At 72.7% G+C, this 86,347-nt stretch carries 81 protein-coding genes and 1 tRNA gene (1 of these 82 running past the window's edge); 39 read left to right on the forward strand and 43 right to left on the reverse strand.

All coding sequences use genetic code 11. The features are described 5' to 3' along the window. Positions 1-1,419, reverse strand: partial view of an NHL domain-containing thioredoxin family protein gene (locus ABZ621_RS10745; RefSeq protein ID WP_360602848.1) — the 5' portion only. 393 nt of this gene lie to the left of the window's left edge; the window shows 1,419 of its 1,812 coding nt (coding positions 1-1,419); the start codon lies at positions 1,417-1,419; the stop codon falls past the left edge of the window. 196 nt (positions 1,420-1,615) lie between these two features. On the opposite strand from ABZ621_RS10745, the gene ABZ621_RS10750 reads away from it, so the two are divergent. From ABZ621_RS10750 to ABZ621_RS10780, 7 genes are all read left to right on the forward strand, one after another. Next, positions 1,616-3,055, forward strand: coding sequence for a hypothetical protein (locus ABZ621_RS10750; protein WP_360602850.1), 1,440 nt, complete (start codon positions 1,616-1,618; stop codon positions 3,053-3,055). A gap of 3 nt (positions 3,056-3,058) precedes the next feature. Next, on the forward strand, positions 3,059-3,808 hold the full coding sequence (locus ABZ621_RS10755) for a hypothetical protein (RefSeq protein WP_360602852.1): 750 nt from the start codon (positions 3,059-3,061) through the stop codon (positions 3,806-3,808). Between the two features lie 42 nt (positions 3,809-3,850). Continuing rightward, positions 3,851-4,339 carry an LURP-one-related family protein gene (locus ABZ621_RS10760; RefSeq protein ID WP_360602854.1) on the forward strand — a complete coding sequence of 163 codons (489 nt, stop codon included), beginning with the start codon at positions 3,851-3,853 and terminating at the stop codon, positions 4,337-4,339. A gap of 210 nt (positions 4,340-4,549) precedes the next feature. Continuing rightward, positions 4,550-4,933 (forward strand): hypothetical protein, encoded by a 384-nt coding sequence (locus tag ABZ621_RS10765; protein ID WP_360602856.1) that lies wholly within the window; start codon positions 4,550-4,552, stop codon positions 4,931-4,933. Positions 4,934-4,946: 13 nt separating this feature from the next. Beyond that, positions 4,947-6,404 (forward strand): hypothetical protein, encoded by a 1,458-nt coding sequence (locus ABZ621_RS10770; protein ID WP_360602858.1) that lies wholly within the window; start codon positions 4,947-4,949, stop codon positions 6,402-6,404. A gap of 38 nt (positions 6,405-6,442) precedes the next feature. Continuing rightward, a complete protein-coding gene (locus ABZ621_RS10775) occupies positions 6,443-7,054 on the forward strand; it encodes a hypothetical protein (RefSeq protein ID WP_360602860.1) in 612 nt (203 codons plus the stop codon). 55 nt (positions 7,055-7,109) lie between these two features. Further along, positions 7,110-7,922, forward strand: a complete 813-nt coding sequence (locus tag ABZ621_RS10780) for a histidine kinase (protein ID WP_360602862.1) — start codon at positions 7,110-7,112, stop codon at positions 7,920-7,922. Positions 7,923-7,943: 21 nt separating this feature from the next. On the opposite strand, the gene ABZ621_RS10785 is transcribed toward ABZ621_RS10780, so the two are convergent. Together ABZ621_RS10785 and ABZ621_RS10790 are read right to left on the reverse strand one after the other, a co-directional pair. Beyond that, complete coding sequence (locus ABZ621_RS10785; RefSeq protein ID WP_360602864.1) at positions 7,944-9,068, reverse strand: hypothetical protein; 1,125 nt, start codon at positions 9,066-9,068, stop codon at positions 7,944-7,946. Further along, positions 9,065-9,871: a carbon-nitrogen family hydrolase gene (locus ABZ621_RS10790; RefSeq protein ID WP_360602866.1), complete on the reverse strand. Its 807-nt coding sequence runs from the start codon at positions 9,869-9,871 to the stop codon at positions 9,065-9,067. Before ABZ621_RS10790 ends, ABZ621_RS10785 begins: the two co-directional genes overlap by 4 nt. Before the next feature lie 163 nt (positions 9,872-10,034). On the opposite strand from ABZ621_RS10790, the gene ABZ621_RS10795 reads away from it, so the two are divergent. Continuing rightward, a complete protein-coding gene (locus ABZ621_RS10795) occupies positions 10,035-10,862 on the forward strand; it encodes a maleylpyruvate isomerase family mycothiol-dependent enzyme (protein WP_360602868.1) in 828 nt (275 codons plus the stop codon). Between the two features lie 12 nt (positions 10,863-10,874). Here the strand turns inward: ABZ621_RS10795 and ABZ621_RS10800 are convergent, their stop codons facing one another. The 5 genes from ABZ621_RS10800 to pdhA (ABZ621_RS10820) form a co-directional block, all read right to left on the reverse strand. Then, entirely contained in the window at positions 10,875-12,188 is a 1,314-nt protein-coding gene (locus tag ABZ621_RS10800; RefSeq protein ID WP_360602870.1) for an MFS transporter, read from the reverse strand. Continuing rightward, positions 12,185-12,859: a GntR family transcriptional regulator gene (locus ABZ621_RS10805; RefSeq protein ID WP_360602872.1), complete on the reverse strand. Its 675-nt coding sequence runs from the start codon at positions 12,857-12,859 to the stop codon at positions 12,185-12,187. The genes ABZ621_RS10800 and ABZ621_RS10805 overlap by 4 nt, the downstream gene beginning before the upstream one ends. Before the next feature lie 91 nt (positions 12,860-12,950). Next, positions 12,951-14,417: a dihydrolipoamide acetyltransferase family protein gene (locus ABZ621_RS10810; protein ID WP_360602874.1), complete on the reverse strand. Its 1,467-nt coding sequence runs from the start codon at positions 14,415-14,417 to the stop codon at positions 12,951-12,953. Between the two features lie 13 nt (positions 14,418-14,430). Continuing rightward, on the reverse strand, positions 14,431-15,411 hold the full coding sequence (locus ABZ621_RS10815; RefSeq protein ID WP_360602876.1) for an alpha-ketoacid dehydrogenase subunit beta: 981 nt from the start codon (positions 15,409-15,411) through the stop codon (positions 14,431-14,433). Between the two features lie 2 nt (positions 15,412-15,413). Further along, entirely contained in the window at positions 15,414-16,595 is a 1,182-nt protein-coding gene (gene pdhA, locus ABZ621_RS10820) for a pyruvate dehydrogenase (acetyl-transferring) E1 component subunit alpha (RefSeq protein ID WP_360602878.1), read from the reverse strand. A 343-nt stretch (positions 16,596-16,938) separates the two neighbouring features. On the opposite strand from pdhA (ABZ621_RS10820), the gene ABZ621_RS10825 reads away from it, so the two are divergent. The 3 genes from ABZ621_RS10825 (at position 16,939) to ABZ621_RS10835 (ending at position 19,184) form a co-directional block, all read left to right on the forward strand. After that, complete coding sequence (locus ABZ621_RS10825) at positions 16,939-17,598, forward strand: response regulator transcription factor (RefSeq protein WP_189944774.1); 660 nt, start codon at positions 16,939-16,941, stop codon at positions 17,596-17,598. 122 nt (positions 17,599-17,720) lie between these two features. After that, positions 17,721-18,152: a pyridoxamine 5'-phosphate oxidase family protein gene (locus tag ABZ621_RS10830; RefSeq protein WP_360602880.1), complete on the forward strand. Its 432-nt coding sequence runs from the start codon at positions 17,721-17,723 to the stop codon at positions 18,150-18,152. A gap of 15 nt (positions 18,153-18,167) precedes the next feature. Further along, complete coding sequence (locus tag ABZ621_RS10835) at positions 18,168-19,184, forward strand: phosphotransferase (protein ID WP_360602882.1); 1,017 nt, start codon at positions 18,168-18,170, stop codon at positions 19,182-19,184. 25 nt (positions 19,185-19,209) lie between these two features. Here ABZ621_RS10835 and ABZ621_RS10840 read toward each other — a convergent pair whose 3' ends face one another. Next, complete coding sequence (locus ABZ621_RS10840; protein WP_360602884.1) at positions 19,210-20,862, reverse strand: protein kinase; 1,653 nt, start codon at positions 20,860-20,862, stop codon at positions 19,210-19,212. 292 nt (positions 20,863-21,154) lie between these two features. Between ABZ621_RS10840 and ABZ621_RS10845 the strand changes: the two genes are divergently transcribed. The 6 genes from ABZ621_RS10845 (at position 21,155) to ABZ621_RS10870 (ending at position 28,845) form a co-directional block, all read left to right on the forward strand. Continuing rightward, entirely contained in the window at positions 21,155-22,804 is a 1,650-nt protein-coding gene (locus ABZ621_RS10845; RefSeq protein WP_360602886.1) for a protein kinase, read from the forward strand. A gap of 78 nt (positions 22,805-22,882) precedes the next feature. Continuing rightward, positions 22,883-23,722 (forward strand): hypothetical protein, encoded by an 840-nt coding sequence (locus tag ABZ621_RS10850; protein ID WP_360602888.1) that lies wholly within the window; start codon positions 22,883-22,885, stop codon positions 23,720-23,722. Positions 23,723-23,820: 98 nt separating this feature from the next. After that, entirely contained in the window at positions 23,821-24,498 is a 678-nt protein-coding gene (locus ABZ621_RS10855) for a PadR family transcriptional regulator (RefSeq protein ID WP_360602890.1), read from the forward strand. A gap of 87 nt (positions 24,499-24,585) precedes the next feature. Continuing rightward, complete coding sequence (locus ABZ621_RS10860; protein ID WP_360602892.1) at positions 24,586-25,329, forward strand: ABC transporter ATP-binding protein; 744 nt, start codon at positions 24,586-24,588, stop codon at positions 25,327-25,329. Next, positions 25,326-28,193 (forward strand): ABC transporter permease, encoded by a 2,868-nt coding sequence (locus tag ABZ621_RS10865; RefSeq protein WP_360602894.1) that lies wholly within the window; start codon positions 25,326-25,328, stop codon positions 28,191-28,193. The genes ABZ621_RS10860 and ABZ621_RS10865 overlap by 4 nt, the downstream gene beginning before the upstream one ends. 97 nt (positions 28,194-28,290) lie before the next feature. Beyond that, a complete protein-coding gene (locus ABZ621_RS10870) occupies positions 28,291-28,845 on the forward strand; it encodes a bacterial proteasome activator family protein (RefSeq protein WP_360602896.1) in 555 nt (184 codons plus the stop codon). A gap of 66 nt (positions 28,846-28,911) precedes the next feature. On the opposite strand, the gene ABZ621_RS10875 is transcribed toward ABZ621_RS10870, so the two are convergent. The 7 genes from ABZ621_RS10875 to pdhA (ABZ621_RS10905) all read right to left on the reverse strand — a co-directional run bounded on the left by ABZ621_RS10875 (position 28,912) and on the right by pdhA (ABZ621_RS10905) (position 36,993). Continuing rightward, a complete protein-coding gene (locus tag ABZ621_RS10875; protein ID WP_360602898.1) occupies positions 28,912-29,892 on the reverse strand; it encodes an NAD(P)H-quinone oxidoreductase in 981 nt (326 codons plus the stop codon). A 34-nt stretch (positions 29,893-29,926) separates the two neighbouring features. Beyond that, entirely contained in the window at positions 29,927-31,018 is a 1,092-nt protein-coding gene (locus ABZ621_RS10880; RefSeq protein WP_360602900.1) for a potassium channel family protein, read from the reverse strand. Further along, positions 31,006-32,376, reverse strand: coding sequence for a molybdopterin molybdotransferase MoeA (locus ABZ621_RS10885; protein ID WP_360602902.1), 1,371 nt, complete (start codon positions 32,374-32,376; stop codon positions 31,006-31,008). Before ABZ621_RS10885 ends, ABZ621_RS10880 begins: the two co-directional genes overlap by 13 nt. Next, the gene (locus tag ABZ621_RS10890) at positions 32,373-33,272 is read right to left on the reverse strand and encodes a DUF6457 domain-containing protein (protein ID WP_360602904.1); all 900 of its coding nucleotides are present in this window, start codon (positions 33,270-33,272) and stop codon (positions 32,373-32,375) included. Before ABZ621_RS10890 ends, ABZ621_RS10885 begins: the two co-directional genes overlap by 4 nt. A 93-nt stretch (positions 33,273-33,365) precedes the next feature. Further along, complete coding sequence (locus tag ABZ621_RS10895) at positions 33,366-34,802, reverse strand: dihydrolipoamide acetyltransferase family protein (protein WP_360602906.1); 1,437 nt, start codon at positions 34,800-34,802, stop codon at positions 33,366-33,368. Continuing rightward, on the reverse strand, positions 34,802-35,836 hold the full coding sequence (locus tag ABZ621_RS10900) for an alpha-ketoacid dehydrogenase subunit beta (RefSeq protein ID WP_360602908.1): 1,035 nt from the start codon (positions 35,834-35,836) through the stop codon (positions 34,802-34,804). The genes ABZ621_RS10895 and ABZ621_RS10900 overlap by 1 nt, the downstream gene beginning before the upstream one ends. After that, the gene (gene pdhA / locus ABZ621_RS10905) at positions 35,833-36,993 is read right to left on the reverse strand and encodes a pyruvate dehydrogenase (acetyl-transferring) E1 component subunit alpha (RefSeq protein ID WP_360602910.1); all 1,161 of its coding nucleotides are present in this window, start codon (positions 36,991-36,993) and stop codon (positions 35,833-35,835) included. Before pdhA (ABZ621_RS10905) ends, ABZ621_RS10900 begins: the two co-directional genes overlap by 4 nt. Before the next feature lie 177 nt (positions 36,994-37,170). Between pdhA (ABZ621_RS10905) and ABZ621_RS10910 the strand changes: the two genes are divergently transcribed. After that, on the forward strand, positions 37,171-37,737 hold the full coding sequence (locus ABZ621_RS10910; RefSeq protein WP_360602912.1) for an Lrp/AsnC family transcriptional regulator: 567 nt from the start codon (positions 37,171-37,173) through the stop codon (positions 37,735-37,737). Positions 37,738-37,886: 149 nt separating this feature from the next. Here the strand turns inward: ABZ621_RS10910 and ABZ621_RS10915 are convergent, their stop codons facing one another. Together ABZ621_RS10915 and ABZ621_RS10920 are read right to left on the reverse strand one after the other, a co-directional pair. Next, positions 37,887-38,477, reverse strand: coding sequence for a TetR/AcrR family transcriptional regulator (locus ABZ621_RS10915; protein WP_360602914.1), 591 nt, complete (start codon positions 38,475-38,477; stop codon positions 37,887-37,889). A gap of 1 nt (position 38,478) precedes the next feature. Further along, complete coding sequence (locus tag ABZ621_RS10920; protein WP_360603013.1) at positions 38,479-40,005, reverse strand: 3-hydroxyacyl-CoA dehydrogenase; 1,527 nt, start codon at positions 40,003-40,005, stop codon at positions 38,479-38,481. A gap of 269 nt (positions 40,006-40,274) precedes the next feature. Between ABZ621_RS10920 and paaN the strand changes: the two genes are divergently transcribed. After that, positions 40,275-41,972, forward strand: a complete 1,698-nt coding sequence (paaN, locus tag ABZ621_RS10925) for a phenylacetic acid degradation protein PaaN (RefSeq protein ID WP_360602916.1) — start codon at positions 40,275-40,277, stop codon at positions 41,970-41,972. Positions 41,973-42,000: 28 nt separating this feature from the next. Here the strand turns inward: paaN and ABZ621_RS10930 are convergent, their stop codons facing one another. From ABZ621_RS10930 to ABZ621_RS10940, 3 genes are read right to left on the reverse strand one after another with little or no spacing between them, the layout of a single operon-like run. Then, positions 42,001-42,681, reverse strand: a complete 681-nt coding sequence (locus ABZ621_RS10930; protein ID WP_360602918.1) for a TrmH family RNA methyltransferase — start codon at positions 42,679-42,681, stop codon at positions 42,001-42,003. Then, the gene (locus ABZ621_RS10935; protein WP_360602920.1) at positions 42,678-43,952 is read right to left on the reverse strand and encodes an HTTM domain-containing protein; all 1,275 of its coding nucleotides are present in this window, start codon (positions 43,950-43,952) and stop codon (positions 42,678-42,680) included. The genes ABZ621_RS10930 and ABZ621_RS10935 overlap by 4 nt, the downstream gene beginning before the upstream one ends. Positions 43,953-43,980: 28 nt before the next feature. Beyond that, the gene (locus ABZ621_RS10940; protein WP_360602922.1) at positions 43,981-44,676 is read right to left on the reverse strand and encodes a DUF5819 family protein; all 696 of its coding nucleotides are present in this window, start codon (positions 44,674-44,676) and stop codon (positions 43,981-43,983) included. 162 nt (positions 44,677-44,838) lie between these two features. Here ABZ621_RS10940 and paaA point away from each other — a divergent pair, with 162 nt between their 5' ends. The 6 genes from paaA (at position 44,839) to ABZ621_RS10970 (ending at position 49,657) form a co-directional block, all read left to right on the forward strand. Continuing rightward, a complete protein-coding gene (gene paaA, locus ABZ621_RS10945; protein WP_360602923.1) occupies positions 44,839-45,852 on the forward strand; it encodes a 1,2-phenylacetyl-CoA epoxidase subunit PaaA in 1,014 nt (337 codons plus the stop codon). Continuing rightward, positions 45,849-46,136 (forward strand): 1,2-phenylacetyl-CoA epoxidase subunit PaaB, encoded by a 288-nt coding sequence (gene paaB, locus ABZ621_RS10950; protein WP_043229098.1) that lies wholly within the window; start codon positions 45,849-45,851, stop codon positions 46,134-46,136. The genes paaA and paaB overlap by 4 nt, the downstream gene beginning before the upstream one ends. Further along, positions 46,133-46,858: a 1,2-phenylacetyl-CoA epoxidase subunit PaaC gene (gene paaC / locus ABZ621_RS10955; RefSeq protein ID WP_360602926.1), complete on the forward strand. Its 726-nt coding sequence runs from the start codon at positions 46,133-46,135 to the stop codon at positions 46,856-46,858. The genes paaB and paaC overlap by 4 nt, the downstream gene beginning before the upstream one ends. Further along, complete coding sequence (paaD, locus tag ABZ621_RS10960; protein WP_360602928.1) at positions 46,852-47,355, forward strand: 1,2-phenylacetyl-CoA epoxidase subunit PaaD; 504 nt, start codon at positions 46,852-46,854, stop codon at positions 47,353-47,355. Before paaC ends, paaD begins: the two co-directional genes overlap by 7 nt. Next, positions 47,356-48,417: a 2Fe-2S iron-sulfur cluster-binding protein gene (locus ABZ621_RS10965; RefSeq protein WP_360602930.1), complete on the forward strand. Its 1,062-nt coding sequence runs from the start codon at positions 47,356-47,358 to the stop codon at positions 48,415-48,417. It begins immediately after the preceding gene. Between the two features lie 106 nt (positions 48,418-48,523). Beyond that, entirely contained in the window at positions 48,524-49,657 is a 1,134-nt protein-coding gene (locus ABZ621_RS10970; protein ID WP_360602931.1) for an acyl-CoA dehydrogenase family protein, read from the forward strand. 90 nt (positions 49,658-49,747) lie between these two features. Here ABZ621_RS10970 and ABZ621_RS10975 read toward each other — a convergent pair whose 3' ends face one another. From ABZ621_RS10975 to ABZ621_RS10990, 4 genes are all read right to left on the reverse strand, one after another. Continuing rightward, positions 49,748-50,089 (reverse strand): rhodanese-like domain-containing protein, encoded by a 342-nt coding sequence (locus tag ABZ621_RS10975; RefSeq protein ID WP_189944798.1) that lies wholly within the window; start codon positions 50,087-50,089, stop codon positions 49,748-49,750. A gap of 51 nt (positions 50,090-50,140) precedes the next feature. Beyond that, positions 50,141-50,977, reverse strand: coding sequence for a hypothetical protein (locus tag ABZ621_RS10980; RefSeq protein ID WP_360603015.1), 837 nt, complete (start codon positions 50,975-50,977; stop codon positions 50,141-50,143). 199 nt (positions 50,978-51,176) lie between these two features. After that, positions 51,177-52,619 (reverse strand): DUF2252 domain-containing protein, encoded by a 1,443-nt coding sequence (locus ABZ621_RS10985; RefSeq protein WP_360602934.1) that lies wholly within the window; start codon positions 52,617-52,619, stop codon positions 51,177-51,179. Positions 52,620-52,800: 181 nt separating this feature from the next. Then, the gene (locus ABZ621_RS10990; RefSeq protein ID WP_360602935.1) at positions 52,801-53,868 is read right to left on the reverse strand and encodes a hypothetical protein; all 1,068 of its coding nucleotides are present in this window, start codon (positions 53,866-53,868) and stop codon (positions 52,801-52,803) included. Between the two features lie 178 nt (positions 53,869-54,046). On the opposite strand from ABZ621_RS10990, the gene ABZ621_RS10995 reads away from it, so the two are divergent. Continuing rightward, positions 54,047-54,544 (forward strand): MarR family winged helix-turn-helix transcriptional regulator, encoded by a 498-nt coding sequence (locus ABZ621_RS10995; RefSeq protein WP_360603017.1) that lies wholly within the window; start codon positions 54,047-54,049, stop codon positions 54,542-54,544. Between the two features lie 52 nt (positions 54,545-54,596). On the opposite strand, the gene ABZ621_RS11000 is transcribed toward ABZ621_RS10995, so the two are convergent. From ABZ621_RS11000 to ABZ621_RS11010, 3 genes are all read right to left on the reverse strand, one after another. Then, positions 54,597-55,277 carry a response regulator transcription factor gene (locus tag ABZ621_RS11000; protein WP_360602937.1) on the reverse strand — a complete coding sequence of 227 codons (681 nt, stop codon included), beginning with the start codon at positions 55,275-55,277 and terminating at the stop codon, positions 54,597-54,599. Between the two features lie 39 nt (positions 55,278-55,316). Further along, positions 55,317-57,134: a histidine kinase gene (locus tag ABZ621_RS11005; RefSeq protein ID WP_360602939.1), complete on the reverse strand. Its 1,818-nt coding sequence runs from the start codon at positions 57,132-57,134 to the stop codon at positions 55,317-55,319. Positions 57,135-57,304: 170 nt separating this feature from the next. Continuing rightward, positions 57,305-57,391 (reverse strand) — tRNA-Leu (locus ABZ621_RS11010). Between the two features lie 600 nt (positions 57,392-57,991). Here ABZ621_RS11010 and ABZ621_RS11015 point away from each other — a divergent pair. The 6 genes from ABZ621_RS11015 to pknB all read left to right on the forward strand — a co-directional run bounded on the left by ABZ621_RS11015 (position 57,992) and on the right by pknB (position 66,136). Beyond that, positions 57,992-58,858, forward strand: coding sequence for a DUF3662 and FHA domain-containing protein (locus ABZ621_RS11015; RefSeq protein ID WP_360602941.1), 867 nt, complete (start codon positions 57,992-57,994; stop codon positions 58,856-58,858). Positions 58,859-58,868: 10 nt separating this feature from the next. After that, entirely contained in the window at positions 58,869-59,396 is a 528-nt protein-coding gene (locus tag ABZ621_RS11020) for an FHA domain-containing protein (protein WP_360602943.1), read from the forward strand. 96 nt (positions 59,397-59,492) lie between these two features. Further along, a complete protein-coding gene (locus ABZ621_RS11025) occupies positions 59,493-60,986 on the forward strand; it encodes a Stp1/IreP family PP2C-type Ser/Thr phosphatase (protein WP_360602945.1) in 1,494 nt (497 codons plus the stop codon). A 25-nt stretch (positions 60,987-61,011) separates the two neighbouring features. After that, a complete protein-coding gene (locus ABZ621_RS11030) occupies positions 61,012-62,454 on the forward strand; it encodes an FtsW/RodA/SpoVE family cell cycle protein (RefSeq protein ID WP_360602947.1) in 1,443 nt (480 codons plus the stop codon). Next, on the forward strand, positions 62,451-63,917 hold the full coding sequence (locus ABZ621_RS11035; RefSeq protein ID WP_360602949.1) for a penicillin-binding transpeptidase domain-containing protein: 1,467 nt from the start codon (positions 62,451-62,453) through the stop codon (positions 63,915-63,917). Before ABZ621_RS11030 ends, ABZ621_RS11035 begins: the two co-directional genes overlap by 4 nt. A gap of 158 nt (positions 63,918-64,075) precedes the next feature. Further along, complete coding sequence (gene pknB / locus ABZ621_RS11040) at positions 64,076-66,136, forward strand: Stk1 family PASTA domain-containing Ser/Thr kinase (protein WP_360602951.1); 2,061 nt, start codon at positions 64,076-64,078, stop codon at positions 66,134-66,136. Positions 66,137-66,216: 80 nt separating this feature from the next. On the opposite strand, the gene ABZ621_RS11045 is transcribed toward pknB, so the two are convergent. The 5 genes from ABZ621_RS11045 to ABZ621_RS11065 form a co-directional block, all read right to left on the reverse strand. Continuing rightward, positions 66,217-66,894, reverse strand: a complete 678-nt coding sequence (locus tag ABZ621_RS11045; RefSeq protein ID WP_360602953.1) for a class E sortase — start codon at positions 66,892-66,894, stop codon at positions 66,217-66,219. 36 nt (positions 66,895-66,930) lie between these two features. Next, positions 66,931-68,211, reverse strand: a complete 1,281-nt coding sequence (locus ABZ621_RS11050) for a class E sortase (RefSeq protein ID WP_360602955.1) — start codon at positions 68,209-68,211, stop codon at positions 66,931-66,933. Then, positions 68,208-68,846: an aminodeoxychorismate/anthranilate synthase component II gene (locus ABZ621_RS11055; RefSeq protein WP_359527768.1), complete on the reverse strand. Its 639-nt coding sequence runs from the start codon at positions 68,844-68,846 to the stop codon at positions 68,208-68,210. Before ABZ621_RS11055 ends, ABZ621_RS11050 begins: the two co-directional genes overlap by 4 nt. Further along, the gene (locus ABZ621_RS11060; protein WP_030493741.1) at positions 68,843-69,004 is read right to left on the reverse strand and encodes a hypothetical protein; all 162 of its coding nucleotides are present in this window, start codon (positions 69,002-69,004) and stop codon (positions 68,843-68,845) included. The genes ABZ621_RS11055 and ABZ621_RS11060 overlap by 4 nt, the downstream gene beginning before the upstream one ends. A 106-nt stretch (positions 69,005-69,110) precedes the next feature. Continuing rightward, positions 69,111-69,890, reverse strand: a complete 780-nt coding sequence (locus tag ABZ621_RS11065) for a DUF881 domain-containing protein (RefSeq protein ID WP_360602957.1) — start codon at positions 69,888-69,890, stop codon at positions 69,111-69,113. Positions 69,891-70,030: 140 nt separating this feature from the next. On the opposite strand from ABZ621_RS11065, the gene crgA reads away from it, so the two are divergent. Then, a complete protein-coding gene (gene crgA / locus ABZ621_RS11070) occupies positions 70,031-70,285 on the forward strand; it encodes a cell division protein CrgA (protein ID WP_360602959.1) in 255 nt (84 codons plus the stop codon). 303 nt (positions 70,286-70,588) lie between these two features. On the opposite strand, the gene ABZ621_RS11075 is transcribed toward crgA, so the two are convergent. Both ABZ621_RS11075 and ABZ621_RS11080 read right to left on the reverse strand, forming a co-directional pair. Further along, positions 70,589-71,455, reverse strand: coding sequence for a rhomboid family intramembrane serine protease (locus ABZ621_RS11075; RefSeq protein WP_360602961.1), 867 nt, complete (start codon positions 71,453-71,455; stop codon positions 70,589-70,591). A gap of 23 nt (positions 71,456-71,478) precedes the next feature. Further along, positions 71,479-71,997, reverse strand: coding sequence for a peptidylprolyl isomerase (locus ABZ621_RS11080; protein WP_360603019.1), 519 nt, complete (start codon positions 71,995-71,997; stop codon positions 71,479-71,481). Between the two features lie 240 nt (positions 71,998-72,237). On the opposite strand from ABZ621_RS11080, the gene ABZ621_RS11085 reads away from it, so the two are divergent. Then, complete coding sequence (locus tag ABZ621_RS11085) at positions 72,238-72,990, forward strand: DUF5324 family protein (RefSeq protein ID WP_360602963.1); 753 nt, start codon at positions 72,238-72,240, stop codon at positions 72,988-72,990. Positions 72,991-73,153: 163 nt separating this feature from the next. Here ABZ621_RS11085 and ABZ621_RS11090 read toward each other — a convergent pair whose 3' ends face one another. Beyond that, positions 73,154-73,516: a DUF6344 domain-containing protein gene (locus tag ABZ621_RS11090; RefSeq protein WP_360602965.1), complete on the reverse strand. Its 363-nt coding sequence runs from the start codon at positions 73,514-73,516 to the stop codon at positions 73,154-73,156. 352 nt (positions 73,517-73,868) lie between these two features. Between ABZ621_RS11090 and ABZ621_RS11095 the strand changes: the two genes are divergently transcribed. From ABZ621_RS11095 to ABZ621_RS11105, 3 genes are read left to right on the forward strand one after another with little or no spacing between them, the layout of a single operon-like run. Next, positions 73,869-75,068, forward strand: a complete 1,200-nt coding sequence (locus ABZ621_RS11095; protein ID WP_360602967.1) for an FAD-dependent oxidoreductase — start codon at positions 73,869-73,871, stop codon at positions 75,066-75,068. Positions 75,069-75,099: 31 nt separating this feature from the next. Further along, complete coding sequence (locus ABZ621_RS11100; RefSeq protein WP_360602969.1) at positions 75,100-75,999, forward strand: RNA polymerase sigma-70 factor; 900 nt, start codon at positions 75,100-75,102, stop codon at positions 75,997-75,999. A 35-nt stretch (positions 76,000-76,034) separates the two neighbouring features. Further along, a complete protein-coding gene (locus ABZ621_RS11105; protein WP_360602971.1) occupies positions 76,035-76,481 on the forward strand; it encodes a hypothetical protein in 447 nt (148 codons plus the stop codon). A gap of 51 nt (positions 76,482-76,532) precedes the next feature. On the opposite strand, the gene ABZ621_RS11110 is transcribed toward ABZ621_RS11105, so the two are convergent. The 7 genes from ABZ621_RS11110 to ABZ621_RS11140 all read right to left on the reverse strand — a co-directional run bounded on the left by ABZ621_RS11110 (position 76,533) and on the right by ABZ621_RS11140 (position 83,851). Further along, positions 76,533-77,297, reverse strand: coding sequence for an alpha/beta hydrolase (locus tag ABZ621_RS11110; RefSeq protein ID WP_360602973.1), 765 nt, complete (start codon positions 77,295-77,297; stop codon positions 76,533-76,535). 91 nt (positions 77,298-77,388) lie between these two features. Then, positions 77,389-77,820 (reverse strand): PPOX class F420-dependent oxidoreductase, encoded by a 432-nt coding sequence (locus ABZ621_RS11115; RefSeq protein WP_360602975.1) that lies wholly within the window; start codon positions 77,818-77,820, stop codon positions 77,389-77,391. A gap of 91 nt (positions 77,821-77,911) precedes the next feature. Next, on the reverse strand, positions 77,912-78,607 hold the full coding sequence (locus tag ABZ621_RS11120) for a 2OG-Fe dioxygenase family protein (RefSeq protein WP_360602977.1): 696 nt from the start codon (positions 78,605-78,607) through the stop codon (positions 77,912-77,914). Between the two features lie 98 nt (positions 78,608-78,705). Continuing rightward, positions 78,706-79,998: a biotin carboxylase gene (locus tag ABZ621_RS11125; protein WP_360602979.1), complete on the reverse strand. Its 1,293-nt coding sequence runs from the start codon at positions 79,996-79,998 to the stop codon at positions 78,706-78,708. Further along, on the reverse strand, positions 79,995-81,257 hold the full coding sequence (locus tag ABZ621_RS11130; RefSeq protein ID WP_360602981.1) for an ATP-grasp domain-containing protein: 1,263 nt from the start codon (positions 81,255-81,257) through the stop codon (positions 79,995-79,997). Before ABZ621_RS11130 ends, ABZ621_RS11125 begins: the two co-directional genes overlap by 4 nt. Before the next feature lie 58 nt (positions 81,258-81,315). Beyond that, positions 81,316-82,542 carry an MFS transporter gene (locus ABZ621_RS11135; protein ID WP_360602983.1) on the reverse strand — a complete coding sequence of 409 codons (1,227 nt, stop codon included), beginning with the start codon at positions 82,540-82,542 and terminating at the stop codon, positions 81,316-81,318. Positions 82,543-82,549: 7 nt separating this feature from the next. Continuing rightward, positions 82,550-83,851, reverse strand: a complete 1,302-nt coding sequence (locus tag ABZ621_RS11140) for an ATP-grasp domain-containing protein (RefSeq protein ID WP_360602984.1) — start codon at positions 83,849-83,851, stop codon at positions 82,550-82,552. Positions 83,852-83,992: 141 nt separating this feature from the next. Between ABZ621_RS11140 and ABZ621_RS11145 the strand changes: the two genes are divergently transcribed. Next, positions 83,993-85,033 (forward strand): helix-turn-helix transcriptional regulator, encoded by a 1,041-nt coding sequence (locus ABZ621_RS11145; protein ID WP_360602986.1) that lies wholly within the window; start codon positions 83,993-83,995, stop codon positions 85,031-85,033. Between the two features lie 129 nt (positions 85,034-85,162). Continuing rightward, a partial coding sequence (locus ABZ621_RS11150) for a hypothetical protein (protein WP_360602988.1) occupies positions 85,163-86,347 on the forward strand: 1,185 nt, incomplete at its 3' end.

The following is an 86,347-nucleotide window of genomic DNA, read 5'->3' on the forward strand; positions in this document are numbered from 1 at the left end:
CACGGCCTCCTCCGGGAGCCGCAGCCGGGTGAGCCGGTGGCGCGCCGACTCGACGACGACGATGTCGTCGCCGACGAGGACCGCGTCGCTGGGCTCGCGCAGATCGGTCGCGAGCGTGGTGACCTCGCCGGTGGCGGGGTCGTAGCGGCGCAGGGCGTGGTTGTACGTGTCGGAGACCGCGACCGAGCCGTCGGGCAGGGCGGTCACGCCGAGCGGGTGCTGGAGCAGCGCCTGGCCGGCGGCGCCGTCCCGGTGCCCGAAGTCGAAGAGGCCGGTGCCGACGGCGGTGTGCACGGTGCCGTCGGTGTCGACGTACCGCAGGGCGCTGGTCTCCGAGTCGGCGATCCAGAGGCGGTCCTCGGTGGCGGCGAGCCCGGACGGCTGCGCGAACCAGGCCTCGGCGCCGGGGCCGTCGACGAGGCCCTCGTTCGTCGTCCCGGCCGCGACCTCGACGGTCCTCGTCCCGGGGTCGTACGTCCAGATCTGGTGCACGCCGGCCATGGCGATCCACACCTTGCCCTGCCACCAGGCGACGTCCCACGGCGAGGACAGGTCCACGTCGAGCGCGGGCCCGGAGGTCGGCGACCCCTGCCACCACTGCCGGCCGGTGCCGGCGATCCGCTCCACCTCGCCCGTCGCCGGGTCGAAGCGCTGCAGCGCGTGGTGCACGGTGTCCGCGACGACGACCGTCCCGTCCGGCAGCAGCGCCAGACCCTGCGGCTCGCGGAAGACGCCCTCGCCGCCGATCCGGCGCACGACGGTCTCCCCGTCGGCGGCCAGCTCGACCAGCTGGTGCCGGGTGGTGTCGGAGACGAGGAAGTTCCCCTCCGGGAGGACGACGGCCTTGCCCGGGAAGCGCAGATCGGTCGCGACGGGCTCCGGCGGCACGTACGGCCCGTCGCCGCGCCGCAGCGTCCCCTTCGCCTCGTGCTCCGCCTCCAGCTCCTCGACCAGCGTCCGGAGCGCGTTGGCGTGCCCCTCACCCGCGTGCTGGGCGACGACGTACCCCTCGGGGTCGATCACGACGAGCGTCGGCCACGCGCGCACGGCGTACTGCTTCCAGGTCGCCAGCTCCGGGTCGTCGAGCACCGGGTGGTGCACCTCGTACCGCTCCACGGCGTCGACGACCGCCTGGTGCTCGGCCTCGTGCACGAACTTCGGCGAGTGCACGCCCACGATGACGAGCGTGTCCCGGTGCTTCTCCTCCAGCTCCCGCAGCTCGTCGAGGACGTGCAGGCAGTTGATGCAGCAGAAGGTCCAGAAGTCCAGCACGACGATCTTGCCGCGCAGGCCGGCGAGGGTCAGCTCGTCGCCGCCGGTGTTGAGCCAGCCGCCCTTGCCGATCAGCTCGGGGGCACGGACACGGGCGCGGGAACGGGGGGCGGGCGCGGGGGTGGGCGCCGGGGCAGCATCGTTCATCCTTCAAGCTTGCCATCCGCCCGTGAACGGGCCGTGAAGGGCCTGCCACGGGCGTACGGGTGGATCGGTGGGGCCGGGTGGGGGCATGCCCGCGTGTCCCGGCGCGCGTGCGGGGTGGGGTGGGGGGTGGCATGGGCCCATGACGTGTGCGGGCGGATCATCGGACTACTCCCGCTTCCGGGTGAGGCGGGAGCGGGTGGCACGGGACGGGCGGGCGGTTCGGCTCGGGCGGGCGGTCCGGCTCGGGGCCGGGGCCCTCGCCGGGGTGCTCGTGCTGCCGTGCCTCGTGCTCGCCGGCGTCGGCCCCGCCCGGGCCGGCGGGGCCGGGGACAAGGCGCTGCGCGTGACCGTCGCCGTCAACGAACGCGACGACGGCGGGCAGCGGCCGACCGCCGTACGGGCGGGCGCCACCGTGGTGAAGCGGTACCGGCTCGTCAACCGGGGCGGGGCCGACCTGTACGAGGTGCGGGTGCGCGACCCCGGACTCCCCGCGGGCGTCGCCGTGCGCTGCCCGCGCCGCACCCTCGTCGGGCTCACCTCCATGGAGTGCGCCGCCCGTTTCCGCGCCCTTCCCGGGACCCGCACCGGCACCGTCCGCGCCGAGGGCCGGATCCCCTCGCTCGGGCTCGCCGTCGCCGCGACCGCCCGCAGCGGGTACAGCGGCGTCCTCGGATCCCTCGACCTCGACGAGCGGGTGCGCGTCGCCGCGCCCGCGACGAAGGGCGCGGCCACCGTCACGTACACCGTCGCCAACCGCGGCAACCGGCCCCTGTACGACGTGCGCGTCACCGATCCCGGGCTCGGGCTCGCCCGGAGCGGCGTCGACTGCGGCGCGGGCCCGCTCCGGCTCGCCCCCGGCGCCTCCGTCCGCTGCACGGCGACCTTACGGCGCCCGCCGGGCGTCCACCGCAGTACCGGGCTCGCCACCGGGACCGACCGGGTCACCACCTACGCCCCCGACGGGCGCCGGCGCGCCGCGCCCCTGCTCACCGCCCGCTCCGGCGCCTCGTTCACCGTGCCGGAGCCGGAGCCGGAGCCGGCGCCCGAGCCCGCAGCCGTACCCGTACGGGAGGCGCCTGCGGAGGGGCGCGGGGGGCCGGCTGCCGCCGGTGCGCCGGGAGCTCCCGGCGCGCCCGGCGCGCGCGGTGCGGCAGGTGCGGCCGCCGCGCCCGGTGGTGTGGCCGCCGCGCCCGTGCCTCCGCTGACGGGCGTCCTGCCCCTCGGCCCGCCCGGGGCGGAGGCCGCCGGCCCCGGGGCCGCGGTGGCCGGGGAAGGGGCCGGTGCCGATGCCGATGCCGGAGCCGATGCCGGTGAGGGGCTGGTGGAGCCCGCACCGCCGGTGCCGCCCGCACCCGCCGCGCCCGACGCTGCTGCCGCGTCCGATGCCGTCGGCTCCGCTCTCACCGGCGGAACAGGAGGTACGGGCGGTACCGGCGGTACCGGCGAGGCCTCGGCCGGTGGGCGGACCCCGCCCGATGCCGCCCGGAAGGCCGCGACGCTCGACGGCGAGGGGTTTCTCGGGCGGTTGCGGCGGCGAAAGCGGGAGGCGGACGAGATGGGGGTGGTCGCGATGCTGCTGCTGATCCTGGTGCCGGCGGCGCTCGCCGCCGCGCTCCTCGGGAACCGGAGGACCTGACCCGTGGTCGTGCTCGAAACGCTCGTCGTCGTGCTCGGGGTGGCCCTGCTCGGCGCGCTCGCCGTCGTCGTCAAGACGCGGCTCTTCCCCTTCCCCGAGAGCGAGGAACCGCGCGAGGACGTCGCCGAGTACATCGCCATGATGGTCTCGGTGCTCTACGCCATCGTGCTCGGCCTCTGTCTGGTCTCCGTCTGGGACACCCGCAGCTCCGCCTCCGATCACGTCCAGGCCGAGGCGAGCGCCCTGCACCAGACGTATCTGCTCGCCGACGCCCTCCCCGGCGACCGGCGCGAGCCGCTGCGGGCGGCGGCGCGGACGTACGCCGACCACGTCGTGGACGTCGAGTGGCCGATGATGACCGCCCGGCAGCCGCTCGACCCCTCCGGCTGGCGGCTGCTCGAACAGCTCCGGCGGGCCGGCGAGGTCGGCGACACCGCCACCGTCTCGCAGCAGATCGCCGCGCAGGAGGTCCTCGCCCAGCTCGGCAACGTGGACGACGCCCGGCGCAGCCGGGAGGCGGCCGCGCAGGAGCGGCTGTCACCGGTGCTGTGGTCCGGGCTGATCATCGGCGGTGTCCTGACCCTCGCCTTCATGTTCATCTTCGGCATCCGTCACACCCGCACCCATGTGGTGATGGTGATGGGCCTCGCCGGTTTCATCGCCTTCACGGCGCTGCTGGTCCATCAGCTCGACGAGCCCTTCGGCACGATGCTCGGTACGAGCCCGGAGGCCTTCGTCCGCTACTTCGGGTGATCCCGCTGTTTCACGTGAAACAGCGAGAGGGGGACATTCCGCATGAAATACCTCGTACGGGACAAGATCTTCGCGATCGGCGACGACTACTGGATCGAGGACGAGGACGGCCGGCCCGCCTTCCTCGTCGACGGCAAGGCGCTGCGGCTGCGCGACACCCTGGAGCTGAAGGACCGTGACGGGCGGGTGCTCGTCACGCTGCGGCAGAAGCTCCTCAGTCTGCGCGACGCGATGACGATCGAGCGGGACGAGCAGCCGCTGGCGACCATCCGCCGCAAGCGGCTCTCGCTGCTGCGCAACCACTACCGCGTGACGCTCGTCGACGGCACCGAACTGGACGTCAGCGGCCGCGTCCTGGACCGGGAGTTCGCCGTCGAGTACGAAGGCGAACTGCTCGCCCACATCTCCCGCCGCTGGTTCCGCGTCCGGGACACCTACGCGGTGGACGTCGTCCGCGAGGACGCCGACGCGTCCCTGCTCATCGCGGTGGCGGTGTGCGTGATCCGGATGGCCGAGCGGGGCGGGGAGTAGCGGGAGGGGAACCGAGACGGGTGGGTCCTGTAAGGCTCTGGCCAACGCGGCTTGTTTCCGGCGCTCGGACCGGGAAACATACGGGTGCATCTGCAAAGTGATGTCGTCGTACCGCCATGGGGGCTCCGCGAGATGGGTTTTGACGAGGAAACTGCCGGCCTTCGGTCCACCGGGGCCGCCGCTCCGGAGCCGGCCCACGAGCCGGCGGCCATGCGCCTGAACCAGCTGGACGACGGCACCGGCGGCCGGGGGATCGTCGGTGGCGGCGCCCCGGACCTGCGGACCGCGCCGGAGAAGAAGAGGGCGGCGGCGAACACCATCGAGACCGAGCTGGAGCCCGACACGGGCAAGGCCGCCAAGTGGGCCGACGAGGCCACCACCACGGCCATCTCCACCTTCGGCGGCTGGTCCGTCGCCGCCGGCCTGAAGACGGTCGACACCACCTGGAACAACCAGGTCAAGGCGCTGCTCGCGCGGCTCGCGCACGAGAAGGGCGCGCTGCGCGGCACCGTCACCACCCTCACCGGCCAGGACGTGGGCGTCCGCACGCAGATCGCGAGCGTGCCGCCGGTCTCCTCGATCTCCGGCTACTGAGGAGGGTGCCGTCGTGCTGACCTATTCCGAGATCATGACCACCGACCTGGGCAAGCTCTCCTCCGCCGCCGACAAGTGGGACGAGATGGCGAAGGAGCTGCACCGGGTCGAGGGGCGCTACCGCGACAGCGTGCAGACGCTGCCCGACTCGCCGTTCTGGATCGGCGTGAGCGCCAACGCCGCGCGGACCAACTTCTCCGCGACCCGGTACGAGTACCAGGCCGCGCAGACCCAGGCGAAGGCCACCGCGACGCTGCTCCGCAACGGGCACCAGCAGTTCGTCGAGCTGAAGAAGCAGCTGGAGTCGGCCCGCGCCGACGCGGTGAAGGCCGGCATGAAGGTCTCCGAGGAGGGCCGGGTCGCCTACGACTACGGGCGGCTCAGCCCCAGTGAGAAGCAGGCCGTCACCCACGACCCGGACTACGCCAAGAGCATCCGGGAGGCGGAGACCGCCTGGGCCGAGCAGCTCGACAGCTGCGTGAAGGCCTTCGACCTCGCCGACCAGGACCTGAAGAAGGACCTGGAGGCCGTGGTGAAGGACAGCGGCGGCGGCAAGAACGACGAGACGCCCGGGACCGGCTTCAACGGCGGCGCGGACAAGGTCGCCGCGGCCGACGACAAGGCCAAGAACGACCGGATGAACCTCGCCTGGCTGGAGATGAAGGACAACGAGACGCTCGACGACTACATCAAGCGGCTCCAGAAGGAAGGCCTCACCCGGCTCACCGGCAACCCGCAACTCGCCGAGCTGGTGACCAAGTTCACCAACGGCGCGATCACGGCGGGCGCGTTCACCGGCGCGCTGACGGCCGTCGGCATGTACTCGTACAAGCTGTCCAAGGCGCTCCGGCCGCCGTTCGTGCACCCGACCGCGCCCGGCACGTTCCTCTCCAAGCACTTCAACATGCGGCTCGCGGGCGCCGCGCCCGGCAGCATGCTCAGCAAGATCCCGCCGGGCCTCGCCACCGCCCTCACCGGCTCCGACGAGGCCGCCATGTGGGGCGGGTTCATGCGCAACGGCTCGTTCTTCATGCCGACGGCCGCCGAGGCCAACCTGATCAAGGTCGCCCAGAACGGCGGCCTCGCCAACGCGGCGAAGGCGGCCGGCTGGCTGCGCGGCGCCGGTGTCGTCGGCGGCGTCGCGGCCACCGCCTACGGCGTGGCCAACCTCGCCACGTACAACACCGACATGATCAAGGCGGACCCGGCGAAGTTCGCCTCCGACCTGACCGGCACGGCCTTCAGCGCGTCCATGACGGCACTGACCGTCGCCCCGACGCCGGTCACCCTCGGCCTCGCCATCGGTACGGGCGTGGCCTACGGCGCGGCCCTCATCTGGGACAACCACGAGGCCATCGGCAAGGGCCTGGAGGACGCCGGCGAGTGGGTCGGCGACAAGGCGTCCGACATCGGCGAGGGGATCAAGGACGGCGCGAAGAAGCTGGGCAGCGCGCTGAACCCGTTCGACTGATCAGCGGCCGGGACACGACCGAGAGGGACACAGGGAACATGCACACCGACGTCACGCCCTTCGAGCTGCAGCGTTGGAAGGAGGGCGGCCGGCACGACTACCGGGCCGGGTTCAAGGGCGTCTCGCCGGAGTTCGGCGAGATCGTCCTCACCGCCCCGCTGCCCCGGAGCAACGCGGAGGCGGCCGTCGTCTCCGAGCTGCGCGGCGGCCTGCTCCCCACGGCCTCCTTCGAGGCGCGCGGCATCCACACCGACGTCGTGAAGCTGCCCACCCTCAACCGGTCCACCCTCCGCGTCGGCGACCGGATCGTCCCGATGTCCCGCAACCGCGCGGGCTTCACCCTCGACCAGCGCGCCCTGCACCTGCGGTTCGCGGGCGACGACTACCGGCTCTCCGCCCTGGACAAGCGCGGCTACGTCCTCACCCGCCTGCCGGACGACGAGGACCCCGGCGTCACCGTCACCGTCCACGAGTCCGGACGCGGGAAGAAGGAGCGGCTCCAGGTCCGGGTCGCCGGCCGCGCGGAGGGCGGCGACCTGTCCCTGGCGCTGATCTTCGCGGGGGTGGACCGGTCGGCGCTGACCCGGCTGGGCGCCGTGAAGGCGGGGGTCTCGCGGGTGACGCACCTGTTCGCCGAGTCGCAGTACTGACCCATCCCCTCTTCCGCACCCCCTTCTCTTCTTCCGAGCGAGTGAGCGAAAAAAGATGCCTTCCTTCGATGTGACCCGGTCCCGTTTCCGCCTCGGTGACGACCACGTGTTCGTGCTGGCCCAGATGGCGACCGGGCAGCCGGTCCCGGAGGCCCTGGAGGGCGCGCGGGCGGCGCTGCGGGAAGCCGGGCTGATCAACGCGGCCGGGGAGCTGTCGGCCCTGCTGCTGCCCGTGATGAAGACCGTCGTGCAGCCGAACGTGATCGTCTCCCTGGAGGCCGGCGGCCGCCAGGGCACCCTGCTCCACGGGCTCCTCATCGGCGAGGAGCACGTCGTCTGCCACGAGAGCTGGCCGGGCGAGGAGGAGGCCGTCTACCGGCTCGTGGAGCCGCGCACGGTGGTGTGGACGCTCGCCGACCTCGTCGCGCTCCGCCAGTCCGGCGGCGCCCCGGCGGACGAGGCGGTCGTGGAGACGACGATCGGGGCCCTGGAGGCGGGCCTGGCCGCCCTGGAGAAGGCGGCGTCGACGCCGGGCGCGGACGAGCGGGCGCTGGTGGCCGAGGCCCTGGAGGCGGCGGGCGGACCGGCCGCCCCGCTGGCGGACCTGATCGTCGAGCTGCGCTCCCAGTGGCGCGTCACCGCCGCGTGGCAGGGCGGCCCGGAGGGCGAGCGGGGGGTCGTGGCGCGGATCGTGGCGGCCTGGGACTGCGGGCCGCTGGGCTACTGGCTGCGCGAGCTGCCGGCCGAGCCGGTCGCCGAGGGATCGGTGACCCCGGAGAGCGCCTTCCGGCTGCGCCGGGTGACGCCGAAGCGGCTGTGGCAGTCGCTGACGGACCTCCTCCCCGACGCCGCCGAACTCGCCTCCTGAGCGGGGCGGGCGCCCCGGGCCTCATGCCCGGGGCGCCGTCCGGGGCTGGTACGTGATCTGCTCGGCCGGGTCCTCGTGCGGGTACACGAGGGCGGGCAGGCCCTCGACGGCGAGCTCGCCGCGCAGCCAGGCGAGGAGCGTCCCGGTGAGGGTGCCGGTGAGCGGCCGGACCACGCGCGCGTGGCGGGGGTCGATGATCAGCGGCCAGGTCTCGGGGTCGTCGCCCTCGGCGAGCCAGCCGAGCTGGTCGCCGTCGATGGTGGAGGCGAACGGCAGGAAGCCGCGGGGTTCGGGCCAGACCGCCAGCGGATGGAACTCGGGGTAGTCGGCCCGCAGGGAGCGGTAGTTGCCGGCGTACCACTCGGCCCAGGGCGCGAAGTCGTTCTGTCCGGTGCCCCAGGGGAGCGGGAAGCGCAGCCAGTCGCACCAGACGCCGCCGCCGTACGCCTCCATCAGACGGACGTACTCGCCGGGGAGTTCGGTGCCGAGCTGGTCGTAGGTCCACTCCCAGTCGCGCGGGCCGAGGTACGGCTCCGGGGGCGGCGGGACGGCGGCGAGGAGGGTGTCGAGTCCGGTGCCGCCGTTCGCGAACGCGGCCCGCTGCCCGGCCGTCGGCACGGGGCGGCGCGGCGGCGGGACCCACGGCCCGGTGCCGTCCTCGGCGCGGGCGCTGCGGGCGAGGGTCCGGGGCAGGCCCTCGTCGACGAGGAGCGCGAGGGCGGGCAGCAGGGTGGCACCGGTGCGGCGCCAGGGGTCGCGGCCCCGGTCCTTCTCGTGCGGGTCGTGGAGGAGGACGGGCCAGGCGTCGGGGTCGTCGGAGGCGGTGGTGTCCCAGAAGAGCGTGCCGGAGGTGCGCGTGTCGCCGAAGGGGAGGACGCCGGGCGCCATGCGGCGGTACTCCTGGACGAAGCGGCCGTAGTCGAAGAGGCCGTGCGCGTCGGTGTACGGCGTCTGGATCCAGAGCCGTTCGCCGAGGTCGAGGGGGCCGTAGACGGTGGCGATCGCCTTGTAGTCGGCGGGCAGCCGCAGTCCGATCCACTCCTCGACGGCGGCCCAGTCGACGGGGATCGCGGGCCCCTCGGGCGGCGGCCCGAAGAGCCCGGCGAAGGCGGCGACGGCCGCGCCGTCCCGGGGGTCCGTGCTCATCGGACCCGCGCCCGGCGGGGCGCGGCGACGCCGAGGACGCGGTCCTTGAGGGCCGGGAAGTCCTCGCGGATCGCGGCGGGCTTCGCCGGGTCGAGGACGGCCCGCAGGACCTCCTCGCCGGGACCGGCCTCGGCGAGGATCTCGCCCCAGGGGTCGACGACCATGGAGTGCCCGGCCTGCTCGACGCCCGCGTGGGTGCCGGCGGTGCCGCAGGCGAGGACGTACGCCTGGTTCTCGACGGCCCGGGCCTGGGCGAAGAGCCGCCAGTGGGCGCGGCGGCGGGCGGGCCAGCCGGCGGGGACGACGAAGGCCTCGGCCCCGGCGTCGACGAGGCCGCGGAAGAGCTCGGGGAAGCGCAGGTCGTAGCAGGTGCCGACGCCGACGGTGAGGTGCGGCAGGTCGAAGGTGACCAGGTCCTCGCCGGCGGCCAGCAGGACGGCCTCGCCCTGGTCGAAGCCGAAGCGGTGGATCTTGCGGTAGGAGGCGACGAGTTCGCCGTCGGGGGAGAAGACGAGCGAGGTGTTGTAGAGGGAGCCGCCGGCGGACTCGACGAAGGAGCCGGCGTGCAGCCAGACCTCGGCGTCCCGGGCGGCGGCGGCCATCGCCGTGTAGGTGGGGCCGTGGAGGGGCTCGGACTCGGCGGCCCAGAGGTCGGCCGAAAACGCACCCGTGGGCCACAGTTCGGGGAGGACGACGAGGTCCGCGGCCCCGCGCTCCTCCCGTACGAGGCGGGCCGCGCGGGCCCGCCGGTCGGCGACCGGTTCGTCCGGGTCTACCGCGATCTGGATCAGCGAGGCGCGCACACTACCACCGTCCTGGCGTTGAAGCCGTCAACACCGGCCTACGATCGTCACACGAAAGCACTGCCGGGGTGCTCCCGGGGAGCGTAACTTAGCGTCCGAGCCTCCCATTCCGCTGTCGCCCAGTCGTGTTTTCAGCCCGCACCGAAGAACGTCGAGGGGTCCCGTGACCGTCCATCCCAGCCTCCAGAACTACGCCGACGCCTGGACCCACTCCATCGAAGCGATAGCCGAGCTGGTGCAGCCGCTCGTGGAGGGCGAGTGGAACCGGGCGACCCCGTGCCCCGGCTGGTCGGTCCGGGACATCGTGTCGCACGTGATCGGCCTGGAGACCGAGATGCTCGGGGACCCGCGGCCGATCCACTCGCTCCCCCGCGACCTGTACCACGTGCGCAGCGACTTCGCCCGCTACATGGAGGTGCAGGTCGACGTCCGCCGGCACCACACGGCACCGGAGATGACCTCGGAGCTGGAGTACATCCTGATCCGCCGGGCCCGTCAGCTGCGGAACGAGACCCGCTCGCCCGAGCACGTCATCCGGGCGCCGCTGGGTGGGGAGCAGACGCTGGAGCAGGGCTACCGGCTGCGGGCCTTCGACACCTGGGTGCACGAGCAGGACCTGCGGTTCGCGCTGGGGGTGCCGGGGAACCTCGACTCGCCGGGCGCCTTCGTGGTGCGGGACATGCTCCTGTCGGCGCTGCCGAAGGTGGTCGCGAAGGACGCGGGCGCGCCGGTGAACTCGGCGGTCGTGGTGGACGTGACGGGGCCGGTGGAGTTCCTGCGGACGGTGCGGGTGGACGCGGAGGGGCGCGGCTCGATCGACGGGGCTCCGTCGCTGGGCCCGGCGGTGACGCTGGCGACGGACTGGGAGACGTACGTGCGGCTGGCCTGCGGCCGGGTCCGGCCGGCCGAGGTGGCCGGCCGGGTCAAGGTGGAGGGCGACCGGGAGCTGGCCGACGCGATCCTCGACCACTTCGCGGTGACGCCGAACTGACCGGCCGGGGCCCTACACGGGCACGTGGACGGCCTCCACGCGGCTGGCGACGAGGCGTTCGCGCTCGCGCCGGTGGGTGCGTGACTTGAGGCGCAGGATCTGGACGACGCCGAGCGCTTCGAGGACGAAGACGGAGGAGAACGCGATCCGGTAGTCGTCGCCGGTCGCGTCGAGGAGCACGCCGACGGCGAGGAGCGTCGTCATCGAGGCGACGAAACCGCCCATGTTGACGATGCCGGAGGCGGTGCCCTGACGCTCCGGCGGGTTGGCCGGGCGGGCGAAGTCGAAGCCGATCATGGAGGCCGGTCCGCAGGCCCCGAGGACCAGGCAGAGGGTGACGAGCAGCCACATCGGGGCGTGGTCGCCGGGGTACGCGATCGTGGCCGCCCACAGCAGGGCGGTGGCGGCGACCGTGCCGAGGGCCAGCGGGGCGCGGGCGCCGCCGTGCCGGGCGATGATCTGGCCGTAGGCGAGGCCGACGGCCATGTTGGAGAGCACCACGAGGGTGAGGAGTTCGCCCGCGGTGCCCCGGTCGAGGCCCTGGGCCTCGACGAGGAACGGCAGCCCCCACAGCAGCAGGAAGACCATCGCGGGGAACTGGGTGGTGAAGTGCACCCACAGGCCGAGCCGGGTGCCGGGCTCGCGCCAGGACTCGGCGATCTGCCGGCGGACGTAGGCGGCTCCGGCGTGCCGGACGGGGGTGGGTTCGTACCCCTCGGGGTGGTCCTTGAGGAAGAGCAGCAGCAGGACCAGGACGACGACGCCGGCCAGCGAGCTGCCGACGAAGGTGGTGGTCCAGCCGAGGCCGTGCAGGGCGCGGGAGAGGACCACGGTCGAGATCAGGTTGCCGGCCATGCCGATGAGGCCGGCGAGCTGGGCGATGAGGGGGCCGCGGCGGGCCGGGAACCAGCGGCCGCCGAGGCGCAGGACGCTGATGAAGGTCATGGCGTCGCCGCAGCCGAGGAGGGCGCGGGAGGCGAGGGCCATGGGGTACGACGGGGAGAGCGCGAAGCCCAGCTGACCGAGGGTGAAGAGGACGACGCCGAGGGCGAGGACCTTCTTGGTGCCGAGCCGGTCGACCATGAGGCCGACGGGTATCTGCATGCCCGCGTAGACCAGCAGCTGGAGTATGGAGAAGGTGGAGAGCGCCGAGGCGCCCACGTGGAAGCGGTCGGCGGCGTCGAGTCCGGCGACGCCGAGCGAGGTGCGGAAGATGACGGCGACGAAGTAGACGCCGACGCCGACGCCCCAGACGAGGGCGGCGCGCCGGCCGCCGGGCGGGTCGCCGGGGAGGGTGACGGCCGATCCGTATCCGTCGCGGCTCACCTGCCCTCACCCCGGACCAGGACGCCGACGCGGCCGAGGTGGCCGCGGACGGCGGCGGCGGCGCCGTCCGCGTCGCCGGCCCTGAGGCGGTCGAGGATCTCGGCGTGCTCGGCGATGTTCTGGGCGACCCGGTCGGGGTGGGCCTGCATCACGGCGACGCCCATGCGCAGCTGCCGGTCGCGGAGCTGGTCGTAGAGGCGGGCGAGGATCTGGTTGCCGGCGTGCCGGACGATCTCGGCGTGGAAGCTGCGGTCGGTGTCGGCGACCTCGGCGAGGTCTCCGGCGCCCGCCCGCCGCTCCTGCTCGGCCAGGAGCTCTTCGAGCCGGGCGAGGAGCGCGGGCGGCGCGGGCACGGCCCGGCGCACGGCGAACTCCTCGACGAGCAGCCGGGTCTCGACGACGTCGGCGATCTCCTGGGCGGAGACCGCGAGGACGAGGGCGCCCTTCTTCGGGTAGAGCTTCAGCAGCCCTTCCATCTCCAGCTTGAGCAGCGCCTCGCGGACGGGGGTCCGGGAGACGCCCACGGCCTGGGCCAGCTCCCCCTCGGTGAGCAGGGTCCCGCCCTCGTAACGACGGTCGAGCACCGCCCGCTTGACGTGGCTGTAGACCCGCTCGGCGGCGGGCGGCTGCTTGACGGGCTGCTCCGTGGAGGGAGGTGCGGCTGATGGCATGCGCACAGCATAGATACAAGGGGTGTACAACTAACAGGCCCGTCCGCGATGCGGACGGGCCTGTTTCACGTGAAACGCGGCGGGCGGGTCACTACGCCCAGGTCATGAGCCGCTTCGGCTGCTCCAGGATCGCGGCCACGTCGGCCAGGAACTTGGAGCCGAGCTCGCCGTCGACCAGGCGGTGGTCGAAGGAGAGGGCCAGCGTGGTGACCTGACGCGGCTTCACCTTGCCCTTGTGGACCCAGGGCTGGAGCTTGATCGCGCCGACCGCGAGGATCGCGGACTCGCCCGGGTTGAGGATCGGCGTACCGGTGTCGACGCCGAAGACGCCGACGTTGGTGATGGTGAAGGTGCCGCCCTGCATCGCCGCCGGGGTCGTCTTGCCCTCGCGGGCGGTGGCGACCAGCTCGCTCAGGGAGCGGGACAGCTCCGGCAGGGTCTGGGCGTGCGCGTCCTTGATGTTCGGCACGATCAGCCCGCGCGGGGTGGCCGCGGCGATGCCCAGGTTCACGTAGTGCTTGAGGACGATCTCCTGCGCCGCCTCGTCCCAGGCCGCGTTGATCTCCGGGTTGCGGCGGACCGCGACCAGGATGGCCTTGGCGATGAGGAGGAGCGGGTTGATCCGCAGGCCGGCCATGTCCTTGTCGGCCTTGAGCTCCTCGACCAGCTTCATCGTGCGCGTGATGTCGAAGGTCACGAACTCGGTGACGTGCGGGGCGGTGAAGGCCGAGCCGACCATCGCCGCCGCCGTCGCCTTGCGGACGCCCTTGATCGGGACGCGGGTCTCCCGGGCGTCGGACGACACCTGGACCGCCACCGGGGCGGGCGCCGGGACCGGGGCCGGAGCCGGGACCGCCGCGGGCGCCGCCGGGGCCGGGGCGACCGGAGCGGGCGCCGGGGCGGCCGCGCGGTGCACGTCCTCACGGGTGATGACCCCGTCCGGGCCGGTCGGGACGACCGAGGCCAGGTCCACGCCGAGGTCCTTGGCGAGCTTGCGCACCGGCGGCTTGGCCAGCGGACGCGGGCCGGCCGGGCCGTGCCCGTTCAGCTGCTCGGGGACCACCGCGACGGGCGCGGGGGCGGCGGCGGCCGGGGCGGCGGGCGCGGAGGCGGCCGGGGCCGCCTTGCGGGCCCGGCGCTTGGTGGAGCTCGCGGCCACGCCGTAGCCGACGAGGACCGGCTGGCGGCCCTCCGGCTCCGGCTCCGCCGCGGGGGCCGGGGCCTCCACGACGGGGGCGGCGGCCGGGGCCGGCGCCTCCGCGGGGGCGGCGCCGGCGGGGGCGGCGGCCGGGGCCGGCGCCTCCGCGGGGGCGGCGCCGCCGACGTTCACCGAGATGATGACCTGGCCGACGTCGACCGTGGTGCCCTCGGGGAAGACCAGCTCGTGGACGGTGCCGTCGAAGGGGATCGGCAGCTCCACGGCGGCCTTGGCCGTCTCCACCTCGCAGACGACCTGCCCGTCGGTGACGGTGTCACCGGGCTGGACGTACCACTTGAGGATCTCGGCCTCGGTCAGGCCCTCGCCCACGTCGGGCATCTTGAATTCGCGGATCGTCATGGTGGTGCTCTCCTCAGTACGCCAGCGAGCGGTCGACGGCGTCGAGCACGCGGTCCAGGCCCGGCAGGTACTCCTCCTCCAGGCGCGCCGGCGGGTACGGCGCGTGGTAGCCGCCGACCCGCAGGACGGGTGCCTCCAGGTGGTAGAAGCAGCGCTCCGTGATCCGGGCGGCGATCTCCGCGCCGGAGCCGAAGAACACCGGCGCCTCGTGGACGACGACCAGGCGCCCGGTCTTCTCGACCGAGGTCTGGACGGTGTCGAAGTCGAGCGGGGAGACCGAGCGGAGGTCGACGACCTCGATCGACTTGCCCTCCTCGGCGGCGACCGCGGCGGCCTCCAGACAGGTCTTCACCATGGGGCCGTAGGCCAGCAGGGTGAGGTCGGTGCCCTCGCGGGCGACCCGGGCCTTGTGGAGCTCGCCCGGGATGGCCTCGGTGTCGACCTCGCCCTTGTCCCAGTAGCGGCGCTTGGGCTCGAAGAAGATGACCGGGTCGTCGCTCTGGATCGCCTGCTGGAGCATCCAGTAGGCGTCGGAGGAGTTGGCCGGGGTGACCACCTTGAGGCCCGCGACGTGCGCGAAGAGCGACTCGGGGGACTCGGAGTGGTGCTCGACGGCACCGATGCCGCCGCCGTACGGGATGCGGATGACGACCGGCATCTTCACGGTGCCGAGCGAGCGGGCCCGCATCTTCGCCAGCTGGGTGACGATCTGGTCGTACGCCGGGAAGACGAAGCCGTCGAACTGGATCTCCACGACGGGGCGGTAGCCGCGCAGCGCGAGGCCGATCGCGGTGCCGACGATGCCGGACTCGGCGAGCGGGGTGTCGATGACCCGGTCCTCGCCGAAGTCCTTCTGGAGGCCGTCGGTGATGCGGAAGACACCGCCGAGCTTGCCGACGTCCAGGCCCATGACGAGGACCTTCGGGTCGGTCTCCAGGGCCTTGCGCAGCGACTCGTTGAGCGCCTTCGCGAGGGGAAGCTTCTGAACAGCCATGATTACTCGGCCTCTCCGTTCGCGAAGGACGCCTGGTAGGCGGCGAACTGCGCGCGTTCCTCGTCGACGAGAGCGTGCCCGTCCGCGTACGTGTGGTCGAAGATCGCCATGTGGTCCGGGACCGGCATGGCGCGGACGACCTCGCGGACGTGCTTGCCGAGGTTCTCGCTCTCGGCCTCCAGCTCCTCGAAGAAGGCGGCGTCGGCGTGGCCCTCGTTCTCCAGGTACGTCCGCAGGCGCAGGATCGGGTCCTTCGCCTCCCACGCCTCGCGCTCCGCGTCGCGGCGGTAGCGGGTCGGGTCGTCGGAGGTGGTGTGGGCCGCCATCCGGTAGGTGAACGCCTCGACGAGCGTCGGGCCCTCGCCGCGGCGGGCGCGCTCCAGGGCCGAGCGGGTGACGGCCAGGCAGGCGAGGACGTCGTTGCCGTCGACGCGGACGCCGGGGAAGCCGAAGCCGCGGGCGCGCTGGTAGAGCGGGACGCGGGTCTGCTTCTCGATGGGCTCGGAGATCGCCCACTGGTTGTTCTGGCAGAAGAACACGACCGGGGCGTTGTAGACCGCCGAGAAGACGAACGACTCGTTGACGTCGCCCTGGCTGGAGGCGCCGTCGCCGAAGTAGGCGAGCACGGCGGAGTCCGCGCCGTCCTTGGCGATGCCCATGGCGTAGCCGGTGGCGTGCAGGGTCTGCGAGCCGAGGACGATCGTGTACAGGTGGAAGTTGTTGCTGCTCGGGTCCCAGCCGCCGTTGTTCACGCCGCGGAACATGCCCAGCAGGTTGGTGGGGTCGACCCCACGGCACCAGGCGACGCCGTGCTCGCGGTAGGTCGGGAAGACGTAGTCGTCGTCCCGCAGGGCCCGGCCCGAACCGATCTGCGCGGCCTCCTGGCCGAGCAGCGAGGCCCACAGGCCCAGCTCGCCCTGGCGCTGGAGGGCGGTCGCCTCCGCGTCGAAGCGGCGGGTGAGGACCATGTCGCGGTAGAGCCCGCGCAGCTCCTCGGCGCTCAGGTCGATGTCGTAGTCGGGGTGGTGGACGCGCTCGCCTTCGGGCGTCAGCAGCTGAACGAGCTCGGGCTCCCCGGCCGGGGCCTGGTCGGCCTTCTTTGCGCCGGCGCTGGCGCCGGTGGTGCGCTTGGCGCCGCTGCTGCGTCGCGTCGTCTTGCGCGCGGCAGTGCTCTCCACGGTCACGTGCGTGCTCCTCCGTCGGTCCGGCCCCCGGGTTCGCCGGTGGGCCAGTGCGGCTCTCCGCCTTATCCGTACCCTGCGCACGGGGTGGGTGCGACGCGGCCGGGGTGGGGCGTGACAGTTGTCCCGGCGAACGCCGTCAGAAGGCACGTTACCCATCACGCCGCATTCCTGCGAAACCCCTCTTGACCTGCGAATTTGCTTGGATTTCCAAGTAAATGCGGAAAAGCGGAAGCTCGCCCTGGTCAGCGCGTTGGGCAGCGGCCCCGACACCCTCGTCGGAACATCCGGCACCGTAACCCGCACACCCCGGGCACCGGAAGAGCCAATATGTGAGACTGGCTTCGTGCGCGAAGAAGGAAAAATCCGGGTATTTCTGCTGGATGACCATGAAGTCGTCCGGCGCGGCGTCCACGAGTTGCTTTCCGTGGAGGACGACATCGAGGTGGTCGGCGAGGCCGGAACCGCGGCAGACGCCCTGGTCAGGATCCCCGCGACCCGCCCCGACGTGGCGGTGCTCGACGTGCGGCTGCCCGACGGCAGCGGTGTCGAGGTCTGCCGCGAGGTCCGCTCCCAGGACGAGTCGATCAAGTGTCTGATGCTGACCTCGTACGCGGACGACGAGGCACTTTTCGACGCGATCATGGCCGGGGCCTCGGGATACGTCCTCAAGGCCATCCGGGGCAACGAGCTGCTGAACGCGGTCCGGGACGTGGCGGCCGGCAAGTCGCTGCTCGACCCGGTGGCGACGGCGCGGGTCCTGGAGCGGCTGCGGGACGGCAACAACCCGAAGGGGGACGACCGGCTCGCCCACCTCACCGAGCAGGAGCGCAAGATCCTCGACCTGATCGGCGAGGGCCTCACCAACCGGGCCATCGGCGAGCGCCTCCACCTCGCGGAGAAGACCATCAAGAACTACGTCTCCAGCCTGCTGTCGAAGCTCGGCATGGAGCGCCGCTCCCAGGCCGCCGCGTACGTGGCGCGCATGCAGGCCGAGCGGCACTGAGCCGGGCTCTCACCCGGACGGAGCAGTCCGGGGCCCGCGGACGGCATTCGGGACCTACGTCCCCGCCGACGTGGGGCCCCGGCCCCTTTCCCGACAGGGCGCCGGTGGCGGAGAGTGGAATCATGTCCACCGAGGAGATCCGTGCCATCGAACTGCTCGGCCGTGCACCGTACGGCCGGATCGCCACGAGCATGCGGGCGATGCCCTTCGTCGCCCCCGCCCGTCACATCGTCTCCGGCGACAGCGTCCTGATCCGCATGCACGAGGGGCTCGGCTACCACCAGGCGTGCAGCGGCAGCGTCGTCGCCTACGGGGCGGACGACCTCGATCCGGAGTCGGGCACCCTGTGCTCGGTGCAGTTCACCGGCACCGCCGAGATCGCCGAGCCGACCGAGACCGAGCTGGCCGCCCTCGGCCCCGAACCGCAGACCGTGGACGGCGAGCCCTTCGTCCCCGTCTACATGCGGATCGAACCCCAGTTCGTCACCGTGCACACCATCGACTACGGCCCCGCGGCCGCCTCCGCACCGCGACACCTCCACCACGCGGCGTGATCTAACATCTGCGGAGTGCCGCGCTCATCTGAACATTCCGCTCCTCCGGTCGGCGCCCTGCTGCGCCGCCATCCGCACGCCGGCGAGCCCCTGTCCTGCGTCCCCGTCACCGAGGGCCTGCTCAACCGCGGCTACCGCCTCGCCACCACCCGCGGCCACTACTTCCTCAAACAGCACCTCGACGCCCCCACCGCCGACCGGGCCACCATCACCCGCCAGCACCGCGCCACCCAGCGGCTGCACGCCCTCGGCCTGCCGGTGGCCCCGCCGCTGCCCGACAGCCGCGGCCGCACCGTCGCCGTCATCGGCGGCCGCTGCTACGCCCTGCACCCCTGGGTCGAGGGCCGGCACCGCGACGGCGCCCAGCTCACCACCGGCGGCTCCCGCCGCCTCGGCGCCCTCCTCGGCCGCGTCCACACCACCCTCGACCGGGTCATGGAGCCCCCGCCGCCCGGCGAGCGGCACGACAGCGCCCGCCCCGAGGACACCTTCGCCGACATCGCCGAGCTGATCCGCCTGGCCCGCGCCCACCGCCCGTACGACGGCTTCGACGCCCTCGCCGAGCACCGGCTGCGGGAGCGGCGCCGGCTGCTCGCCCAGCACGCCCACCGGCGCCCTCCGGCGCCCGCCACGGCCGGCTGGGTGCACGGCGACTTCCACCCGCTGAACCTGCTCTACCGGGGTGCCGAACCGGCCGCGATCGTCGACTGGGACCGCCTCGGCGTCCGCCCCCGGGCCGAGGAGGCCGTCCGGGCGGCCGCGATCTTCTTCGTACGGCCGGGAGGCGAGCTGGACCTGGAGAAGGTGCGGGCGTACGCGCGCGCCTACCGGCGGGCCGCCGGCGCCGACGGCGCCGAGCTGGCCGCGGCGGTGCACCGGGTGTGGTGGGAGCGGCTCAACGACTTCTGGACGCTGCGCTGGCGCTACCTGCGACACGACCACAGGGCCGACCCGCAGTTCCCCGCGGTGTCGGCCCTGGCCGTGTGGTGGACCCGGGAGTACGACGCCGTCCGCGACGCCTTCGCCGCCTGACGCCCGCCGCCCCCCCGGGACGCGGCTACGGGGTGGACCCCGTGTCGCCCTCCGGACCCCCGGTGGGCGGGGTGTCCGGGTCGCCGTTGTCCCCGCCGGTCGGGTCGGGTTCGCCGGTGGCGCCGCCGTCCGTCGGCTCGGTCGTCGTGTCGCCCGTCGGCGTCGGCGCGGTCGTCGTGTCGTCCGTCGGCGTCGGAGCCGTGGTCGGCTCGTAGGTCGGCGTCGGCGCGGTCGTCGGCTCCTGCGTCGGCGTCGGCGCGGTCGTCGGCTCCTGCGTGGCCGGCGGCCACGGGTTCTGCGTCGTGCCGCCGTCGCCGGACGTCGGCGGCTCGTAGGTGTCCTCGGACGGCTCCTCGGACGGGGTGGGCTCCTCGGAGGCGGTGGACGGCGCGGTCGAGACCGTCGTCGGCGTCGTCACCGGGCTCTTCTTGTTGCCCTCGTCCCCGGCCATGCGCACCGCGAAGACGGCACCGGCGACGATCGCGACCAGCGCGAGCGCCGCGAAGAGCACCCGCCTGGTCCGCCTGCCCCCGCCGCCGTCCTGGCCGCCGTAGCCGCCGTTCCCGCCGCCCGGGCCGTAGCCGCCGGTGCTGCCCGTGCCGTCGTAGTAGCCGCCGTCGTCCGGGTTGGGAGGCGGAAGGATCTGGCCCTGGGCGGTCTCGCCGAGCGGCGGGTGCCCCATGGCCGTCGTCGCCGCCATGCCGTGGCCGGGGGTGTGCCCGCCCTCGTGCACGGCCACCGGGCCGGTGCTCCAGGTGCCGGTGTGGCCGCCCTGCTGCCGGAGCATCTCCAGGCCGTACTGGATCAGCCCGCGGAACTCCTCGGCGCTCTGGAACCGGTCGTCCGGCTCCTTCGCGAGCGAGCGCATCACCAGGCCGTCCAGCTCCGGCGGCGTCGAGCCGCGGACCTCGGACGGCGGGACCGGGATGTCCTGCACGTGCTGGTAGACCACCGACAGCGGCGTCTCGCCGGTGAAGGGAGGCCGCAGCGAGAGCAGCTCGTAGAGCAGGCAGCCCGTCGCGTACAGGTCGGAGCGGTGGTCGACGGCCTTGCCGAGCGCCTGCTCCGGGGAGAGGTACTGCGGGGTGCCCATGACCATGCCGGTCTGCGTCATCGTCGCCTGCGCGCCGTGCAGCGCGCGGGCGATGCCGAAGTCCATGACCTTCACGGCGCCGGTGTCCGTGATGATCACGTTGGCCGGCTTGATGTCGCGGTGCACGATGCCGTGCTGGTGCGAGTACGCCAGCGCCTCCAGGACGCCGGAGACGATCACCAGCGCCTGCTCGGGGCCGGGCGCCTCCGCGCTGACCAGCAGGTCACGAATGGTGCGGCCCTCGACGAGCTCCATCACGATGTACGGCACCGGGCGGCCGTCCACGACGTCCTCGCCGGAGTCGTACACCGCCACGATCGCGTGGTGGTTGAGGCCGGCGACCGACTGTGCCTCGCGCGTGAACCGCGCCTTGGAGACCGGGTCCTCGGCCAGGTCGGAGCGGAGCAGCTTCACCGCGACGGTGCGGCCGAGCCGCACGTCCTCGGCGGCGAAGACCTCGGCCATGCCGCCGCGCCCCAGACGGTGCGTCAGGCGGTAGCGGCCGTCGCCGACGACCCGCCCGAGCCCCCACGACTCCCCAGCGGCGCCCGGCACACCGCCACCTGCGTCGGATCCGGGTTCCATGAGTCCTCGCCGTCGTCTGTGCGTGCCGTGTGTCCAGTCGTCACGCTACAGGCTTCGTACGACAACACGGTCCGCGATGACCGGCCATCCAACCCTTCTCGTGTACGCCTGTGCAAATTCCGTGAGTTTCGCCCGCCTCTGCGCGACGCGGGCGGTGCAGAGGGTCACGGAACGGGCACTCGGCTTGACGTGTCAGGGGCCTCGGGCAGACTTGGCGCAGAATCAAGCCGGATGCGGACTTCCGGCCGGGAGACGACGGACCGACGCCGCGGGGCGCAGGGGGACAGCACACATGAGCCACGACGGCGCTCAGGGCGGCCGCTACGCGGGCGGTTCGGTCGCGAACGGCCGCTACCAGCTGCGCGACCTCCTCGGCGAGGGCGGCATGGCCTCGGTCTACCTCGCGTACGACAGCGCGCTGGACCGACAGGTCGCGATCAAGACGCTCCACACCGAGCTGGGCCGCGAGGCGTCCTTCCGCGAGCGGTTCCGCCGCGAGGCGCAGGCCGTGGCGAAGCTCTCGCACACCAATATCGTCTCGGTCTTCGACACCGGCGAGGACACCCTCGACGGCGGTCTGATGCCGTACATCGTCATGGAGTACGTGGAGGGGCAGCCGCTCGGCTCGGCCCTCGCCTCCGACGTGCGCCAGTACGGGGCGATGCCCGCCGACAAGGCGCTGAAGGTGACGGCGGACGTGCTCGCCGCGTTGGAGGTCAGCCACGAGATGGGGCTCGTCCACCGCGACATCAAGCCCGGCAACGTGATGATGACCAAGCGCGGCGTCGTGAAGGTCATGGACTTCGGCATCGCCCGCGCCATGCAGTCCGGCGTCACGTCGATGACCCAGACCGGCATGGTCGTCGGCACCCCGCAGTACCTCTCCCCCGAGCAGGCCCTGGGCAGGCCGGTGGACGCCCGCTCCGACCTTTATTCGGTCGGCATCATGCTCTTCCAGCTGCTGACGGGCCGCCTGCCCTTCGACGCGGACTCGCCGCTGGCCATCGCCTACGCGCACGTGCAGGAGGAGCCGGTCGCGCCGTCCTCGGTGAACCGGTCGGTGACGCCCGCCATGGACGCGCTGGTCGCCCGCGCGCTGCGGAAGAACCCGAACGAGCGGTTCCCGAGCGCCGCCGCCATGCGCGACGAGTGCCTGCGGGTGCTCTCGGCCGGCCAGTCCGCCGCCCCGGTGATCGTCGCCGGCGGCCCGGTGAACAGCGGCTCGGGCGTCGGCTCGGCCGTCTTCCCGCCGGTCGGCCAGACCCCGCCGCCGCAGACGCCCGCCCCGCACGTCCAGCAGCCGTACCAGCCGCCGACGCCGCAGCCGGGCCCGTACGGCCCGCCGACCCCGGCGCCCGTCCCGGCGCCAGGCCCGGGCTACGGCTACCCGCAGCAGGCGCCGGCCCCCGCCTACCAGACCCCGCCGCCCGTCTCCTACGCGCCCGCGCCCACGCCGGCCCCGGCCGCCCCGGCCCCGCGCCGGAACATGCCGGTGCTCGTCGGCGCGGTCCTCGTCGCCCTGATCGCCGTCGGCGGCACGCTCGTCGCCCTCAAGCCGTGGGAGAAGGAGCAGGACCCCACCGCGGGCGGCACCGGCGGCCCGACCGGCGGCACCGAGCAGACCCAGACGCAGACCGCCGCCCCCGGCCACAAGGGCCCGGACCTGTCGAAGACCATCGACACGAAGGAGTGCACCGAGCCGCGGGAGTCGAGCGACGACCCCGAGAAGTTCGAGGTGCCGGACCTCACCTACAAGAACATCACCTCGGTGAAGGACTGCCTCCGGGCCGCCGGCTGGAAGACCGTCAAGGAGATCCCGGTCAACGAGAACACCTACGGCGAAGGCACGGTCCTCCAGCAGTACCCGAAGGCCGGCACGGACATCTCCGCGAAGGACGCCGAGTTCACCCTGGACATCTCCACCGGAGACCCGCAGCAGTAACCGCCCGGGATGCCGGACCCGTCCCGTTATGTGACGCTGAGTCGGACACCTCGGCGGCACGGCAGGGAGGGTTTCCCGGTGACTCCCACACGCGGCGGAAGCAGTGGCGTACGGGTACGGGCACGCGTCCACGGGCAGGTGCGGGTGCGGGGCCTCGGGTCCCGCACCGCCCTCCGGACGGCCGCCCTCGCCCCCGCCCTGGCCTGCGCCTTCACCCTGTACGGCGCCGGCGGCGCCACCGCCCTGGGCCCCACCGCCGGGCCCACCGCGCCCGGCGCCTCCAGCCCCGCCGCGCCGTCCTCCCCCACCGCCCCGCCCACCGCGACCGGCGGCCCCTCCGCCACCACCCGGCCGGGCACGCCCCCGGGACCGGGCGCCACCGGCACCCCCACCGGAACCACCGGAACCACCGGAACCACCGGAACCGCCGGCCCCACCGCGTCGCCCACCGCGACCGCCACCACCACCGCCGGGACCGGCGCGCCCCGGCCGGGGAAGCCCGCCGCCCGCACCAGCGACGCCCCGGAGCCCACCGGCTCCCCCTCCCTCGCCGGCCGGCCCGCGGGCGAGGGCCGGCCCCGACCCGGCCGCACCGAACCGGCGACGCCCGCCCCGACGGCCACGGAGACCGGCGAGACCACGGAGACCTCCGGCTCCACCACCCCCGCACGTGACAGAACCGCAACAGAATCCGCCGCCGACCGCCTCCCCGAGGAGGACGCGGAGGTACTCGGGGAGGACGCCCCCGCGCACCCCGAAGCGGCCCGCGCCACCCGCCCCGCCGCCGCCCCGCAGTTCGCCGTGGGGACCCCCGGCACCGCCTCCGACCAGCCCGTTCCCCTGCTCACCCTCGGCGTGGGGCTCACCCTGATGGGGCTCGGCCTCGGCTTCCTCGGGCTGCGGCTCCGCCGCCGCTGACGGCCCGTCCGACCCCTCCCGCTCCCCCCTGAGGCGGACCCTCCGCATCCCCCTCACGACGGTTGTCGCCCTCGGCATACCCGGTATACATACTCGGTATGTCGATCCGCCACGGGCTCCTCGCCCTCCTCGAACACGGCCCCCGCTACGGCTCCCAGCTGCGCACCGAGTTCGAGTCCCGCACCGGCTCCACCTGGCCCCTCAACGTCGGGCAGGTCTACACGACCCTCGGCCGGCTCGAACGGGACGGCCTCGTGGTCCAGAGCGGCGAGGACGGCGCCGGCCACGCGCTCCACGCGATCACCGACGCCGGCCGCACCGAGCTGCGCACCTGGTTCGAGCGCCCCGTGGACCGCACCAGCCCCGCCCGCGACGAGCTCGCCATCAAACTCGCCATGGCCGTCGGGGCGCCCGGCGTCGACATCCGCGAGGTCATCCAGTCCCAGCGCCGCCACACCGTGAAGGCCATGCAGGACTACACCCGCCTCAAGGCCCAGGCCCTCGCCGCCCTCGAAGGCACCGGCAGCCGCGAACGCGACGACATCGCCTGGCTCCTCGTCCTGGAACAGCTGATCTTCCAGACCGAGGCCGAGGCCCGCTGGCTCGACCACTGCGAATCCCGGCTGATCCGCCTCTCCGCGACCGCGACCGCGACCGCGCCCACGACCGCCACGGCCGCCACCCCGCCCGGGCCCGGGGCGGGGACGGGGCCGGGGGGCGTGGGGGCCGGGTCGGGGGTGGCTCCGGGGGGCGGGGCCGCGGGCCGGGCCCGCTGACCGGGGCCCGAGCCCCCGTACGACCGTCTCCGTTCTTCCATCACACCGCTCACCGTGCGTTCTCCGCGCACCCTAGGGGGACCCTTCATGTCCACACCGCTCGCCGCGCAGCCCGTGCTGCGCCTGCAGAACCTGACCCGGGTCCACGGGTCCGGCGCCACCGAGGTGCACGCCCTGCGCGGCATCGACCTCGACGTGCACCCCGGCGAACTCGTCGCCGTCATGGGGCCGTCCGGCTCCGGCAAGTCCACGCTCCTCACCATCGCCGGCGGCCTCGACACCCCCACCTCCGGACAGGTGATCGTCGAGGGCACCGACATCACCACCGCCGGGCTGAAGGAACTCGCCGCGCTGCGCCGCCGCAGCGTCGGCTACGTCTTCCAGGACTACAACCTCATCCCCGCGCTGACCGCCGCCGAGAACGTCTCCCTGCCGCGCGAGCTCGACGGCATGTCGGCCCGCAAGGCGCGCGTCGAAGCCCTCGCCGCCCTGGAGGAGATGGGGCTCGGCCACCTCGCCGACCGCTTCCCCGACGAGATGTCCGGCGGCCAGCAGCAGCGCGTCGCCATCGCCCGCGCCCTCGTCGGCGACCGCCGTCTCGTCCTCGCCGACGAGCCCACCGGCGCCCTCGACTCCGAGACCGGCGAGTCCGTCCTCGCCCTGCTCCGCGCCCGCTGCGACGCCGGCGCCGCCGGCGTCCTCGTCACCCACGAGCCGCGCTTCGCCGCCTGGGCCGACCGGGTCGTCTTCCTGCGCGACGGCGCCATCGTCGACCAGACCGTGCGCAGCGAGGCCGACTCCCTCCTGACGGGCCGGGTGGCCGAGGCGTGAAGACCTGGTTCCACTCCTGGCGGGCGGCGGTCCGCATCGCCCGCCGCGACGCCTGGCGCGCCAAGGGCCGCAGCTCGCTCGTCCTCGCGATGATCGCCCTCCCCATCCTCGGGGTCAGCGCCGCCGATCTCACCGTCCGCAGCTCCGAACTGTCCGTCACCGAAAGCCTGGAGCGGTCGATCGGCGCCGCCGACGCCGCCTTCCGCGACCCCGACTTCGGCGGTGTCCCGGTCCACCAGTCGCCCGCCGGCGACAACGTCTATCCGGCGAAGGAACCGGCGGAGAACGAACCCTGGCCGAGCGGCTCCACCGACCCGCGCAAGGTCATACCGGCCGGCGCCCGCTGGATCACCGACAGCGAGGGCGCGGCCAAGCTGACCACCGTGCACGGTCTGCTCCAGACCGACGTCCGGGAGCTGAAGGCCGACGACCCGATGGCCAGGGGCATCACCACGCTCCTCGACGGGCGTTACCCGCGGAAGGCCGACGAGGTCATCGCCACCTCCGCGTTCCTGGAGAAGAGCGGGCTGTCGGTGGGCTCGACCGTTTCCGCTCGCAATTTCGACCGGCCGTACCGGATCGTGGGCTCCTACGAGCTCCCCGACGAGCTGGACACCGCCCAGATCACCGCGCTTCCCGGGGCCTTCCTCGCCCCGTACGGAAAGGCCGCGGAGAAGGCCGGAGCGCTCGCGCCCGGCTCCAGCACCTCGTACCTGGTGCAGCGCTCCGGTGGTTTCACGTGGAACGACGTGCAGGAGATCAACGCCAAGGGCGTCTCCGTCGTCTCCCGGGCCGTGCAGCTGAACCCGCCCGCCGACTCCGAGGTCCCGCTCTACCAGCAGCAGGGCTGGGGCGACTTCGGATCCAGCGACGGCGCCGACGCCATGGTCCTCGCCTCCCTCGCCACCGTCGTCGGCCTGGCGATGCTGGAGATCTGCCTGCTCGCCGGGCCCGCCTTCGCGGTCGGTGCCCGCCGTTCCCGCCGCCAGCTCGGCCTGGTCGGCGCCAACGGCGGCTCCCGCAGCCACATCCGCGCCATCGTCCTCAGCGGCGGCCTCGTCATCGGCGTCTCCGCCGCCGTCGTCGGCACGGTGCTCGCCCTGGTCCTCACCCTCGTCCTCCAGCCGTTCCTGGAGGACTTCATGGGGCAGCGGTTCGGCGCCTTCGACGTCCGGCCGCTCGAACTCCTCGGCATCGCGCTGCTCGCCGTCCTCACCGGCCTGCTCGCCGCCATCGTCCCGGCCGTCACCGCCTCCCGGCAGACCGTGCTCGCCTCGCTCACCGGCCGCCGCGGCGTCCGCTCCACCAGCAAGGTGCTGCCCGTCGTCGGTCTGATCGCGCTGCTCCTCGGCGCGGCGATCGCCCTCTACGGCTCCCTCGTCACCGACCAGTTCGTCATCGTGGCCGGCGGATCGGCCATCGCCGAGCTGGGCGTGGTCGCCATGACCCCCGCCATCGTCGGGCTCTTCGGACGGGTCGGCCGCTGGCTGCCGCTCTCCCCGCGGCTCGCGCTCCGCGACGCCGTCCGCAACCGGGGCCGTACGGCGCCCGCCGTGGCCGCCGTCCTCGCCGCGGTCGCCGGCACGGTCGCCGTCGCCACGTACACGTCGAGCAGCGACGCCCAGTACCGGGCCGAGTACACCGCCAGCCTGCCGCACGGCGCCGTCTCCTTCTTCCAGATGGAGGAGGGCGGCCGGGACGTTCCCGCCGTCGCCGACGCCGTCCAGCGCTACTTCTCCGTCGAGACCCGCGCCGACGTCTCCCGCGTCACCGTCGGCAAGCCCGGCTGTCCCGCCTGGGGCGGCGGCGACGGCTGCGGCCAGTACGAGGTGATGACGCCGCCCGCCCACGTGTGCCCGATGTGGGTCGCCACCACCGACGGCAGCGACCCGTCCGAGAAGTTCACCCCCGAGCAGCGGCGCACGATGATGCGTGAGGACTGGCGCTGCAAGGAGACCGCGGGCGGCGGCGGGGTCTACGTCGACGGCGGACTCCTCGTCGGCGACGCCCGCCTCCTGAAGGTCCTCGGCATCACCGACCCCGGCGCGGCCCGGGCCCTCGCCGACGGCAAGGCCGTCGTCCTCTCCCGGCCGCTGGTCGACAAGGACGGCACGATCGGCATCAAGCAGATCACCGACATGAAGGCCGCCGAGAAGGCCATGTCGGAGAGCAAGCCCTCCCCGGGCAAGGTCTCCCGGATCGCCGCCCACCTGGTGCCCGGCGACCCGAGGAGCTACGGCCTCCAGGTCCTCATGACCCCCGCGGCCGCCAAGTCCGCCGGCCTCGCCACCGTGCCCGTCGGCGCCTACTTCAGCACCGACGCCATGCCCGGCACCGAGCAGCGCCAGAAGCTCGACGCCGAACTGGCCACGCTCGGCGCCGGGGTGGACCTCACCGTCGAGGAGGGATACGTCTCCGACGACAGCATCTTCCTCCTCGCGCTGACCGTCTTCGCCGGCCTCGTCACCATCGGCGCCGCCGGCATCGCCACCGGCCTCGCGCAGGCCGACGCCGAGGCCGATCTGAAGACGCTGGCCGCCGTCGGCGCCCCGCCGCGCGTCCGCCGCACCCTCAGCGGCTTCCAGTGCGGGGTGGTCGCCGCGATGGGCGTCGTCCTCGGCTCGCTCGCCGGACTGCTCCCGGCGGTCGGCCTGCGGCTGACCGAGGAGCGCGAGCAGATCCGCTACCACGAGCAGACCATCGCGGAGGGCTGGGGCGGCGACCTCACCCCGCCGTACGTGCCGATCGTGGTCCCCTGGGAGACCCTCGCGGCCCTGCTCGTCGCCGTCCCGCTCGGCGCCGCGCTGCTCGCCGCCCTGGTGACCCGCTCGAAGGGGGCGGTGGCCCGCCGCGAGGCGACCTGACGTCTTTCCGCGGCCGACCGTGCCCGGGAAGGAGGGTGGATCACCCTTCTCCCCGGGCACACCTGGTGGTGAAGCGTCTGTGCGAGAGAATGGCGGCATGGAGATGCCGAGGAATGACAGGTCGCCGGAGAGCCCCCAGGTCCTCATCGTGGGACAGGACGGGATGGCACTCGGCGGCGCCCAGGGCGACGACGAACCCCGCGAGGTCCCGGTGACGGAAATGGTCGAGCAGCCGGCGAAGGTCATGCGGATCGGCAGCATGATCAAGCAGCTTCTGGAGGAAGTTCGGGCGGCACCTCTCGACGAGGCCAGCCGGGTCCGGCTCAAGGAGATCCACGCCAGCTCGGTGAAGGAGCTGGAGGACGGTCTGGCGCCGGAGCTGGTCGAGGAGTTGGAGCGGCTCTCGCTCCCCTTCACCGACGAGGCCATCCCCTCCGAGGCGGAACTGCGCATCGCGCAGGCCCAGCTGGTGGGCTGGCTGGAGGGCCTCTTCCACGGCATCCAGACCGCGCTGTTCGCCCAGCAGATGGCGGCCCGCGCCCAACTGGAGCAGATGCGGCGCGCCTTGCCGCCCGGCGCCTCGCACGATGACGACGACGAGACCGGTGGCCGCGGCCACGGCCGCGCGGTCGGCTCGGGGCCGTACCTCTAGGACGGTGTGACGAGGAAGGGCCCGGCGCTTCGGAGGCGCCGGGCCCTTTCGCGTACGGCCACGCTCCTACGGGGCGAGCAGCAGGACCTTGCCGACGTGGGCGCCGGACTCCAGGACGCGGTGGGCCTCGGCGGCCTCCGGCATCGGAAGCGTCCGGTCGACGACCGGGCGGACCGTGCCACCCTCGACCAGCGGCCAGACGTGCTCGCGGACGGCGGCGACGATCGCCGTCTTCTCCTGGAGCGGACGGGCGCGCAGGGTGGTCGCCATCACGGCGGCCCGCTTCGCGAGCAGCGCGCCGAGGTTCAGCTCGCCCTTGACGCCGCCCTGGAGGCCGATGACCACCAGCCGGCCGTTCACCGCGAGGGCCTGGATGTTCCGGTCCAGGTACTTGGCGCCCATGATGTCCAGGATCACGTCCGCGCCCGCCCCGCCGGTGGCCTTGTGGAGCTCCTCCACGAAGTCCTGGGTGCGGTAGTCGATCAGCACGTCCGCGCCGAGCTCGGCGCAGCGGGCCAGCTTCTCCGGGCTGCCGGCCGTGACGGCGACCTTCGCGCCGACCGCCTTGGCCAGCTGGATCGCCATCGTGCCGATTCCGCTCGCCCCGCCGTGCACCAGGAGCGTCTCCCCGGGCCGCAGGTGGGCGATCATGAAGACGTTGGACCAGACCGTGCAGGCGACCTCGGGGAGCGCCGCGGCCGTGGCCAGGCCGACGCCCTTCGGGACCGGGAGCAGCTGGCCGGCGGGGACGGCGACCCGCTGGGCGTAGCCGCCGCCGACGAGCAGCGCGCAGACCTCGTCGCCGACGGACCAGCCGGAGACCCCGGGGCCGAGGGCGGTGATCCGTCCGGCGCACTCCAGGCCGGGGTAGGGCGAGGTGCCGGGCGGGGGGTTGTAGAAGCCCTGCCGCTGGAGGACGTCGGCGCGGTTGACGGCGCTCGCCACCACCTCGACGAGGACCTCGCCCTCGCCGGGCACGGGATCGGGCACCTCGGCCCAGACGAGGGCCTCGGGGCCGCCGGCTTCCGGAATCGTGATCGCATGCATGGGCGCGAGGCTACCCCCGGTCCGCCGGGGCCGCTCAGTCCTCCGGCGGCGTGGTGAGCGGGATGCCGGGGGCGGCCCGGACGATGGTGATGACCCGGTCCGTGAGCTGGAGGGGGCTGGCCGCCGGGTCGTCGTAGCCGAGCAGCCGGTGGCCGCGCAGCACGCTCACCACCAGGTCGTCGGTCTCCCGGACGCTGCGGCCCGCCTCCGCCTTGGTCACCGGGCGCTCGACCAGGTCGAGGCCGGAGCCCTGCTGGATCAGGTCCTCCATGACCGTGCCCGCGCTGGGGCTGAGCACGGAGAGGCCGAGGAGCCGGCCGGCGGCGGAGGCGCTGGTGATGACCGCGTCGGCGCCGGACTGGCGGAGCAGCGGCGCGTTCTCCTCCTCGCGGACGGCGGCGACGATCTTCGCGCCCCGGTTGAGCTGGCGGGCGGTCAGGGTGACCAGGACGGCCGTGTCGTCGCGCTGGGTGGCGATGACGACCTGGCGGGCCCGCTGGACCTCGGCCCTCAGCAGCACGTCGCTGCGGGTGCCGTCGCCGACGACGCCGACGAAGCCGTCGAGGTTGGCGGCCTCGATGACCTTGCCGGAGGGGTCGACGATGACGATCTGGTCCTTGCGCAGGCCGGTGGCGCAGAGGGTCTGGATCGCGGACCGCCCCTTCGTCCCGAAGCCGACGATCACGGTGTGGTCGCGCAAGTGGGACCTCCACTTCTTGAGGCGGAACTCCTCCCGGGTCCGTTCCGTGAGGACCTCGAGAGTGGTGCCGACCAGGATGATCAGGAAGAGCACGCGCAGGGGCGTGATCACCAGGATGTTCACGAGCCGCGCGGAGTCGCTGTACGGGACGATGTCGCCGTATCCGGTGGTGGAGAGGGTGACGGTCGCGTAGTAGGCGCAGTCGAGGAAGTCGACGGTCTCGTTGGCGTTGTCGTGGTAGCCGTCGCGGTCCACGTAGACGATCAGGACCGTCAGGAACAGCACCCCGAGGGCCATGAGGATCCGCCGGCCCACCTGGCGGAGCGGGTCGACGGAGCGCCGGGGCAGATGGATCCGCGCACCGGTGACCTTCTCGTCGGCATGGCGGGCCATGACGTCACGGCTGGGAAGTTTCACGTGAAACATGCTCCTTGAGCGAACGGCGGCTCGGTCGGCCAGGGGAGGGCGAGCAGCTCAAGGCGCTGTCCGGGCTCGGCTCCGCCGGGCGGGACCACGGCCATGGCGTCGGCGGCGGCGATGCCCCGCAGCATGGCCGGCCCGTTGTACCGCAGGGGCACGACGAGGCCGTCCCGGTGGACGACGGGCACGAGCCGGGTGTCGTACGGGTGGCCCTGCACGGGCTCGTGGAGCGGTGCCGGAGACGCACCGGGCGGGGCGGCGGGAGACGGGCTCGGCGGGGCGGCGAGAAACGGGCTCGGTGGGGCCGCGAGCGCGTCCAGGAGGGGCGCGGCGAGGGTGAGGAGGCCGGAGACGGCGGCCAGGGGGTTGCCCGGCAGCCCGACGAGATGGCGTCCCGCGTCCAGCCGGGCGAGCAGCATCGGGTGACCGGGGCGGACCTTCACCCCGTCGACCAGGAGGGTGGCGCCGGCCTTGTCGAGGACCGGGTGGACGTGGTCCACGGGTCCGCCGGCGGTGCCTCCGGTGGTGACGACGAGGTCGGCGGCGGACGTGGTGACGGCCGTGAACAGGGCCTCCATGTCGTCGCCGATGCGGCGGGTCGCCAGGACCTCGGCACCGAGGGCGGCGAGCCAGGGCCCGAGCATCGGGCCGAGCGCGTCACGGATCAGGCCCTCGTGGGGGAGACCGGACGTCAGCAGTTCGTCGCCGAGGACGAGGACCTCCACCCGGGGGCGGGGCGCCACGGCGAGCTCGTCGTATCCGGCGGCGGCGGCGAGACCGAGGACGGCGGGACCGACGGGGGACCCGGCGGGCAGCAGCTCGTCGCCGGCCCGGCACTCCTGGCCCCGGGGGCGGATGTCCTGGCCGGTCACGACGGACCGGAGGGGGTACAGCAGAAGCGTTCCGGCCGCGCCGGGTTCGGTGCGGGAGTGTTCGGTGCGCGAGTGTTCGGTACGGGAGTGTTCGGTGCGGATGACGGCGGTGGTGCCGGCGGGGACGCGGGCGCCGGTGGCGATCCGTACCGCCTCCCCGGGGGCGAGGGCGGCGGCCCCGGCGTGCCCGGCGAGCACCGCCTCCTCGCGTACCGTCCAGGGCCCCGGTCCCGGTCCCGCGACCGCCCAGCCGTCCATGGCGGAACTGTCGAACGAGGGCAGATCGGTGAGCGCCCGCAGCGGTTCGGCGAGGGTGCGTCCGAGCGCCTGCCCGAGCGGCACGCGCACCACCGGACGCTCCGTCGCCGCCCGCGCCGCTTCCCCGGCCCGGGCGGCCAGGGCGCGCGCCTCGGGCCAGGGGGTGGCGCGATGGTGCCCGTGCGCGTGCCCGTGCGCCGGGGCGGGGGGAGGGGCGGGTTGTCCGGGGGTCATCCGGCCTCGTTCTTCTCGGCCGGCTTCGCCTGCTCGGCCTGCTCCGCTTCCCAGCGGAGGGCGAGGGCGGCGGCCTTGCGGGAGGCCTCGGCCACGGCTTCGGCGGGCGCCGTGCCGCCCTGCGCGGCCTTGGCCGCCGCGTAGCCGACGAGGAAGGTCGTCAGGGGCGCGGCGGGGCGGGCGACGTTGTGGGCGGCGTCCCGGGCCAGGTCGAGCAGGACGCCGGTGTCGACGTCCAGGTCGATGCCCAGTTCGGTCTTGACTGCGGTGATCCATTCGTCCAGCACGGATCCATGGTCCCTGATGCGCGCCCGGGCCGTGGCGATGTCCTCCCAGGTGTCGCAGTCGAACGAGGCAGCGGGCTCGTCCGCCCCCACCGGGACCCGGACGAGCCGCAGGGCTCCGACGAGTGCCCGCAGCGGCAGATGGTCGAGCGCGCCGCGCGCCTGGAGGAGCCCGTCGAGCTCCCGGCGCAGGGCGTCGCCCCGGTAGACGGCGACGAGCGGCTGCTCCCGCCCGTCCGCGTCGACCAGCAGCGCCCCTTCGGCGGCCGGTTCGGCGTCGAGCGCGGCAAGCAGCCGCAGCACCGTCCCCTCGCCGAGGAACGGCAGGTCGGCGGAGAGCGCGAGCAGGGTTCCGGAGTCCCCGAGCACGGTGGCCCCGGCGGCGAGGGCGGCCACCGGCCCCGTCCCGATCCGCTCCTCGCGGGTCCAGTCGACGGGTCGGACGGTCGGGCGCGGGTCGCCGACGACCACCGTCCGGCGCGCCCCGGCGCAGGCGGCGAGCACCCGGTCGAGCAGGGGCCGCCCGCCGACCCGTACTCCTGGTTTGTCCGCACCGCCGAGGCGCCGCGCGGCGCCTCCGGCGAGCACGACGGCGTCGAATGCGGTGGTCACCCCAGCAGTATGGTCCGCCACCCCCGGCGCCCGCCCGGCCGGTCCCCTGGATGAGACGGGCCGGGGTGCCGGGGTACGACGGGCGCGGCGGGGTCAGACCGTGCGGAGCAGCACCGCCGGCTGTTCGACGCAGTCCGCGACGTACCGGAGGAAGCCGCCGGCCGTGCCGCCGTCGCAGACGCGGTGGTCGAAGGTGAGCGAGAGCTGCACCACCTGACGGACGGCCAGTTCGCCCTGGTGGACCCAGGGCTTGGGGATGATCCGGCCGACGCCGAGCATCGCCGCCTCGGGGTGGTTGACGATCGGCGTGGAGCCGTCCACCCCGAACACCCCGTAGTTGTTGAGGGTGAAGGTGCCGCCGGTGAGGTCGGCCGGGGTGAGCGTGCCCTGCCGGGCCGTCTCGGTGAGCCGGGCGAACTCCTCGGTCAGCGACTCCGCGGTGCGGGTGCCGGCGTCCCTGACCACGGGGACGACGAGCCCGCGCGGGGTCTGGGCGGCGAAGCCGAGGTGCACCTGGGGCAGCCGGACGATCTCCCGGGCGGCCGTGTCCACGGTGGAGTTCAGCTCCGGGAAGCGGCCCAGGGCGTGGACGCAGATCCGGGCGAGGAGGGCGAGGAGCGAGATCTTCGGCCCGCCCGCCGCGTTCATCGCCGCCCGCGCGGCCATGAGTTCGGTGGCGTCGGCGTCCACCCAGCAGGTCGCGTCGGGGATCTCCGTACGGCTCCGGGAGAGCTTGTCGGCGACGGCTCCGCGCAGCCCGCGCAGCGGGATCCGCTCGGCGCCGGGGGCGGCGGCCACGGCCGGTGCGGCCACGGCGGGCGCGGCCTGCGCCACCGGTGCCGCGGGCGTCTCGCGCGCGGTCAGGGCGCGCTCGACGTCGGCGCGCAGGATCAGGCCCTCGGGTCCCGAGCCGCGCACCTCCCGCAGGTCGAGTCCCCGGTCCCGGGCCAGCTTCCGCACCAGCGGCGAGATGACGGGGACCGGCCCGGCGGCGGCGGTGTCCGCCGGGGCGGGCGCGGTGGGCGCCGCCGGGACCGCCGGCGCTGCCGGGGCGGGCGCGGTGGGCACCGCCGCGGTGGGGCCGGCCGTCGCGTGCGGCGTGGGATGCGCGACGGCCGGAGTCTGGGGCCGGATCCGGCGGCGCCTGGCCGCCGGGCCCGCGGTGCCGTAGCCGACGAGCACGTTGCCCGAGTACTCGGAGGACACAGCCGCATCGGCCGCATCGGCGGCCTCGGCGGCCGGCGCGGTCGCGGGCACGGCGGTGGCCGCCCCCGCGTCGGCGGACGCACCGACCGCGACCGTCAGCAGCGGCGCGCCGACGGGCAGTTCGGTGCCCTCCTCGCCGAAGCGGGCGGTGACCACGCCCCCGTACGGGCACGGCACCTCCACCATCGCCTTGGCGGTCTCGACCTCGACGACGGGCTGGTCGATCGCGACGACGTCGCCGACGGCCACCAGCCAGCGGACGATCTCCGCCTCGGTGAGTCCCTCACCGAGGTCGGGCAGCTTGAACTCCAGGACCTGTGCCATCAGTTCCCCGCCTCCCACTGGAGGCGGGCGACCGCGTCCAGGACCCGGTCGACGCCCGGCAGGTGGTGCCGCTCCAGCATCGGCGGCGGGTAGGGGAGGTCGAAGCCCGCGACCCGCAGCACCGGCGCCTCCAGGTGGTGGAAGCAGCGCTCGCTGACCCGGGCGGCGATCTCCGCGCCGGGGCCGGCGAAGCCGCCGGACTCGTGGACCACGACCGCGCGGCCGGTGCGCCGCACCGACGCGGCGACGGTCTCGTCGTCGAACGGCACGAGCGAGCGGAGGTCGACGACCTCCAGGTCCCAGCCCTCCGCGGTGGCCGCCGCGGCCGCCTCCAGACAGACCGGCAGCGAGGGGCCGTAGGTGATCAGGGTGGCGCTGGTGCCGGGCCGGCGGACCACGGCCTTGCCGATGGGCTCCACGCGCGCGGGGGCCTCGGGCGACCAGTCGGACTTCGACCAGTAGAGCCGCTTGGGCTCCAGGAAGACGACCGGGTCGTCGGAGGCGATCGCCGCCCGCAGCAGGCCGTAGGCGTCCTCGACGGTCGCCGGGGTGACCACGTGGAGGCCGGGCGTGGCCATGTAGTAGATCTCGGAGGAGTCGCTGTGGTGCTCGACGCCGCCGATCCCGCCGCCGTACGGCACCCGGATGACCATCGGCATCGGCATCGCGCCGCGCGTCCGGTTCCGCATCTTCGCCACGTGCGAGACGAGCTGCTCGAACGCCGGGTAGGCGAACGCGTCGAACTGCATCTCGACCACCGGCCGCAGGCCGTACATGGCCATGCCGACGGCGGTGCCGAGGATGCCCGCCTCGGCCAGCGGCGTGTCCGTGCAGCGGTCCTCGCCGAACTCCTTGGCGAGCCCGTCGGTGACCCGGAAGACCCCGCCGAGGGTGCCGACGTCCTCGCCCATCACGTGGACGGTCGGGTCCTCGGCCATCGCGTCGCGCATGGCGCGCTGGAGCGCCTGCGCCATCGTGGCCGGCTTGGTCCGGCCCGCCGCCTTGGCGGCCGCGCCGGTCGTCGCCGTCGTCATCGGCTCTCGCCCTCCGCTTCGAGTTCGGCCCGCAGCTGCGCCGCCTGCTCGCGCAGCTGCGCGGTCTGCTCGGCGTAGACGTGGGTGAAGAGGTCCATCGGGTCGAGCACCGGGTCGGCGTTCATCCGCTCGCGCAGCTCCGCCGCCATCGTCTCGGCGGCCTCGGCCGCGGCGCGGCGGCCGTCCTCGTCGAGCAGGCCCCGCTCGGTCAGCTCGCGCTCCAGGAGCAGCACCGGGTCGTGCGCCCGCCAGGCCTCGACCTCGCCCTCCGCGCGGTAGCGGGTGGCGTCGTCGGCGTTGGTGTGGGCGTCGATCCGGTAGGTGATGGCCTCGACCAGGGTCGGACCGCCGCCGCGACGCGCGCGTGCCACGGCCTCGGTGAGCACCTGGTGGACGGCGACCGCGTCGTTCCCGTCGACCAGCCGGCCCGGCATGCCGTAGCCGACGGCCTTGTGGGCGAGGGAGGGAGCGGCGGTCTGCTTGGCGAGGGGCACGGAGATCGCGAAGCCGTTGTTCTGCACGAAGAAGACCACCGGCGCCTGCCAGACGGCGGCGAAGTTCAGCGCCTCGTGGAAGTCGCCCTCGCTGGTGCCGCCGTCGCCGACCATGGCGAGCGCGACCACGTCGTCGCCCTTGAGGCGGGCCGCGTGGGCGAGGCCCACGGCGTGCGGCAGCTGGGTGGCGAGCGGGGTGCTCAGCGGCGCCACGCGGTGCTCGCGCGGGTCGTAGCCGGTGTGCCAGTCACCGCGCAGCAGGGTCAGTGCCTGCACGGGGTCGAGGCCGCGGGCGACGGCCGCGAGGGTGTCCCGGTACGACGGGAAGAGCCAGTCCCGCTCCTCCAGGGCGAGGGCGGCGGCGACCTCGCACGCCTCCTGGCCGGTGGTGGACGGGTAGACCGCGAGCCGGCCCTGCTTGGTCAGGGCGGTCGCCTGGGCGTTGTACCGGCGGCCGCGGACCAGCTCCGCGTAGAGCCGGCGCAGCAGCGCGGGGTCGGCGTCGGCCACCGCGTCGGTGCCGAGCACGCGCAGCGGCTCGGCGTCGGGCAGCAGCGGTGCGGGATCGGTCCGCGGCCGCCAGGCGGGCGGCGGCGTGGGCCGGTAGGCCGTCTCGGCGAGCGGCTCCTGGACTGTCGAACTGCGCTGTTGCAACGAGTCCACCTCCTCGTGGGAGCGGGCATAAGACCCGAAGGCGGGTGGCGCGGGTGTGGCGCGCCTCACCTACCGATTGTTCGGTCGTGGAGGCATTTTGGCTACAGGCACCTCCAGCCTGTGGACAAACGGTTCTCCACAGCCTGGGATAGAGGCAGGTCGTCCAGCGGAGAGAGGCGGGGGCACATGGCGGATGAACAAATGGCCGTCAGCCGGGGCGGCGCCCCGGACGAGTCGGCGGGGGACGTGACGGGCGAGGAGCTGAGCGCCCCCTCGGACACGCCGGCGCACGCCGCCCCGGCACGCCCGCTGGACGCGATAGACCGGGACATCCTGCGGCTGCTCCAGACGGACGGCCGCGCCTCGGTGCGCTCCGTGGCCGAGCGGGTGCACGTCTCCCGGGCCAACGCGTACGCGCGGATCAACCGGCTCATCGACGACGGCGTGATCCGCGGCTTCAGCGCCCGCGTCAACCACGAGCGGGCCGGCCACGGCGCCTCCGCCTACATCACGCTCAAGATCGTCCAGAACTCCTGGCGCACGGTCCGCGAGCAGCTCAAGGCGCTCCCCGGCGCCGCGCACATCGCGCTGGTCAGCGGAGACTTCGACGTCCTGCTGCTGGTCCACACCCCGGACAACAGGACCCTGCGCGAACTGGTCCTCACCCGCCTCCAGGCCATCCCGGAGGTCCTGTCCACCCGCACCCTGCTGGTCTTCGACGAGATGGACCTGAACGCCGACCCGAGGCCCTGAACGCCGGCCCGCGGCCCTGCGGCCCGAGGCCCTGAACGCCGGCCGAGGCCCTGAACCCCGGCCGAGGCCCTGCGGCCCGCGCGGACACACGAAGGGGGCTTCGGGGCACTGGAACCCCGAAGCCCCCTCCCAGGGCCTCTCAGAACGCCTCAGCGGGCCTTGCGGAGCCCGTCGAAGGCGAGATGGACGACGGTCTCGGCGAGCTGCTCGCGCTCGGTCTGGTCCGGATGCGGCCGGTACCACTCCACCAGCGAGTTGATCATGCCGAAGAGGAGCCGGGTCGCGAGCCGGATGTCCACGTCGGACCGCAGGTCGCCCTCGGCGGCGGCCGCCCCGAGCAGCTCGGCCACCCGGTGGTCGAACTCCCGGCGCCGCTCCATCGCCCACCGCTCGGTCGCGGTGTTGCCCCGCACCCGCAGCAGCAGCGTCACGTACGGCAGCTCCGCTATCAGCACCTCGACGGTCCGCCGGGTCACGTACTCGACCCGCTCCACCGCCCGCCCGCGCACCGCGCCCGGCTCCTCCAGGATCCCGAAGAGCCCGTCGATCGCCCGGCTGACCGCCCGCCGCAGCAGCTCCTCCTTGCCCGTCACGTGGTGGTAGATCGAGGACTTCGAGATCCCCGCCGCCTTGGACAGGTGCTCCATGGAGGTGCCGTCGTAGCCGCGCTCGTTGAAGACCCGCACGGCGACCGAGAGCAGCGTCTCGGGGGTGTAGGTGTCGCGTCTGGCGGTGGTCATGTCACTCGCCACCCATCTCGTCGTAGGTCCGGCGGAAGAGCGCCAGGGAGGGGGCGTAGCGCCCCGTGGGCACGCGCGCGTGCAGCTCGTCGAGGACTTCGTGCGCCCACGCGGCGCCGAGCCGGCGCCGCCATTCGAAGGGCCCGGCCGGGTAGTTGACGCCCAGCCGCATCGCGGTGTCGATGTCCTCGGCGGTGGCGACGCCCTTGGCGACGGCGTCGACGGCGAGGTCGATCAGCATGGCCACCGTGCGGGCGACGATCATGCCGGGGACGTCCCCGATGACGCTGACCCTCTTCCCGAGCGCCTGGAACAGGCCGATCGCCCCGCGCAGCGTCTCCCAGCCGGTGGCCTCGGAGGTCGAGAGCGCCATCCTGGTCGCCGCCCGGTAGTCGAGGGCGAGGTCGAAGTAGACGACGTCGCGGAACTCGATCGAGGTCTGGCCGTCGGCGAGCACCAGCTGTCCCCCGCTCGGGAGCAGGATGCGGGTGCCGTTGTCCTCCTCCGTCTCGTGGACGGTGATCCCGGCCTCGCGGGCCAGGGCGATCAGCTCGCGGGCGGGGCCGAGGTCGCCCTCCACGGTGATCTCGGCGGGCGCCTCGGCCGGCGGGGCCAGATGGGGCGACGGACGGTCCACGCCCTCCGCGTACGAGAACCAGCCGTGGCCCGTCTTCCGCCCGAGGCGCCCCGACTCGACCAGCCTGCGCTGCGACAGCGACGGCGTGAACTTCGGGTCCTGGAAGAAGGAGTCCCACACGGACCGGGTCACGGCCTCGTTGACGTCCTGCCCGATCAGGTCGGTCAGCTCGAACGGGCCCATCCGGAAGCCGCCGCACTCGCGCAGCACCGCGTCGATGGTCGCCGGATCGGCGCCGCCCTCCTCGTACACGCGGAAGGCCTCCGCGTAGAAGGGGCGGGCGATCCGGTTGACGATGAAGCCGGGGGTGTCGGCGCAGCGCACCGGCGTCTTCCCCCAGGCCTTCATCGTCCGGTACGCGCGCGTGGCGGCGGTCTCGTCGGTGGCGAAGCCGCGGACGACCTCGACGAGGGGGAGCAGCGGCGCCGGGTTGAAGAAGTGCAGGCCGACGAAGCGGCCGGGCAGCCGCAGGCCCCCGGCGATGGCGGTGACGGAGAGGGAGGAGGTGTTGGTGGCGAGGACGGTGTCGTCGCCGACGGTCTTCTCCAGGTCGGCGAAGAGCCGCTGCTTGACCGCCAGGTCCTCGACGATCGCCTCGACGACGAGGGCCGCGTCGGCGAGCTCCGCCAGGTCGGCGGCGGCGTGCAGACGCCCGGCGGCGGCCTCGCGCTCTGCGGCGTCCATCCGCCCCTTCTCGACCAGCCGGTCCAGGCGGGCGCCGATCGCGGCGACGGCCTCGGCGGCGCGTCCGGGCGCGCTGTCGTAGAGCCGCACGGGATGGCCGGCGGCCAGCGCGACCTGCGCGATGCCCTGACCCATGGTGCCGGTGCCGACGACGGCGACGGTCCGGTCCGGTCCGATCGCCTCGCCCGCGGTCCTCGTGTCGTCCATCGTGGCGCTCCCCCTGACGGTCCCGTTGGCCTGCGCTGCGGCGCCCGTGTCGGCGCCGCGCTCGGTGCTCGTGCCGGCGTCCGTGCCGGCACCCGTGTCGGCGCTCGTGTCCGCGCCCGTGTCGGCGCTCGTGTGGGCGCTCATAGGAGTGATCCTCCCCGATGGGTTTTCCACAGGATCGGCGGACCCCCTTGTCCCGACCGATCGTTCGGTTACTCTAACTCCGTACGCGTCTCCCTGCCCAGCTCGACGAGGAGTTGGTCCATTCCATGGCCACCGCCCAGCCGACCACCGACGTTCTGGCCGAGAAGCACCGGTCCACACTCGATCAGGCCCTCGCCACCATTCGCACCCGCGCCTACTGGTCGCCGTACCCCGAGCATCCGAAGGCGTACGGCGCGGACGGCTCGCTGGACGCGGCCGCCGGCCTCGCCGCCCACGAGGCGGTGCTGAACGGCCGCTTCGAGCTCGACCAGCCCGGCACCGACGGCTGGACCGGCGGCGAGGTCTCGCCGTACGGCCCCGCGCTCGGCATCGAGTACCCGCACGCGGACGTCGACGTCCTGCTGCCCGCGATGCGCGCCGGCCTGCCCGCCTGGCGCGACGCCGGGCCGGAGACGCGCGCCCTGGTCTGCCTGGAGATCCTGGCCCGGATCTCGGCCCGCACCCACGAGTTCGCCCACGCGGTCATGCACACCAGCGGCCAGGCGTTCATGATGGCGTTCCAGGCCGGCGGCCCGCACGCGCAGGACCGCGGCCTGGAGGCGGTGGCGTACGCGTACGAGGAGCAGACCCGCACGCCCGCCGGCCGGGCCGCCTGGTCCAAGCCGCAGGGCAAGCGGGACCCGCTGGAGCTGTCCAAGGAGTTCACCCCGGTCGGCCGCGGCGTCGCCCTGGTCATCGGCTGCAACACCTTCCCGACGTGGAACGGCTACCCGGGCCTCTTCGCCTCCCTCGCGACGGGCAACGCGGTCCTGGTGAAGCCCCACCCGCGCGCGGTCCTCCCGCTGGCGCTGACCGTGAAGGTCGCCCGCGAGGTCCTCGCCGAGTCCGGCTTCGACCCGAACCTGGTGGCGCTGGCCACCGAGCGTCCGGGCGAGGGCATCGCCAAGACCCTCGCGGTCCGCCCGGAGATCCGGATCATCGACTACACCGGCTCCACCGAGTTCGGCGACTGGCTGGAGGACAACGCCCGCCAGGCGCAGGTCTACACCGAGAAGGCCGGCGTCAACACCGTCCTGATCGACTCCACCGACGACTACAAGGGCATGCTGTCCAACCTGGCGTTCTCGCTGTCCCTGTACAGCGGCCAGATGTGCACCACCCCGCAGAACCTGCTGATCCCCCGCGACGGCATCGCCACCGACCAGGGCGCCAAGTCCTACGACGAGGTGGTGGCCGACCTGGCCGCCGCCGTCGGCGGCCTCCTCGGCGACGACGCCCGGGCCAACGCCCTGCTCGGCGCCCTGGTGAACCCGGACGTGAAGGCCCGCCTGGAGGCCGCCGCCGGTCTCGGCGAGGTCGCCCTGGCCTCCCGCGAGGTCGCCAACCCGGACTTCCCGGAGGCGGTCGTCCGCACCCCCGTCATGGTCAAGCTGGACGGCTCCAAGCCGGACGCCGAGGCCGCGTACCTCTCCGAGTGCTTCGGCCCGGTCTCCTTCGCCGTCTCGGTCGACTCCACGGCCGACGGCCTGGAGCTGCTGCGGCGCACGATCCGCGACAAGGGCGCGATGACGGTCGGCGCGTACACCACCTCCGCCGACACCGAGCGGGCCGTCGAGGAGATCTGCCTGGACGAGTCGGCGCAGCTCTCGCTCAACCTCACGGGCGGGGTGTACGTGAACCAGACGGCCGCCTTCTCCGACTTCCACGGCTCGGGCGGCAACCCCGCGGCGAACGCGGCGCTGTGCGACGGCGCCTTCGTCTCCAACCGCTTCCGGGTGGTCGAGGTGCGCCGCCAGGCCTGATCCGGCGGCCCGCCCGGGGTGCCGGTCCCTACTCGGGGGCCGGCACGTCGGCGTAGCGCTGGATCCAGGCGTGCATGGCGATCGCGGCGGCCGCCCCGGCGTTGATCGACCGGGTGGAGCCGAACTGGGCGATCGAGCAGACCTTCGCCACGTGGCGGCGGGCCTCCTCGGTCAGCCCGGGCCCCTCCTGCCCGAAGAGCAGCACACAGCGGCGGGGCAGCACGGTCCGCTCCAGCGGCACCGAGCCCGGCAGGTTGTCGATGCCGATGATCGGCAGGTCCTCGGCCGCCGCCCAGGCGGTGAGCGCCTCGGTGTCGGGGTGGTGCCGCACGTGCTGGTAGCGGTCGGTGACCATGGCGCCGCGCCTGTTCCAGCGGCGGCGCCCCACGATGTGCACCTCCTTGGCCAGGAAGGCGTTGGCGGTGCGCACCACGGACCCGATGTTGAAGTCGTGGCCCCAGTTCTCCACGGCCACGTGGAAGTCGTGCCGGCGGGTGTCGAGGTCGGCGACGATCGCCTCCCGCGTCCAGTACCGGTAGGCGTCGACGACGTTGCGCCGGTCGCCCCCGGCCAGCAGTTCGCGGTCGTGACGCGGGTCCTCGGGCCACGGCTCGGGGTGCGGGCCGACGCCGACCTCGGGGCCGTACCCCTCGTCGTACTGGAGCGGCTCGGCCCCGGACGGGACGGGGTGTTCTTCGGTGGTGCTCACCCGACGAGGGTACGGGGAGCGGCCTCGCCGCCCGTCTCGCCGCCCGGCTCCCCGTCCCGCGCGGGGCGCTGCGGGGGCAGCGGTGCCGCGGCGGGCCTCCGCCGCAGCAGCCGGTCCCGGCCCCGGATCACGCGCGCGCCCAGCCACACCAGGAAGACGGTGGGCAGGAAGACGGCGTCGGCGGCGATCATCGCCAGTGAGAAGGCCGGCAGCCCGAGCAGGAGCGCGATGCCCGCGTGCTCCAGCATCATCGCGACGAGCAGGACGTTCTTCACCTTGCGCTTGAACAGCGTGAACGGGAAGGCGACCTGCACGATCACCGTGCCGTAGCTGAGCAGCATGACCATGATCCCGCTGGAGGCGAGGAGCTCGGAGAGCCCCGGCCACGGGGTGAAGTAGTCCAGGTGCAGCGGGTAGTAGAGCGCGGTGCCGTCCTGCCAGCGCGAGCCCTGGATCTTGTACCAGCCGGCGGTGGCGTAGATCAGGCAGACCTCGGCCATGAGGACCACGAGGGCCGCGTTGTGGGCGAGGTTCGCGAGCACGTCCAGGAGGACGCGGGGCTCGCCGGGCGCGTACTGCTCGACCAGCCACCACAGGCCCTGTCCGAGCCAGAGCACCCAGAGCAGCACGTACAGCCACCACTCGCCGGTGACCGGGCTGAACCAGGTCGCGGCGACCAGGAACCCGCCGAGGACGATCCACAGGACGGGGCCCGCGAGCTCGGCCCGCCGGCCGGCCTCCTCGCCCCGGGACGCCCTGCGGGCGGCCCGCCGGGCGTCCAGCGACCACACCTGGCCGCAGCGCAGCAGCGTGAGGTAGATCGAGACGAGGTGCACCACGTTGTCGCCGCCGTCGCCGAGGAAGACGGACCGGTTCTGCAGCGACAGCGCGCCGACCATGAAGACCACCGACACGGCCCGGGTGTGCCAGCCGAGCAGCAGCAGCACGGCGGCGACGACGGCCAGGCCGTAGACCACCTCGAACCAGAGCCGCCCGTCGGACCACATCAGGACCGTGAACGCGCGGTTGTCGGCGATCAGCCGGCGGGCCAGCTCGAACGACCACGGGCCGTCGGGGCCGTACATCTCGTGCCGGTGCGGGAACTCCCGCACCAGGAAGAACAGCCAGGTCAGCGAGAAGCCGATCCGGACGATCGCGGTCTGGTACGGGCCCAGCGCGCGCGAGGTGACGGTCTGCGCCGCCCGCGCGAGCTTGCGGTCGAAGGGCACGCGCGCCGGGGCCGCGGCCGGTGCGGGGCTGGGGGCGGTCATCGGCGGGACTCCGTGCGGCTGGGGGCGGTCATCGGCTCGTCTCCGTACGGCTGCGGTCGGCGTCGGTGATCTCCCACCAGGGCATCAGCCGGAACGAGGGCTCGGTGGAGCGCTTCTCGGTGCTCCAGTGCGGGGCGGCCAGGGGCGTCACGGTGCGGCGGAGCTGGATCCGCTCCACCGTGCCGCCGACGTCCGCGCGCGCCCCGGGCCCCTCGATGCGCGTCAGCACGATCCTGCGCATGTACTCCTCCGAGAGCCGGCCCCGCATGCCCTTGGGGCGGCCCTCGTCGTCGTGCGCGTTGCCGTACCAGTCGATGGCCCGGCGCAGCAGGTTCTGCTGGGTGTGGCTCGGGAAGACGCTGCCGCGGACGTCCTCGACGTCCTGGGCGGTGAGGTCGATCCAGCCGGTGGTGCGGCGGGCGCCGTCGGCGCCGGAGACCTCGGCGCGGACCTGCACCGAGACGTTCTGCTGGAGCGGGTTGGGCGCGAAGAGCTTCCAGTTCTGCTCGAACTCGGGATAGATCCAGTCGTCGACCGCCTGGCCGTGCTGCTTGGTGACCGTGTTCGAGGGCGCCACGTGCAGGAAGACCATGGCCAGGTGCAGGGAGGCGAGCACCGCCGCGGAGGCCAGCGCGACCGCCGCCACCACCTGGTACGGCATGGACAGCGCCAGGATCCCTCCGGCCGGCCGCCGCTCCGCGCTGCCGTCGATGTGCGCGCTCATCCCACCCCGATCCCGGGCTTCCCGACCCGATCCCGTCCCACCGGTGACCCGCTCGTCTGCGCCCCGATCGGAGCAGGCGGTTATCCACAGGGTTGACACCATACGGGCCGCCGACCCACCATTGAAGTCATTCAACCGAACGATCGGTCGGTAGGGGGTCCGATGACCGCAGGGACGGCAGGGACGGCAGTGACCGTGGAAGCGCCCGGCACACACGCCGCGGACGCGGCGGCGCAGGCCGCCCGCGAGGCGGTGTTCGACGCCGCGGTCGCAGCCGACGAGCGCATCGAGCCGCGCGACTGGATGCCGGAGGCCTACCGCGCCTCCCTCGTCCGCCAGATCGCACAGCACGCCCACTCCGAGATCATCGGCATGCAGCCCGAGGCCAACTGGATCACCCGCGCGCCCTCGCTGCGCCGCAAGGCCATCCTCATGGCCAAGGTCCAGGACGAGGCCGGCCACGGCCTGTACCTCTACAGCGCCGCCGAGACCCTCGGCGTCAGCCGCGACGAGCTCCTCGACAAGCTCCACAGCGGCCGCCAGAAGTACTCCTCGATCTTCAACTACCCCACCCTCACCTGGGCCGACGTCGGCGCCATCGGCTGGCTCGTCGACGGCGCCGCCATCACCAACCAGGTCCCCCTCTGCCGCTGCTCCTACGGCCCGTACGCCCGGGCCATGGTCCGCGTCTGCAAGGAGGAGTCCTTCCACCAGCGCCAGGGATACGAAGCCCTGCTCGCCCTCTCCCGCGGCACCGAGGCCCAGCACGCCATGGCCCAGGACGCGGTGGACCGCTGGTGGTGGCCGTCCCTGATGATGTTCGGCCCGCCCGACGACGTGTCGACCCACTCCACCCAGGCGATGGCCTGGAAGATCAAGCGCCACTCCAACGACGAACTGCGCCAGCGCTTCGTCGACATCGCCGTCCCGCAGGCGGAGGCCCTCGGCCTCACCCTCCCCGACCCCGACCTGAAGTGGAACGAGGAGCGCGGGCACTACGACTTCGGCCCCATCGACTGGGACGAGTTCTGGGACGTGCTCAAGGGCAACGGCCCCTGCAACGACCAGCGGATCACCAAGCGCCGCCAGGCCCACGAGGACGGCGCCTGGGTCAGAGAGGCCGCCGCGGCCTACGCGCGCAAGCACACCGGACAGCACGGGGAGGCACAGGCATGAGCAGCGACACTTGGCCCCTGTGGGAGGTGTTCGTGCGCTCCCGCCGAGGGCTCTCCCACACCCACGCCGGCAGCCTCCACGCCCCCGACGCGGAGATGGCCCTGCGCAACGCCCGGGACCTCTACACCCGCCGAATGGAAGGCGTCTCCCTCTGGGTCGTGCCCTCCGCCTCCATCACCGCCTCCTCCCCGGACGAGAAGGACCCCTTCTTCGAGCCGGCCGCCGACAAGCCCTACCGGCACCCGACCTTCTACGAGATCCCGGAGGGGGTGAAGCACCTGTGACCACCACCGACACCACCGTCACCGCCGCGGCCCTCGCCCTCGGCGACGACGCCCTCGTCCTCGCCCAGCGCCTGGGGGAGTGGGCCGGCAACGCCCCCGCCCTGGAGGAGGACGTCGCCCTCGCCAACATCGCGCTCGACCTCCTCGGCCAGGCCCGCGTCCTCCTCTCCCTCGCCGGCGACGAGGACGAACTCGCCTTCCTCCGCGAAGAGCGCGACTTCCGCAACGTCCAGCTGGTCGAGCAGCCCAACGGCGACTTCGCCCACACCATCGCCCGCCAGCTGTACTTCTCCACCTACCAGCGGCTCCTGTACGCGGCGCTGGCCGCCGACGACGGCCCGCTGACCGGACTCGCCGCCAAGGCCGTCAAGGAAGTCGCCTACCACCAGGACCACGCCGAACACTGGACCCTCCGCCTCGGCGACGGCACCGACGAGAGCCACCGCCGCATGCAGACCGCCTGCGACGCCCTCTGGCGGTACACCGGCGAGCTCTTCCAGCCCCTCGACGGCCTCGCCGTCGACACCACCGCCCTCGAAGCCGCCTGGCTGGACTCCGTCACCGGGGTCCTCACCCGCGCCGGCCTCACCGTCCCCACCGGCCCCCGCACCGGCGCCTGGCGCGCCGGCGCCGGCCGCCAGGGCCTCCACACCGAACACTTCGGCCGGATGCTCGCCGAGATGCAGCACCTCCACCGCAGCCACCCGGGGGCGACATGGTGACCGCCACCGCCACCCCCCTGGAGGCCGAGCTCGCCCGGATCGCCGGCGCCGTCCTCGACCCCGAGCTGCCCGTCCTCACCCTCGCCGAACTCGGCGTGCTCCGCGGCGTCCACGTCACCGGCCCCGGCCGCGTCGAAGTCGCCCTCACCCCCACCTACACCGGCTGCCCCGCCGTGGAGACGATGTCCACCGACATCGAGCACGCCCTCCACGAACACGGCATCCCCGAGGTCACCGTCGTCACCGTCCTCGCCCCCGCCTGGACCACCGACGACATCAGCGAGGAAGGCCGCCGCAAACTCACCGAGTTCGGCATCGCCCCACCCCGCCCCCAGGGCCCCGCCGGCGGACCCGTCGCCCTCACCCTGGCCATCCGCTGCCCCCACTGCGGCTCCACGGACACCGAGCTCCTCAGCCGCTTCTCCTCCACCGCCTGCAAGGCCCTGCGCCGCTGCGCCGCCTGCCGCGAACCCTTCGACCACTTCAAGGAGCTGTAGATGTTCCATCCGCTCCCGGTCAGCCGGGTCGAGCGGCTCACCGACGACTCCGTGGCCGTCACCTTCGCGGTCCCCGACGAACTCCACGAGACCTTCCGGCACCGCCCCGGCCAGCACCTCGCCCTGCGCCGCACCGACGAGTCCGGCGAGGAGATCCGCCGCACCTACTCGATCTGCTCCGCCGCCGCCCCGGCCGGCGAGCGGCCCGAACTCCGCGTCGGCATCCGCCTCGTCGACGGCGGCGCCTTCTCCACCTGGGCCCTCAAGGAACTCACCCCCGGCCACACCGTCGACGTCATGGCCCCCACCGGCCGCTTCGTCCTCGACCCGCGCCCCGGACACTTCGCCGCCATCGCCGGCGGCAGCGGCATCACCCCGGTGCTCTCCATGGCCGCCACCCTCCTCGACCGCGAACCCGAGGCCCGGTTCTGCCTGATCCGCAGCGACCGCACCGCCGCCTCCACGATGTTCCTCGACGAGGTCGCCGACCTGAAGGACCGCCACCCCGACCGCTTCCAGCTCGTCACCGTCCTCTCCCGCGAGGAACAGCAGGCGGGCCTCCCCTCCGGCCGCCTCGACCAGGAGCGGCTCGCCGCCCTCCTGCCCGCCCTCCTCCCGGTCGGCGCCATCGACGGCTGGTTCCTCTGCGGCCCCCTCGGCCTCGTCCAGGGCGCCGAGCACGCCCTGCGCGACCTCGGCGTCGACCGCGCCCACGTCCACCAGGAGATCTTCCACGTCGACGACGGCTCGGGCCCCGCGCCCGTCCCCACCGCCGACACCCCCGCCCACGCCACCCTCACGGCCACCCTCCACGGCCGCTCCGGCACCTGGCCCGTCGAGCGCGGCGAGAGCCTCCTCGACACCGTCCTGCGCGCCCGCGCCGACGCCCCCTACGCCTGCAAGGGCGGAGTCTGCGGCACCTGCCGCGCCTTCGTCGTCGGCGGCGAGGTCCGCATGGACCGCAACTTCGCCCTCGAACCGGAAGAGACCGACGCCGGGTACGTCCTGGCCTGCCAGTCCCACCCGGCCACCCCCGATGTGGAGCTGGACTTCGACCGCTGAGCCCATTCCCTTCCGCTAGAACCTGTTCTATCTTGACGGCCCGTCAGGCGTGTGCGCCCGGCGGGCCGCCCGGACGAGCGACGGACAGCGACGGAAGGACAGGGCCATGGACTTCACGTTCACCGAGGAGCAGCAGGCGGCCGCGGAGACGGCCCGCGCCGTCTTCGCCGACGTCGCCCCCGACGCCGTACCCAGCCCCGCCCTCACCCCGACCGCCGTCGCCGACGACCTCGACCGCCCCCTGTGGCGGCGGCTCGCCGCCACCGACCTCCTCGGCCTCCTCGTCGGCCCCGAGCACGGCGGCACCGGCCTCGACCCGATCGCCCTCTGCCTCGTCCTGCGCGAGTCCGCCCGCGTCCTGGCCCGCGTCCCCCTCCTGGAGACCGCCGCCGTCACCCACGTCCTCGGACACCACGCCCCGGCCGCCACCGCCGCCGCACTCCTGCCCGAGGTCGCCGCCGGCCGACTGGTCCTCACCGCCGCCGCCCACGGCACCACCGGCCACGAACCCGCCGAACTGTCCGTCACCGCCCGCCCCGACGGCGACCACTGGATCCTCGACGGCACCACCGACCAGGTCCCCTGGGCCCACCAGGCCGACCTGACCGCCGTCCCCGCGCACACCGCCGACGGCCGCACGGTCCTCGCCCTGCTCCCCCGCGACCACGCGGGCCTCACCCTCGACGCCCAGTACGGCACCCACGGCGAACGCCTCGCCCGGCTACGGCTCGACGGCGCCCGCCTCCCCGCCGACCACGTCCTCGACTCCGCCGACGCCTGGCCGGCGCTGCGCGCCCTGCTCACCACCGGCACCTGCGCGCTCGCCCTCGGCCTCGGCGAGCAGGTCCTCACCATGACGAGCCAGTACACCGGGAAGCGCGAACAGTTCGGCCACCCCGTGGCCACCTTCCAGGCCGTCGCCGTCCAGGCCGCCGACCGCTACATCGACCTCCGCGCGATGGAGGCCACCCTGTGGCAGGCCGCCTGGCGCGTCAGCACCGCCACCGAAGCGGCCCTGCCCGTCGAGGCGGACCTCGCCGTGGCCAAGATCTGGGCGGCGGAAGGGGTCCGCCGCGTCGTCCAGACCGCCCAGCACCTGCACGGCGGCTTCGGAGCCGACACCGACTACCCGCTGCACCGCTACCACGCCTGGGCGAAGTACCTCGAACTCTCCCTGGGCCCGGCCGCCGCCCACGAGGAGACCCTGGGCGACCTCATCGCCGCCCACCCCCCGGCCTGACCGACACCGACACCGACAGGGCCGAGGCACCCCACTCCGGGTGCCTCAGCCGTCTCGGTCGCCCCAGGCGCCTCAGCCTTCTCGGCTTTCTCAGGCGACGAACCCGGGCCCGCCGTCCGCGACCACCGGCCGCCCGGCGCCTTCCCAGGCCACCATCCCGCCGTCCACGTTCACCGCGTCGTAGCCCTGCTGCACCAGGTACTGCGTGACCTGGGCCGACCGGCCGCCGACCCGGCACATGACATAGGCGCGGCCGCGCTCGGCGAGCACCTCGCCGACCTCCGCGAACCGGGCCACGAAGTCACTCATCGGCACGTGGACCGCACCCTCGACCCGGCCGGCCGCCCACTCGTCGTCCTCCCGCACGTCGAGCACCAGGGCATCGGCGGGGACGGACGCGGCGGGCACCGACGGCAGCGGGGCGAAACTCATGGGACGACCTTCTCTCGTATACGGCGGAACCGCCTCGACCTCGAAAAAAACCTACTGCACCAGCGCGGCCAGCTCGGCCTCGCGCTCGGACACCTGACCGCGCAGCTGCTCGGCGATCTCCTCGAGGAGCCGGTCGGGGTCCTCCGGCGCCAGCCGCAGCATGGAGCCGATGGCGCTGTCCTCCAGCTCGCGCGCCAGCGCGGACAGCAGGTCCTTGCGCTGCGCCAGCCACTCAAGGCGCGCGTAGAGCTCCTCGCTCTCGCTGAGCCGCTCCTCGGCCGGCACAGGACCGGCCTCCCACTCCTCGGCGAGCTCGCGCAGCAGCGCCTCGTCGCCCCGCGCGTAGGCGGCGTTCACGCGGGTGATGAACTCCTCCCGCCGCTTCCGCTCGTCCTCCTCGCGCGCCAGGTCGGGATGGGCCTTGCGGGCGAGCTCACGGTAGAGCCGCCGCACCTCCTCGCTGGGCCGCACCCGCTGCGGCGGCCGCACCGGCCGCTCGGTCAGCATCGCCGCCGCCTCGGCGGAGAGCCCGTCGGAGTCGATCCAGTCGTCGAAGAGCACCTCGACCCCCGGCAGCGGCAGCACCGCGGCCCGCGCCTCCCGCGCCAGCCGCAGATCCTCCGGATCACCGCTCTTCTCGGCCCGCGCCTCGGCGATCGACGCGTCCAGCTCGTCGAGGCGCGCGTACATCGGCCCCAGCTTCTCGTGGTGCAGCCGCGAGAAGTTCTCCACCTCGACCCGGAAGGTCTCGACGGCGATCTCGAACTCGATCAACGCCTGCTCGGCCACCCGAACAGCCCGCTCCAGCCGGGCCTCGGCCCGCTCCTCGGACCCAGCCCCCGGCCCCGTCTCCGACGCCTGCCCCGGACCCGCCTCCGGGTCCGACACCTGCCGCGGCTCCCGCTGCGCACCCGGCTCCGCGTCCGGCTCCCGGCCCTGGTCCTGGTCCTCGCTCACGTTCACGCCCGCCCACGTCCTCGTTCCGGCCCGACCCCTCAAGCGTAGGTCCTCACAAGGGGGCCCTCCCCCCTCCCTCCCCTCCCTCCCCTCCCCCTCGTTGTCCCCTCCGGCGCCTCTCAGGCGCCTCTCAGACGCCCAGTTCCGCCGCCATGCGGCCGGTGCGGATCGCCGTGAGCAGGTCGGCGTGGTCCGCGGTGGTGCGGTCGGCGTAGGCGACCGCGAAGGCGGCGACGGCCTCGTCGAACTCCTCGTTCTTGCCGCAGTAGCCGGCTATCAGGCGCGGGTCGGCGCTGTGGGCGTGGGCGCGGGCGAGGAGCGCGCCGGTCATGCGGCCGTAGTCGTCGACCTGGTCGGCGGTGAGCGCGGCGGGGTCGACGCTGCCCTTGCGGTTGCGGAACTGGCGCACCTGGAAGGGGCGCCCGTCGACCGTGGTCCAGCCGAGCAGTATGTCGCTGACGACCTGCATGCGCTTCTGCCCGAGGACGACGCGCCGGCCCTCGTGGCCGGGGTCCGGGACGGTGAACCCGGCGGGCAGGTGGGGCAGGAGCACGGACGGCCGGGCTTCCTTCACCTGGAGGACGAGCGGTTCGCCGCGGTGGTCGAGGAGCAGGACGACATAGGAGCGGGTGCCGACGCTGCCGGTGCCGACGACCCGGAAGGCGACGTCGTGGACGGCGTACCGGGCGAGGAGCGGCCGGCGGTCCTCGGAGACGGTCTCCAGGTACTCCCCGAGGGCGGCGGTGACGGCCGAGGCCTCGGCGTCGGGCACCCGGCGCAGGACCGGCGGCGCGTCGACGAAGCGGCGTCCGCCGCCGGCGGTCTCGGTGACGGCCTCGGTGGAGCGGGCGGCGAACCGGGCGCTGGTGTTGTTGCGGGCCTTGGCGGAGACCCGTTCCAGGGTGCCGAGGAGGTCGCGGGCGTCGGTGTGGGAGACGAGCTCCTCGTCGGGTATCGCGTTCCAGGCGTCGAGGGCGGGCAGCCGGGCGAGGAGCCGCATGGTGCGCCGGTAGGCGCCGACGGTGTCGAAGGCGGCGGCCCGGCAGGTGTCCTCGTCGGCGCCGACGACGCGGCCGGCGAGGACGAGGGAGGTGGCGAGCCGCTTGAGGTCCCATTCCCAGGGGCCGACGACGGTCTCGTCGAAGTCGTTGAGGTCCATCACGAGCCGGCCGCGGGCGTCGCCGTAGAGGCCGAAGTTGGCGGCGTGGGCGTCGCCGCAGAGCTGTGCGGCGACGCCGGTGACGGGGGTGCCGGCGAGGTCGTGGGCCATGAGGCCGGCGGAGCCGCGCAGGAAGGCGAAGGGGTTGGCGGCCATGCGGCCGACGCGGATGGGGGTGAGCTCGGGGACCCGGCCGCGGCTGGACTCCTCGACGGCGCGGACCGCGTCGGGGCGTCCGGCGGGGAGGGTGAGCTCGGCGTGGGAGGCGCGGGGGACGGTGGCGCGCAGTTGCCTGCCGCGCTCCTTGGCGGAGTGCTCCGCGCTGCCGCGCCGTACGAATCCGGGCACGTGCGGGATGCGCTCCGTGTCCGTACCGCCACGCTGTCCGGGCACGACGGCCTGGATCTCGTCCATGGGACGACCTCCCCCGATGACTGGCCGGACAGTGCGTCCGACGACTTCCGGACCTGACGGTACAGCCGGTCTTGATCGCCCGTCTTCCCCTGTGGACAACTACCTGTGGACAACCAATGAGCCCCAGGTCAGAGGGGTTCGGGCGGGGTTCGGAGCGGGTTCAGCGCGGGTTCGGACGGGTTCAGACCGCGACGGCCTCTTCCATTTCCTCCTCCGCTTCTTCGCTCCTCTCCTCCTTCTTCGCCTCGGCTTCCGGGGCGGGGGCCGGGGCTTGGGCGTTCCGCGCGGCCTCGGTGCGGCCCGCGAGGATGACGAGGGCGATTCCGGCGAGGAGCCAGAGGGTGAGGACGAGGAGGTGGCCGCCGAGGGCGTGCCCGTCGAAGTAGACGTGGCTGCGGATGCCCTCGACGAGGCCGGCGCCGTTCCAGAAGGCGTGCAGGGAGCCGAAGAGGCCGGGCTGGAGCTCGGGGCGGTAGATCCCGCCGGAGCTCGTGAAGTTGAGCATGACGAAGAGGACCATCACGCCGAGCGTGGTCCAGCGGCGCAGGTAGGTGTGGAGGCCGACGCCGATGAGGAGGATGCCGGCGGCGTAGAGCCAGGAGAGTGCCCAGACGCCGGCGAGTCCGTGGTCGACGAGGTGGAAGACGGGGCCGGCGAAGAGGGTGCCGATGAGGCTGACGACGAGGGCGGTGCCGGCGGCGAGGAGGGCGCGGATCCGCATGGGGAGGGCGGCTCCGGCGGCGCCGATGACGGCGACGGAGGCGTAGGCGCCGATGCTGACGGCGACGAGGAGGAAGAAGACGCCCTGGCCGGTGGGGTCTCCGGAGGCGGTGGGGGCGAGGTCGGTGACCTCGAGGGGGGCGTCCTGCCCGGCGGCGACCTTGGTGAAGACCTTCTCGACGGCCATGGCGCTGGTGTCGGAGGAGGCGGAGGCGACGAGGAGTTCGGGGTGGTCGCCGGGGATGTAGGCGCCGTAGCTGTCCTGGTGGAGGAGGGCGGTGGCGGCGGTGGCGCGGTCGGGGACGGTGCGGACGTCGAGGGCGCCGTCGGCCTTGTCGTGGAGGGTCTGGGCGAGGACCTGGGTGGCGGGTCCGGAGCCGACGACGTCGACGCGGAGGTCGTGGGGCTGGGGGGCGTGGAAGGCGCCGAGGTAGGCGAGGCCCATGCCCAGGCACATGAGGAGGGGGGTGAGGAGGTGCCCGAGGACGTGCCGCAGGGCGGCGTTGGTGGGGTTCGGTCCTGTGGACACCGTGACCTCCGTAGACAGACAGCCGAAAAGAGATGGTTGGCTTTTACAACCAAAGAACCGTTGTACTATACAACTGAAACCGCCCGCCGGGCCAGCTCGCCGAGGGAGCCCCATGTCCGACGCCCCGACCGACGCCCCCACCGACATGTCCGACGCCCCGACCGACGCCCCCACCGACATGTCCGACGCCCCGACCGACGCCCCCACCGCCGGCTCAGCGGCCGCCGACGAAGCGACGCGCGAGGCCTCCCTGGACGTCATCCAGCGCGAGCTGACCGCCTTCGCGCGCCGGGCACGGGCCGCCGCAGCCCGCGTCCACCCGGAGATCCCGCTGGTCTCGTACACGCTCCTGTCCCACATCGAGGACCGGCGTGGCTGCCGCGCCACGGATCTCGCGGCGCACTACCTGCTGGACAAGTCGACGGTCAGCCGCCAGCTGGCCGGCCTGGAGAAGCTGGGCCTGGTGGAGCGCCGGCCCGCCCCCGAGGACCACCGGGTGCAGGTGCTGCACCCGACGGAGGCCGGTCTCGCGGTGCTCGCCACCGCGCAGGCGAACCGTCGCGCCGCCTATCAGGAGCGCCTGAAGGACTGGTCCGGTGACGACCTGGACCGGTTCGCCGGCTATCTGCTCCGCTACAACACCGCGGGCCCGGCCGGCCTGCCCGACCCCGACTGACCCCGACGGGCCCGGACTGACCCGACCGCCCCAGACTGCCCCTCCCGGGCGGCTACAGCCCCGCGTCGCGGGCGAGCAGCGCCGCCTGGACCCGGTTCTCGCACTGGAGTTTGGCGAGGATCCGGCTGACGTAGGTCTTCACGGTCGCCTCGCTCATGTGCAGCCGGCGTCCCGCGTCGGCGTTGGAGAGCCCCTCCCCGAGGACCGCGAGGACCTCGCGCTCCTTCTCGCCGAGCGCGGCGATCCGGCCGCGGGCCTCCTCGGCGCGGGCGGTCTCACGGCCGGAGGCGAGCCGTTCGACGACATGCCGGGTCGCCGCCGGCGAGAGGTACGCGTCGCCCGCGGCCGCGGCCCGTACGGCTCCGATCAGTTCGGCGGGGGCGGTGTCCTTCAGCAGGAAGCCGGCGCTGCCGTGCTCCAGCGCCCGCAGCACGTTCTCCCGCTCGCCGAAGGTCGTCAGGATGATCACCCGGGCCGCCGGTGCGGCCCTGCGCAGCTCCGGAAGGGCGGAGAGCCCGTCGAGGACCGGCATCTGGATGTCGAGCAGCACGACGTCGGCGGCGTGCGCGCGGGCCGCGTCGACGGCCTCGCGGCCGTTCGCGGCCTCCGCGACCACGTGGATGTCCGGATCGGAGTTGAGGATCATCCGGATTCCCGCCCTGATCAGCGGCTCGTCGTCGGCGACCACGACCCTGACGACCCGTCCGGACCGCCCCGTCCGCTCTGACAGCACTGCGCCTCCCCCAACGCTTCGGTACGGGCCGCCGAGGCGCTACTGCCTCACGACGTACGACTTCTTCTCGATCAGCTTGCCGTCCTTGAAGCAGAACCGGAAAACGGGCTCCTCCTCGAAGGCCTCGCCCATCTCGGTGGAGAGCACGACGAGGCAGTCGGCGCCCTCGGGTCTGGCGGGCCCGCCCTTGCCGGTGACGCCGAGCACGCCGAGGGAGCCGGCGTCGGGGAGCGAGGACCGGACGTCGTCCTCGGCCGTGCCGACCACGATCGACTCGTACTTCTCGGGCGTGACCATGGAGTCCTGGAAGGATCCGACGAGGTGGTAGAGGCCGAAGCCGGCGGCGACGAGCAGGACGACGAGCGCCGCGAAGGCGATGCCGCAGCCGAGCGCGATCGACGCCCCGGTGCTCCGCGTCTTGCCTCCGTGCAGCGCCATCGCCAACTCCCGTTCCGTGAAGGTCCAGTCGGGTTCTCCGGCCGGTACGGAACGACCCTTCCTCCCGAAGGGCTTCGTCGACTGCTGCCGGAAGTCGTCGGCCGCGTCGACGAAAGGCGCCGATTCGCCGGTGGGCGCGGAGCCGTACGGCAGCATCCCCGCGACCCGGAATCCACCGCCGTCGGCGGGGCCCGCGTGGCACATGCCGCCGACGAGCCGGGCCCGTTCTTCCAGTCCGGCCAGTCCCTGGCCGCCGCTGACGACGCCCTTCGCGGGGCCGGCGGCCGGTTCCTCGTTGAAGATCTCGACGACGAACGTGTCGGGCTCGTAGCGCAGTTCGACGCTGATCGGGGCGCCCGGCGCGTACTTGTAGGCGTTGGTGAGCGCTTCCTGCGCCATGCGGTACGCGGCGTGGCCCGCGGCCGGCTCCAGGGGCCGTTCGTCGCCGATCCGCCGCAGCTCCACGTGGGTCCCCGCGGCGCGCGCCGAGGCGACGAGCCCTTCGATGCCGGCGATCCCCCGGGCCGCCCGCCCGCTCTCGTCCCCGGCGGCCACCGGCCCGGTGTCGGGGTCGGGGGCCTCGGTGCCGTCCCGGAGTATGCCGACGACCTCCCGCAGTTCGTGCATGGCGGTCACGGACGCGTTCCGGAGCACGCCGACGACCTCGCGCTGCCGCTCGTTCAGCTCGCGGTCCACCTCCAGGGCGCCGGTGTGCACGGCGATCAGGGCGAGTTGGTGGCCGAGGCTGTCGTGCATGTCCTGGGCGATGCGCTGACGCTCCCGCAGCCGGGCGTTCCGCCCGATCATCGCCCGCTCGCTGACCAGCCGTACGTTGCGCTCCTGGAGCGCGTGGAGGAGGGTGCGTCGCTGGGCCCAGTAGCGGTGGGCGAGTCCGGGCGCGAGCGTGGTCCCCAGGTAGTAGAGGGTCGCCATGAACGCGAGGGTCAGCAGCCGCTGCTTGTCCCAGCCGACGAGCAGGGTGGCGCCGACGTTGAGGACATAGGCGGCGATGTACGCGTGCAGGGCCCGGCCGACTCCGACGATGTGACCGCCGGCGGACCAGCCGAGGACGAGCAGCAGCGGGCCGAGGCCGGGGACGACGGGGGCGAGCCCGGCGGTGACGACGAGCACGCTGGCGGGGAACCGGCGGCGCAGCAGCGCCAGCACGGCCGCGGCGACCGCGACCCCGGCGAGCTCCGCGCCCTCGCCGCCGAGCAGTTCCTCGGTGCCGGCGGCGAGCAGCGCGACGACGGCGGTGAGGGCCGCCTCCCCGACGGTCCTGCGCGGCGACCATTCCCCGGCGGGCACGAGCCATCTCCACGCGGCGGCCACCCTGGACCCGATCCCGATCCCGATCCCGATCCCGGCCCCGCGCCCGGCCTCCGGCTTCGCCGCCGTCCCCACCCTCGTCGCTTCCACGCTGGCACCCTAGGCAGCGCGGGCGGGCCGGAACGTCCCTCTTTCGTCGCGACCCCGAACGACGAAAGACGAGGCGTCACCTCCACCGCGTCCGCGTCCGTGTCGGCGTCCGCGTTCGCCTCCGGACAACGCGGAAGCCCCGTAGGTCTGGGACCTACGGGGCTTCCGTCTGGTGCGCGAGGGGGGAGTTGAACCCCCACGCCCTTTCGGGCACTGGAACCTGAATCCAGCGCGTCTGCCTATTCCGCCACCCGCGCATTGGGTGGTCTCCCGGTCTCTCACCTTTCGGTGCGAGCGCCTGGCGACATCTGAAGATTAGCACGTCGCAGACGGTGGATTCACATCCGTTGTTTCGGCCCCCCTCGGGCCGAACAGAGGGTTTCGGCCCCCCTCGGGCCGAACAGAGGAGAGGGAGGAGCCCGGGACGGAGACGGGGACGGGGACGAAGACGGGGACGACGGCAGGGAACGGGAAGGCGACGGGGACGGGGACAGAGACAGGGACGGAGACAGGGAGAAGCAAGGAGAGAGGAAGGAGACCGGGAGAAGGGAGAAGAAGGAGAGAAGGGACACAGGGGAGAAGCGGAGAGAAAGGGGAGGGAAGGGAGAGACAAGGGAGAAGCGGGAGGTTGCGGCACCGCGGGCCCCGTCCTGCGGGACGGCTCACCGCCTCCGCCCCTCCTGTCGGACAGTCTCGTGCGGGACACTGTCCACAGGCCCCCTCTACGATCCCTGGGGGGAGGGCCTGTGAGAGGTGACACTCGTCCACAGGGCAGAGAAGGGGAACCAGCCGATTTCCCGACGCGTGGATACGATCAGTAAGCAGTACCAGGACGGCAACGACGGAGGAGGTGCCCCATGGGAGTCCTGAAGCGTTTCGAGCAGCGTCTCGAAGGTCTGGTCAACGGCACCTTCGCCAAGGTGTTCAAGTCCGAGGTCCAGCCGGTCGAGATCGCCGGCGCGCTCCAGCGCGAGTGCGACAACAACGCGCAGATCTGGAACCGCGAGCGGACCGTCGTCCCCAACGACTTCATCGTGGAGCTCAGCGCGCCCGACTACGAGCGCCTGAGCCCCTACTCGGGACAGCTGGGCGACGAGCTCGCCGGGCTGGTCCGTGACTACGCCAAGCAGCAGCGGTACACCTTCATGGGACCGATCAAGGTCCACCTGGAGAAGGCCGACGACCTCGACACCGGTCTGTACCGGGTGCGCAGCCGTACGCTCGCGTCGAGCACGTCCCAGCCGCAGCCGCACCCGGGGCAGCAGCCCCAGCAGCAGCCCCAGCACCAGCCCCGCCCGCACCAGGGGCAGGGCGGCTACGGGTACCCGCCGCAGGGTGCCCCGCCCGGCGCTCCGCCGATGCCCGCCTCGCCGCCCCCCGGCGGCGCGGGTCACCGGCCCGCGGCCGGCGGCGGCGGCCGTCCCGCGGCGCCCGGCGGCGCCCAGGTGCGCCGCTGGATCGAGATCAACGGCAACCGCCACCAGATCTCGCGCCCGACCCTGGTCCTCGGCCGCAGCACCGACGCGGACGTGAGGATCGACGATCCCGGCGTCTCCCGCCGGCACTGCGAGATCCGGACCGGAACGCCCTCGACGATCCAGGATCTCGGATCCACCAACGGCATCGTGGTGGACGGGCAGCACACCACCCGCGCTACGCTCCGCGACGGCTCGCGGATCGTCGTGGGCAGCACCACCATCGTTTACCGGCAAGCCGAAGGGTGAAGCGGGGGCAATGTCAGAGCTGACCCTGACGGTCATGCGGCTGGGTTTCCTGGCCGTTCTGTGGCTGTTCGTCATCGTGGCCGTCCAGGTCATTCGCAGTGACCTGTTCGGCACGCGGGTGACCCAGCGCGGTTCGCGCCGCCAGGAGGCGCGCACCCAGCAGAGCGGGCGCCAGGCCGCTCCGCCGCCGCAGCGCGGCCAGCAGCAGGCGCCGCCGTCCGGCGGTGGCCGGTCGCGGCGCGGCGCCCCGACGAAGCTGGTCGTCTCCGAGGGCACCCTCACGGGCACCACCGTCGCCCTGCAGGGCCAGACGATCACCCTGGGCCGGGCGCACGACTCGACGATCGTGCTGGACGACGACTACGCGTCCAGCCGGCACGCCCGGATCTACCCCGACCGGGACGGCCAGTGGATCGTCGAGGACCTCGGGTCCACGAACGGCACTTACCTCGACCGGAGCCGCCTCACCACCGCGACGCCGATTCCGCTGGGGGCGCCGATCCGCATCGGCAAGACCGTCATCGAGCTGCGGAAGTAGTACGACAATGAGCGAGCTGACCGGAGCGACCGGAGGGTGGGCAGTGTGGGTCGAGACCGGCTGTACCCCGATGCAGCGGCGACAGGGCAGGTGGGCATGAGTCTCTCCCTGCGATTCGCCGCGGGCTCGCACAAGGGCATGATCCGCGAGGGCAACGAGGACTCCGGCTACGCCGGTCCGCGTCTCCTCGCGATCGCCGACGGCATGGGCGGCCAGGCCGCCGGCGAGGTCGCCTCGTCCGAGGTGATCTCCACGCTCGTCGTCCTCGACGACGACATCCCCGGCTCCGACATCCTCACCTCGCTCGGTACGGCGGTGCAGCGCGCCAACGACCAGCTCCGGATGATGGTCGAGGAGGACCCGCAGCTGGAGGGCATGGGCACCACGCTCACCGCCCTGCTGTGGACCGGTCAGCGCCTCGGCCTCGTGCACGTCGGCGACTCCCGCGCGTACCTGCTGCGCGACGGCGTCCTCACCCAGATCACCCAGGACCACACCTGGGTCCAGCGGCTCGTCGACGAGGGCCGGATCACCGAGGAGGAGGCCACCACCCACCCGCAGCGCTCGCTCCTGATGCGCGCGCTCGGCAGTGGCGACCACGTCGAGCCCGACCTCTCCATCCGTGAGGTCCGCGCCGGCGACCGGTACCTGATCTGCTCCGACGGCCTGTCCGGCGTGGTGTCCCACCAGACGCTGGAGGACACCCTCGCCAGCTACCAGGGCCCGCAGGAGACCGTGCAGGAGCTGATCCAGCTCGCGCTGCGCGGCGGCGGCCCCGACAACATCACGGTGATCGTCGCCGACGTCCTCGACGTCGACGGCGGCGACACCCTCGCCGGCCACCTCAGCGACACCCCGGTCGTCGTCGGCGCGGTCGCCGAGAACCAGCAGCAGCTGAACGACGGCGGCGCGATGCAGACCCCGGCCGGCCGCGCCTCCGGGCTCGGCCGCCCCGCCCCGCACCACCAGCCGCCCGCCGGCGGCTTCGGCCCGCCCGGCAGCGGCGACGACCACGGCTACGGCGGACCGCCGCACGGCGCCTTCGACTCGTACAGCGACGACGACTTCGTCAAGCCTCGGCGCAAGCGGCGGTGGATCGGGCGCACCCTGATCCTCGTCCTCGCCCTCGGTGTCCTCGCCGGCGGCGCGTACGGCGGCTGGCGCTGGACCCAGACCCAGTACTACGTGGGCTCGAACGACGAGCACGTGGCGCTGTACCGGGGCATCAGCCAGGACCTCGCGTGGGTGAAGCTCTCGGAGGTCGAGAAGGACCACCCCGAGATCGAACTCAAGTACCTCCCCGCCTACCAGCGGAAGCAGGTCGAGGACACCATCGCGGGCGGCAGCCTCGCCAAGGCCCAGACGAAGATCTCCGAGCTGTCCGTGCAGGCCTCGGCCTGCAAGAAGACCGAAGAGCGCCGCGTGGCCAAGGAGAAGGCCGACAAGGAGAAGGCCGCCGCCGAGGCCGAGAAGCCGGCCGACGGCGCGGACGCCAAGCCCGGAGCCCAGCCCACCGCGGCCGCGCCGAGCCCCGGCCCGACCCTCACCGCCGAGGAGCAGAAGCTGGCCTCGAACTGCGGCAAGCAGTAAGACCCGTAGGGGGCCTTTCACCACCATGAGCGTTGTCACCAACACGACCACCATCGGCGCGATCGAGGCGCCGAGCCGCCGCAACACCGAGCTGGCGCTCCTCGGCTTCGCCGTCGCCATCCCGGTGTTCGCGTACCTCAACGTGGGGCTCGCGCTGGACGGCGAGGTCCCCTCCGGGATGCTCGGCTACGGGCTCGGCCTGGCGCTCCTCGCGACCGTCGCCCACCTCGTCGTACGCAAGTGGGCGCCGTACGCGGACCCGCTGCTGCTGCCGCTGGCGACCCTGCTCAACGGCATGGGGCTCGTGCTGATCTGGCGGCTCGACCAGTCGCCGCGGCTGATCGACCTGGCGAAGCGGCAGTACGGGGCGTTCAGCGCGTCCGCGCCGAACCAGATGATGTACTCCGCGATCGGCATCGCCATGTTCGTGGGCGTGCTGCTGATCCTCAAGGACCACCGTGTCCTGCAGCGCTACACGTACATCTCCATGGTCGTGGCGCTCCTGCTGCTCCTGCTGCCGCTCGTCCCCGGCCTCGGTACCGACGTCTTCGGCGCCAAGATCTGGATCCGCATCGGCGGCTTCTCCATCCAGCCCGGTGAGTTCGCCAAGCTCGTCCTCGCCGTGTTCTTCTCCGGCTACCTGATGGTGAAGCGGGACGCGCTGGCGCTGGCCAGCCGCCGCTTCATGGGGCTCTACCTGCCGCGCGGCCGTGACCTCGGCCCGATCCTGACGATCTGGGCGGTCAGCCTCCTCATCCTGGTCTTCGAGAACGACCTCGGTACGTCGCTGCTCTTCTTCGGCATGTTCGTGATCATGCTGTACGTGGCCACCGAGCGGACCAGCTGGATCGTCATGGGTCTGCTGATGGCCGTCGCGGGAGCGGTGGCCGTCGGCTCCACGGCCGGCCACGTGCAGTCCCGCGTGGCGGCCTGGCTCGACCCCTTCGAGTGCCTGAAGACGGCGCCCGAGGGTTCGAACATGGCGTACGCCTGTGACCAGATGACCCAGGTCCTCATGTCCTTCGGCTCGGGCGGCATCCTCGGCACCGGTCTCGGCCAGGGCAACTCCGACCTGATCCAGTTCGCCGCCAACTCCGACTTCATCTTCGCCACCGTCGGCGAGGAGCTCGGCCTGGCCGGTGTGATGGTCTTCCTGCTGATCTACGGTCTGATCATCGAGCGCGGCATCCGCACCGCCCTCGCCGCCCGCGACCCGTTCGGCAAGCTGCTCGCGATGGGCCTGTCCGGCGCCTTCGCGCTGCAGGTGTTCGTCGTCGCCGGCGGTGTGATGGGCCTCATCCCGCTCACCGGTATGACGATGCCGTTCCTCGCGTACGGCGGTTCGTCCGTGATCGCCAACTGGGCCCTGATCGGCATCCTGATCCGGATCAGCGACACCGCGCGCCGTCCGGCGCCCTCCCCCGCCCCGAATCCCGACGCCGAGATGACCCAGGTGGTCCGTCCGTGAACAAGCCGCTGCGCCGGGTCGCGATCTTCTGCGGCCTGCTCGTCCTCGCCCTGCTCCTGCGCGACAACTGGCTCCAGTTCGTCCGCGCCGACGAGCTGAACGCGCACCCGAAGAACCGCCGGGTGCAGATCGAGCGCTACTCGAACGAGCGGGGCAACATCATCGTCGACGGAAAGCCGATCACCGGCTCCGTCGACTCCGGGGACGAGTACTTCACGTACAAGCGGACCTACGTCGACGGTCCCATGTGGGCCCCCGTCACCGGGTACGCCTCCCAGGCCTACGACGCCAACCAGATCGAGAAGATCGAGGACGGCATCCTCACCGGCAACGACGACCGGCTCTTCTTCGACCGCACCCTGTCGATGTTCACCGGGGAGAAGAAGAAGGGCGGCGACGTCGTCACCACCCTCAACGGCGCCGCGCAGAAGGCCGCCTTCGAGGGCCTGGGGAAGAACACCGGTGCCGTCGTCGCGATCGAGCCGTCGACCGGCAAGATCCTGGCGCTGGCGTCCACCCCCTCGTACGACCCGTCCTCCTTCGCCGGCTACTCGGGCAAGGACGAGAAGGCCTGGGTCGCGCTGGAGAAGGACAAGAACAAGCCGAAGCAGAACCGCGCCCTGCGCGAGATCTACCCCCCCGGCTCCGTCTTCAAGGTCGTGACCGCCGCCGCCGCGCTGGAGGCCGGCAAGGTCAAGGACATCGACGCGTCGACCGACACCCCCGAGGGCTGGAAGATCCCGCTCTCCACGCTGCCGATGAAGAACCACTCGGGCGGCTGTGCCAACGCCAGCCTCAACGAGGCCCTGCGGATCTCCTGCAACTCGGTCTTCGCCAAGCTCGGTGACGACGTCGGCCGCGACAAGATGGTGGAGACGGCCGAGAAGTTCGGCTTCAACGCCGAGCAGTTCACCCCGGTCCGTTCGTCCGCCTCGGTCTACGACAAGAACGCCGACCGCGGTGGCAACGCGCTCTCCTCCATCGGCCAGTTCAACACCGCGACGACCCCGCTGCAGATGGCGATGGTCACGGCGGCGATCGCGAACGACGGCAAGCTGATGAAGCCGTACATGATCGACCAGCTGCGCGCCCCGAACCTGGACGTGATCAAGCAGAACGAGCCGGAGGAGATGAGCCAGCCGGTCTCTCCGGAGAACGCCCAGAAGCTCCAGGCGATGATGGAGAACGTCGTCTCGAACGGCACCGGCGCCAAGGCCGACCTGAAGATGAGCGGCGTGAAGGTCGGCGGCAAGACCGGTACCGCGCAGCACGGCGAGAAGAACGCCAAGCGCCCGTACGCCTGGTTCATCTCGTACGCCAAGACCGACCAGGGCTCCCCGGTCGCCGTCGCCGTGATCGTCGAGGACGCCGAGGGCGTCGGCCGTGAGGACATCAGCGGTGGCGGTCTCGCCGCACCGATCGCGAAGGCGGTCATGAAGGCGGTTCTGAAGAGCCGCGGCTGATCTTGCGAAGGGCCGGTGCCCGCCAGGTACCGGTCAGGTATCAGCTGCCCTCCGCGCGTGGTCCGGCTCTTCGGGGCCGGTACCGTATGCGCGGACAGCACACACCGCCGGACCACCCCAGGGTGCGGTCGGGACAGACGGAGAGGGCTGGATTAGCTATGGAAGAGCCGCGTCGCCTCGGCGGCCGGTACGAGCTGGGCTCGGTGCTCGGCCGCGGTGGCATGGCCGAGGTGTACCTCGCCCAGGACACCCGGCTCGGCCGCACCGTCGCCGTGAAGACGCTGCGGGCCGACCTGGCCCGTGACCCGTCCTTCCAAGCCCGGTTCCGCCGCGAGGCACAGTCCGCCGCCTCCCTGAACCACCCGGCGATCGTCGCCGTCTACGACACCGGCGAGGACTACGTCGACGGGGTCTCCATCCCGTACATCGTGATGGAGTACGTCGACGGGTCGACGCTCCGCGAGCTGCTCCACTCGGGCCGCAAGCTGCTGCCCGAGCGCACGCTGGAGATGACCGTCGGCATCCTCCAGGCCCTCGAGTACTCGCACCGCGCCGGCATCGTGCACCGCGACATCAAGCCCGCGAACGTGATGCTGACCCGTACGGGCCAGGTCAAGGTCATGGACTTCGGCATCGCGCGCGCCATGGGCGACGCGGGCATGACCATGACGCAGACCGCGGCGGTCATCGGCACCGCCCAGTACCTCTCGCCGGAGCAGGCCAAGGGCGAGCAGGTCGACGCGCGCTCCGACCTGTACTCCACCGGCTGCCTGCTCTACGAGCTCCTGACCGTCCGGCCGCCGTTCATCGGCGACTCCCCCGTGGCCGTGGCCTACCAGCACGTCCGCGAGGAGCCGCAGCCGCCGAGCAACTTCGACGCCGAGATCACGCCCGAGATGGACGCCATCGTCCTCAAGGCGCTGGTCAAGGACCCCGACTACCGCTACCAGTCCGCCGACGAGATGCGCGCGGACATCGAGGCGTGCCTCGACGGGCAGCCGGTCGCGGCCGCCGCGGCGATGGGCATGGTGGGCGCCCCGGCGTACAACGGCTACGGCTATCCGCCGGAGGACCAGCCGACGACGGCGCTGCGCCAGGCCGACCCGGCCGGCCAGACGACGATGATGCCGCCCGTCCAGCAGGACGGCGGCTACGGCGGCGGGTACGGCGGGCACGACGGTTACGACGACCGTCCGGACCGCCGCCGGGGCGGTGGCCAGAAGAAGTCGAACGCCTCGACGATCCTGCTCGCGCTCTGCGGCGTCCTGGTCCTGGTCGGCGCGATCTTCATCGCGAAGTACCTCCTGGACACCAACGACACCCCGCAGCAGACGACGGTGCCGCCGCTCGTCGGCCAGACCATGCCCGACGCTCAGCGGTCCGCGCAGAACGCCCAGGTGAAGGTGGTGGAGGCGGGCAAGGAGCGCTGCGACCAGCCCACCGGCGCCATCTGCCGCCAGGACCCGGCCTCCGACGGCACCTCCAAGATGGCGATCGACGGCACGATCCAGGTGTGGGTCTCCGAAGGCGCGCCGCTCGTGGAGGTCCCGGACGTCCAGGAGCAGTCGCTCCAGCGGGCGAAGGAGACCCTGGAGGGCAAGGGCTTCAAGGTCAAGGTCGAGGAGGAGGAGTCCGAGGAGGACCCCGGCACCGTCCTGCGGCAGAACCCGCAGAACGGCACCAAGGCCGAGAAGAACTCCGAGGTGACCCTCACCGTCGCCAAGCAGAAGCTGACGCAGCTGCCCCAGGTGACGGGCCGCGACATCAGCCTGGCGCTCCAGCAGCTCAACGGCCTCGGCTTCACCAACGTGAAGCAGGAGGAGGTCGACAACGACCAGCCCAAGGGCATGGTCCTGGAGCAGACCCCGGCCGGCCCGAGCAACCAGCCGCTGGACGTCGAGATCAAGCTGAAGGTCTCCAAGGGCCCGCAGGCGACCCCGATCACGATCCCGGCCGACCTCACCGGGAAGACGCTGAAGGAGGTCCGGGACTGGTTCCAGGGCCAGGGCGTCACGGTCGTGGTGTCCGGTGTCGACAAGGACGACGCCCGGGTCCTCCAGTCGGTGCCCGCCGCCGGCCAGACGGTCAACAAGGGCGGCTCGGTCACCCTGTTCACGGCCGACGTGAACGGCGGCGGGGGCAACCCCGGCGGCCAGCAGGACGGCGGCCAGCAGGACGGTGGCAACGGAGACGGCAACATCGGCGGCTGGTTCGACTAGCCGGCCCGCCCGCCCGAGAGAACGGGGAGAGCCCCGGAGTCCGAGACAGGACTCCGGGGCTCTCCCCGTTCCGGGCCGCGTTACCGCAGTTCGGCCGGCGGGGTGCGGTGCGCGTCGACCTTCTCCGTGCGGGCCAGCTCGCCCCAGACGATGAAGCGGTAGTCGGAGGTGTACATCGGGGTGCAGGTGGTGAGGGTGATGTACCGGCCGGGTGCCTTCTTGCCGGACTCCTCGGGGACCGGCTGGAGGACGTCCACGTTGTACTTCGTGGTCTCCGGGAGCGTCTTGTAGACCTTGTAGACGTACCAGGTGTCCTTGGACTCGAAGACGATCGGATCGCCGTTCTTCAGCTTGTGGATGTTGTGGAACTTGGCGCCGTGGCCGTCCCGGTGGGCGGCGAGGGTGAAGTTGCCCTGCTTGTCCTGCGGGAGGGCGGACTTCACGGGGTCGGTGTAGTAGCCGGCGACGCCGTTGTTGAGGACGGTGCTCTCGGTGCCCCGCTTCACCAGGATCTCGTCGCCGCCGAAGGCGGGGACGTGGAGGAAGCCGAGGCCCCCCTTGGTGTCGAGGGCGCCGGGGCCCTGGTCGGCCCATTCGCCGCGGACCTGCGCGCCTTCCTTGTCGGCGGCGCGGTCGGCGAGGACGTTCGTCCACCACAGCGAGTAGACGACGAAGAGCCCGAGCACGAGGCCGGCTGTGATGAGGAGTTCACCGAAGACGCTGATGAGCCCGGCGATCCGGTTGCGCGCGCGTGACACTGGGTCGGCCCTCGTCCCTTCTGGAGGTGTGGGGTCTCAGCCTACGAGCGCGGTCGGCTTTCCCTTGCTGCGCGGGCGTTCCTCGACCAGCTTTCCCCAGACGATCATGCGGTAGGTGCTGGTGAACTCGGGCGTGCAGGTGGTCAGGGTGATGTAGCGGCCGGGCCCGGTGAAGCCGGAGCCCTTGGGGACCGGGTCGATGACGGCGATGTTCGAGGGCGCGGTCTGCGGGAGGATGCTCGCCATCTCGTACGTGTAGTAGGCGTCCTGGGTCTCGACCACGATGGGGTCGCCGGGCTTGAGGCGGTTGATGTACCGGAAGGGCTCGCCGTGGGTGTTGCGGTGGCCGGCGACCGCGAAGTTGCCCTGCTTGTCGGAGGGCATGGCGGTCTTGAGCTTGCCCTCGCCGTAGTGGCCGACCATGCCCTTGTCGAGGACCTTGGGCTTGCTGATGCCCTCGGCGACGGGGACGACGACGTCCAGCTTGGGGATGTACATGATGGCGAAGCCCTCGCCGGGGGCGAAGACGTCCGGCTTGTTCTCGCCCTTGGCCCAGGTGTCCTCGATGCGCTCCTTGGCCTGGTCGGTCTCCTGGCCGGCGAGGACGTTGGTCCACCACAGCTGGTAGGCGACGAAGAGGAGCATGACCACGCCGAGGGTGATGAACAGTTCGCCGACGACGACGCCGACGCTGTCCTTGGCGGCCTTCGCCTCCCGGGCGGCGCGGCGGGCCTCGACCCGCGAGAGGGGGCGCTCCGCGGGGGTCCCGGCGGGGGTCCCGGTAGCCGGTCCGGCGGCCGGGCGGCTCTTGCCGCGGCCCTGCTTGGCGGCGGCCCGCCGCCGCTCGGCCCGCCCGGGCCCCGGGAGGGCCTCCACGGGCCTCGGAGCCTCCTCCGCGACCTCGGGCGTCTCCCGGGCCCCTTCGGCCTCGTACGGCTCGCGTAGGGGCTCGTGGACGGCTTCCCGCGGGGGTTCGTAGACCGGTGCCTGCGGCTGCGGCTGCGGCTGTGCCTGCGGCTCGTACCCGGACTGAGCGGGGGAGGGATACGGGTACGGGTACGGGCCCTGCTGCTCGTAGCCGTACCCGCCCTGCTCGTACGGGCCCTGCTGCTCGTACAGGCCCTGCTGCTCGTACCGGCTCTGCTGCTCGTACGGACCCTGCTGGTCGTACAGGCCCTGCTGCTCGTACGGGCCCTGCTGGTCGTAGGCACTCTGGTCGTACGGGCGCGGCTCGGGCGCCTGGCCCCCGTGGTCCTCGGGTATCGGCTCGGCGCCGGGCTGCGCGGAGGCCCGGAACCACGGCGAGCCCGTCGTCACGCGACGGCCTTGCCCACCACCGGCGCGAGCCCCGCCGACCGGCCGACCGCTCCCTCGTCTCCGCACTGCACCAGCCAGTTGGCGAGCATCAGGTGGCCGTGCTCGGTGAGCACCGACTCGGGGTGGAACTGGACGCCTTCGACGGGCAGTTCGCGGTGGCGGAGGCCCATGATGATGCCGTCCTCGGTCCGCGCGGTCACTTCGAGCTCGGCGGGCAGGTCGGCCGGCTCGGCGGCGAGCGAGTGGTAGCGGGTGGCGGTGAACGGCGAGGGGAGTCCGGCGAAGACGCCCTTGCCCTCGTGGACCACGGGCGAGGTCTTGCCGTGCAGCAGCTCGGGCGCGCGGTCGACGACGCCGCCGTAGGCCACGGCCATCGACTGCATGCCGAGGCAGACGCCGAAGACCGGGACGCCGGTGGCGGCGCAGTGCCGCACCATGTCGATGCAGACGCCGGCCTGCTCGGGGGCGCCGGGGCCGGGGGACAGCAGCACGCCGTCGAAGCCGTCCTGGGCGTGGCTCAGCTCCACCTCGTCGTTGCGGAGCACCTCGCACTCGGCGCCGAGCTGGTAGAGGTACTGCACGAGGTTGAAGACGAAGCTGTCGTAGTTGTCGACGACGAGAATTCGCGCGCTCACTGGCCGTCCACCGTCACATCGTTGAACGGAAGCAGAGGCTCCGCCCAGGGGAACACGTACTGGAAGAGGACGTAGACGACCGCGAGGACCAGCACGACCGAGATCAGCGCCTTCACCCAGGCGTTGCCCGGCAGATGCCGCCAGATCCATCCGTACATGACGTCCGACCGCCCCTTCCGTTCGTTACGGGCACCAGAGTACGGGGCGAGGCCCCCGTCGGGGGGAAGCTGTCCGAAGCCTGTGGACAACCGGTCCCGAACCGGGCTACGCGGCGGGCTTGGCCTGGTGGAGGTCGACCGCGCCCGCGTAGCCGGGCAGGGTGACGTCCTTGTGGTCGTCGACCTTCCAGCCGAGTCCGTAGGCCTTCACGTACAGCTGGTAGTTCTGGAGCGCGGGGGAGTCCGCGAGGGCCTTGTCGAGCTTCCCGCGGTCGCCGACGGCGGTGATCTTGTACGGGGGCGAGTAGACGCGGCCCTGGAGGATCAGGGTGTTGCCGACGCAGCGGACCGCGCTGGTGGAGATGAGCCGCTGGTCCATGACGCGGATGCCTTCGGCGCCGCCCTCCCACAGGGCGTTGACGACGGCCTGGAGGTCCTGCTGGTGGATGACCAGGTCGTTGGCCTGCGGTTCGGGGTAGCCGGGGGCGGCCTGGGCGCCGGGCGGGGCGTCGTTCAGCGTGACGGTGAGGCCGGGGCCGGAGATCTCGGTGGTGCCGGCGGCGGTCTCCAGGGCCTTGAGGCGGCGGTCCTCGGCGGCCGTGGAACCGTCGTCGCGGGCGGCGAGGGTGTCGACCCGGTCGCGCAGGAGGGCGGTGGACTCGTCGAGGCCCGCGTTCTTGTGGCTGCGCTCCTCGATGAGGTCGGAGAGCCTCAGCAGGGAGGCGTCCGTGCGGATGTTGGTGCCCTTGGCGGTGTTGAAACTCGTGACGAAGAGCAGCCCCGCGAGGGCGAAGACGCCCAGGGTGAGGAGCCGGACGGGGCGCCAGCGACCGGGCCCGCCCGGTTCGACGGGGGGCTCGCCCGGAGTGTCGGCGGAATTGCTCAACGTACCCTGATCCCCTTCTGCGCCGCGGAACCACTACGCTAACGGACGCCCGGGGGGCGCAGTCGACCTGCTACGTCACATCCCGGCGACAGCCACAGTTCCCTGCGCGGTCACGCAGCGCATCGACAGGAGAGTCCCTCGTGCCGAAGTCACGGATCCGCAAGAAGGCCGACTACACGCCCCCGCAGGCGAAGCAGGCCGCCAACATCAAGCTGACGAACCGCAGCTGGGTCGCCCCGGTGATGCTGGCCCTGTTCGCCATCGGTCTGGTGTGGATCGTGGTCTTCTACGTCACCGACGGTTCGCTTCCGATCGAGTCGATCCGGAACTGGAACATCGTGGTCGGCTTCGGCTTCATCGCCGCCGGCTTCGGTGTCTCCACGCAGTGGAAGTGAGCGACTTAGCGGCGCTTAGCGGGTCTTCCCGGCTGCCGTCAAGCTCACCCCTGAGTTTATCCACAGCGTTGTGCACAGCACTGGATAACTTACGAAGATCTGTGGATAACTCGCACCGGGTTGACGCCGGTATGACCGCGAACACCTGTCCACAGCGGGCTGGAGCCCCCTACCTCTTGGGATAAATCCCAGGTCAGAGGCAGGGGGCTCGGTCGTACCCACCCTGGTGGGGAGAACCCGCCACGCACTGTGGATAACTCTGGGGAAAGCTCACTCCCCCAGCTCGTCCACAGGCTCAGGCGCTCAGGTGAGCGCCATGGTCCGGCCCACCACGACGCCCACGTCCGCGAGCAGCACCAGGGCGCAGGTGCCGTACTGGACGAGCTCCCGGCGGCTCCGGGGGGCCCGCACGAGCACGTACGTCACCAGGGCGCCGGCCACGAGTCCACCGACGTGCGCCTCCCAGGAGATCCCCGGACGGGTGAACGTCATCACCAGGGACAGGGCCACGAAGAGGGTCACCGGCCCCATGTCGTGGCGCCGCCGGCGGGCCAGCACCGCCCAGGCGCCGATGAGGCCGTAGACGATCCCGGAGGCGCCCAGCGAGGGCTGGTTCGGGGCCGCGACCACATAGGCGAGGACCGAGCCGGACAGCCCGGAGAGCAGGCACAGCAGCGCGTACCGGGACCGGCCGAGCTCCGGCTCGACGATCCCGCCGATCACCCACAGGCCCAGCAGGTTGAAGAGGATGTGCAAGGGCTCCTGGTGCAGGACCGTGGAGGTGAGCAGGCGGTACCACTCGCCGTCCGCGACCCCGACGACCTCGTCGAGCAGCGGGTTGTACGCGTACCCGATCAGCACGAGCTCGTCGACGAACCGGTCGCCGAGGAGCAGCACGAGCCCGTACACCAGCACGCAGATCCCGATGAGGATCTTGGTGACCAGGCGGTCGTCGGTCCTGACCCGGCCGCCCGCGAGCGTCCTCGCCTGGTTGGCGTCGGCCGCGTGCCCGGTGCCGGAACCGCTGCGGACGCAGTCGGGGCACTGGAAGCCGACGGAGGCGGAGATCATGCACTCCGGGCAGATGGGCTTCTCGCAGCGGGTGCAGCGGATGCCCGTCTCGGTGCCGGGATGGCGGTAGCAGTGCGGCGGTCCGGACTGCGCGTCCATGGGCTCGGTCCCCTCCTTCCCGGTCAGCGCTGCTCGATCACCACGGACTCGACCACGACGTCGGTCAGCGGCCGCTGGGTCTGCGGGTCGGTGGCGACCTGCGCGATGGCGTCCACGACGGCGCGGCTCTTCGCGTCCACGACCTCGCCGAAGATGGTGTGCTTGCGGTTCAGCCAGGTCGCGGGGCCGACCGTGACGAAGAACTGGGAGCCGTTGGTGCCCGGCCCGGCGTTGGCCATCGCCAGCAGGTACGGCCGGTCGAACCAGAGCTCCGGGTGGAACTCGTCGGCGAACTCGTATCCGGGTCCGCCCGTGCCCGTCCCCAGCGGGTCGCCGCCCTGGATCATGAAGTTCCCGATGACCCGGTGGAAGACCGTGCCGTCGTAGAGGGGATCGGTGGAGACCCGGCCGGTGCCGGGGTGGGTCCACTCGCGCTCGCCCGAGGCGAGCTCGGTGAAGTTCCGCACCGTCTTCGGCGCGTGGAACGGCAGCAGGCGCACCTCGATGTCGCCCGCGCTGGTCTTGAGGATCGCGTACGGCATGGCCACGGTCCGCCTTCCCTCCCTGGTCGTGCGTCACACCGCGGAACGGATCGCCTCACGCGTCCGCGGCCCTGGCGAGTCGATCCTCGCACGACGCGGCGGCCGGGAACGGCCCGCCCGCAATCCCCGCATGCCCCGGATGCCCGCACCGCATGCCGGACTTCGCTCCGGAAGGCATGATGCCGAAAAGGATGGAAAGGTGAAAAACCGACATCGCTCGCCATCGAGGAGGAGGAACCCGTGACTCGCATGGACAGCGTGCGCGCCGCTACGGATTCGGCGAAGGAAAGCGTCCTGCACGCCGCGGACGTGGTGGCGCCGTACGCCGGCACGGCCAAGGACCAGGCCGCGCACTATGCGCACGAGGCGCGGGTGCGGCTCGCACCCAAGGTGTCGAGCGCCGCTCGGCAGGCACGCGCGCAGGCGCGTGTGCAGTACGCCGCGCATGTGGCGCCGCACGTGCCGCCGCGGGTCGACGACGCCGCGCATCGCGCTGCGGCTCGGACCCGCTCGGTCGCCCATCAGGTGGCCGACTACACCGTTCCGCGTGTCGAGCACGCGGTCGCCGCGACCGGTCCCGTCCTTGAGGAGGCCGGGTCGCGTTCCACTGCCGCCTGGGCCGCGCTGCGCGGTCAGGTGACGCCGGACGACGTCCGGAAGATCATGAGGAAGCAGGAGCGCCGGGCCAGGGCCGGGCGTCTCGTCAAGGGTCTCGCCGTGCTGGGCTTGCTCATCGGCGGCGCGTTCGCCGCCTGGAAGTGGTGGGACAGGCAGGCCAATCCCGACTGGCTGGTCGAGCCGCCGGCGCCCACGGAGGTGGACGAGGGCTCGGGCATGCCGTCCGCGTCGGGCGGTCTCCCGGGCGGGGAGTCCGAGGCCGGTACGCGGGTGGTCGCGGAGTCCGGGAACGTGGTGGAGGCCGAGACCGGGAATGGGTCCGGGAGCGAGGCGGAGCCGGAGACCGGATCCACGGAGCCCGACGAGCGCCGCTGACCTGGGACCGTTCCGTCCGTTCCGTCTGTTCCATCCGTTCCGTCTGTTCCATCCGTTCCGTCTGTTCCATGCGTTTCGTCTGTTCCATGCGTTTCGTCCGCGCTGTCCGGAGGTGACTCCGGTGCGGGGTGCGGAGAGGGAGGAGTCGTGCGCTCCCCGCACCCTAGGCGGCCGTCGCGAGCGCCAGCCGGGTCAGTTCGGCCGGGTCGCTCGCGAGCGGCGCGGCCGAGCGGAGCGTGCGGGAGGCGGGAGCGGAGCCGTGCGCCTCGGCGCCGATGCGCTGCTTGATGGTGGGCGGCAGCGAGCCGCGGCGCAGCGGCGCCCAGGACTCCGCCCGCCTCTGTGCCACGACCGTCGCGGCGCGCTCGGCGGTGACGGGGGCGGCGGGGGCGGCCGGCTCCTCGGGCTGGGTCACGGGGGCCTGGCCCTGGGCGGCGGCGGGGGCCGCCAGGCCGACGGAGGCGAGCAGGGCGAAGAGGACGGAGATGAAGGCGGTCCAGAACTGCTTGACCTTGGCGGTGGCCATGGCCCCTCACTTTCGCTGGTGCGGCGTTCTCGGATGGTTCATTTCGGGTTGCGCGCTTTACATACCTTTCTCATGATCTGTATGCGCACCCGGATCCGGCGGAGCGACGCCACGTCCGCGCAGTTCTTCCGATGAACACCACCCGTCCGGGCCAACGCGAGTTCGCGTTGCACGACGGAAGCACCCTCCGGCGGCCCGTCACGCGCTCGTTCCCCCATGAATCCCGCCACAACTCGGTGATCCACGTCACACCACGTCACAGCCGTCCCCCGCCCGGTGTCCTGTGGTCGAACCCCTGAAGGGGCCGGTCCGGGAGAAGTCCGGGGCGGTCCGGGACGAAGGAGACGACGCCATGGGCGGGAACACCGAAGTGGTCGTGATCGGCGGCGGATACGCCGGTGTCATGGCGGCCAACCGGCTCAGCGGACGCGCGGACGTGCACGTGACGGTGGTCAACCCCCGTCCGTCCTTCGTCCCCCGGCTCCGCCTCCACCAGCTGGTCGGCGGCAGCCACCCGGCGGTCGTCCGGTACGAGGAGGTGCTGGCGGAGCGCGTCCGGCTCGTCGTCGACTCCGTGGCCCGGATCGACGCCCACGCGCGCGTGGTCACCCTGGAGTCGGGCGGCACGGTCGGCTACGACCACCTCGTCTACGCCGTCGGCTCCACCGGCGCCCGCCCGGAGGTGCCCGGCGTCGCCGACCACGCCCACCAGGTCGCCGAGCTGGAGTCGGCCGAACGGCTGCGCGCCGCCGTCGCGGAGCTGCCCGCCGGGGTCCCGGTCACCGTCGTCGGCGCCGGCCCGACCGGCATCGAGACGGCCGCCGAGATCGCCGAGGGCGGCCGACCGGTGACGCTGGTCTGCGGCGGCGTCCTCGGCCCGTATCTGCACCCCAGGGCGCGCCGCTCGGCCGCCCGCCGGTTCGCCGCCCTCGGGGTCACCGTGCTCGACGGCCCCGGTACGAAGGTGACCGAGGTGACGGCGGCGGAGGTCCGGCTCGCCGACGGGCGCGCGGTGGGCGGCGGGCTCGCCGTCTGGACCGCCGGCTTCGACGTCCCGGACCTGGCGGCGCGCAGCGGACTGAGCGCCGACGCCGCCGGACGCCTGCTCACCGACGAGACGCTGACCAGCGTGGACGACGAGCGGATCGTCGCGGCCGGGGACTGCGCGGCCCCCTCGGACCTGCCGTTCCGGATGAGCGCCTACGTGGCCGGCTGCCTCGGCGCGCACGCGGCCGACACGGTGCTGGCCCGGATCGACGGCCGCCGCCCCGAGCCGGTGGACATGGCGTTCAACGCGATGTGCCTCAGCTTCGGCCGGCGCACGGCGATCTTCCAAATCGCACACAAGGACGACCGCGCGATGGGAATCTACGTCGGCGGACGCGCGGGGGCGAAGCTGAAGGAACTCGCCTGCGCGTTCAGCGTCAAGCACCTGACCGAAGAGGCCCGCAAGCCCGGTGCGCACTCCTGGCCCAAGGACGGCAAGCACCGGCCCCGGCTCCTCCAGGAGCGCGCGGTCCGCACGACGGACACCCCCGCGCGCGCGGTCTGATCCGGCGGACCGAGAACGGGGAGACCGAACCATGACCGGCGAGCACACCACGGACCCGGCGACCGAGACCTTCGTCGCCCACCGGAACCTGCTGTTCACGGTGGCGTACGAGATGCTCGGCTCGGCCGCCGACGCCGAGGACGTCCTCCAGGAGACCTGGCTGCGCTGGACCGGCGTCGACCTGGCCCAGGTCCGCGACCAGCGGGCGTACCTCGTCCGCATCACCACCCGCCAGGCCCTCAACCGCCTGCGGACCGTCCAGCGACGGCGGGAGGCGTACGTCGGGCAGTGGCTGCCCGAACCGCTGCTCACCACGCCGGACGTCGCCGAGGACGTCGAGCTGAGCGAGTCGGTGTCCATGGCGATGATGCTGGTCCTGGAGACCCTCACGCCGACCGAGCGGGCCGTCTTCGTGCTCCGCGAGGTCTTCGAGGTGGGGTACGAGGAGATCGCGGCGGCCGTCGACAAGACCCCGGCCGCCGTCCGCCAGATCGCCCACCGGGCCCGCAAGCACGTCGACGCCCGGCGGCCCCGCACCGCGGTCCCGGCCCGGCAGGCGCGGGCGGTCGTGGACTCCTTCCGGCGGGCCCTGGAGACCCGCGACCCGCAGGAGTTCCTGGAGCTGCTCGCCCCCGACGTCGTCCTCGTCAGCGACGGCGGCGGGATCAAGCGGGCCGCGCTCCGGCCGGTCGTCGGCGCCGACAAGGTCACCCGCTTCTACCTGGGCGGCACCCACAAGCGCGACGTCACGGTCACCACCGAGCCCACCTTCGTCAACGGCGCCCCGGCGCTCGCCGTGCGCGTCGACGGCGAGCTGGACGGCGTGATGGCGCTGCGCGTCGAGGACGGCCTGATCAGCGGCCTCTACTACGTCCGCAACCCCGAGAAGCTCGCCCACATCCTGGCCGAGACCTCCCTCACCCTCCACTGAGCCCACCCACCCCCAGCACCGGAAAGGACCCGGAGATGCCCGGACCGACCACCCCCGCGACGGGGAGCCCCCGCCCCGCCTTCCACCGGACCGTCAGGGTCGCGGTCGGACTCCAGACCCTGGCCCTGTTCTTCCAGGCGGGCACCGCCGGCGCCCTGCTCGTCTCCCCGACGGGAGCGCTCCTGCACGACGTCGGCTCGCGGGTGATGTACGGCGCCTCGATGCTCTACCTGGTGACCGCGGTGGTGGCCTGGCGGCCGGGCGGCGCCGGCCCCCGGCCGATCCTGTACGCCTCCGGGCTCCTCGTCCTCGCCTCGGTCCAGGTCGCGCTGGGCATCGCCCACCTGCCGGCGTTCCATGTGCCCCTGGGCATCGCGATGGTGGTCCTCAGCACCCTCGACCTGGTCAGGTCGACCGCGGCCGGGACGGCTCCGCGCGGGGCACGGATCGCGGGGGCACCGCGCCCGGTGGCCGACCGGTAGGCCGGGCGGCGGCGCGGCCTACCGGTCGGCCGGGCGGCGGCGCGTCCGGGGTCAGGCCAGCGCGGCGGCCGCGGCCTCGGCGAAGGCCTGCGGGTTGTCCAGCATGATGTTGTGCCCGCAGTCCGGGATCTCGACCACGCCGACGCCCGCCGCCACGAGCTCCGCCGCGCCCGGCAGGGGGCCGTCGGCCCGCGGGAGCAGGAAGGTCCGCGGGATCTCCAGGTCCCGCAGCAGCTCCCGCATGACCGGGTCCGAGCCGCGGACCAGCTGGACGGCGCTGCGGTGCAGGGCCTCGCGGCCCGCGAGCCGCATGGTCGACCACCAGTGCGCGCCGGCCGCGTCCCGTACCTCCGCCCAGCCGCCGGCCAGGAACTCCTCCTCGGTGTAGGCGGCGATCCCGGTGCTGCCGACCGCGCCGCGCTTCGGCTCGGCGGCGTCGAGGTTGGCGTCGACGAGCACCAGCTTCGACACCAGCCGCGGATGGCGGGCGGCCAGCACGACGGCCACCGAGCCCCCCATGCTGTGCGCGATCACCTCGGCCCCGGCGACCCCGGCGGCGGTCAGCGCCGCGGCGAGCGCGTCGGCGTGCGATTCCAGCGCGTAGTCGAAGTCCGTGGGCCGGTCGCTGATGCCGTGCCCGAGCAGGTCGATCAGCAGCGAGCGGTGCCCGGCGAGCAGCGGGTGCGCCGCCGTCTCCGTCCAGTACGCCGGCGAGGTGGCGCCGAGCCCGTGCACGTAGACACGGACCGGCTCGGCCCCCGGCAGCTCGACCCAGCGGATCAGGTCGCCTCGGGGGGTCACGGCGGCGGTGCGCACAGTCTGCTCTCCTGACGTCGGTTCACGTGGCGTACGGACGTACGGGCGTACGCGGGTACGGATGTACAGGGCAAGTCTGTGCCGTGGGACGTCAGGAAGCGATCCCCTCATAGGCGATCACGTGATCGACGGTCGCCCGTACGAGGTACTCGCCCGGCACCGAGTTGCGCTCCCCGTACCGCTCCGCCAGGTCGCCGCCCATGTACCGGCCGCCGATCCTGGTCGCCCACGTCCTCAGCTCCGCCGGGTCCTGCGTGAACCGCGCCGTGCATTCGAGCATCACGTACGCGTACGGCGCCTCCATGTCGTCCACGCAGAGCGCGAACCGCGGCTCCCGCCGCAGGGCGTGGGCCTTCAGCGAGGCGTGCCAGGTCGTGAAGACCACCTCGGTACGGCCGTCGGCGGTGTCGTCCAGGAGGAACCACACCGGGGTGACGTGCGGCCGGCCGTCCTTGCGGTGGGTGGCCAGCTTGCCGGTGCGGGTGCCGGTCAGGACGAACGCCCGCCACTCTTCCCCGGTCATCGGACGCATGGAAGGAACTCCTCTCGTACGGGGCGGGCCGCGCCGAGGCTCCGCCGGGGAGGGCGGCGGAGCCTCGGCGCGGCCTCCCCGGTCAGTCGGTCAGGGGGAAGAAATCGATCAGCATCATGTCGCGGATGCCCTGCTCGGCACCGTCCGCCGGGGTGATCGCCGAGACGCCGTGGAACACCCGGCGGTCGTCGATGACGATCGACTCGAAGGGCTGGAGCAGGGTGGTGCGGAAGAGCGGCTGCTTGTCCCGGTCGTAGAGCTGCGACTCGCCGCCCGCCACGTCCTCGCGGTTGATGAGCACCTGGGCCACGAAGTGGTGGCCGTCCTCGTGGATGCCCTCCGGGGCGGGCATGGAGGACTCGTCGCGGCCGGCGGTGATCCGGATCTGGTGCACGCCGACGCCCGCGGTGGCGCGGTCGATCTCCCCGGGCAGGTTGTCGAGGAAGGCGAGCACGATCCTCCGCAGCACCTCGGAGGAGGCCACCGCGTCCGCGAGCGGCTCGAAGCGCCGCTCCACGCCGCCGAACAGGGCGTTCACCTCGGCCGACTGCTCGAAGACGGCCGAGTCGGTCGGCGCCAGCTGGTCGTTGGCCAGGCGGAAGCGACCGTATCTGCGCTGACGGAAGGTCGCGCCGTCCGGCAGGTAGGCGTCCACGGGCAGATCCGCCCAGGACCTGATGAAGTCCTTGAGCGCCCGTTCCGGGCAGCCGGCGAGCGCGTCGCCGAGCAGAGCGGGGGACGAGTGGTGGAACGGGATGGTCTCGATGGCAACGGACATGCCGGGTACTCCTGTCGGTCGGACGTCGTGTCGGTCAGGGGTTCTTTCGGTCTTCCGGTCGATCAGTGGGGTGTGGCGGGCGGCGGGCGGGCGACGGGTCAGCGCCCGCCGGCCGCCGACAGCAGGGCGTCCGGCGCCCCGGTGGCGCCCTGCGGCGCGTCGGCCGGCACCCCGGCCACCCGGAACCCGGTCGCGGCGGCGACGACGGCCGCCTCGACCTCGGCGCTCCCGGCCCCGCGGAAGCGGAACCGCCCGCCGACGTGCTCGTAGTACGCGTCCGCCAGCGGCAGCACCTCGCCGACCTCCAGCAGCGCCTCCGCGTACAGTCCGGGAACCCGCCCGGTCATGGAGGTCACCTCGGTGATCCGGCAGGGCCGGGCCTCCGGGGCCGGGACGATCAGGAAGCCGCCGACCTCCCCGCTCGCGCCGGGCTCCCCCTCCGGGATCGGCCGCTGGAGCTGGAGCTGGAACGCCGCGTCCATCAGGTCGTACCCGTGGACCTCACGCCAGACGAAGGGGATCTCGGCCCCGCCCACCCGCGCCCCGACCTCCAGGAAGCTGCACCGGGGGGTTCCGGAGGAGCGGTCGACGAACACCTCCAGGTGGAAGACGAGCGGCTCGTCGGACAGGGCGCGCAGATAGCCGGCCGCGGCCTCCCTGATCGCCTGGTTGACGGCCTCGTCGTCCTCCTCGACCGAGCCGAGGAAGTCCCCCGCCCGGAAGCCGAGGCAGGTGTTGACGTACCGGGAGGCCCGGACGTGCCGGATCTCCTCGCCGGTGAACACGCCGTCCACGTGGTAGATGAGCCCGGGGTGGAAGCGCTGGACCATCATCGGCCCGTCGTCGAGGCGCAGGGAGGCGAGCTCCTCGGGGCCGTCGAGCTTGGCGACGCCCTCGCTCGAACTCCCCATGACCGGCTTGACGATGACCGGCCAGCCGTACCTGCCGGCGAAGTCGAGGACCGTGGCCTCGTCGGTCGCGAGTTCGAACTCCGGCAGCTCCAGGCCGGCCTCCGCGACGGCGGAGGCCATCAGGTACTTGTCCCGGAACTTCGCGAGCTGTGCGGTCCGCTGCCCCGGGCAGTCCCACTCCTCGCGCAGCGCCGCCGCGATCAGCAGGTCGTCCTCCTTGAGGGCGACGATCCGCTCGGGCCTGCCGTGCCGCACGGCCAGCACCCGCACCGCGGCGCGCACCGCCTCCAGGTCGTCCGTGCGCTCGACGGTCACGACGTCCCCGGCCTCCTCCGGCACGGAGGGCAGGCCCACCTCGGTGGAGATGTACGAGACGTGGTGCGTGGTGTGGTCCAGGTACTCGGCGTAGCGGGCGTACCGCTCGCGCCAGCGGTTGATGACGACGATGTGCGGGAGGCCCCGCGCCGCGGTGGTGGTCACGCCCCGCCCTCGCCCTCGATCTCGTACATGCCGTCGCCGTCGAGGTAGTGGATGGTGCCGATGTCGCGCATGACGACCTCCTCGATCTCGTGGAAGAGGCGGACGAAGCCGACGTAGGTGCTGTCGTTGACGGTGGGGACGACCGTGCCGCCCAGCGGGACGAACTGCGAGAGGTCGTGGAAGCTCTCCAGCCGCTCGATGTCCTCCAGGTGGCGCAGCGACTTCAGCGGGCCGGTCTTGGCGGCGACCAGGCCGACGGAGGCGAACCAGCGCTTGATCTCGTACGGGTCGTCGCAGCGCTCCGCGAAGCCCTCGGGGTTCGTGAACGCCTCGACGGTCCAGTCGAAGGGGGACTCGCCGGTGGCGTGCTGCACGTAGTGCGGGAGGTCGCCGCCGCAGATGCGGGCGCCCATCTCGATCAGCACCGGGCCCTCGGCGGTGAACTTGAGCTCGATGTGGGAGGGGCCGTGCTTGATGCCGAGGGCGTCGAGCACCTCGAAGGCGTACGGCACGAGCCGGTCCTGCACCTCGCCGTGGCGGGGCATCAGGTGGACGGAGTTGCTGATGTCGTGGACGCCGTTCACGGAGATGCGCGAGGTGGCGATGATGTCGGTGACGTGGTGGCGGCCGTCACGGCTGACGGTGTTGACCATGTACTCGCCGCCGAAGAGGTGCTCCTGGGCGACCACCCCTTCGTTGACCTCGGAGAACACATTGGCCGCGCCGGTGAGTTCGCGGAAGGCCCGCGCGCTCTCCTCCGGGGTCGAGCAGAAGTGGACGCCGTCGTTGGCGGCGCTCTTGACCGGCTTGACGACGATCCGGCGGCCCAGTTCCCGGTGCCAGTCGGCGAGCTCCTCGGCGCTGGTGGCGAGGATCTGCCGGGCGCCGCGCACGCCGGCGGCCTTGATGGTCTCGATCATCGTGAACTTGTCGCGACGGGCGGCGCTGTGCCGGGTGCCGTTGGTCGGCAGGCCCATCGCCTCGCTGAGCCGGTCGGCGAACTCGACGCCGAACTCGCTGCCGGAGAAGACGGCGACCGGCTGGTACGCGCCGACGGCCTCGATCGTCTCGTCGAGGTCGCCGAGGTGGACGATGTTGTCCTCGTAGAGGGAGAGGTCGAGCGAGCCGGCGAAGGCCGGGGGGATCTCGGCGGTGCTCTGGACCCGGATGCAGCGGTATCCGGCCTTCTCGAACTCCGGCGGGAAGAAGCGCGCGGGCGCGAAGGCGTCGACGATCGCGACGTAACCCTTGATGGTCACGGGAACTCCTTGCTGGGGTGGGAATCCCCACGCAGCTGTACGTGGGTGGGGGGGTGGGTCAGGACGCGGACTCGGCGAGGGCCCGCGGCGCCGGCTCCGCGGCCGGCTCGGCCCGCTTGGCGCTCCAGGCGCTGCCCGCGAGGGCCAGGACGGAGAGGGCGGCGCCGGCGGCGCCGATGATCACGAAGGCCCACATCGGGCTCATCGCGTCCTGGACGGTGCCGGAGAGCGGGGCCCCGATGCTGTTGCCGAGGGTGAGGGCGGCGCTGTAGCAGCCCATGACCACTCCGCGGGCGCCGGCCGGCGCCAGTCCGCTGGCCGCGCTGGCCGTCGAGGCGAAGGCGGGCGAGCACAGGGCGGCGGGCAGGACCATGGCCAGGCACAGCCAGCGCCAGTCGCCGGTGGCGAAGCCGCCCACGACGGTGGTCAGGCCGACCAGGCCGGAGATCAGGGCGAAGGACGGGGGGTTCTTCAGCGTGCCGTAGATCAGCGCGCCGATCAGGGAGCACAGACCGCAGACGGTGAGGACCAGTCCCGACCACTCCACCTGTCCGGCCTCGCGCAGGCCGCCGACGATCGCGACCTCGTAGCCGGCGGTGGCCAGGGTGGTGGCGGTGGTGGCCATGAGCACCGGGACGAGGGCCGGGCTGAACCAGGTCCTGAAGGGCACCTTCGCCGGCTTGGCGGAGGGCGCGTCCGTCCCCTTGACCTCGTCCCTGACCTGCGGGTTCAGCAGCCACAGGCCGATTCCGGCGAGGGACACGATCAGGCCGAGCCCGCGCATCGACACGTCGCTGGAGATGGCGGTGGCGATGGTGACGCCGAGCGCCGGGCCGACCATGTACGAGATGTTGGAGGTCATCGCGTCCAGCGCGAAGGCCGTGTGCCGCTGCTCCTCCGGGATGGCCACGGCGAGCCTCAGCCGGACGATCGCGAAGCCGGGGAGGTTGAGCAGGCCGCAGGCGACCGCGGAGACGGCGAGCGCCTCGTACGGGAGGGCGGGTCCGAGGCCCCAGAAGAGCGCCTGGCCGGCCACCGACACGGCGAGCACCCGGCGGACGCCGTAGCGGTCCATCAGCTTGCCCTGGACCGGGCCGCCGATGGCGACGCCGACCGTCCAGAGGGCGATCACCAGGCCGGAGGCCCCGAAGCCGCGGCCGAGACCGAGGACGACGCCGAGGTTCATCACGACGGGGATCGCGACGACGGCGATCTTCGCGAAGAAGCCGAGCACCATGAGCGGGCCGATGCCCGGGTGGGCGACGACCTTTCTGTAGCCGTCCATGCGCATGTCAGCGGTTCCGTTCCTCGGTGCCGGCACCGGTGTCGGTCGGGGCGTCCGCCACGCCGATGGCCACCGCGATCTGCCGCAGGAAGGACCGGTCCGTGAAGGCGTGGCGCTGCCAGAGGGATTCGAGCTTCGCGGGCAGGGCCGCCCGGTCCTCCAGCTCGCAGGTGATGACGATGTTGGGGTGCTCGACCCCGTCGATCGTGAGGGTCTGGGTCCGTACGACGTCCAGCTCGCGGGTCACGTCGGAGACGAACTCCGGGGACAGCTCGCGGACCGGGAACTGGAGGCACACCCGCTTGATGCCCTCGCGCGGCTCGGGGTGCTCGGGCCAGCTGCCGTCGAGGATGGACAGCAGGACGTCGTAGGTGTTGAAGTCGGTGGACGCGATGCACGGGGTGGTCGTGCCGGTCACCCGGGGGTTGATCTCCAGGATCTGGTAGACCCCGTCCTCGTAGATCATGTCGAGGCCCACGGCCCCGCTGAAGCCGACCTCGCGGCAGAGGCCCTTCAGCTTCTCGGCCACCGGCGCGAAGTCCCGGTCGTGCGGCTCGCGCGGAGCCACGTAACGCAGCCGGCCGAAGTTGAAGACCGGGCCGAGTTCGGCCGGTCCCTGCCACACGCGGGGCTGGACCACGTACTCGCCGTCGGCGCCGACCACCTCCACCGAGCAGATCTCACCGGAGACGCACTGCTCCAGGATGAAATTGCCGTGGTGCTCGCCTTCGGACAGGTGGCGTTCGAGGGCCGCCTCGTCGGGAATGGAGACCATTCCGGCGCCCATGCAGTCCCAGAGCGGCTTGCTGATCAACGGATATCCCATGTCGGATATCTGGATCATTATCGCGTCCACATAGGCGGGAATCGCCAGGCCCCGGCCGGCGAGGACGTCGTTGTCGACCAGCAGCCCCGGCGGGGTGTCGAGCCCGTGCTGCTCCAGGAGGCGCTTGGTCTCCCACTTGTTGCCGGTGAGGGTGACCGCGTCCAGGCTGTGGGCGGTCATCGGGATGCCGACCGTCTGGAGACGGCGCTTCACCACCGCGTCGCGCAGGGCGTTCTCGTCGGCGATGGACAGGGAGACGACACCGTCGGCGCCCCAGTCGATGACCTTCTTGGCAAGTTCGTCCGCGGAGATGTCACCGGGTATCTTCTCGGATTCCCCGGGAAAGTCCTCCGGGCCGCAATCGCCGTCGGTGTAGAAGAGCTTGGCCTCGATGCCATCCTTCCGGAAACGCCCTTCGAGCGCCGTCAGAAAGGGCTTGGTCTGCTGGATCTCAATAGAACGCAGGAAAGCGATTCTGCGCATGATTCACCCCTTCGGGGAATTTTCAGAAGTCGCGCGACGCGTGCCGTCCAGCGCGATGAGAAGACTCTCGCAGCAGGCGCGGGCCGGGTGGAGAGATACTCGGTGTCCCAATGTGGACAGACCAGAAGAGGTTCTCGACAAATGGAGCGTTCAGGGACACAAAGCCCCGATGGCACGGCTCAGTTGGCGCCGGAATCGCTGACCGTCTACGCGTGGGTGTTGCGCAGCGGTGTGCTTCGCGACTCCGACCTGACCGCGGCGGAAAACGAACTCGGGCTTTCCGGAACCGAGTTGACCCGCGCGCGGGACAACCTACTCGAACTCGGCCTGCTGCTGCCCGCCGGCTGCGGAGACGGCCTGATACCGACGGACCCCACGATCGCCGAGATGGCGGTCCGCGCCCCGCTGGAGCAGGAGATCCGCCGCCGGCAGCAGGAGCTGGTGGACATCCACACCCGGCTGCGCCCCCTGGCGCCGCTGTTCACGCAGCACGAGCGCACCGGGCGGCGCGCCGACGGGGTGCGCACCTTCGGCGAGGCGGACGACGTCCGGCGGGAACTGTCCCTGATGACCCGGCTGTGCACCGAGGAGATGGTGAGCATCCAGCCGGGCGGCGGCCGCAGCTCCGACACGCTGCGCGGCATCATCGAGGAGAGCCTGTCGATGCTGGACCGCGGGGTCCGGCTGCGCACGCTCTACCAGCACACGGCCCGGGCCAGCCTGAGCACGCAGATGTACGTGCGCACGGTGTCGGCGGCCGGTGCCGAGATCCGTACCACCGCCGAGGCGTTCGACCGGATCATCATCTTCGACCGGGAGACGGCGTTCGTGCCGCAGCAGCGGACGGCGGGCGGGCCGCAGGGCGCCTCGGTCGTCACGGACCCGACGGTGGTGGGCTTCCTGTACCGGATGTTCGAGAGCCTGTGGGAGTCCGGCCGCCCCTTCGACGCGATCCAGCCAGACCCGCCCCAGCCCCCGGAGGCGCAGAGGCTCACGATCCTGCGGCTGATGGCGGCCGGCCTGAAGGACGAGACGATCGCCAAGCGGCTGGGGATGGCCACCCGCACTTTGCGCCGCCACGTGAAGGACGTCACGGACGAATTGGGTGCGGAAAGCCGATTCCAGGCGGGTTACAAAGCCCACCAGCTGGGACTCCGACTTGACACGGACGGGGGCGAATAGCCGCTCCATGGGCGGCAACAGCTCTATGATCCAGCCAAGTTGACCGTAACTAACCGTTCACCACACAGGCAGGCGGGCTACCCTTCGCCCCGTTTCGCGTGATGATCGCCACTCTCACCGGAGTCAGCCATGCAACCGCAGCAGCCAGTGACGCCCATCCTCAGCGCAAAGGCTCGTGCGGCATACGTCAATCTGCTGTGCAGGGATTCGCAGCGAAGACGTGTGCCGACCCTTTCCGAAAACGGTCCGGACTCGGCGGACGCGGACGAGGACCGGGAGGTGCTCCAAGAGCTGCTCTCGATGGGCATGCTGGACGCGGACGATTCCGTTCCGGACAAACTGACCGCCGTGGACCCGGGAATCGTCGAGGCCCGTCTCGGCGCGCAGCTGCGCTCCTCGGCGCTGATGATGCTCGAAGAGGCGCGCAGCCTCACGGAGCTGCTCCGCCCGCTGATCGCCGAGTCCCGTCCGGCCTCGGGCGCGTCGGACGGCGTGCCGATCGTGCGGATCGAGGGCAAGGCCGCCATCAGCTCGATCGTCAACGAATCGGTGCAGCAGTGCGCGGAGGAGCTGTTCACGGCGCAGCCCGGCGGCCCCCGGCCGCAGGCCACCCTGCACGCGATCCGCCGGCAGACCGCGGCGCTGCTCGACCGCGGGGTCAAGGTGCGGACCCTCTACCAGCACACCGCCTGGCACGACGGCCCCACCCGTGACTACGTGAGCGAGATATCCGCGCTGGGCGCGCAGATCCGGACGCTCGACGAGTTCTTCGACCGGCTGATCATCGTGGACCGCGCCCTCGCGGTCATCCCCGCCAACACCGCCCGGGACCAGGCCGTCGTCGTACGGGATCCGGCCGTGGTGCGGTTCCTGGCCGAGGTGTTCGAGCGGAACTGGCAGCGCGCCAAACCCTTCCAGGGCTCCCGCACACCGAACGAATCCAGCCAGTTGAGCGGGGCGCTGCGGGAGACCATCATCCGCTGCCTCATCCATGGCGACAGCGACAACGCGATCGCGAAGCGCATCGGGCTCAGCACCCGCGCGTACGCCTCCCACCTGGCGAAACTCAAGGCGGACCTCGAAGCGGAGACCCGCTTCCAGCTCGGCTACCGGCTGGGCCAGCTCGCCGGATCGCAGACCTCCGCCCCCGAGGAACCGGCACACGGGGAACCGGCACACGAGACGGGCGGGGGGGGGGGGGGTGGTGGGGTTGGACGAGTATCGGGCGTGTTTTGCGGGGGGCACGGTTCACTATTTGGGCCTGGGGGTTTACTTGGGGGGGGGTTGTGGGGGTGGGGGGGAGGGGGGCGGAGG

This window comes from Streptomyces sp. NPDC007863, from assembly GCF_040633895.1.
Taxonomy (GTDB): domain Bacteria; phylum Actinomycetota; class Actinomycetes; order Streptomycetales; family Streptomycetaceae; genus Streptomyces.

Bases quoted from the DNA above. Each gene is read 5' to 3' on its own strand.
- ABZ621_RS10780 (WP_360602862.1), top strand. From the start codon at position 7,110: ATGCCTTCCTTCGATGTGACCCGGTCCCGTTTCCGCCTCGGTGACGAC.
- ABZ621_RS10875 (WP_360602898.1), bottom strand. From the start codon at position 29,892: ATGCATGCGATCACGATTCCGGAAGCCGGCGGCCCCGAGGCCCTCGTC.
- paaN (WP_360602916.1), top strand. From the start codon at position 40,275: ATGGCCACCGCCCAGCCGACCACCGACGTTCTGGCCGAGAAGCACCGG.
- ABZ621_RS10880 (WP_360602900.1), bottom strand. From the start codon at position 31,018: ATGTTTCACGTGAAACTTCCCAGCCGTGACGTCATGGCCCGCCATGCC.
- ABZ621_RS10860 (WP_360602892.1), top strand. From the start codon at position 24,586: ATGTCCACACCGCTCGCCGCGCAGCCCGTGCTGCGCCTGCAGAACCTG.
- paaA (WP_360602923.1), top strand. From the start codon at position 44,839: ATGACCGCAGGGACGGCAGGGACGGCAGTGACCGTGGAAGCGCCCGGC.
- ABZ621_RS10775 (WP_360602860.1), top strand. From the start codon at position 6,443: ATGCACACCGACGTCACGCCCTTCGAGCTGCAGCGTTGGAAGGAGGGC.
- ABZ621_RS11015 (WP_360602941.1), top strand. From the start codon at position 57,992: ATGGGAGTCCTGAAGCGTTTCGAGCAGCGTCTCGAAGGTCTGGTCAAC.
- ABZ621_RS10785 (WP_360602864.1), bottom strand. From the start codon at position 9,068: ATGAGCACGGACCCCCGGGACGGCGCGGCCGTCGCCGCCTTCGCCGGG.
- ABZ621_RS11020 (WP_360602943.1), top strand. From the start codon at position 58,869: ATGTCAGAGCTGACCCTGACGGTCATGCGGCTGGGTTTCCTGGCCGTT.
- ABZ621_RS11025 (WP_360602945.1), top strand. From the start codon at position 59,493: ATGAGTCTCTCCCTGCGATTCGCCGCGGGCTCGCACAAGGGCATGATC.
- ABZ621_RS10940 (WP_360602922.1), bottom strand. From the start codon at position 44,676: ATGAGCGCGCACATCGACGGCAGCGCGGAGCGGCGGCCGGCCGGAGGG.
- ABZ621_RS11080 (WP_360603019.1), bottom strand. From the start codon at position 71,997: ATGCCGTACGCGATCCTCAAGACCAGCGCGGGCGACATCGAGGTGCGC.
- ABZ621_RS10765 (WP_360602856.1), top strand. From the start codon at position 4,550: ATGCGCCTGAACCAGCTGGACGACGGCACCGGCGGCCGGGGGATCGTC.
- ABZ621_RS10840 (WP_360602884.1), bottom strand. From the start codon at position 20,862: ATGGAACCCGGATCCGACGCAGGTGGCGGTGTGCCGGGCGCCGCTGGG.
- ABZ621_RS11115 (WP_360602975.1), bottom strand. From the start codon at position 77,820: ATGACCGGGGAAGAGTGGCGGGCGTTCGTCCTGACCGGCACCCGCACC.
- ABZ621_RS11105 (WP_360602971.1), top strand. From the start codon at position 76,035: ATGCCCGGACCGACCACCCCCGCGACGGGGAGCCCCCGCCCCGCCTTC.
- ABZ621_RS10810 (WP_360602874.1), bottom strand. From the start codon at position 14,417: ATGACGATCCGCGAATTCAAGATGCCCGACGTGGGCGAGGGCCTGACC.
- ABZ621_RS10870 (WP_360602896.1), top strand. From the start codon at position 28,291: ATGGAGATGCCGAGGAATGACAGGTCGCCGGAGAGCCCCCAGGTCCTC.
- ABZ621_RS10845 (WP_360602886.1), top strand. From the start codon at position 21,155: ATGAGCCACGACGGCGCTCAGGGCGGCCGCTACGCGGGCGGTTCGGTC.
- ABZ621_RS10885 (WP_360602902.1), bottom strand. From the start codon at position 32,376: ATGACCCCCGGACAACCCGCCCCTCCCCCCGCCCCGGCGCACGGGCAC.
- ABZ621_RS10915 (WP_360602914.1), bottom strand. From the start codon at position 38,477: ATGACCACCGCCAGACGCGACACCTACACCCCCGAGACGCTGCTCTCG.
- ABZ621_RS10910 (WP_360602912.1), top strand. From the start codon at position 37,171: ATGGCGGATGAACAAATGGCCGTCAGCCGGGGCGGCGCCCCGGACGAG.
- ABZ621_RS10970 (WP_360602931.1), top strand. From the start codon at position 48,524: ATGGACTTCACGTTCACCGAGGAGCAGCAGGCGGCCGCGGAGACGGCC.
- ABZ621_RS10935 (WP_360602920.1), bottom strand. From the start codon at position 43,952: ATGACCGCCCCCAGCCCCGCACCGGCCGCGGCCCCGGCGCGCGTGCCC.
- ABZ621_RS10830 (WP_360602880.1), top strand. From the start codon at position 17,721: ATGTCCACCGAGGAGATCCGTGCCATCGAACTGCTCGGCCGTGCACCG.
- ABZ621_RS11090 (WP_360602965.1), bottom strand. From the start codon at position 73,516: ATGGCCACCGCCAAGGTCAAGCAGTTCTGGACCGCCTTCATCTCCGTC.
- ABZ621_RS10920 (WP_360603013.1), bottom strand. From the start codon at position 40,005: ATGGACGACACGAGGACCGCGGGCGAGGCGATCGGACCGGACCGGACC.
- ABZ621_RS10815 (WP_360602876.1), bottom strand. From the start codon at position 15,411: ATGGCTGTTCAGAAGCTTCCCCTCGCGAAGGCGCTCAACGAGTCGCTG.
- ABZ621_RS11100 (WP_360602969.1), top strand. From the start codon at position 75,100: ATGACCGGCGAGCACACCACGGACCCGGCGACCGAGACCTTCGTCGCC.
- ABZ621_RS10895 (WP_360602906.1), bottom strand. From the start codon at position 34,802: ATGGCACAGGTCCTGGAGTTCAAGCTGCCCGACCTCGGTGAGGGACTC.
- paaD (WP_360602928.1), top strand. From the start codon at position 46,852: ATGGTGACCGCCACCGCCACCCCCCTGGAGGCCGAGCTCGCCCGGATC.
- ABZ621_RS11135 (WP_360602983.1), bottom strand. From the start codon at position 82,542: ATGGACGGCTACAGAAAGGTCGTCGCCCACCCGGGCATCGGCCCGCTC.
- paaB (WP_043229098.1), top strand. From the start codon at position 45,849: ATGAGCAGCGACACTTGGCCCCTGTGGGAGGTGTTCGTGCGCTCCCGC.
- ABZ621_RS11030 (WP_360602947.1), top strand. From the start codon at position 61,012: ATGAGCGTTGTCACCAACACGACCACCATCGGCGCGATCGAGGCGCCG.
- ABZ621_RS10975 (WP_189944798.1), bottom strand. From the start codon at position 50,089: ATGAGTTTCGCCCCGCTGCCGTCGGTGCCCGCCGCGTCCGTCCCCGCC.
- ABZ621_RS10900 (WP_360602908.1), bottom strand. From the start codon at position 35,836: ATGACGACGGCGACGACCGGCGCGGCCGCCAAGGCGGCGGGCCGGACC.
- ABZ621_RS10855 (WP_360602890.1), top strand. From the start codon at position 23,821: ATGTCGATCCGCCACGGGCTCCTCGCCCTCCTCGAACACGGCCCCCGC.
- ABZ621_RS11060 (WP_030493741.1), bottom strand. From the start codon at position 69,004: ATGTACGGATGGATCTGGCGGCATCTGCCGGGCAACGCCTGGGTGAAG.
- pknB (WP_360602951.1), top strand. From the start codon at position 64,076: ATGGAAGAGCCGCGTCGCCTCGGCGGCCGGTACGAGCTGGGCTCGGTG.
- ABZ621_RS11095 (WP_360602967.1), top strand. From the start codon at position 73,869: ATGGGCGGGAACACCGAAGTGGTCGTGATCGGCGGCGGATACGCCGGT.
- ABZ621_RS10965 (WP_360602930.1), top strand. From the start codon at position 47,356: ATGTTCCATCCGCTCCCGGTCAGCCGGGTCGAGCGGCTCACCGACGAC.
- ABZ621_RS11120 (WP_360602977.1), bottom strand. From the start codon at position 78,607: ATGTCCGTTGCCATCGAGACCATCCCGTTCCACCACTCGTCCCCCGCT.
- ABZ621_RS10805 (WP_360602872.1), bottom strand. From the start codon at position 12,859: ATGCCATCAGCCGCACCTCCCTCCACGGAGCAGCCCGTCAAGCAGCCG.
- ABZ621_RS11145 (WP_360602986.1), top strand. From the start codon at position 83,993: ATGGAGCGTTCAGGGACACAAAGCCCCGATGGCACGGCTCAGTTGGCG.
- ABZ621_RS10995 (WP_360603017.1), top strand. From the start codon at position 54,047: ATGTCCGACGCCCCGACCGACGCCCCCACCGCCGGCTCAGCGGCCGCC.
- ABZ621_RS10760 (WP_360602854.1), top strand. From the start codon at position 3,851: ATGAAATACCTCGTACGGGACAAGATCTTCGCGATCGGCGACGACTAC.
- ABZ621_RS11140 (WP_360602984.1), bottom strand. From the start codon at position 83,851: ATGCGCAGAATCGCTTTCCTGCGTTCTATTGAGATCCAGCAGACCAAG.
- ABZ621_RS10985 (WP_360602934.1), bottom strand. From the start codon at position 52,619: ATGGACGAGATCCAGGCCGTCGTGCCCGGACAGCGTGGCGGTACGGAC.
- ABZ621_RS11075 (WP_360602961.1), bottom strand. From the start codon at position 71,455: ATGGACGCGCAGTCCGGACCGCCGCACTGCTACCGCCATCCCGGCACC.